The sequence below is a fragment of the Methylobacterium sp. 174MFSha1.1 genome (assembly GCF_900116815.1).
Taxonomy (GTDB): domain Bacteria; phylum Pseudomonadota; class Alphaproteobacteria; order Rhizobiales; family Beijerinckiaceae; genus Methylobacterium.
The window spans coordinates 53,807-165,539 of sequence record NZ_FPCB01000020.1; the positions used below are offsets into that span (position 1 = coordinate 53,807).

101 protein-coding genes and 1 pseudogene (1 of these 102 only partly in view) are annotated in these 111,733 nt (G+C 71.6%); 52 read left to right on the forward strand and 50 right to left on the reverse strand.

Annotated features, from left to right (window positions below; translation table 11 throughout):
- The 3 genes in view from BM430_RS18230 to BM430_RS18240 are tightly spaced (at most 4 nt apart) and all read left to right on the forward strand, a layout consistent with a single transcriptional unit that may run on beyond the window.
- A protein-coding gene (locus tag BM430_RS18230; RefSeq protein ID WP_093568673.1) for an ABC transporter substrate-binding protein crosses the window boundary here: on the forward strand, positions 1 to 653 show its 3' portion. It extends 562 nt beyond the left edge of the window; the window shows 653 of its 1,215 coding nt (coding positions 563–1,215); its start codon lies off the left edge, out of view; it ends in the stop codon at positions 651 to 653.
- Positions 654 to 657: 4 nt separating this feature from the next.
- Positions 658 to 2,466: a feruloyl-CoA synthase gene (locus tag BM430_RS18235; RefSeq protein ID WP_093568674.1), complete on the forward strand. Its 1,809-nt coding sequence runs from the start codon at positions 658 to 660 to the stop codon at positions 2,464 to 2,466.
- Entirely contained in the window at positions 2,463 to 2,915 is a 453-nt protein-coding gene (locus BM430_RS18240; protein WP_093568675.1) for an acyl-CoA thioesterase, read from the forward strand. The genes BM430_RS18235 and BM430_RS18240 overlap by 4 nt, the downstream gene beginning before the upstream one ends.
- 3 nt (positions 2,916 to 2,918) lie before the next feature.
- Here the strand turns inward: BM430_RS18240 and BM430_RS18245 are convergent, their stop codons facing one another.
- Together BM430_RS18245 and BM430_RS18250 are read right to left on the reverse strand one after the other, a co-directional pair.
- Positions 2,919 to 3,401, reverse strand: a complete 483-nt coding sequence (locus BM430_RS18245) for a MarR family winged helix-turn-helix transcriptional regulator (protein ID WP_093568676.1) — start codon at positions 3,399 to 3,401, stop codon at positions 2,919 to 2,921.
- A 100-nt stretch (positions 3,402 to 3,501) separates the two neighbouring features.
- A complete protein-coding gene (locus BM430_RS18250) occupies positions 3,502 to 5,094 on the reverse strand; it encodes an FAD-dependent oxidoreductase (RefSeq protein ID WP_093568677.1) in 1,593 nt (530 codons plus the stop codon).
- Positions 5,095 to 5,440: 346 nt separating this feature from the next.
- Here BM430_RS18250 and BM430_RS18255 point away from each other — a divergent pair, with 346 nt between their 5' ends.
- The gene (locus tag BM430_RS18255) at positions 5,441 to 5,989 is read left to right on the forward strand and encodes a Ros/MucR family transcriptional regulator (protein WP_093568678.1); all 549 of its coding nucleotides are present in this window, start codon (positions 5,441 to 5,443) and stop codon (positions 5,987 to 5,989) included.
- 534 nt (positions 5,990 to 6,523) lie between these two features.
- Here BM430_RS18255 and BM430_RS18260 read toward each other — a convergent pair.
- The gene (locus BM430_RS18260; protein ID WP_093568679.1) at positions 6,524 to 8,164 is read right to left on the reverse strand and encodes a dihydroxyacetone kinase subunit DhaK; all 1,641 of its coding nucleotides are present in this window, start codon (positions 8,162 to 8,164) and stop codon (positions 6,524 to 6,526) included.
- A gap of 285 nt (positions 8,165 to 8,449) precedes the next feature.
- On the opposite strand from BM430_RS18260, the gene BM430_RS18265 reads away from it, so the two are divergent.
- Both BM430_RS18265 and BM430_RS18270 read left to right on the forward strand, forming a co-directional pair.
- Positions 8,450 to 10,591 carry a hybrid sensor histidine kinase/response regulator gene (locus BM430_RS18265; RefSeq protein WP_093568769.1) on the forward strand — a complete coding sequence of 714 codons (2,142 nt, stop codon included), beginning with the start codon at positions 8,450 to 8,452 and terminating at the stop codon, positions 10,589 to 10,591.
- A 105-nt stretch (positions 10,592 to 10,696) separates the two neighbouring features.
- Positions 10,697 to 12,541: pseudogene (locus tag BM430_RS18270) on the forward strand (PAS domain S-box protein); the annotation flags it as partial.
- Positions 12,542 to 12,755: 214 nt separating this feature from the next.
- On the opposite strand, the gene BM430_RS18275 reads toward BM430_RS18270, so the two are convergent.
- The 14 genes from BM430_RS18275 to mdeB all read right to left on the reverse strand — a co-directional run bounded on the left by BM430_RS18275 (position 12,756) and on the right by mdeB (position 26,486).
- Positions 12,756 to 13,037: a type II toxin-antitoxin system YafQ family toxin gene (locus tag BM430_RS18275; RefSeq protein WP_093568681.1), complete on the reverse strand. Its 282-nt coding sequence runs from the start codon at positions 13,035 to 13,037 to the stop codon at positions 12,756 to 12,758.
- Entirely contained in the window at positions 13,024 to 13,302 is a 279-nt protein-coding gene (locus BM430_RS18280; RefSeq protein ID WP_093568682.1) for a type II toxin-antitoxin system RelB/DinJ family antitoxin, read from the reverse strand. The genes BM430_RS18275 and BM430_RS18280 overlap by 14 nt, the downstream gene beginning before the upstream one ends.
- Positions 13,303 to 13,381: 79 nt before the next feature.
- Positions 13,382 to 14,659 carry an NAD(P)/FAD-dependent oxidoreductase gene (locus BM430_RS18285; RefSeq protein WP_093568683.1) on the reverse strand — a complete coding sequence of 426 codons (1,278 nt, stop codon included), beginning with the start codon at positions 14,657 to 14,659 and terminating at the stop codon, positions 13,382 to 13,384.
- A gap of 435 nt (positions 14,660 to 15,094) precedes the next feature.
- Entirely contained in the window at positions 15,095 to 16,330 is a 1,236-nt protein-coding gene (locus BM430_RS18290) for an allantoate amidohydrolase (protein WP_244539541.1), read from the reverse strand.
- A gap of 102 nt (positions 16,331 to 16,432) precedes the next feature.
- Positions 16,433 to 17,680 (reverse strand): BatD family protein, encoded by a 1,248-nt coding sequence (locus tag BM430_RS18295; protein WP_093568685.1) that lies wholly within the window; start codon positions 17,678 to 17,680, stop codon positions 16,433 to 16,435.
- A complete protein-coding gene (locus BM430_RS18300) occupies positions 17,674 to 18,498 on the reverse strand; it encodes a tetratricopeptide repeat protein (protein WP_244539542.1) in 825 nt (274 codons plus the stop codon). Before BM430_RS18300 ends, BM430_RS18295 begins: the two co-directional genes overlap by 7 nt.
- Positions 18,498 to 19,418: a vWA domain-containing protein gene (locus BM430_RS18305; protein WP_093568686.1), complete on the reverse strand. Its 921-nt coding sequence runs from the start codon at positions 19,416 to 19,418 to the stop codon at positions 18,498 to 18,500. The genes BM430_RS18300 and BM430_RS18305 overlap by 1 nt, the downstream gene beginning before the upstream one ends.
- Positions 19,415 to 20,386, reverse strand: coding sequence for a VWA domain-containing protein (locus tag BM430_RS18310; RefSeq protein WP_093568771.1), 972 nt, complete (start codon positions 20,384 to 20,386; stop codon positions 19,415 to 19,417). Before BM430_RS18310 ends, BM430_RS18305 begins: the two co-directional genes overlap by 4 nt.
- 2 nt (positions 20,387 to 20,388) lie before the next feature.
- Positions 20,389 to 20,814 carry a DUF4381 family protein gene (locus BM430_RS18315; RefSeq protein ID WP_093568687.1) on the reverse strand — a complete coding sequence of 142 codons (426 nt, stop codon included), beginning with the start codon at positions 20,812 to 20,814 and terminating at the stop codon, positions 20,389 to 20,391.
- The gene (locus BM430_RS18320) at positions 20,801 to 21,658 is read right to left on the reverse strand and encodes a DUF58 domain-containing protein (RefSeq protein ID WP_093568772.1); all 858 of its coding nucleotides are present in this window, start codon (positions 21,656 to 21,658) and stop codon (positions 20,801 to 20,803) included. The genes BM430_RS18315 and BM430_RS18320 overlap by 14 nt, the downstream gene beginning before the upstream one ends.
- 97 nt (positions 21,659 to 21,755) lie before the next feature.
- On the reverse strand, positions 21,756 to 22,784 hold the full coding sequence (locus tag BM430_RS18325) for an AAA family ATPase (protein WP_244539543.1): 1,029 nt from the start codon (positions 22,782 to 22,784) through the stop codon (positions 21,756 to 21,758).
- A 144-nt stretch (positions 22,785 to 22,928) separates the two neighbouring features.
- Entirely contained in the window at positions 22,929 to 23,225 is a 297-nt protein-coding gene (locus BM430_RS18330) for an addiction module antidote protein (protein WP_093568688.1), read from the reverse strand.
- Between the two features lies 1 nt (position 23,226).
- Positions 23,227 to 23,520 (reverse strand): type II toxin-antitoxin system RelE/ParE family toxin, encoded by a 294-nt coding sequence (locus BM430_RS18335; protein WP_093568774.1) that lies wholly within the window; start codon positions 23,518 to 23,520, stop codon positions 23,227 to 23,229.
- 236 nt (positions 23,521 to 23,756) lie between these two features.
- Positions 23,757 to 26,486: an alpha-ketoglutarate dehydrogenase gene (gene mdeB, locus BM430_RS18340; protein ID WP_093568689.1), complete on the reverse strand. Its 2,730-nt coding sequence runs from the start codon at positions 26,484 to 26,486 to the stop codon at positions 23,757 to 23,759.
- Between the two features lie 386 nt (positions 26,487 to 26,872).
- Between mdeB and gcvT the strand changes: the two genes are divergently transcribed.
- The 3 genes from gcvT to gcvP all read left to right on the forward strand — a co-directional run bounded on the left by gcvT (position 26,873) and on the right by gcvP (position 31,607).
- Complete coding sequence (gcvT, locus tag BM430_RS18345) at positions 26,873 to 28,024, forward strand: glycine cleavage system aminomethyltransferase GcvT (RefSeq protein ID WP_093568690.1); 1,152 nt, start codon at positions 26,873 to 26,875, stop codon at positions 28,022 to 28,024.
- Positions 28,025 to 28,041: 17 nt separating this feature from the next.
- On the forward strand, positions 28,042 to 28,404 hold the full coding sequence (gene gcvH, locus BM430_RS18350) for a glycine cleavage system protein GcvH (protein ID WP_093568691.1): 363 nt from the start codon (positions 28,042 to 28,044) through the stop codon (positions 28,402 to 28,404).
- 353 nt (positions 28,405 to 28,757) lie between these two features.
- Positions 28,758 to 31,607 (forward strand): aminomethyl-transferring glycine dehydrogenase, encoded by a 2,850-nt coding sequence (gcvP, locus tag BM430_RS18355; protein ID WP_093568692.1) that lies wholly within the window; start codon positions 28,758 to 28,760, stop codon positions 31,605 to 31,607.
- A 113-nt stretch (positions 31,608 to 31,720) separates the two neighbouring features.
- Here the strand turns inward: gcvP and BM430_RS18360 are convergent, their stop codons facing one another.
- The 8 genes from BM430_RS18360 to BM430_RS18395 all read right to left on the reverse strand — a co-directional run bounded on the left by BM430_RS18360 (position 31,721) and on the right by BM430_RS18395 (position 36,929).
- On the reverse strand, positions 31,721 to 32,218 hold the full coding sequence (locus BM430_RS18360) for a hypothetical protein (RefSeq protein WP_143132066.1): 498 nt from the start codon (positions 32,216 to 32,218) through the stop codon (positions 31,721 to 31,723).
- Between the two features lie 111 nt (positions 32,219 to 32,329).
- Positions 32,330 to 32,611, reverse strand: coding sequence for a helix-turn-helix domain-containing protein (locus BM430_RS18365; protein ID WP_093568694.1), 282 nt, complete (start codon positions 32,609 to 32,611; stop codon positions 32,330 to 32,332).
- Positions 32,608 to 32,937 (reverse strand): type II toxin-antitoxin system RelE/ParE family toxin, encoded by a 330-nt coding sequence (locus BM430_RS18370; protein WP_093568695.1) that lies wholly within the window; start codon positions 32,935 to 32,937, stop codon positions 32,608 to 32,610. Before BM430_RS18370 ends, BM430_RS18365 begins: the two co-directional genes overlap by 4 nt.
- A 57-nt stretch (positions 32,938 to 32,994) precedes the next feature.
- Positions 32,995 to 33,708, reverse strand: coding sequence for a DNA polymerase III subunit epsilon (gene dnaQ / locus BM430_RS18375; protein ID WP_093568696.1), 714 nt, complete (start codon positions 33,706 to 33,708; stop codon positions 32,995 to 32,997).
- 50 nt (positions 33,709 to 33,758) lie between these two features.
- Positions 33,759 to 34,361: a dephospho-CoA kinase gene (gene coaE / locus BM430_RS18380; RefSeq protein ID WP_093568697.1), complete on the reverse strand. Its 603-nt coding sequence runs from the start codon at positions 34,359 to 34,361 to the stop codon at positions 33,759 to 33,761.
- Positions 34,358 to 35,221, reverse strand: coding sequence for a shikimate dehydrogenase (locus BM430_RS18385; RefSeq protein ID WP_093568698.1), 864 nt, complete (start codon positions 35,219 to 35,221; stop codon positions 34,358 to 34,360). The genes coaE and BM430_RS18385 overlap by 4 nt, the downstream gene beginning before the upstream one ends.
- Positions 35,222 to 35,473: 252 nt before the next feature.
- Positions 35,474 to 36,094 (reverse strand): Maf family nucleotide pyrophosphatase, encoded by a 621-nt coding sequence (locus BM430_RS18390; RefSeq protein WP_093568699.1) that lies wholly within the window; start codon positions 36,092 to 36,094, stop codon positions 35,474 to 35,476.
- Positions 36,095 to 36,098: 4 nt separating this feature from the next.
- Positions 36,099 to 36,929: a pyruvate, water dikinase regulatory protein gene (locus tag BM430_RS18395; protein WP_093568700.1), complete on the reverse strand. Its 831-nt coding sequence runs from the start codon at positions 36,927 to 36,929 to the stop codon at positions 36,099 to 36,101.
- Positions 36,930 to 37,546: 617 nt separating this feature from the next.
- On the opposite strand from BM430_RS18395, the gene hemE reads away from it, so the two are divergent.
- The 9 genes from hemE (at position 37,547) to BM430_RS18440 (ending at position 45,508) form a co-directional block, all read left to right on the forward strand.
- Positions 37,547 to 38,635, forward strand: coding sequence for a uroporphyrinogen decarboxylase (hemE, locus tag BM430_RS18400; protein WP_093568701.1), 1,089 nt, complete (start codon positions 37,547 to 37,549; stop codon positions 38,633 to 38,635).
- Between the two features lie 298 nt (positions 38,636 to 38,933).
- Positions 38,934 to 39,308, forward strand: a complete 375-nt coding sequence (locus BM430_RS18405) for a CopD family protein (protein WP_244539547.1) — start codon at positions 38,934 to 38,936, stop codon at positions 39,306 to 39,308.
- A gap of 19 nt (positions 39,309 to 39,327) precedes the next feature.
- Positions 39,328 to 40,191, forward strand: a complete 864-nt coding sequence (locus BM430_RS18410; protein ID WP_093568775.1) for an alpha/beta hydrolase — start codon at positions 39,328 to 39,330, stop codon at positions 40,189 to 40,191.
- 41 nt (positions 40,192 to 40,232) lie between these two features.
- Positions 40,233 to 40,967, forward strand: a complete 735-nt coding sequence (locus tag BM430_RS18415) for an acid phosphatase (RefSeq protein WP_244539544.1) — start codon at positions 40,233 to 40,235, stop codon at positions 40,965 to 40,967.
- A 292-nt stretch (positions 40,968 to 41,259) separates the two neighbouring features.
- A complete protein-coding gene (locus BM430_RS18420) occupies positions 41,260 to 41,760 on the forward strand; it encodes a response regulator (RefSeq protein WP_093568704.1) in 501 nt (166 codons plus the stop codon).
- Positions 41,757 to 42,098, forward strand: a complete 342-nt coding sequence (locus BM430_RS18425) for a hypothetical protein (protein WP_093568705.1) — start codon at positions 41,757 to 41,759, stop codon at positions 42,096 to 42,098. Before BM430_RS18420 ends, BM430_RS18425 begins: the two co-directional genes overlap by 4 nt.
- 19 nt (positions 42,099 to 42,117) lie before the next feature.
- Positions 42,118 to 43,863: an OmpA family protein gene (locus BM430_RS18430; protein ID WP_093568706.1), complete on the forward strand. Its 1,746-nt coding sequence runs from the start codon at positions 42,118 to 42,120 to the stop codon at positions 43,861 to 43,863.
- Positions 43,864 to 43,867: 4 nt separating this feature from the next.
- Positions 43,868 to 44,392 (forward strand): Rab family GTPase, encoded by a 525-nt coding sequence (locus BM430_RS18435; protein WP_093568707.1) that lies wholly within the window; start codon positions 43,868 to 43,870, stop codon positions 44,390 to 44,392.
- A gap of 6 nt (positions 44,393 to 44,398) precedes the next feature.
- On the forward strand, positions 44,399 to 45,508 hold the full coding sequence (locus BM430_RS18440; RefSeq protein WP_093568708.1) for a sensor histidine kinase: 1,110 nt from the start codon (positions 44,399 to 44,401) through the stop codon (positions 45,506 to 45,508).
- Positions 45,509 to 46,061: 553 nt separating this feature from the next.
- On the opposite strand, the gene BM430_RS18445 is transcribed toward BM430_RS18440, so the two are convergent.
- Entirely contained in the window at positions 46,062 to 46,805 is a 744-nt protein-coding gene (locus BM430_RS18445; protein WP_093568709.1) for a TerC family protein, read from the reverse strand.
- A 15-nt stretch (positions 46,806 to 46,820) separates the two neighbouring features.
- Positions 46,821 to 47,747 (reverse strand): lipid kinase, encoded by a 927-nt coding sequence (locus tag BM430_RS18450; RefSeq protein ID WP_093568710.1) that lies wholly within the window; start codon positions 47,745 to 47,747, stop codon positions 46,821 to 46,823.
- A 413-nt stretch (positions 47,748 to 48,160) separates the two neighbouring features.
- On the opposite strand from BM430_RS18450, the gene BM430_RS18455 reads away from it, so the two are divergent.
- Entirely contained in the window at positions 48,161 to 48,964 is an 804-nt protein-coding gene (locus tag BM430_RS18455) for a hypothetical protein (protein ID WP_093568711.1), read from the forward strand.
- A gap of 132 nt (positions 48,965 to 49,096) precedes the next feature.
- Entirely contained in the window at positions 49,097 to 50,233 is a 1,137-nt protein-coding gene (locus BM430_RS18460; RefSeq protein ID WP_093568712.1) for a thermonuclease family protein, read from the forward strand.
- Positions 50,234 to 50,675: 442 nt separating this feature from the next.
- On the opposite strand, the gene BM430_RS18465 is transcribed toward BM430_RS18460, so the two are convergent.
- Positions 50,676 to 53,531, reverse strand: a complete 2,856-nt coding sequence (locus tag BM430_RS18465) for a phosphoenolpyruvate carboxylase (RefSeq protein WP_093568713.1) — start codon at positions 53,529 to 53,531, stop codon at positions 50,676 to 50,678.
- A gap of 271 nt (positions 53,532 to 53,802) precedes the next feature.
- On the opposite strand from BM430_RS18465, the gene BM430_RS18470 reads away from it, so the two are divergent.
- The 4 genes from BM430_RS18470 to BM430_RS18485 all read left to right on the forward strand — a co-directional run bounded on the left by BM430_RS18470 (position 53,803) and on the right by BM430_RS18485 (position 55,552).
- Positions 53,803 to 54,006 carry a hypothetical protein gene (locus tag BM430_RS18470; RefSeq protein ID WP_093568714.1) on the forward strand — a complete coding sequence of 68 codons (204 nt, stop codon included), beginning with the start codon at positions 53,803 to 53,805 and terminating at the stop codon, positions 54,004 to 54,006.
- 120 nt (positions 54,007 to 54,126) lie between these two features.
- Positions 54,127 to 54,489, forward strand: a complete 363-nt coding sequence (locus BM430_RS18475; protein ID WP_143132067.1) for a hypothetical protein — start codon at positions 54,127 to 54,129, stop codon at positions 54,487 to 54,489.
- On the forward strand, positions 54,486 to 55,190 hold the full coding sequence (locus tag BM430_RS18480) for a hypothetical protein (RefSeq protein WP_244539545.1): 705 nt from the start codon (positions 54,486 to 54,488) through the stop codon (positions 55,188 to 55,190). Before BM430_RS18475 ends, BM430_RS18480 begins: the two co-directional genes overlap by 4 nt.
- A gap of 101 nt (positions 55,191 to 55,291) precedes the next feature.
- On the forward strand, positions 55,292 to 55,552 hold the full coding sequence (locus tag BM430_RS18485) for a hypothetical protein (RefSeq protein WP_093568717.1): 261 nt from the start codon (positions 55,292 to 55,294) through the stop codon (positions 55,550 to 55,552).
- 188 nt (positions 55,553 to 55,740) lie between these two features.
- Here the strand turns inward: BM430_RS18485 and BM430_RS18490 are convergent, their stop codons facing one another.
- The gene (locus BM430_RS18490; RefSeq protein WP_093568718.1) at positions 55,741 to 56,016 is read right to left on the reverse strand and encodes a hypothetical protein; all 276 of its coding nucleotides are present in this window, start codon (positions 56,014 to 56,016) and stop codon (positions 55,741 to 55,743) included.
- A gap of 7 nt (positions 56,017 to 56,023) precedes the next feature.
- Positions 56,024 to 56,299, reverse strand: a complete 276-nt coding sequence (locus tag BM430_RS18495) for a hypothetical protein (protein ID WP_093568719.1) — start codon at positions 56,297 to 56,299, stop codon at positions 56,024 to 56,026.
- 355 nt (positions 56,300 to 56,654) lie between these two features.
- On the opposite strand from BM430_RS18495, the gene BM430_RS18500 reads away from it, so the two are divergent.
- From BM430_RS18500 to BM430_RS18515, 4 genes are all read left to right on the forward strand, one after another.
- Positions 56,655 to 57,398 (forward strand): Crp/Fnr family transcriptional regulator, encoded by a 744-nt coding sequence (locus tag BM430_RS18500; protein WP_093568720.1) that lies wholly within the window; start codon positions 56,655 to 56,657, stop codon positions 57,396 to 57,398.
- A 121-nt stretch (positions 57,399 to 57,519) separates the two neighbouring features.
- Entirely contained in the window at positions 57,520 to 58,443 is a 924-nt protein-coding gene (locus BM430_RS18505; RefSeq protein WP_177303094.1) for a PAS domain-containing protein, read from the forward strand.
- Positions 58,444 to 58,625: 182 nt separating this feature from the next.
- The gene (locus BM430_RS18510) at positions 58,626 to 59,342 is read left to right on the forward strand and encodes an AzlC family ABC transporter permease (RefSeq protein WP_093568722.1); all 717 of its coding nucleotides are present in this window, start codon (positions 58,626 to 58,628) and stop codon (positions 59,340 to 59,342) included.
- Entirely contained in the window at positions 59,339 to 59,659 is a 321-nt protein-coding gene (locus tag BM430_RS18515) for an AzlD family protein (protein ID WP_093568723.1), read from the forward strand. Before BM430_RS18510 ends, BM430_RS18515 begins: the two co-directional genes overlap by 4 nt.
- A 103-nt stretch (positions 59,660 to 59,762) precedes the next feature.
- On the opposite strand, the gene BM430_RS18520 is transcribed toward BM430_RS18515, so the two are convergent.
- The 4 genes from BM430_RS18520 to BM430_RS18535 all read right to left on the reverse strand — a co-directional run bounded on the left by BM430_RS18520 (position 59,763) and on the right by BM430_RS18535 (position 62,673).
- Positions 59,763 to 60,185 carry an arsenate-mycothiol transferase ArsC gene (locus BM430_RS18520; protein WP_093568724.1) on the reverse strand — a complete coding sequence of 141 codons (423 nt, stop codon included), beginning with the start codon at positions 60,183 to 60,185 and terminating at the stop codon, positions 59,763 to 59,765.
- Between the two features lie 103 nt (positions 60,186 to 60,288).
- Positions 60,289 to 60,777: a UPF0262 family protein gene (locus BM430_RS18525; protein WP_093568725.1), complete on the reverse strand. Its 489-nt coding sequence runs from the start codon at positions 60,775 to 60,777 to the stop codon at positions 60,289 to 60,291.
- A 93-nt stretch (positions 60,778 to 60,870) separates the two neighbouring features.
- Positions 60,871 to 62,160: a histidinol dehydrogenase gene (hisD, locus tag BM430_RS18530; protein WP_093568726.1), complete on the reverse strand. Its 1,290-nt coding sequence runs from the start codon at positions 62,158 to 62,160 to the stop codon at positions 60,871 to 60,873.
- A gap of 69 nt (positions 62,161 to 62,229) precedes the next feature.
- Positions 62,230 to 62,673 (reverse strand): DUF2948 family protein, encoded by a 444-nt coding sequence (locus tag BM430_RS18535; RefSeq protein ID WP_177303095.1) that lies wholly within the window; start codon positions 62,671 to 62,673, stop codon positions 62,230 to 62,232.
- Positions 62,674 to 62,945: 272 nt separating this feature from the next.
- On the opposite strand from BM430_RS18535, the gene BM430_RS18540 reads away from it, so the two are divergent.
- From BM430_RS18540 to pepT, 3 genes are all read left to right on the forward strand, one after another.
- The gene (locus BM430_RS18540) at positions 62,946 to 63,269 is read left to right on the forward strand and encodes a hypothetical protein (RefSeq protein ID WP_348273084.1); all 324 of its coding nucleotides are present in this window, start codon (positions 62,946 to 62,948) and stop codon (positions 63,267 to 63,269) included.
- Positions 63,270 to 63,602: 333 nt separating this feature from the next.
- The gene (locus BM430_RS18545) at positions 63,603 to 64,223 is read left to right on the forward strand and encodes a glutathione S-transferase family protein (RefSeq protein WP_093568728.1); all 621 of its coding nucleotides are present in this window, start codon (positions 63,603 to 63,605) and stop codon (positions 64,221 to 64,223) included.
- 14 nt (positions 64,224 to 64,237) lie between these two features.
- Positions 64,238 to 65,500: a peptidase T gene (gene pepT, locus BM430_RS18550; protein ID WP_093568729.1), complete on the forward strand. Its 1,263-nt coding sequence runs from the start codon at positions 64,238 to 64,240 to the stop codon at positions 65,498 to 65,500.
- Positions 65,501 to 65,554: 54 nt separating this feature from the next.
- Here pepT and BM430_RS18555 read toward each other — a convergent pair whose 3' ends face one another.
- The 3 genes from BM430_RS18555 to BM430_RS18565 form a co-directional block, all read right to left on the reverse strand.
- On the reverse strand, positions 65,555 to 66,730 hold the full coding sequence (locus BM430_RS18555; RefSeq protein WP_093568730.1) for an aminotransferase class V-fold PLP-dependent enzyme: 1,176 nt from the start codon (positions 66,728 to 66,730) through the stop codon (positions 65,555 to 65,557).
- 129 nt (positions 66,731 to 66,859) lie between these two features.
- Positions 66,860 to 68,113: a TetR/AcrR family transcriptional regulator gene (locus BM430_RS18560; RefSeq protein ID WP_093568731.1), complete on the reverse strand. Its 1,254-nt coding sequence runs from the start codon at positions 68,111 to 68,113 to the stop codon at positions 66,860 to 66,862.
- A gap of 59 nt (positions 68,114 to 68,172) precedes the next feature.
- Entirely contained in the window at positions 68,173 to 69,186 is a 1,014-nt protein-coding gene (locus BM430_RS18565; RefSeq protein ID WP_093568732.1) for an NAD-dependent epimerase/dehydratase family protein, read from the reverse strand.
- A 276-nt stretch (positions 69,187 to 69,462) separates the two neighbouring features.
- On the opposite strand from BM430_RS18565, the gene BM430_RS18570 reads away from it, so the two are divergent.
- Positions 69,463 to 70,131 carry a hypothetical protein gene (locus tag BM430_RS18570; protein WP_093568733.1) on the forward strand — a complete coding sequence of 223 codons (669 nt, stop codon included), beginning with the start codon at positions 69,463 to 69,465 and terminating at the stop codon, positions 70,129 to 70,131.
- 13 nt (positions 70,132 to 70,144) lie between these two features.
- On the opposite strand, the gene BM430_RS18575 is transcribed toward BM430_RS18570, so the two are convergent.
- Positions 70,145 to 71,791: an inorganic phosphate transporter gene (locus BM430_RS18575; protein ID WP_093568734.1), complete on the reverse strand. Its 1,647-nt coding sequence runs from the start codon at positions 71,789 to 71,791 to the stop codon at positions 70,145 to 70,147.
- A gap of 333 nt (positions 71,792 to 72,124) precedes the next feature.
- On the opposite strand from BM430_RS18575, the gene BM430_RS18580 reads away from it, so the two are divergent.
- Positions 72,125 to 72,358, forward strand: coding sequence for a GcrA family cell cycle regulator (locus BM430_RS18580; protein WP_093568735.1), 234 nt, complete (start codon positions 72,125 to 72,127; stop codon positions 72,356 to 72,358).
- Positions 72,359 to 72,427: 69 nt separating this feature from the next.
- Here the strand turns inward: BM430_RS18580 and BM430_RS18585 are convergent, their stop codons facing one another.
- The 10 genes from BM430_RS18585 to BM430_RS18630 form a co-directional block, all read right to left on the reverse strand.
- Complete coding sequence (locus BM430_RS18585) at positions 72,428 to 73,678, reverse strand: adenylate/guanylate cyclase domain-containing protein (protein WP_177303096.1); 1,251 nt, start codon at positions 73,676 to 73,678, stop codon at positions 72,428 to 72,430.
- Positions 73,679 to 74,166: 488 nt separating this feature from the next.
- Positions 74,167 to 76,701 carry a sensor histidine kinase gene (locus BM430_RS18590; RefSeq protein WP_093568737.1) on the reverse strand — a complete coding sequence of 845 codons (2,535 nt, stop codon included), beginning with the start codon at positions 76,699 to 76,701 and terminating at the stop codon, positions 74,167 to 74,169.
- Between the two features lie 57 nt (positions 76,702 to 76,758).
- A complete protein-coding gene (locus tag BM430_RS18595) occupies positions 76,759 to 77,064 on the reverse strand; it encodes an Rdx family protein (protein WP_093568738.1) in 306 nt (101 codons plus the stop codon).
- A 55-nt stretch (positions 77,065 to 77,119) separates the two neighbouring features.
- On the reverse strand, positions 77,120 to 77,491 hold the full coding sequence (crcB, locus tag BM430_RS18600; protein ID WP_093568739.1) for a fluoride efflux transporter CrcB: 372 nt from the start codon (positions 77,489 to 77,491) through the stop codon (positions 77,120 to 77,122).
- 314 nt (positions 77,492 to 77,805) lie between these two features.
- Positions 77,806 to 78,801: a P1 family peptidase gene (locus BM430_RS18605; RefSeq protein WP_093568740.1), complete on the reverse strand. Its 996-nt coding sequence runs from the start codon at positions 78,799 to 78,801 to the stop codon at positions 77,806 to 77,808.
- Complete coding sequence (locus BM430_RS18610; RefSeq protein ID WP_093568741.1) at positions 78,798 to 79,265, reverse strand: cytochrome c-type biogenesis protein; 468 nt, start codon at positions 79,263 to 79,265, stop codon at positions 78,798 to 78,800. Before BM430_RS18610 ends, BM430_RS18605 begins: the two co-directional genes overlap by 4 nt.
- A gap of 18 nt (positions 79,266 to 79,283) precedes the next feature.
- Positions 79,284 to 81,281, reverse strand: coding sequence for a heme lyase CcmF/NrfE family subunit (locus tag BM430_RS18615; RefSeq protein ID WP_093568742.1), 1,998 nt, complete (start codon positions 81,279 to 81,281; stop codon positions 79,284 to 79,286).
- 152 nt (positions 81,282 to 81,433) lie between these two features.
- Positions 81,434 to 81,922, reverse strand: a complete 489-nt coding sequence (gene ccmE, locus BM430_RS18620) for a cytochrome c maturation protein CcmE (protein WP_093568743.1) — start codon at positions 81,920 to 81,922, stop codon at positions 81,434 to 81,436.
- Positions 81,923 to 82,255: 333 nt separating this feature from the next.
- A complete protein-coding gene (gene ccmI, locus BM430_RS18625; protein ID WP_093568744.1) occupies positions 82,256 to 83,401 on the reverse strand; it encodes a c-type cytochrome biogenesis protein CcmI in 1,146 nt (381 codons plus the stop codon).
- 120 nt (positions 83,402 to 83,521) lie between these two features.
- Entirely contained in the window at positions 83,522 to 85,288 is a 1,767-nt protein-coding gene (locus tag BM430_RS18630; protein WP_093568745.1) for an SLC13 family permease, read from the reverse strand.
- 412 nt (positions 85,289 to 85,700) lie between these two features.
- On the opposite strand from BM430_RS18630, the gene BM430_RS18635 reads away from it, so the two are divergent.
- The 17 genes from BM430_RS18635 to BM430_RS18715 all read left to right on the forward strand — a co-directional run bounded on the left by BM430_RS18635 (position 85,701) and on the right by BM430_RS18715 (position 107,713).
- Positions 85,701 to 86,297, forward strand: coding sequence for a Uma2 family endonuclease (locus BM430_RS18635; RefSeq protein ID WP_093568746.1), 597 nt, complete (start codon positions 85,701 to 85,703; stop codon positions 86,295 to 86,297).
- 61 nt (positions 86,298 to 86,358) lie between these two features.
- Positions 86,359 to 86,916 (forward strand): DUF533 domain-containing protein, encoded by a 558-nt coding sequence (locus BM430_RS35575; protein WP_177303097.1) that lies wholly within the window; start codon positions 86,359 to 86,361, stop codon positions 86,914 to 86,916.
- Positions 86,917 to 87,154: 238 nt separating this feature from the next.
- Positions 87,155 to 87,724, forward strand: coding sequence for a TetR/AcrR family transcriptional regulator (locus tag BM430_RS18645; RefSeq protein WP_244539549.1), 570 nt, complete (start codon positions 87,155 to 87,157; stop codon positions 87,722 to 87,724).
- Positions 87,725 to 87,974: 250 nt separating this feature from the next.
- Complete coding sequence (gene mdh / locus BM430_RS18650; RefSeq protein ID WP_093568749.1) at positions 87,975 to 88,937, forward strand: malate dehydrogenase; 963 nt, start codon at positions 87,975 to 87,977, stop codon at positions 88,935 to 88,937.
- Between the two features lie 76 nt (positions 88,938 to 89,013).
- Positions 89,014 to 90,210 (forward strand): ADP-forming succinate--CoA ligase subunit beta, encoded by a 1,197-nt coding sequence (sucC, locus tag BM430_RS18655; RefSeq protein ID WP_093568750.1) that lies wholly within the window; start codon positions 89,014 to 89,016, stop codon positions 90,208 to 90,210.
- A 32-nt stretch (positions 90,211 to 90,242) separates the two neighbouring features.
- Positions 90,243 to 90,467 (forward strand): hypothetical protein, encoded by a 225-nt coding sequence (locus BM430_RS18660; RefSeq protein ID WP_093568751.1) that lies wholly within the window; start codon positions 90,243 to 90,245, stop codon positions 90,465 to 90,467.
- Positions 90,457 to 90,876, forward strand: coding sequence for a PIN domain-containing protein (locus BM430_RS18665; protein ID WP_093568752.1), 420 nt, complete (start codon positions 90,457 to 90,459; stop codon positions 90,874 to 90,876). The genes BM430_RS18660 and BM430_RS18665 overlap by 11 nt, the downstream gene beginning before the upstream one ends.
- A 25-nt stretch (positions 90,877 to 90,901) precedes the next feature.
- Positions 90,902 to 91,786: a succinate--CoA ligase subunit alpha gene (sucD, locus tag BM430_RS18670; protein ID WP_048434186.1), complete on the forward strand. Its 885-nt coding sequence runs from the start codon at positions 90,902 to 90,904 to the stop codon at positions 91,784 to 91,786.
- A gap of 209 nt (positions 91,787 to 91,995) precedes the next feature.
- Positions 91,996 to 94,950, forward strand: coding sequence for a 2-oxoglutarate dehydrogenase E1 component (locus tag BM430_RS18675; RefSeq protein ID WP_093568753.1), 2,955 nt, complete (start codon positions 91,996 to 91,998; stop codon positions 94,948 to 94,950).
- 86 nt (positions 94,951 to 95,036) lie between these two features.
- Positions 95,037 to 96,308: a 2-oxoglutarate dehydrogenase complex dihydrolipoyllysine-residue succinyltransferase gene (gene odhB, locus BM430_RS18680; protein ID WP_093568754.1), complete on the forward strand. Its 1,272-nt coding sequence runs from the start codon at positions 95,037 to 95,039 to the stop codon at positions 96,306 to 96,308.
- 64 nt (positions 96,309 to 96,372) lie between these two features.
- Entirely contained in the window at positions 96,373 to 97,116 is a 744-nt protein-coding gene (locus BM430_RS18685; RefSeq protein WP_093568755.1) for an SDR family oxidoreductase, read from the forward strand.
- Positions 97,117 to 97,194: 78 nt separating this feature from the next.
- Positions 97,195 to 98,598, forward strand: a complete 1,404-nt coding sequence (lpdA, locus tag BM430_RS18690; RefSeq protein WP_093568756.1) for a dihydrolipoyl dehydrogenase — start codon at positions 97,195 to 97,197, stop codon at positions 98,596 to 98,598.
- Positions 98,599 to 98,923: 325 nt separating this feature from the next.
- Positions 98,924 to 99,475: a gluconokinase gene (locus tag BM430_RS18695; RefSeq protein ID WP_093568757.1), complete on the forward strand. Its 552-nt coding sequence runs from the start codon at positions 98,924 to 98,926 to the stop codon at positions 99,473 to 99,475.
- Between the two features lie 115 nt (positions 99,476 to 99,590).
- On the forward strand, positions 99,591 to 103,370 hold the full coding sequence (locus BM430_RS18700; RefSeq protein ID WP_093568758.1) for an ATP-binding protein: 3,780 nt from the start codon (positions 99,591 to 99,593) through the stop codon (positions 103,368 to 103,370).
- 530 nt (positions 103,371 to 103,900) lie between these two features.
- Positions 103,901 to 105,577, forward strand: coding sequence for a DEAD/DEAH box helicase (locus BM430_RS18705; protein ID WP_093568759.1), 1,677 nt, complete (start codon positions 103,901 to 103,903; stop codon positions 105,575 to 105,577).
- A 215-nt stretch (positions 105,578 to 105,792) separates the two neighbouring features.
- Positions 105,793 to 106,671: an aldose 1-epimerase family protein gene (locus tag BM430_RS18710; protein WP_093568777.1), complete on the forward strand. Its 879-nt coding sequence runs from the start codon at positions 105,793 to 105,795 to the stop codon at positions 106,669 to 106,671.
- A gap of 76 nt (positions 106,672 to 106,747) precedes the next feature.
- A complete protein-coding gene (locus tag BM430_RS18715) occupies positions 106,748 to 107,713 on the forward strand; it encodes a tyrosine recombinase XerC (RefSeq protein ID WP_093568760.1) in 966 nt (321 codons plus the stop codon).
- 7 nt (positions 107,714 to 107,720) lie between these two features.
- On the opposite strand, the gene BM430_RS18720 is transcribed toward BM430_RS18715, so the two are convergent.
- Together BM430_RS18720 and BM430_RS18725 are read right to left on the reverse strand one after the other, a co-directional pair.
- Positions 107,721 to 109,184: an MDR family MFS transporter gene (locus tag BM430_RS18720; protein ID WP_093568761.1), complete on the reverse strand. Its 1,464-nt coding sequence runs from the start codon at positions 109,182 to 109,184 to the stop codon at positions 107,721 to 107,723.
- Between the two features lie 348 nt (positions 109,185 to 109,532).
- Positions 109,533 to 109,994, reverse strand: coding sequence for an Lrp/AsnC family transcriptional regulator (locus BM430_RS18725; protein WP_048434174.1), 462 nt, complete (start codon positions 109,992 to 109,994; stop codon positions 109,533 to 109,535).
- Positions 109,995 to 110,137: 143 nt separating this feature from the next.
- On the opposite strand from BM430_RS18725, the gene BM430_RS18730 reads away from it, so the two are divergent.
- Entirely contained in the window at positions 110,138 to 110,383 is a 246-nt protein-coding gene (locus BM430_RS18730) for a DUF6356 family protein (protein WP_093568762.1), read from the forward strand.
- A 150-nt stretch (positions 110,384 to 110,533) separates the two neighbouring features.
- Complete coding sequence (locus BM430_RS18735; protein ID WP_093568763.1) at positions 110,534 to 111,532, forward strand: ABC transporter substrate-binding protein; 999 nt, start codon at positions 110,534 to 110,536, stop codon at positions 111,530 to 111,532.
- Positions 111,533 to 111,733 lie beyond the last annotated feature (201 nt).

The following is a 111,733-nucleotide window of genomic DNA, read 5'->3' on the forward strand; positions in this document are numbered from 1 at the left end:
TGAAGGCCATGGGCGGCAGCGTGAAGGGGTCGTCGCGCCATCCCCTCGGCACCGCCGACTTCTCGTCCTTCCTGCTCCAGGCGCAAGGATCGGGCGCCGACGTGATCGGGCTCGCCAATGCCGGCGACGACACCTCGAACGCCCTCAAGCAGGCGGCGGAGTTCGGCATCGCCCCGGGCCAGCGCCTCGCCGGGCTGATCCTCAACATCACCAACATGCCGGCGCTCGGCCTCAAGGCGACGCAGGGCGTCTACATCGTCACGCCGTATTACTGGGACCTCAACGACGGCACCCGCGCCTTCGCGGCGCGCTACGCGGCGCGCCATCCGCGCCACGCCATGCCGAACGACATGCAGGCGGGCATCTACTCGGCGGTGGAGCACTACCTGAAGGCGCTCGGCACCGTGAAGGATGCCGGCGACGGCCGAACCGTCGTGGCGGCCATGAAGGCGATGCCGACCGACGATCCGATCTTCGGCAAGGGCCGCATCCGCGAGGACGGCCGCAAGCTGCACCCGATGTACCTGCTCGAGACCAAGACCCCAGCCGAGAGCAAGGGCGGCTGGGACTACTTCAAGCCGGTGCGCACCGTGCCGGCGGACGAAGCCTGGCGCCCGCTCTCCGAGGGCGGCTGCCCGCTGGTGAAGGGCTGACCCCATGGCCACGCATCGCTTCGTCGAGCGGGACGACGGCAGCCTCGTCGTCACCGCGACCGCGCCCCTGCCGCCCTACCCCGAGCGCCTGACTGCGCACCTCACCCGCTACGCCGCCGAGGCGCCGGACCGGCCGTTCCTGGTGCGCCGGGGGCAAGATGGGGCGTTCGAGCCCCTGACTTATGGGGCAGCGCTCCAGGCGGTCGAGCGGATCGCCGCGACGCTCCTCACCCGGAACCTCTCGGCCGAGCGGCCGGTGATGATCCTGTCGGGCAACGGCTTCGAGCACGCGCTCCTGTCCCTCGCCGCCCTCCACGCCGGCATCGCGGTGGCGCCGGTCTCGCCGGCCTATTCCACCGTGTCGCAGGACCATGCCCGCCTGCGGGCGATCGTCGAACTCCTCACTCCCGGCCTCGTCTTCGCGGCCGAGGGCGCGGTTTACGCGCCCGCCATCGCGGCGGCGGTCCCGGCGGGCACCGAGGTGGTGATCGCCGACGGCGCCGAGATCGGCCGGCCGGTCACCCGGTTCGACGACCTGCTGCGGGGCGAGGACTCCGCCGCCGTCGCGGCGGCGCATGGAGCGGTCGAACCGGGCACGGTGGCGAAGCTCCTGTTCACCTCCGGCTCGACCGGCGTGCCGAAGGCGGTGGTGAACACCCACCGGATGCTCGCCTCCAACCAAGCGATGCTGCAGGCGCGCTTCCCGGCGCTCACCGCCGAGCCGCCGGTGATGGTCGACTGGCTGCCCTGGCACCACACCTTCGGGGGCAACCACAACTTCAACTTGGTGCTGGCAAATGGCGGCACCCTCTATATCGACGAGGGCCGCCCGACCCCCGGCGGCATCCGCGAGACCGTGCGCGTTTTGCGCGAGGTCGCCCCCACCCTCTACCTCACGGTGCCGAAGGGCTTCGAGGCGCTGGTCCCGCACCTGCGCGACGACGAGGCACTACGAAAAAACTTCTTCAGCCGGCTCCAGGTCACCTTCTTCGCCGCGGCCGGCCTGCCGCAGCCGGTCTGGGATGCGATCGACGACCTTGCCCGGCAAACCATCGGCCGGACGGTGCCGATGGTGACGGGGCTCGGGGCCACCGAGACCGCCCCGCTGGCCCTCGTCACCGACGACCGCCCGGCCAAGGCCGGCCAGGTCGGCCTGCCGGCCCCGGGAGTCGAGTTGAAGGTCGCGCCGGTCGGCACCAAGCGCGAGGCGCGGGTGCGGGGCCCCAACGTGACGCCCGGCTACTGGCGCCGGCCGGACCTGACGGCGTCCGCCTTCGACGAGGAGGGCTTCTACCGCCTCGGCGACGCGCTGGTGCCGGTCGATTCGAATGATCCCTACCGCGGCTTCACCTTCGACGGCCGCCTCAACGAGGATTTCAAGCTCACCACCGGGGTGTGGGTCAGCGTCGGCCCGTTGCGGGCCGCCTTCCTCGACGCGTTCCAGCCGCTGGTGCGCGACGTCGCCATCGCGGGCGAGGCGCGCGACGAGGTCGCGGCCCTGGTCTTCCCCGACCTCGCCGCCTGCCGCGCCCTGTGTGGAGAAACGGGCGGCGACGAGGCGGTCCTCGCGCACCCGGCGGTCCGGCAGGAATTCGCCCGGCGCCTCGCCGCCTTCGCGCAGAAGGCCACCGGCTCGTCGAACCGCATCGCCCGGCTCCTGCTGATGGCCGAGCCCCCGGCCCTCGACCGCGACGAGGTGACAGACAAGGGCTCGATCAACCAGCGCGGCGTGCTGCGCAACCGCTCGGAGGCGGTCGAACGCCTCTACGCCGCGCCCCACGCCCCCGACATCATCACCCCGGAGACCGCATGACCGCGCCCGAGACCACCGACCACGAGGGCTTCAGCCACACCCGCACCCTGACGGTGGAATGGGGCCATTGCGACCCCGCCGGCATCGTGTTCAACCCGCGCTTCTTCGACTTCTTCGACTGGTCGACCGCGCTCCTGTGCGAGGCCGCGACCGGGCTGCCGAAGGCCGGGATGCTCGCCCGCTACGACCTCCTCGGCATTCCGCTGGTCGAGACGGGCGCACAGTTCCTGAAACCCTCGCGCTACGGCGACCGGGTCGAGATCGTCACGACGGTGGTGGAGGTCGGCCGCTCCAGCTTTGCCGTGCGCCACCGCCTGCTCAACGCCGGCGCCCTCGCGGTCGAGGGCCGCGAGCGCCGGGTCTGGGCCGGCCGCCACCCCGACGACCCGACCCGGATGAAGGCGGCGCCGATTCCGGAGGAGCTGGTGCGAAAGTTCCGGGGGGAGTGAGGGTCACTCCGCCTCCTCCACCCCCTCGTCCCCCGTCACCTCCCGCGCCCCCTGCTCCAGCCGGCGCAGCAGGCCGAGGAGCGCGCTCCGCTCCTCCGGCCCCAGGAAGGCGGCGATGCGCTCCTCGTGGGCGGCCTCGCGGCGGTGCAGCTCGGCCATCAGGGCCTCGCCGTCCGGGGTGAGGAAGAGGGATTGCGAGCGGCGGTCGGTCGGGTCGGGCTCGCGCCGTACCAGGCCGCGTCCCTCCAGCTCGTCGAGGAGCGGGCCGATATTGGCCCGCTTGATGCCGATCGCCGCGCCGACCTGGCTCGGCCGCAGCCCCGGGCTGCCCTCGATGACGGTGAGCACGCCGAGCTGGCTCTGGCGCACGTCGAGATCGGCGAACAGCTCGACGAAGCTGCGGGAGACCGCGACCTGCGCCCGCCGCAGGGTGTAGCCGATCAGGCCTTCGAGGCGGGCGAGGCCCGGGGAATCATCGCTCGGCAACGCTGGACGGGCCCTTCTCTTAAGCCGTGAACCTGTCCCGCCACCTGCCCGCGATCGAGCCCGGGCGCAAGCGGCGAGGCCGTGCGCCCGGGGCCTTCCCTCAGCCCGCCGCCCGGGCCTCCCGGTCCCAGGCCGCCTCGACCTCCAGCGATCGCTTGTCCCGCTTGCAGGTGGCGAGCGCGGCGTCGCGGCCGTCCTCGCGGTAGGTGACGGCGAAGTCGCCCTTGCCCACCTCGCCCGCGATGCGCGTGTCCTCCGCCGATCCGGCATGGCCGACATAGCGCAGGCTGGTGCCGTAATGGCCGCTCCAGAAGAACGGCGTTTCGGTGAACGCCGCCGACTCCCCCAGGAGCGCCCGGGCGACGTGCTGGCCCTGGCGCTGGGCGTGGACCCAGTGCTCGACCCGCAGGCGCTGCCCGCTGTGGGGATCGGGGTACGACGCCACGTCGCCGATGGCGTAGATCCCCGGCGCGGACGCCGCGAGATGCGCATCGACCGCGATGCCGCCGCCCTCGTCCTTGGCCGCGAGCGCCAGGCCGGCGGCCTCGGCGAGGTCGGTGCGGGGCGCGACGCCGGTGCCGAGCACCACGAGGTCGGCCTCGACCCGGCTGCCGTCGTCGAGGGTGAGGGCCCGGCCGTCGAAGCCCGTGACCTCCCGGCCGAGGCGGAAAGTGACGCCCTTCTCCTCGTGCAAGCCCTGGACGAAGCGGCCGACCGCCTCGCCGAGGACCCTTTCGAGGGGCACCGCGTCAGGCGCCACCACCGTGACGGCCTTCTCGCGAGCCACCATCGCCGCGGCGACCTCGAGGCCGATGAAGCTCGCGCCGACCACCGCGATCCGGCGGGCGCCCGACGCCGCCGCGATCAGCGCGTCGGCGTCGGACAGGCTGCGCAGGGTGTGGACATCCGGGCGCTCGAAGCCCGGCAGGTCCGGCCGCCGCGGCGCCGCGCCCGTCGCGATCACCAGGGCGTCGTAAGGGAGCCGCTCGCCGCCCGCGGTCACGACCTCCTCGGCACCGAGATCGAGCGAGACCACCCGGTCGCGCAGGAGACGGGGGCCGTCGCCGGAATAGAAGCTCTCGGGGGACAGCAGCGTCTTCCCACGCTCCGCCTTGCCGGAGAGATACTGCTTCGAGCAGAAGGTGCGGTCGTAGGGGGGATCGGGATCGTCGCTCACCAGGGTGACGGCGGCGCCGTGGCCGGCCCGGGCCAGCCACTCGGCGCAGGCATGCCCGCCGGCCCCGCCGCCGACGATCACGACCTTGCCGGGGGCTTGTACTACCTTGCCGGGGGCTTGGACCATCGTGCCGGGGGCCTTCGCGGCGGGCCTGGATGCGGCCTCGCGCCGGCCGGTCACGGTGATGCGGCCGTCGCGCTCCTCGGCGCGGTAGCACGGCAGCGGATCGAAGGCCGGGGCGCCGACCGCCTCGCCGGTCTCCAGGCTGAAGCGGGCATGGTGCCAGGGGCAGCGGATCTCGCCCTCCACCACGATCCCCTTGCCCATCGGCGCGCCGAGATGGGTGCAGCGGGCGCCGATCGCCCTCACCTTGCCGTCGCGGCGCAGGAGCAGCACCTTGGCCTCGCCGAGGGTGCCCTCGATCATCGCGCCCTCGGGCAAGTCGCCTGCCGGAATTCCGCGGGCGAAATCCGGCTTGTCCTCGGCAGCGGTCTTGTCGGAACCCGTGTCGGCCATGGCCTGCCTCTTCGTCAGTCGTCGCGTCGTCGGCAGGCAACGCGCGGGTGCCGTAACGGTGCCTCAGCCGATCCCGTCGATGTGCAGCCGGAGGCGCTGGAGGCCGCGAAGGGAGGCGCCCTGCATGCGCCAGGAGGAGCGTCCGATCGGCCCGGTCGGGGCCGGCGACCGGCGTGCCGAGGCGCCAATCAGGCAGCACGGAGATCGACACCGCGTGCGCTTGTTACGTCAAGCGGTCGATTCGTCCGAGTTTGCGGTTTTTATCAACAGATAATCCTTGCCTTTTCGGTCGCAGCGAACTTAAGGATAGGACACCCAATTCCAGTGATTCTCAGAGCGTGCCGGGATGGATGAGACCGCTAACACTCACGATCAGATTGTCACGCTGACGGCTGACATCATCTCTGCCTACGTCAGCAGCAATCATCTGCAGAGCGCAGAGTTGCCGAAGCTGATCTCCGATGTTTACGGTGCGCTGAACGAGATGGCACGGGGGACCAAGGCCGTCCCCGAGCCGGTTCATCCCAAGGCGACCGCGGGCGAGATCCGCCGCTCGATCACTCACGACTACCTGATCAGCTTCGAAGACGGCAAGTCCTACAAGACCCTGCGCCGCCACCTGACCTTGCGGGGTCTGACACCCGAAGCCTACCGCCAGAAGTGGGGCCTGCCCCACGACTACCCGATGACCTCGGCGAGCTATTCGGAGCAGCGCTCCGAGCTGGCCCGCTCGCTCGGCCTCGGCCAGCAGCGCCGCCGCTCGGTACGCAACGAGGCGGGAGACGACGCGGTCGCGACGGCCGAGATCTCCGCTCCCGACCTGATGGACGAAGCGCCCGAGGCATCCGAGGCCACGACCGAGAGCAAGCCCCGCCGCGGCCGCCGCGGCGCCTGAGGCGCTGCGACGGATCCAGTGCGTCGCGACGGGATCGCGGAAACACGCTCCGACGAGATTGGGGAGACCTGCTCCTCTCCCGCCTGCGTATGACCCGCTCGACAGTATTGAGGGCGTGGTTGATTAGCTTCCACAGAGCTGACACCCTGCATGTCATCCCGGAGCCGCGCAGCGGAACCCAGGATCCATAACCGCTGACAGTGCGGGACGAAGCGGAGCGCAGATCGCTCGACTGCCGAACGTCAGCGGTTATGGATCCCGGGTTCTCGCCTGCGGCGAGCCCCGGGATGACGTGGGAGTGGGCGGTCCTTGTGCTGAAGTGATCGGTACGATCAGTCAATCGAGCTCTCGTGCGACTTCCGGAAGATTGCTTTCGGAAGCCGTATGAGGAGTCCGCGCGGCGCTCGAACAAAGCCGTTTTCCGCATCGCAGAGCGATCAGTCGGAAACCGTATCAGACGAGATCTTCCGGAACGCCCGCCGCACGCGCGAGAAAGGAAGTTCTGCGCCCGATCGTTCCGGAATTTTCGTAGCCTCAGCCGCTGCGCGCCGTGGCAGCCAGGGCCGCGAAGGCATGGGCCACCGCGACGGCGCCCGGGTCCTCCACCCCGGCGAGGTCGGCGGCGGCGAGGTAGCTCGAGCGGCCGGTCCCGGCCCGGGTCATCCCGGCGGTGGCGGCGGCTCCCGCTTCCGCCGCCCGCGCCGCCGCCTCAAAGCCGTCGGGCAGGGCCGCGAGGGCCGGCACCAGGGCGTCGAGCAGGGTGCGGTCGCCGGGCCGCGCGCCGCCATGGGCCTGGAGCCGGGCCGCACCGCGCGCGAGGGCGTCGGGCCAGCCGAACCCGTCGGCGAGGCCGGCGCCCGTGGCGGAGAAAAAGATCGACATCAGCACCCCGCTCGATCCGCCGGCCACCCGGGCGAGGCGCTCGGAGAGCGCGCGGCACAGGGCGGCGGGCTCGGCCTGCGGCAGCCGGTCGAGATCGGCGAGCACGGCCCGCGCCGCCGCCGCGAAGGTGGTGCCGGTGTCGCCGTCCCCGACCCGCGCGTCGAGGGCGTTGAGCGCGCCTTCCGCCGCGATCAGGGCGGTGCCGACCGCGGTGATCGCCCGCGCCACGGCGGGATCCTGCGAGGGGGCGGCCTCGCCCTGCCGCGCGAGGCCGTCGGGCAGGGGGCGCGTCGCCGGCGCGACGACCGGAACCGCGCGCGGCCAAGCCGGCACCTCGGTCGCAGCGGTCAGCGCGGCCTCCGTCGCGGGATCGAGCGGCAGCAGCGAGAGCGAGGCGCCGTGCATGTCCAGGGCCGTCATCGCGGCGGCCGGTCCGAGGAGCAGGCGCACCCGCGCTCCCAGCGGCGTCGCCAGCACCGCGCGGGTCAGCACCTGCATCTCCAGCGCGGTGGTGCCGCCGAGGTTGTTGACCAGGAGGGCGAGCGGTCCGTCCTCCGGGAGCGCCGCGGCGAGGCGCCCGGTCATCAGGCCGGCGAGGTCGGTCGCCGGCGGAAGGGCGATGCGCTCGATGCCGGGCTCGCCGTGAATCCCGAGGCCGAGCTCGGCCTGACCCGGCGCGAGACGCGCCTCCGCGACGCCGCCCGGCATCGTGCAGCCCGAGACCGCGATGCCGAGGGACCTGACCCCCGCGGCCACCGCCCGCGCCGCCGCGGCGACCTCGGCGAGGGGCCGGCCGCTCTCTGCGGCGTGGCCCGCCACCTTGTGCACCAGGAGCGTGCCGGCGATGCCGCGGGGTTGCGCGGCGCCCGGGATCGCGACGTCGTCGGCGACCGTGACGGTCTCGATCGCGAGCCCGAGGGCGCGGGCGCGCTCGGCGGCCAGCCCGAAATTCAGCCGGTCGCCGGCGTAGTTCTTGATGATGACGAGGCAGCCCGCCGGTCCGGTCACCGCCAGGATGCCCGCCAGCACCGCGTCGACGGAGGGCGAGGCGAAGACGTCGCCGCAGACCGCCGCGGTGAGGAGGCCGCTCCCGACGAAGCCCGCATGGGCCGGCTCGTGGCCCGAGCCTCCCCCCGAGACGACCGCGACACGGTCGGCCGTCCAGCCGGCCCGCAGCACGACCCGGATCGCCGGATCGCCGTCGAGGCGGGCGAGCCGGCCGCCGCTGCCCGCGACGAGCCCGTCCACTGCCTCGGCCACCAGGGCGGCGCGGTCGTTGATGAAGTGGGCCATCCGGTCCTCCCAGGGTGCATGATCCGACGAAGCGGATTCCGGCTCGTCGGCGGTATGCGGCCGATCCTGCCAAAAGCGCGGCCGGCCCGCCACGGCGGACGCGCCCGCCCCGAACGGCTTTGCCGAATCGGCCGCTTCGGGCCATAAGGGGCGGAATCCTCCGGGCCGGAATTTCCCCGGCGTCCCGGCTGCCGCGCGGCATCCGGGACCCGGACCGGTTTCGAGACCCGCCGGGGCAGTGTCGCAGCGGCGCCCGATCCCCAGGTGAGCCCGCCGCCGACGCCGATGAGTGACCCCCTTCCGTTCCTCGCCGGCGGCGGCCGCGCGGCCGCGATGATCCGCGCGCGCGACTGGTCCGGCCACCCGCTCGGCCCCCCGGAGACCTGGCCGGAGGCCCTGCGCACGGCGCTGAGCCTGGTGCTGAACTCGCCCGAGAGCATGATCCTGGCCTGGGGGCCGGACCTGCATTTCTTCTTCAACGAGACCTACTTTCCGCTGCTCGGCCCCCGGCTCGACTGGGCGATGGGCGAGCGCTTCGACCGGGTCTGGGCCGATGGCTGGGAGCAGGCGAAGCCCATCATCGACGACGCCTTCGCCGGGCGCAGCCGGCGCTTCGTCGACCTGCCGTGGACGCTCGGCACCGACCGGGGCGAGGCCGAGACCTGGTGGACCTTCTCCTACTCGCGGGTGCTCGACGGCGAGGGCCGCGTCGCCGGCCTGTTCATCCTCACCAACGAGACCACCGCCCAGGTGATCGCGACCCGGCGCCTGCGCGAGAGCGAGGCGGTCGCCCGGGAGAACATCGAGCGGGTCCAGCTCGCCCTCTCGGCCGGCGCGATCATCGGCACCTGGTTCTGGGACCTGCCGAACGACCGCTTCACCGTCGACGAGGCCTTCGCCCGCAGCTTCGGCCTCGATCCGGCGCTCGGCCGCGAAGGCCTGAGCCTGGAGCAGGTGATCGAGACGGTGCACCCGGACGACCGGGCCGGCCTGATCGCGGCGATCGACGCGGTGGTGATCCGCGGCGGCGCCTATGCCCACCAGTACCGGACCCGGCGCGCCGACGGCCACTACTACTGGCTCGAGGCGAACGGGCGGGTCGACCATGCGCCCGACGGCACGCCGCTGAGCTTCCCCGGCGTCCTCATCGACGTGAACGAGCGCCGCGCCGTCGAGGCGGAGCGCGACCGCGCCACCACGATGCTGCGGGCGCTGACCGAGACCCTGGAGCAGCAGGTCGCCGCGCGCAGCGCCGAGCTGATGCGGGCCGAGGAGGCCTTGCGCCAGTCGCAGAAGATGGAGGCGGTGGGCCAGCTGACAGGGGGCATCGCCCACGACTTCAACAACCTGCTCGCCGGCATCTCGGGGGCGCTCGAACTGATGCAGACCCGCATCGGCCAGGGCCGGCTCAAGGACGTCGAGCGCTACATGGCGGCGGCGCAAGGCGCGGCGAAGCGCGCGGCCGCACTCACCCACCGGCTGCTCGCCTTCTCCCGCCGCCAGACCCTCGACCCGCGGCCCACCGACGTCGACCGGCTGGTGGCCGGGATGGAGGAGCTGATCCGGCGCACCGTCGGGCCGGCGGTCGAGATTGCCGTCACGGGCACCCCCGACCTCTGGACCGTCCTCGTCGACCCGCCGCAGCTCGAGAACGCGCTCCTCAACCTCTGCCTCAACGCCCGCGACGCGATGCCCGACGGCGGGCGCATCGCGATCGAGACCGCGAACCTGCGCCTCGACGCGGCGGCGGCGCGCGGGCACGAGATCCCGCCCGGCGACTACCTGTCGCTCTGCGTCACCGATACCGGCACCGGCATGGCGCCGGAGGTGATCGCCCGGGTGTTCGAGCCGTTCTTCACCACGAAGCCGATCGGCCAGGGCACCGGCCTGGGGCTCTCGATGATCTACGGCTTCACCCAGCAATCGGGCGGGCAGGTGCGGATCACCTCGGAGGTCGGACGCGGCACCCGCGTCCGCCTCGTCCTGCCGCGCCACCACGGCGCCTCCGAGGCTGAAGGCCCGCCGGCGACCCTGGCGGAGGCGCCCCGGGCGGAGCGGGGCGAGACGGTGCTGATCGTCGACGACGAGCCGACCGTGCGCATGCTGGTGGCCGAGGTGCTGGAGGATCTCGGCTACACGGCGATCGAGGCGGCGGACGGCGCGGCCGGCCTCAGGGTGCTGCAATCGGACGCGCGCATCGATCTCGTCGTCACCGATGTCGGCCTGCCCGGCGGCATGAACGGGCGCCAGATGGCCGATGCCGGCCGGGCGCGGCGGCCGGGCCTGAAGGTGCTGTTCATCACCGGCTACGCCGAGAATGCGGCCCTCGGCACCGGGCAGTTCGAGCCCGGGATGCAGGTGCTGACCAAGCCCTTCGCGGTCGAAGCCCTGGCGTCGCGCATCCGCGAGATGCTGGCCCGTCCCTGAACCCGAACCATGCGGCGCCCTGCCGCGGGATGACGTTGCGTTAGACGGCGTTAAGGGCTGGTGCTTCAAGGAGGGGAACAAGCCCACGATCGTCTGGGACACTCCATGTTCGCCCTCGCGCGCCGCTCCAGCAAAGCCGCCAAGCTCGACGCCATCGAGCGCTCGCAGGCCATCGTGACGTTCGGGCTCGACGGCCTGCTCGCCGAGGCGAACGAGAATTTCCTCCAGCTGATGGGCTACCGCCTCGACGAGGTGCGCGGGCGCCACCACCGCCTGTTCGTCGACCCCGCCGAGGCGGCGAACCCTGCCTACGAGGCGTTCTGGGCTCGCCTGCGCCGGGGCGAGGTGCAGAGCGCCGAGTACCGGCGCCTGGCCAAGGGCGGGCGGGAGGTGTGGATCCGCGCCAGCTACAACCCGGTGCGCGACGCAAGCGGCCGGCCGGTCCGGATCGTGAAATTCGCCCTCGACATCACCGCCGAGAAGCAGGCGGCGGCGGACGCCGCCGGCCAGATCGCCGCGATCAACCGCTCGCAGGCGGTGATCCACTTCGCCCCCGACGGCACGATCCTCGACGCCAACCCGCACTTCCTCGCGGCGACGGGCTATGGCCTTTCCGAGATCGTCGGCCGCCACCACCGCCTGTTCCTCACCGGCGACGAGTCCGCCGGGCCGGACTACCGCGACTTCTGGGCGAGGCTCGCCCGCGGCGAGTACCAGGCGGGCGAGTTCAAGCGGCGGGCCAAGGACGGCTCCGAAATCTGGATCCAGGCGACCTACAACCCGATCCTCGATGGCGCCGGGCGCACGCTCAGGATCGTCAAGTACGCCACCGACATCACCGCCGCCAAGCAGCACGCCGCCGACACCGCCGGCAAGATCGAGGCGGCGCTCCGCTCGCAGGCGGTGATCGAGTTCGACATGGACGGCACCATCCTCGATGCCAACGGCCACTTCCTGAAGGCGATGGGCTACGGCCTCGACGAGATCGTCGGCCGCCACCACCGCCTGTTCGTCTCGCCCGACTACGCCGCGAGCCGCAGCTACGCCGAGTTCTGGGACTCCCTCCGCGCCGGGCGCTACGCCTCCGCGGTCTACCAGCGGGTCGGCAAGGGCGGCCGGGAGGTGTGGATCCAGGCCACCTACACGCCGGTCCTCGACCTCGACGGACGTCCCTGCAAGGTCATCAAGTTCGCCACCGACGTCACCCACAGCATGACCATCCGGGCCCGCGCGATCGCGGCGGCGGAGCAGACCCTGACCCGGATCCAGTCGGTGGCCGAGGCCTCCGAGGAGATGCACCGGACCTCGGCGTCGATCGCGGCCCGGATGGGCCAGTCCCAGCAGGCGGTCGGCGAGATCCAGGAGAGGATGGGCGTGGCGGGCGCCGCCACCGCCCGGCTCGACGTGGCGGCGCAGGCGATGAACGGCGTCGTCGAGGCGATCACCGCCATCGCCGAGCAGATCAACCTGCTGGCGCTGAACGCTACGATCGAGGCGGCCCGCGCCGGTGCGGCGGGAAGGGGCTTCGCCGTGGTCGCGGCGGAAGTGAAGAACCTCGCCGGCCAGGCCAGCGCCGCCACGGGGCGGATCTCGGGCGAGATCGGCGCCATGCAGACCGTGTCGCGCGAGGTCGCCGCGGCCCTGGGCTCGATCAGCCATGCGGTCGACGCCGTGCAGGGCTTCGTCGCCGAGACCGCGGCGGCGAGCGAGCAGCAGCGCGCCACCACCGGGGCGGTCAGCACCAACGTCCAGACCACGGCGTCCGGCGTCGCCGAGATCGCCGGCAGCCTCGACGAGTGGCTGGTCGGCATCGAGGAGCGGCGGATCGACGAGCGGACGCGCACCTCCCTGACCGGCCGGGTCGTGCTGCCGCCGGGATCGGGACCGGTGGAGGCGATGTCCTGCCTCGTGCTCAACCTCTCGAAGTCCGGCGCCAAGCTCGCCCTCGAACGCCCGGTCCGCCTGCCGCCGCGGATCCGCCTCGAAGTCGAGGGCCATGGCGAGCGCGCCGGCGTGGTGGTGCGCCAGCACGGTTGCGAGATCGGCATCCGCTTCGGGGAGTGATGCAGAATCAGGATATTTTCCTCTGGGAAATATCTGTTTTGCCGGCTACATTGTGCGACGCGCGTTGTCTGGTGCCGTGGTGTTAGTTCCAGACCAGCCCTCACCCGAAAACCTCGCTGTGCGAGCCGAGCCGGGCGAGCCGCAAGGTCGTTGCATCGGGCTTGTGATAGATCAAGACAAGGTCCGGCTTCACGTGGCAATCGCGATAGCCGGACCAGTTCCCGATGAGCTCATGGTCGCGATAGTGTGGGGCGAGGGGCTGATCAGTCGCAAGCGCGGTCAGGACCGGCAGGAGCAAGCTGTCGAGCGTCGCTCTGTACCGTCCTCGAACCTCTCGCTTGTAGTCGCGCTTGAACGCAGTCGAGCGGTCAATCGTCCGCATGGAGATCGGCCATCAAGGCATCGATCCCGTTCAGGCGCGTGCCGCGCCCCTCTTCCAACTCGGCGATGGCCTCTCGCGTCTCCGCATTCGGAGCCTTGGCATTCGGAATCTCTGCGTCGAAGGGGAGCCGCCGCTCGTCGGCGATGCGCAGCATCAAGAGCCTGATCGCATCGGAGACGGACAGACCCATGGCATCCAGCGCTTCCACGGCGCGTTCCTTAACATCCGCGTCGATGCGGGCGCGAACGTAGGTGACGTCGGACATCAGCGTCTCCGAAGCAGGTCTTCCGATGTTGTGGGCTCGCGACCACACCGGCGCAACCGGCGCGGCGTCGCGTGGCGCCCTACAGCCGCGGCCAGCCGAGCAGCCGCCCCGGCGCGAACGGCGCCACCGGCACCGCCGGCGTGCGGCCGGTGGCGAGATCGGCGACGAGCTGGCCGGTGATCGGGCCGGTGGAGAGCCCGATATGGCCGTGGCCGAAGGCGAAGATCAGGCCGGGATGGCGCGGAGCGGGGCCGATCACCGGCAGGCCGTCCGGGGTCGAGGGGCGCGAGCCGAGCCAGGGCCGGTTGTCGAGGGGCTGGCTGAGGCGCACGGTGCCGGCGGCCTCCCGCGCCGCCGCCTCGATCTGGCGGTAATCCGGCTCGGCGTGGCGGTCCGCGACCTCGACGCCGGAGAGCACCCGCACCCGGCCCTCGCCCATCGGCGACAGGATCGAGGCGGCGCCGGTGTCGTAGACCGGGCGCGTGAGGGCCGGGCTCTCGGGATGCAGGGCGTAGTGGCGGTGGTAGCCGCGCTCGGCCGCGAAGGCGAAGCGGTAGCCGAGGGGCCGCGCCAGCTCGTGCGCCGCCGCCCCCGTCGCCAGCACCACCTGGCGCGCCCGAACCGTCCCGCCCGGATGGACGACGTGCCAGCCGTCGGCCCGGAGGTCCAGGCGGCTCACGGTGGTGCGCAGGATCCGTCCGCCGAGGCCGGACAAGAGCCGCTCGGCGGCCTCGACCAGCCCGCCGGGATCGCCGACGGCGCCGGTCTCCGGCAGCAGCATCGCCCGGGCGAAGGGACGGATCAGCGCCGGCTCCAGCGCCTGGATCGCCGGACCCTCGACTATCTCGAACGGCACGCCGTGACGGCTCAGGATCTCGCGCTCCAGGGCCGCCCCCGCGAAGGCGGCCTCCGTCCGGTAGAGCTTCACCCAGCCGCATTCGCGTAGGATGTGGGGCACGCCGGCCCGGTCGGCGAGGCGCCGGTGCTCCGGATAGGCGGCGTCGGTGAGCGGCGCCAGCGCGTCGGCGGCCCGGCGCCAGGCGGAGGTGCGGGCGCTCGCCAGGAAATGGGCCGCCCAGGGCAGCACCCGCAGAAGATGACCATGGCGCAGGCGAAGGCCCGGATCGGCGTTGCGCAGATAGGCCGGCAGCTTGCCCCACAGGCCGGGGCCCGACATCGGCAGGATCGAGCCGCGGCTGACCACGCCGGCATTGCCGTAGGAGGTGCGCGCCCTCGCCTCGCCGGGATCGCACAGGACCACGTCCTGCCCGCGATCCCTCAGGGCGATGGCGGAGGAGAGCCCGACCATCCCGCCGCCGACCACCACGATGTCGGCTGTCTGTTCGTCGTGCTGCATCACTGCTGTCTCGTTCTCATCGGTGCGGGTCTACCGGGGGACAAGAAGAGCGCGGTTTCTCCTCTCCCCGCGGGCGGGGAGAGGGCCGAACCCTCGTCCAGAGGGTTCGGCAAGCCCGTAGGGCGAGGGTGAGGGGGTGGCACCGGAAGAGTCTCCTCCGGAAGCACCCCCTCACCCTCGCTTCGGCTTTCGCCTCCGCTTGCCGTGTCTCCTGAACGTCGGTGGGATCTTCGATCCCCAGGCCCTCTCCCCGCGGGAAGTCGGGCTTGCCCGACTTCGTCCCTTGATTGCAGATCCCGGGCAAGCCCGGGATCTGTCGGGGAGAGGGGGGAAGCCCGCGCCGTTTCTTTTCCCCGGACAGCCCTGCCGCCTGCGGGGAGCGAAGAGATCCCGCGCCCTCTCCTGATCCGCGATTGTCCCTGGCCAGACCTGCGATTACGGCTCCAGCCCCGCCAGATCGCGGACCGCCCCCAGGAGCACCCGCGTCGCCGCGTCGGCATCCTCCAGGGTGATCGATTCGGCCGGGTTGTGGCTGATCCCGCCGCGGCAGCGCACGAACAGCATCGCCGAGGGGCCGAGCGCCGCCATCGCCACCGCGTCGTGGGTGGCGCCGGAGGGCAGCATCAGGGGGGAAAAGCCGAGGCGCCGCGCCGCCCGGTCGAGCGTGGCCTGGAAGCCCGGATCGAGGGCGACCGCCGCGTTGTCCATGAAGGTCTCGGCGCCGAAACCCACCGCCCGGCGCTGCGCGATCGCCCGGCATTCGGCCTCGATCGCCGTGAACAGGCCCAGGCGCTCGGAATCGTCGGGCGCGCGCACGTCGAGGCTGAAATCGACCCGGCCCGGGATCACGTTGACGGCGCCCGGCACGACGCTGAGCGCCCCCACCGTCGCGACCGCACCCGGCACCGCCTCCCCTAAGCGCTCGACCGCGAGCGCCATCTCGGCGGCGGCGGCCAGCGCGTCCCGGCGCATGCCCATCGGCACGGTGCCGGCATGGTTGGCCTCGCCGGTCACGGTGCAGCGCGCCCGGGTGAGCCCGACGATGCCCGAGACCACCCCCACCGGCTGCGCCGCCGCTTCCAGCGCCGGGCCCTGCTCGATGTGGATCTCGAGATAGCCGGCGATCTCCTCACGGCGCCGGGCGAGGGCCGGGATGCCGTCCGGATCGCCGCCGAATTGCGCCAGCGCCTCGCGCAAGGGGGTGCCGGCGGCGTCGCGGCCCTCCAGCCACTCCATCCTGTATTGCCCGGCCCAGGCCTTCGAGGTCGAGAGCGAGGTCGGGAAGCGCACGTTCTCCTCGTCGCCGAAGGCCACCACTTCGAGGGCGAAGGGCAGCGCGAGCCCGCGCAGCGCCTCGGCGACGGCGAGGCCCGCCGCCACGCCGAGGGGACCGTCGTAGCGCCCGGCATCGACCACGCTGTCGATGTGCGAGCCGAGCACCAGGGCCGGCAGCCCGGGCTCCCGCCCTTCCATCCGCCCGACCACGCTGCCGGCGGCGTCGATCCGCGCCGCGAGCCCCGCCTCCCGCATCAGGCCGAGCACCGCCTCGGCGGTCGCCCGGTGGGCCGGCGAGAGGTAGAGCCGGGTCAGCCGGCCGGGCTCGTCGGTGTGGCGGGCGAGGTCGTCGATCAGCGCCATCACGCGGGCGCCGAGGCGGGAAGTGTCGGTCATGGCGTCGGTCATGGCGGTCGCGACCTGAACTGGCATCGAGCGGGCGGTATGCAGGGTCGGTGCCGGTGGAGGCAACCGGGCCCGGAGCATGCCGGCGGACCGTCAGCGCGGCGCCGGGCGCGGGCCGTCGAGGGGGGCGAGGCCGTCCGGCCGCGCGGCGTCCACCCGGATCGTCCGGAGATCCCGGGCGAGGCCCGCGAGATCCGGCACCGGGGTCTGGCTCGTCCCGAACAGCGCCGCGTCGAGGGCGGCAAGACGCGGGCCGGTGCCGGGATCGGCGCGCCAGGCTGCCGCGCGGCCCGGATCGCGCCGGGCGGCCTGACTGAGGGCGGCGTGGAACCCGCGCGCGTCGCGACGCCGGGCGGCCCGGATCAGGGCCCGCAAGGGCGGCGCCTCGCGGCGGGACAATCCCCAGGCACCGAGCCCGAATCCGAAGGCGGCGAGACCGACGACGAGCGCCCGCCAGGGCGAGGCCGGGGGAGGGGGCGCCTCCTCCGCGGGCGCCGCCGCGCGGGCGCCGACGATGCGGGCCGGGATCTCGGCCTCGCGCATCACCCGCGCCCGGGTGTCGAACCACGGAATCGAGATCGCCGCCAGCGTGATCGGCTCCGGCACGCCCGGGCGCACGTCCCAGCGGTAGGTCACCCGGGCCACCGGGCCCGCCGGAGTGATCCGGGTCTGGCGCTCGACCGGCCCGGCGAAGGTGAGGATGCCGCGGGTGCGCAAGGTGGGCCGCGGCGGCAGGGCATCGGCGGTGAGGCCGCGCGCCTCCAGCGTCACGGTGCGGCGGGCCGGCTCGCCGAGCCTCAGCGTCTCGGGCTCGGGCTCCCAGAGGTCGGTCACCGTCAGGCCTTCCGCCGGCAGCCACCAGGGCTCGGGCGCGTCCGGCCCGCCCAGGCCCTGCCAGGCGGCGACGTCGAGGGGCAGCGGGTTCGAGCGCACCTCGATCAGCCGGCGCTCGCCGCCATCGACGAGGGTCAGGCGATGCACGAAGGGGTCGACGACGAAGCGGCCCGCCCCTTGCGGGAACACCGCGACGGTGCGCTCGAAGCCGCGCGCCTCCTGGCCCTGGATCGTGGTGCGGAACCAGCGGTCGCGGCCGAGCTGGGTCCAGCCGAAATGCGGCAGGCTCGGCTGGCGCAGATCCTCCAGCGCGATCTGCGCCCGGTAGGTGCCGCGGATGCGCAGCAGGACCATCTCGCGCGGATAGGGCGTCGCCCCGCCCGGAACCTCGGCGGTGACGGTGAGCGCGAGGTCGCCGTCGTCCAGGGCGAGCGCCGGCGAGGCGAGGAGACAGGCGAGGACGATCCCTCTCGCTACAGCCCTTCTTGCCACGATGCGCCTCACCATGGGTTGCTCCCCGGCTGCACGGCAGTGCCGGCCTCGCGCCGGCGGGTCTGCTCGGCGCGGATCCGCAGGGCGACGAAGCGGCCGGGATCGTCGGTCAGGGTCGCGAGCCAGTGCCGGTCGGGGCGGATCTCCCGCAGTTCGAAGCTTTTGGAGACCCGGCGCACCTCGCGCTCCACCACCTCGGACACGCTGGCATTGCCGCCGCCCTGGCGCCCGCCGCCCTCCGCGTCGCTGGCCGAGCCCCGCGCCTGGCCGCGCCCGGGATCCACCGCCCGCTGCTCGGCCCGGCCGGTGCGGGCGGCCTTCGAGTTGCCCGGCGAGTCGGCGGCGGACGACGCCTCGCGGTGGCCGGCGAGGCCGTCGCCGGTCGAGGCGGTGCCGGGATCGTCCGCATCGGATTCGGTCTTGGTGGCGTAGCGGGTGGCGGCGTCGGCCTTCGCGTTCGCCTCGCCGGCGGTGCGGCCGCCGGGGGCGTCCGGCGTGTCGAGGAGGCGGGCCACCAGCTCGCGGTTGGCCTTGGCGTCCTCGTCCGCCGGATCGCGGGCGAGCGCCGCGTCGTAGGCTTTGAGCGCCCCCTTGAGGTCGCCGGCGAGCGCCAGCGCGTTGCCGCGGTTGTAGGGGAAACTCGCGAAGGCCTCGGCCGCCTCGGCGTAGCGGCCGGCGGCGTAGAGGGCGGTGCCGCGCCAGGCCGGATCGTCGCTGATGCCGGCAGCCGGGCCCGGCATCCCGGCCCCGAGCAGGAGCCGGGCGAGGGCGGCGGGTTCCACGGCGAGGCCCGCCAGGGCGAGGCTGCCGGCGGCGAGGAGGAGGATCCGCATCAGCCGCTCCGCCGGAAGAGCAGCAGGACCGGCAGCAGCGCGAGGCCGGCGAGCCAGCGGCCGAGATCCTGCCAGGCCAACACCGTGTAACCCCCGTCGGCGAGGTGGCGGGCGACCGTCTCGGACAGGACCGCCAGGACCGGGTCCGGCGCGTCGAGGCTGCCGGCCGCGCCGCCGCCGAGGGCGGCGAGTCGGGTGAGCCTGGTGCCGTCCGGCCGCGGCGCCTCGGCCGGCAGGGCGGGATCGGTCACCAGCACGGTGTGCAGCCGGTGGCCCTCCTCCCGGAGCGCCGCCGCCTCCCGGAACGCCGTCTCGTCGAGGCCGCCGCCGTCGCTCACCAGCACCACGTCGCCGGTCACCACTCCGCCCTCGGCGAGCGTCCGACGGGCGAGCGCCAGGGCGCGGGCCGGGTGGCTGCCGCGGTCCGGCACGGTGGCGCCGTCGAGGGCGAACAGGATCGTGCTCAACGCGTCGCGGTCGGTGGTCGGCGTCGCCACGAGGTAGGCGTCGCCCGCATAGGCGATGAGCGCGACCGCCTTGGTGCCGGCGGCTTCGGCCAACCCTTGCGCCAGGGCCCGCGCCTCGCCGAGGCGCCCGCCCTCGGCGACCGAGCGCGACAGGTCGAGGGCGACGATCGCGGCGTCGAGGTTGCGGAAGCCCGCCACGTCGCGGCGCTCCACGGCGGGACCGGCGAGGCCGAGGGCGAGGAGGGCGGCAGCCAGGACCAGCAGCCCCTGGCCCGAGCGGCGCCCCGGCCGCACCGCGCCACGGGCCTGGAGCGCCGCCATCAGGTGAGGCTCCACGGCCTTGACCCAGTCGCCGAGGGGTGCGGCGCGGTGGGCGGCGCGCCAGGCCAGGAGGGCAAGGAGCGGCAGGGCGAGGAGCCACCAGGGGCGGAGCAGGGTGAAGGCCTCGGTCACGCCGCTCTCCGGGTCAGCAGGAGGGCGAGGCCCGAGAGCAGCGCCACCGCACCCGGCCACGGCCACAGGTCGCGGCGCAGGGGCACCGGCGGGGCCCGGTCGCGCCCGCCCTCGAGGGCGTCGATGCTGTCGGCCACGCCCGCGAGGTCCTCGGTGGTGCGCACCCGGAAGAAGCGGCCGCCGCTCGTCGCCGCCACATCGCGAAGCGCCTCGGAATCGACCACGTCCTGCTCGCCGTTCGCGTCGGCGAGGTCGCGGGGGCCGAGCGCGATGGTGTGCACCCGGATGCCGAGGTCGCGGGCGAGCACGGCCACGTCCCGCGGCGTGGTCTGGCCGGCATTGTTGGCGCCGTCGGAGAGCAGCACCACCACCTTCGCCGGGCCCGGCAGGGCGTCGAGGCGCTTCAAGGCGAGGCCGAGCCCGTCGCCGATGCCGGTCGAGCGGCCGACGAGGCCGATCTGCGCCTCCTCCAGCGCCCGGGCGACGGCGCGGGTATCGAAGGAGGGGGCGGCGGCGACGTCGGCCTGGTCGGCGAAGATCACGAGGCCGACCCGGTCGCCGGCCCGGCGGCGGATGAACTCGGCCCCGACGCGCTTGACCGCCGCGAGCCGCGAGGTGGTGCGCCCGTCGAGGGAAAAGTCGATCCGCTCCATGCTGCCCGACAGGTCGAGGGCGAGCACGATGTCCCGCCCCGAGGCCGGAAGCGCCGCGCCCGGCAGCACCAGACGCGGGCCGGCGAGGCTTGCGACGAGCGACACCCAGAGCAGCCAGGTCAGGGCCGCGCGTCCTCTCACCCCGACGGCGAGCGGCCCGCCGCGGTCGAGCCCGGCGACGAGGGAGGGCGGCACCGCGAGCGCCCCGCTGCCGCCCGAGCGCGGCGGCAGGAGGCGCGCGACGAGGAGCGGCAGCGGCAGGAGCAGGCCGGCGAGCGGTGCCGCGAAATCGAGGGAGGCGAGGCCGGCCATCATCGTCAAGCCCGCAGGCGCGCGAGGAGCCGGGCGAGGCCGGCCTCCACTGCTGCGAGATCGGGGGTGGGGCCCGGGGCGTAGAGATCGTCGGCCAGCGCCCGGCCGGGGCCGTGTCCGAAGAAGTCGGTGCGGAGGCGCGCGTCGAGCCCGGCTGGTCCCTCGACCCCGAGGCTGCGGGCGAGCCGCCGGCTCAGCCGCGCGAGCGCCACGCGGCGCTCGGGCGGCGGCAGGGCGCGGGCGGCGGCGAGCTCGGCGAGCGCCGCCCGGCGGATCGGGTGGGCGCCCCGGCGCGGCCGGAGCCAGGCCGCGAGGCCGGCGAGCGCCAGGCCGAGGGCGATGGCGGCCAGCACCTCGGGCCGGACCAGCCCCGGATCGGGCGGGGCGTGCAGGCCGCGCAGGCCCGAGAGCGCGGCCTCACAGCACGGCATCGAGCCGCTCCATCAGCGGGGCGAAGCCTTCGGGGCCCGTCTCGGTGTCGAGGCGGAGACAGGCGAGGCCGAGGCGGGCATAGGCCGCGAGGCGATCCTCCGGTGCCGGCCGCGCCCGGCCGATTTTCGCGGAGGCACTGGCCGTGCCGCGGCGGCCGTCCGGCGTCGCGTAGGGGTAGAGGCCCGGCGGGGCGATGCGCTCGAAGGCGTCGCTCACCAGGATCAGGCTCACGGAGACCCGCTCGGCGAGCGCCACCAGGCGCTCCGAAAAGCCGTCGCCGGGTGAATCGAGGGCGCTCGCCAGCACCAGGTGCCCGCCCGCCGGCAGCAGCGTCCGCGCCCGCTCCAGGATCGGGCTCAAGGGTGGGTCGTCGTGAAGCGGGGCCGCGAGGGCGCTCCCGTGCGCCTGGGCGAGACCCTGGCACAGGGCCGCCATGCCCCGTCCGCCGCCCCGCGGCGGCAGCGCCACCGGCTCCGCGCCGGCGACGCAGAGCCCGACCCGGCCGCCATCGCCGGCGATGCGCCAGCCGAGCAGCACCAGGGCCTCCGCGGCCGCGACCGAGCGTAAGGAGCGGCGGGTGCCGAACAGCATCGAGGACCGGAAATCGGCCAGCAGCACCACCGCGCGGTCGCGCTCCTCGTGGTGGGTGCGCACGTGGAGCGTGCCGGTGCGGGCGGTGGCGTTGCGGTCGACGTGGCGCACGTCGTCGCCCTCGGCCCAGGGGCGCACGTCGTCGGGCTCGGTGCCGCGCCCGCGCCGCCGCGTGACGAGGCCGCCGGGCAGCCCCGAGCGCCCCCGCGTCGTCGCACCGGTTCCGCGGCGCGCGAGGTGGCGCAGGCCCATGAGCGCACCCGCTTCGAGGGCGATGCCGGGCCGGGAGAAGGGATCGGACTCGGAGGGCGGCCGTGCCACGGTGGCGAGAATCCTCAGAGACATATCCTCAGAGCGGGTGCACCCGGTCGAGCAGGCCGGCGACCAGGGCGCGGGCGGTCTGCCCTTCCGCAGCGGCGCGCCAGGTCAGGGCGAGGCGATGCGCCAGCGCGTCGCCGGCGAGGGCCACGACGTCGTCCGGCACGACGTGGTCGCGCCCGTGCAGGTAAGCCCGAGCCTTGCCCGCGAGCATGAGCGCCAGGGTGCCGCGGGGCGAGACCGGATGCTCGATGGCAGCCCGCAAATCCGGCGCCGCCGGCCCGCCGCGGGTGGCGGCGACGAGGCGGACGAGAAAATCCTTGAGCGCCGGGGAGACATGGGTCTTGAGCGCCGCGGTGCGGGCTGTCCGCAGTTCCTCGGCCGTCAGGCGCACCGGCATGGCTGCCACCGCCTCGGTCATCTCACCCTCGACGAGGTCGAGGATGCGGCGCTCGGACGCCTCGTCCGGCATCTCGACCACGACGTGGAGCAGGAACCGGTCGAGCTGCGCCTCCGGCAGCGGGAAGGTGCCGGCATGCTCGATCGGGTTCTGGGTCGCCACCACCATGAACGGATCGGGCAGGGGGTGGGTGGTGCCCGCCACCGTGATCTGCTGTTCGGCCATCGCCTCAAGCAGCGCCGACTGCACCTTGGGCGGCGCCCGGTTGATCTCGTCGACCAGCACCAGGGAGTGGAACAGGGGGCCGGCCAGGAACTCGAACCGGCCGCCGTCGGGCCGCCAGACAGTGGTGCCGGTGAGGTCGGCAGGCATCAGGTCGGGGGTGCACTGGATGCGGGCGAAGCCCGTGTCGAGCCCGTCGGCGAGGCGCTTGACCGCCCGGGTCTTGGCGAGGCCCGGCGCCCCCTCGATCAGCAGGTGGCCGCCGGTGAGGAGCCCGATCAGGAGCCGCTCGACGAGGCCGGAGGCGCCGATCAGGCCCGCTTCCAGGCCGGTGCGCAGGGCGTCGAGTCGCGCGCGCACGGGATCGTCGGGTGCGGGTCCGTCGAGGCCGGTCCTCGCGACGCTCCGCGCCACGGCCTGCTCAGCGCCTCGCGCCATCCGGTGCCTCTCCCTCGGGGCCGGTGCTTCGTGCCGGCGTTGAGGGGATCAGGCCGCGTCTTGCCGGGTGCGTCAATCCCGTGGGGCGGGTGGGAGGTTCGTGCTTAAGTCCGCGGCATCCCATCGTCATCGATGACTGTCGCTTCACGCGTGCCCTTCGGCCTTTTCAACCTTGAAGCGATAGCCGAGTGCATCAGCCACGGAAAACAGCGTAGAGATCTGCGGATCGCCCCTCTCCGACAGCGAGCGGTAAAGATTTTCGCGGGATTTCCCGGTCGTCTCAGCAACGAACGTCATTCCTCTGGCTCTGGCGACATCGCCGAACGCAGCGGCAACGAGCGACGGATCGCCGTCTTCCAGAGCCGCATTAAGGTACGACGTGATCTCCTCGTCGTTCGTGAGGTAGTTTACCGGATCCCAATCTCGAATTTTTGCATTCATTCTAGATCTCCTTTGCCATTCGCTTCGCGAGCCGAATGTCATCATTCTGGGTCCGCTTGTCGCCGCCACATAGGAGAACAACGATCGTCTTGTCTGCTCGCTCGACGAAGTAGACCCGATAAGCTGGACCGTAGTCGATCTTCAGTTCACTCACGCCTTCTCCCACAGGCTTCACCTTGCCGGGATTTCCGAGCGCTAACCTTCGAAGACGGATATTGATCCGCGATCGAGCTTCCAGATCGCGAAGTTTGGAGATCCAGTCGCTGAACGTCTCAGTTTCTTGGATCCTGGGCATATGGATGTGTAGCGCATACGCCACAGAACATCAAGGATCAGACCGTCTGCTGGCCATCCAATGTACAACCAAGTGATTGAGGCAATTCAAATTTATAGATGTTGCCGTCAAGCGAAAGACCGCCGGGCTGGAAGTCCGGCGGCGTTTCGCTTCGCTCAGAATCGCGAGAATCGCGATCTCCGAGCTGGAGGAGAGCGCTCCGTGACGAAGCGCCCGACGCCGCATACTCGGGTTTTTCACACCGTCCAGGGCGCTGGCCGGTTCGGGCTGAGGCCGTAGCGGGCCACCGCCTCCGCCACCTTCGCCCGGTCGAGGCTGCCCTCGTCGGCGAGCGCCGCGAGCGCCGCCACCGCGACGTGGTGCCGGTCGACCTCGAAGAAGGCGCGCAGCGCGCTGCGGGTGTCGCTGCGGCCGAAGCCGTCGGTCCCGAGCGTGACGTAGCGGGCCTGGATCGCGGTCGCGATCAGCTGCGGATAGGCGCGGACGTAGTCGGTGGCGGCGACGACCGGCGCGGAGCCGGGCAACGACTCCTCGACGAGGCTGCGCCTTGCCGGCAGGCCCGGGTTCAGCCGGTTCGACCGCTCGACGTCGCGGGCCTCGCGAGCGAGCTCGCTGAAGCTCGTGACGCTGTGGACCTCCGCCGCGATGCCCCATTCCTCGGCCAAAAGCTTCGCCGCGGCGATGACCTCGGGCAGGATCGCCCCCGAGCCGAGGAGACGAATAGCCGGCTCACCATCTCCGTAGCCGGCGAAACGATACATCCCGCGGATGATCCCGTCCCGCACGCCGTCGGGCATCGACGGTTGGGCGTAGTTCTCGTTCATCGCCGTGACATAGTAGAACGCGTCGACGTCGCGCTCCATCATGTCGCGGGCGCCGTGATCGAGGATCACCGCCATCTCGTAGGCGAAGGCCGGGTCGTAGGCGCGGCAATTCGGGATCGTCGCGGCGACGAGGTGGCTCGACCCGTCCTGGTGCTGCAGGCCCTCGCCGCCGAGGGTCGTGCGGCCCGCCGTGGCGCCGATGAGGAAGCCGCGGGCCCGCTGGTCGGCCGCCGCCCAGATCAGGTCGCCGACGCGCTGGAAGCCGAACATCGAGTAGTAGATGTAGAACGGCAGCATCGCGAGGCCGTGGACGCTGTAGGAGGTCGCGGCAGCCGCCCAGGACGAGACGGCACCGGCCTCGGTGATGCCCTCCTCCAGCAGCTGCCCGTCGCGGGATTCCTTGTAGTAGAGCATCGAGCCGGCATCCTCCGGCTCGTAGAGCTGGCCGAGCGGCGAGTAGATGCCGACCTGCCGGAAGAGGTTCGCCATGCCGAAGGTGCGCGCCTCGTCGGCGACGATCGGCACGACGCGGGGCCCGAGCTCCTTGTGCTTGATCAGGCTGCTGAACAGCCGCACCGCCGCGGTGGTGGTCGACATCTCCTTGCCGTCAGCCTCGAGCGCGAAGCCCGCATAGGTGGAGAGATCTGGCACCGCGACGTGGGCGGCGGTCCGCCGGCGCTTGGGCAGGAAGCCACCGAGCTGTTCGCGCCGCTCGCGCAGGTAGCGCAGCTCGCGGCTGTTCTCGTCGGGCTTGTAGAATTCCAGCCCCTCGACCTGCGCGTCGGTGAGCGGCAGGGCGAAGCGATCGCGGAAGGCCTTCAGCGCATCGGTATCGAGCTTCTTCGCCTGGTGGGCGGTCATGCGCGACTCGCCCGCGCCGCCCATGCCGTAGCCCTTCTTGGTCTTGGCCAGGATCACGGTCGGGCGGCCCTTGGTCGCCTTGGCGGCGGCGAAGGCCGCGTAGAGCTTGCGGAAATCGTGCCCGCCGCGCTTGAGCTTGTCGACGTCGCCGTCCGACATGTGGGAGACGAGCGCCTTCACCTCCTCGTCCTCGCCGAAGAAGTGGGCGAGGTTGTAGGCGCCGTCCTTGGCCCCGAGCGTCTGGTACTTGCCATCGACCGTGGCGGCGAAGCGGCGCAGGAGGGCGTGGTTGGTGTCGCGGGCGAAGATCGCGTCCCACTCCGAGCCCCACAGAACCTTGACGACGTTCCAGCCGGCACCGCGAAAGACGCTCTCCAGCTCCTGGATGATCTGGCCGTTGCCGCGCACCGGCCCGTCGAGGCGCTGCAGGTTGCAGTTGATGACGAAGGTGACGTTGTCGAGCTTTTCGCGGGCCGCCAGCGTCAGGGCGCCGATCGATTCCGGCTCGTCCATCTCGCCGTCGCCGAACACGCCCCAGACGTGCTGGCCGGCGGTGTCGGCCAGCCCCCGGTCGCTCAGGTAGCGCATGAAGCGCGCCTGGTAGATCGCGTTCATCGGCCCGATGCCCATCGAGCCGGTCGGAACCTGCCAGAATTCGGGCATCAGCCAGGGATGCGGATAGGAGCACAGGCCCTCGCCGGCGATCTCCTGGCGGTAATGCTTCAGGTTGTTCTCGGAGAGCCGCCCCTCCAGGAAGGCGCGGGCGTAGACGCCCGGCGCCGAATGCGGCTGGAAGAACACGAGGTCCGCGCCCGCACCCGAGGCGTCGCCGGCCTGGAAGAAGTGGTTGAAGCCGAGTTCGAAGATCTCGGCGGCCGAGGCGTAGGAGGCGACGTGGCCGCCGAGTTCGCCATAGGCCATGTTGGCTCGCACCACCATCGCGAGGGCGTTCCAGCGCATGATCGAGGTGAGGCGCTCCTCGACCGCGAGGTCGCCCGGATAGGGCGGCTGCTTCTCGAGTGGAATGGTGTTGCGATAGGGCGAGTAGGGCGGCGCCTCCTCGACGACGCCGATCTCCCGCGCCTTCTGCTCCAGCCGGTCGAGCAGGAAGCGGGCCCGGGCCGCGCCGCCGTGGCGCAGGACGGATTCGAGCGAGGCGAGCCAGTCCGCGGTCTCGGCCGGATCCGGATCGGCCACGCCGCGCGGGCCCAGGATCGCTTGACCACCGGCCTGGTTGCTGGGGCGCTCGTTCTCGTTGACCGGCTTGGCGCTCGCGCTCATGGCCTTCATCCTCCCGAAAGATGGCGCCAGGATAATTCCCCGGTCGCGGCAGAAGCTGCTTCGTTTGCCGCTGGTTCGGGTGTCAGCGCAAAACATTTTCGTGGGATCGGTCGTATGCGGTCGATCTTGCCGCAGCACGGGAGGCGAAGCGGCACCGTTCGGCAGCCGGCTACCGGTTGCGCCGGAAGATCCGACTCCTCGGTATCGCGTGCTCGACAACGCCCGGCGGGTAGCGTCAATGCCACCTTTGTCCTAAGGTCCCGCGCGAGTCGGGCCGTGCGGGGCCGGCCTCCCCAACGCTCTCCCGTCGTCGAGACCGCGTCGGCATGGGATGCGGGGGTGCTGGCCCATCCGTGCCCGCGCATGCCTCGGGACACAGCCTCGCGATGAATGCCGACACGGCCTCCGGCCTCAGCCTGCTCCAGACTCCTCTGCACGCGCTGCACCAGGAGGTCGGCGCCCGGATGGTGCCGTTCGCCGGCTACATGATGCCGCTGCAATACCCGCTCGGGCTCCTCAAGGAGCACCTGCACACCCGCAAGGCGGCCGGGCTGTTCGACGTGTCGCATATGGGCCAGATCGCGGTGCGGGCCCGCTCGGGCGACCTCGCGGACGCCGCCCGCGCGCTGGAGACGGTGCTGCCGATCGACGTCGTGGGCCTCGGCGCCGGGCGCCAGCGCTACGGCTTCCTCACCACGCAGGGCGGCGGCATCCTCGACGACCTGATGCTCGCGAATCTCGGCGACCACTACCTGCTGATCGTCAACGCCGCCAACAAGGCCGCCGGCCTCGCCCACCTGCTCGACTCCATCGGGACGGAATGCACGGTCGAGCCGATCGAGCGGGCGCTGATCGCGCTCCAGGGCCCGGGGGCGGAAGCGGCGCTCACGCGCCACCTGCCCGTCATCGCCGAGATGCGCTTCATGGATGCGCGCACCATCGCGTTCCGGGGCGAGGACGGCGTCGTGGTGCGCGCCGGCTATACCGGCGAGGACGGGTTCGAGATCGCGCTGCCGGCCGAGTCCGCCGTGGCGCTCGCCCGCGCGCTGCTCGCCGACCCCGAGGTGAAGCCGATCGGCCTCGGCGCCCGCGATTCCCTGCGCCTCGAAGCGGGCCTGTGCCTGCACGGCTCGGACATCGACCACGAGACCTCGCCGGTCGAGGCCGGCCTGTCCTTCGCGATCCCGAAGGTGCGCCGCCGCGGCGGCGCCCGGGCCGGCGGCTTCCCCGGCGCCGAGCGGATCCTGGCCGAGCTCGCCGACGGCCCGGCGCGGCTGCGGGTCGGCCTGCGTCCGGACGGGCGCACCCCGGTGCGGGCCGGCGCCGCCCTCTACGACTCCGCCGACGGATCCGAGGCGGTCGGCCGGGTGACCTCCGGCGGCTTCGGGCCGAGCCTGGAGGGACCGATCGCCATGGGGGTGGTGCCGAGCGCGCTCGCGGTGCCGGGCACCCAAGTCTTCGCCGAGGTGCGCGGCCAGCGCCTGCCCTGCGCGGTGGTGCCGCTGCCGTTCCGCCCCGCCGGCTTCAAGCGTTCCTGAACGAGGGAAATGATCCGATGCTGAAATATACCGACGAGCACGAGTGGCTGCGCCTGGAGGGCGACGTGGCGACGGTGGGGATCACCGACCATGCCGCCGAGCAGCTCGGCGACCTCGTCTTCGTCGAGCTGCCGAAGGTCGGCGCCACGCTGACCAAGGGCGCGGCCGCCGCGGTGGTGGAATCGGTGAAGGCCGCCTCCGACGTCTACGCGCCGGTCGACGGCGAGGTGACCGAGGTCAACGAGGCCGCGGTGGCGAGCCCGGAGAGCGTCGGTACCGACCCGCAGGGTGAGGGCTGGCTCTACCGCGTGCGCCTCTCGGACCCGTCCCAGCTCGACGGGCTGATGGACGAGGCGGCGTACCGCGCCTTCCTGGGCTAAATGTCTTGGGCTGAATTCTTGGAGCATGTTCGAGTTGGCTGACCGAACTTGAACCCTCAGTGTCATCCCGGGGCCGCGAAAGCGGAACCCGGGATCCATAACCGCCGACGGTGCAGACCATGGCTTGATGCGTTCCGCTTCCTCCTGAACCGTCAGCGGTTATGGATCCCGGGTTCTCGCCTCCGGCGAGCCCCGGGATGACACGGAGAGATGTCGGGCTAGTATCAGACCGATAGACGAAGCTGGCTAAACAGACTCTTAGAGACAGAAATTCTCGATGGGCGGAGCTTCAACTGCTCCCCACATTCGCTTTCGAGCCGCCCCACGCGGCTCCGATCAGGGCAAAACCTCCCATGCCGATGGACAAGTACGATCCCTACGACTTCGCCAACCGCCGCCATATCGGCCCGTCGGTGGACGAGATCGCCCGCATGCTGGAGGTGGTCGGCTCTGAGAGCCTCGACGCCCTGATCGACGAAACCCTGCCGGCGGGGATCCGGCAGAAGGAGAACACCGAGTTCGGCGCCGCCCTGTCGGAGCGCCGGGCGATCGAGCGCCTGCGCGCCACCGCCAACAAGAACAAGCTGCTGACCTCGCTGATCGGCCAGGGCTACCACGGCACCACGATGCCGCCGGCGATCCAGCGCAACATCTTCGAGAACCCGGCCTGGTACACGGCCTACTCGCCCTACCAGCCCGAGATCAGCCAGGGCCGGCTCGAGGCGCTGCTCAACTTCCAGACCTGCGTCAGCGACCTGACCGGGCTCGACATCGCCAACGCCTCGCTCCTCGACGAGGCGACGGCCGCGGCCGAGGCGATGGGCATGGCCCGCCGCATCGCGACGGCCAAGCCCGACACGTTCTTCGTCGACAGGCAGTGCCTGCCGCAGACCATCGCGGTGCTGAAGACCCGGGCCGAGCCGTTCGGCTGGCGCATCGTCGTCGGCGACCCCTTCGCCGACCTCGACCCCAAGGCGGTGTTCGGCGCGATCTTCCAGTATCCGGGCGTCGAGGGCGCGGCCCACGACTTCACCGACGTCATCGCCGGACTGCACGAGGCCGGCGCCATCGCCGTGGTGGCGGCCGATCCGCTGTCGCTCACCCTGCTCAAGCCCCCGGGCGAGATGGGGGCCGACATCGCGGTCGGCTCGATGCAGCGCTTCGGCGTGCCGATGGGCTACGGCGGCCCCCACGCCGCCTACATGGCGACGCGCGACGCCCACAAGCGCGCGCTGCCGGGTCGCATCGTCGGCGTCTCTGTCGATTCCCGCGGCAACCGCGCCTACCGGCTCTCGCTCCAGACCCGCGAGCAGCACATCCGGCGCGAGAAGGCGACCTCGAACATCTGCACCAGCCAGGTGCTGCTGGCGGTCATCGCCTCGATGTACGCGGTGTTCCACGGGCCGCGCGGGCTCAAGGCGATCGCGATGCGCATCCACCGCGACGCGACGCGTCTCGCCGCCGGACTGAACCAGCTCGGCTTCGAGACTCATCCGGACGCCTTCTTCGACACGATCACCGTGACGGTCGGGCCGTTCCAGGGCGTGATCCTGAAGAACGCCGTCGCCAACGGGATCAACCTGCGGAAGATCGGCAACGACCGGATCGGCATCACGGTCGACGAGCGCACGAGGCCCGACATCATCGAGGCGGTGTGGCGCGCCTTCGGGGGTGACAGCCTGACCTACGACGAGTCCTGGCCCGAGCCGCGCCTGCCGGCGGATCTGATGCGGACATCGGAGTACCTGACCCACCCGATCTTCCACATGAACCGGGCCGAGAGCGAGATGACGCGCTACATGCGCCGCCTCGCCGACCGGGACCTCGCCCTCGACCGGGCGATGATCCCGCTCGGCTCCTGCACGATGAAGCTCAATGCCACGGCCGAGATGCTGCCGATCTCGTGGCCGGAATTCTCGGAGCTGCATCCCTTCGCGCCGAAGGATCAGGCCGAGGGCTACGCCGAGATGATCCAGGATCTCTCCCAAAAACTCGCCGACATCACCGGCTACGCGGCGATCTCGATGCAGCCGAATTCCGGCGCGCAGGGCGAGTATGCGGGCCTCCTGGCGATCCGCGCCTATCACCTGTCGCGCGGGGAGGGGCACCGGACGATCTGCCTGATCCCGTCCTCGGCCCACGGCACCAACCCGGCCTCGGCGCAGATGTGCGGCATGACCGTGGTGGTGGTCGGCGCCGACCGCAACGGCAACGTCGACGTGGCCGATCTCCGCGCCAAGGCGGAGAAGCACGGGGCCAACCTCGCCGCCTGCATGATCACCTACCCGTCCACCCACGGGGTGTTCGAGGAGGCGGTGCGGGAGATCTGCGACATCACCCACGCCCATGGCGGCCAGGTCTATCTCGACGGCGCCAACCTCAACGCGCTGGTCGGCCTCGCGAGGCCCGGCGACATCGGGGCGGATGTCAGCCACATCAACCTGCACAAGACCTTCTGCATCCCGCATGGCGGCGGCGGGCCCGGCATGGGGCCGATCGGCGTCAAGGCGCACCTGATCCCGTTCCTGCCCGGCCACGTCGAGACCGACGGGCGCGAGTTCTCGGTCTCGGCCGCGCCCTACGGCTCGGCGGCGATCCTGCCGATCTCCTGGAGCTACTGCCTGCTGATGGGCGGGCGCGGGCTGACGCAGGCGACCCGCATCGCGATCCTCAACGCCAACTACATCGCCAAGCGCCTCGCCGGCGCCTACGACGTGCTCTACACCGGCACCCACGGAAGGGTGGCGCATGAATGCATCATCGACGCCCGCCCGCTGATGAAGAGCGCCGGAATCAGCGTCGAGGACATCGCCAAGCGGCTGATCGATTGCGGCTTCCACCCGCCGACGATGAGCTGGCCGGTGGCCGGCACCCTGATGATCGAGCCGACCGAGTCCGAGACCAAGGGCGAGATCGACCGCTTCTGCGACGCCATGCTGGCGATCCGCGACGAGATCCGGGCGATCGAGGAGGGCCGGATGGACCGGGCCGACAACCCGCTCAAGAACGCGCCCCACACCGTGGAAGACCTGATCGGCCCGTGGGAGCGGCCGTATTCCCGCGAGGCCGCCTGCTTCCCGGCCGGCGCCTTCCGGGTCGACAAGTACTGGCCGCCGGTCAACCGGGTCGACAACGCCTACGGCGACCGGAACCTGGTCTGCGCCTGCCCGCCAGTGGAGAGCTACATGAAGGCGGCGGAGTAGACATCACGTCTCGAAGACGTTCCGGGCACCCGGAACGTCGAGGCGGCGAACAGGGGAACGATGCCCGGGCCGACCGCGCCCGGTCGTCACGCCGAGCCGACATCGCGACGGCATCAGGGCCGACGATCCTCCTTCAGGGTCGGCACGGCCGGCGTGAAGGCGAGATCGCGCTTCGCATCCACGTCGAAGGCTCCCAGAAACTCCGGACACGTCTCCTTGAAGGCCGGTCGGCGCGCGAGCGACGGCACGGTCGTCCCCGTCGCGATCTCGGTGGTGCCCAGGGCGTCGTGAACCAGGATGCTGCCGGTCCCGGAGCGGCAGACACGGACGTGGGCCAATCCGCCCGTATCCATGCCGATGTCGAGCTTGGCCTCACCGCCGTTCGCCTGCGTCACCGTCAGGCTGCGGTGATACTCCGCCAGGAAGGGATGGGCGAACCGGCGCTCGAGCGTGACGCTCAGGCCGGGCAGGTCCGCATTCGCCGCGTCGCGGAACGCGCCGACCCGGCCATCGCTCCACAGCATCCATCCCACGAGGAGGACCGGCAGCCCGGCGAGAACCAGGAGGAGCGCCCCGGCCGCCATCAGAGCGTATGTCAGCCCACGCCTCACCCTGACCTCTCCGTCGAGCCGATGCTCCCGGATGCTCCGCTGCGCCGATTTGCAGCGATCGGTTCAAGTCGGGAGTACGGTCCTCTTGAGAGCGGCCGGGCGCCACTCGGATCAGGCCGCGTCCGAAACACGAACTTCGACGTGCAGCCCGGCTGCTGCGAGCAGGACAACGAGATCATCGAGCGGAAACCGATCGATCTTGCCGCGCAGGAGGTCCGAGACACGCGGTTCCGTGACGCCCAGCCGGCGCGCCGCCTCGCCCTGCGTCCACTCCTTCGCCCGGATGTGTCGATCCAGGGCCATCATCAGGGCGGAACGCAGCTTCATCGTCTGCGCATCCGCGGGCGTGTCCTCAATGGCATCCCACACGCTTGCGAATCCGTCATCGCTCATCGGCCCAGCTCCCTGGCGAGATCGGCATAGCGTTTGGCCGCCAGATCCAGATCCGCGGTGCTCGTCTTCTGTGTCTTCTTCTGAAAGCAGTGTAGCACGTGGACCGCGTCGGCGAACTTGGCGACATAGATCACCCGAAACGCGCCGGACTCGTCCCGTATCCTGATTTCCTGCACGCCGATCCCGATCGTGGGCATCGGCTTCCAGTCGCTCGGCATCAGCCCGTGCTGGACTTTGTCGAGTTGATAACCCGCGTCACGGCGCGCCGCAGGCGGAAAGGCCCGGAGATCGCCGAGGGCGCTGCCGTGAAATTTGAGCACCTTCATGCGACGAACCGATGAAATTTGTCATGCTGGCCGCGACACCTGATCCACGCAGAAGCCTCACCCCGCCTCGCCCAGGTAATCCCGCCAGATCGCCTTCTCCCCCAGCCCCGCCGTGAAGGCGGCATGCGCCGCCAGCTCGGCTTCGGTGAGGCGGCTGCGGGTCGGGCGCGGGCCGTGCTCGACCGGCGCGGCGCGCAACGACGGACCGGCCGGGCCGGCATGGCCCTCGACCGTCAGCCCGAGCGTCGTCTGCTTGCCGCCCAGAAGCTCGATATAGACCTCGGCCAGGATCTGCGCGTCGAGGAGCGCGCCGTGCTTGGTGCGGCGGGAATTGTCGATGCCGTAGCGCGAGCACAGGGCGTCGAGGTTGTTGGCCGCGCCCGGATGCTTGCGGCGCGCGAGCGCGAGCGTATCGACGACGGAGGCGAGCTCGATCGCGGGCGGCGCCTTCTCGCCGAGGCGGGCGTATTCGGCGTTGAGGAAGCCGACGTCGAAGGCGGCGTTGTGGATCACCAGGGTCGCGTCGCCGCAGAAGTCCAGGAAGTCGGGCAGGATCTGCGCGAAGAGCGGCTTGTCGGCGAGGAAGGCGTCGGAGAGGCCGTGGACCCGGAACGCGCCCTCCGAGACCGGCCGCTGCGGGTTGACGTAGCGGTGGAACTCGCGGCCGGACGGGATGTGGTTGAGGAGCTCGATCCCGCCGATCTCGATCAGCCGGTCGGTCTTGGCCTCGGTGCCGGTGGTCTCGGTGTCGAGGACGATCTCGCGCAGCATCGTGCGGCTCCCTTCGAGAGAACGGTTGGGACCGGTGTAGCGAGGAAGCGTTAACCGGCCGGCTGCGTCACCGCGGCGATCACCGCATCGACCTGCGCCTCGGCATGGGGAAAGCCCCGGTCGGTCTCGATCAGGTAATCGGCGCGGCGGCGCTTCTCGGCGTCGGGCATCTGCTTGGCGAGGATCTGCGCGAAGGCCTCCTCGGTCATGCCGGGGCGGGCGAGCACCCGGGCGCGCTGCACCTCGGGCGGCGCGGTGACCACCGCGACGGCGTCGCATCCCGTCTCGCCGCCGGTCTCGAACAGGAGCGGCACGTCGAGCACCACGAGGGATGCCGTCGCGTGGGTGGCGAGAAAGTCGTCGCGCGCCTGCCGCACCAGGGGATGGACCAGGGATTCGAGACGTCGCAGCCGCTCGGGATCGCCGAGCACGGCGGCGCGCAGGGCGGCGCGGTCGACCGCGCCGTCGGGGCCGAGCGTGCCGGGGAAGGCCTCGCCGATGGCCGCCGCCGCGGCTCCGCCCGGGCCGTAGAGCGCGTGCACGCAGGCATCGGCGTCGTGGACCGGCACCCCGCGGGCGCGGAACATCGCCGCGGTGGCGCTCTTGCCCATGCCGATCGAGCCGGTGAGACCGAGGATGACGGGCCGGCTCATCCGTGTGCCCCGAGGTCGGCGACGATGCGGGCGCGTAAGGATGGCGTGACCGCGGGCGTGCGGCCGAACCAGCGGGAGAAGCCCGGCACTGCCTGGTGCAGCAGCATGCCGAGCCCGTCGACGCCGGCGAGCCCGCGGGCCCGGGCGGCGGCGAGGAGCGGGGTCTCGAGCGGCACGTAGACGATGTCCGCCACTGCCGCCTCGGCCGGCAGGGGCGCGAGGTCGAGGGTGAGCGGGTCCTGGCCCGCCATGCCGAGCGCCGTGGTGTTGACGAGGAGCCCGGTGGCGGGAAGCTGGGCCGGCACCGCATCCCAGGGAACCGCGGTGATCCGGTCGGGATCGAGGGCGGTCAGGCTCTCGGCCCGCTCGGCGCTGCGGTTCGCCACAATCAGGCGGGAGAGCCCGCGCTCGAGGAGCCCGACCAGGATGGCGCGCGCCGCCCCGCCCGCGCCGAGCACCAGGGTGGCGCGCCCGTCGGCGACGCCCGTCGCCTCCGGCCAGCCGGCGCCGAGGCTGGCATCGAGATGGGCGAGGAAGCCCGGCGCGTCGGTGTTGTCGCCGTGCAGGCGCCCATCCTCGAACCACAGCGTGTTGACGGCGCCGATCCGCCCGGCCCGCGGCGTCAGCACCTCGGCGAGGCGGAACGCCGCCTCCTTGTGCGGGATCGTGACGTTGCCCCCCGCCCAGCCCTCGGCCCGGAGGCTGCGGACGAACGCCGGAAAGGCGTCGGGATGGACGTCGATACGCTCGTAGCTGCCGGGCAGGCCGTGCTCGGCGAGCCAGTGGCCGTGGATCAGCGGCGAGCGGGAATGGCCGATCGGGTGGCCGACCACGAAGGCTCTGGGGTGCGGGGTCGTCATCGCGAAGTCGTCTCGGAGCCGGTCAGGCCGTCGGAGCAGAAGGAGAGGCGCACAGGTCGCCACCCCGCAGGGTCATCCCGGGGCTCGCCGAAGGCGAGAGCCCGGGATCCAGACACACAGGGGATGCCGAACGAAGCGGAATGCGGTCCGCCTCGTCTTGAACATCCTGAGGGTCTGGATCCCGGGCTCCGCTGCGCGGCCCCGGGATGACGCGGAGAGTGTCAGTACGGTCGGAGGCTATCGAAACAGCTCTCAGAACGCCAGCAGGCCCCGCGCCCGCAACCGCGCGAGCAGCGGCAGCAGCGGCAGGCCCAGAATGGTGGAGTGGTCGCCCTCGATGCGGTCGAACAGGTGGATGCCGACGCCCTCGATCTGGTAGGCGCCGACGCTGCCGGTGACGGCCGGCCCGGCGGCGTCGAGGTAGGCGGCGATGCCCGCCTCGTCGAGCGGCCGCATCGTGAGTCGTGCCGTCACCACGAAGCGTTCGGTCACCGCCCCGTCGATCGCGAGCGCCACGGCGGAATGCAGGGCGTGGGTACGCCCCTGCAACCGGGCGAGATGGGTGGCGGCCCCCGCCCGGTCGGCGGGCTTGTGAAACACCGTGCCGTCGAGGTCGAGCACCTGGTCGGCCCCGATCACCACCCGGTCGAGTGCTCCTGCGGCGACCGCCGCCGCCTTGGCGGCGGCCAGGCGCCCGGCGAGGTTTTCGGGCGACAGGCCGGCGGCCTCCGCCTCGACGGCGCGCTCGTCGACGCCCGGCGCCCGCGTCTCCACGGTCAGCCCGGCTGAGTCGAGCAAAGCCCGCCGCGTCGGGCTGGTCGAGGCGAGGAGGAGCGGCGCCGCCCCGCGCCAGAGGGAGGAGGTCTGCGGCATCGGATCAATCGGCGATGAACTTCAGACGGTGCTCGCGATGGAGGTCGACGATCGCCGCCGCCGTCTCCTCGATCGAGCGCCGGGTCACGTCGATCACCGGCCAGCGGTTGCGGGCGAAGAGCCGGCGCGAGGTCGCGATCTCGTTCGCCACCGAGTCGCGGTCGACGTAGGAGGAGGAATCGTCGGCCTTGAGGCTGAGCAGGCGGTTCTGGCGGATCTGCACGATCCGCTCCGGCGAGGCGATCAGCCCGACGATGAGCGGCTGGCGCAGGGTCTCGAGGATCGCCGGCGGCGGCACGCCGGGGATCAGCGGGATGTTGGTGGTCTTCAGGCCGCGATTGGCGAGGTAGATCGCCGTCGGCGTCTTCGAGGTGCGGCTCACCCCGAGCAGGATCACGTCCGCCTCGTTGAGGTCGTGCGGCAGGTTGCCGTCGTCGTGGGCGAGCGTGAAGTTCATCGCGTCGATGCGCTTGAAGTACTCCGCGTTCAGCATGTGCTGCGCGCCCGGCCGCGCCGTGGAGTGGGTGCCGAGATAGGATTGCAGCAGCTGGTGCACCGGCTCCAGCACCGAGAGCAGCGGCGAGCCGGTGGCCCGGCAGGCCTCCTCCAGCCGCTCGGTCAACTCGCGCCCGACCAGGGTGTAGAGCACGATGCCGGGCGCCTGCTCGATCTCGTTGATCACCCGTTCGAGCTGGGTGCCGGAGCGCACGAGGGGATAGACGTGCTCGATCGCCGAGACCCCCTCGTACTGGGCCGCCGCCGCGCGGCCGACATTGATCAGGGTCTCGCCGGTGGAATCCGACACGAGGTGGAGGTGGAAGTAGCTGCGGACCACGCGGGCTCCCCGGGCTCGCCGCGGGCGCGGCGGTCGCTCAAGCATTTCCCAGACGAAGCGGATCCCGGTTCGCCGAGAGAAAATGCAGCACAATCAAAGACCTGGAGCGACACCCGTTCGAGCGTCGCACCACACCCGGCCTGTCGTCCATCGATCGGCCGCGCGGAGTCGATGAGTGTGGATAATGCGCCGGTGATGCGAGGTCCAGGCGGGAGGCCTGTGGGTTAACGGCCTCGCGCCTCAACAGGCCGGGCGTTAACACTCGTGGCGGGCCGCCCGTGGGAGAATCCGGGACGTGGGACCGCCGATTCGAGTCGGATGGGACCTAAGCCCCTCGCGACTCTTCCGATCCTTCGACAATGGAGCAAATCTGTTAAAGGCCTCTTAACGTACCGCCGGTGGGGACGGCCTGTGGACGGGGCTGGAGCCCCGCGACGCCTGCCCCCAATAGAAAAAACAGATTCCTAGAATCTCTCTTTTCTTTTCAGAGGCCTGGCTGGGGACGGGTTTCGTCGTGGGTCGCGACGACGCGCCGGGCTGGCGCGAGCGCGCGGTTCTCGGCATAGGAAAGCGAGCCGCCGGCGTGGCGGTACCAAGGTTTTCGGGGGGCTTGAGGCATGGGCGGGACCGCGGGAGCCGGACGGACAGGCGCGGAGCGGCCGCTCCTGCGGGTGCTGAACGGCGAGGCCTTGTCGCCGCCGCCGGCCTGGATGATGCGCCAGGCCGGGCGCTACCTGCCGGAATACCGGGCGGTGCGGGCCGAGGCCGGCTCCTTCCTCGACCTCTGCTACAATCCCAACTTCGCCACCGAGGTCACCCTGCAGCCGATCCGCCGCTTCGGCTTCGAGGCGGCGATCCTATTCTCCGACATCCTTGTGGTGCCCCACGCGCTCGGCCAGGACGTGCGCTTCGTGGAAGGGGAGGGGCCCCGCCTCGACCCGCTCGCCGGCCGGCCCGAATTCGACGCGCTGATCGAGGCCGGCGACCCGCGGGTGATGCGCCACCTGGCGCCCGTCTTCGAGACCGTCTCGCGCCTGCGGGCGGAGCTGCCGGCGGAGACGACCTTGCTCGGCTTCTGCGGCGCGCCCTGGACGGTGGCGAGCTACATGATCGGCGGGCGCGGCACGCCCGACCTCGCGCCCGCCCGGGCCCTCGCCGCCCGCGATCCCGCCCTCCTCGACGCCCTGATCGACCGGCTCGTCGCGGTCTCGACCGAGTACCTGGTGCGCCAGTTCAAGGCCGGCGCCGACGCGGTGCAGATCTTCGAGAGCCATGCAGGCAGCCTGCCGGACGTGCCGGCGGGCGAGCCCGGCGACGCGCTGGCGCGCTGGAGCTTCGGGCCGATCGCCCGGATCGTGTCGGGCATCCGCGCCCGTGTGCCGGGCGCCAGGATCATCGTCTTCGCCCGCGGCTCGGGGCTCGACGGCCACGCCCGGGTGGCGGCGGAGACCGGCGCCGACGCGGTCGGGGTCGACTGGGCGGTGGATCTCAAGGCTCTGCGCGCCCGCCTGCCGGCCTCGGCGGTCACGCAGGGCAACCTCCACCCCGAGACCCTGATCGAGGGTGGCGCGGCGCTCGACGCCGCCGTGGACGCGATCCGCGCGGCCACCGCCGGCACGCCCCACATCTTCAACCTCGGCCACGGCATTACCCCGCAGACGCCGATCGCCCATGTCGAGCGGATGCTGGCGCGGCTGCGGGGGTGAGGGGAGGGGGATTCGTCCTTCGCGACGGACCTGCCACCCTCCGGGTCATCCCGGGGCCGCGACAGCGGAACCCGGGATCCATAACCGCCGACAGTTCAGGATAAAGCGGAGCGCGGGCCGCCCTATTGGGACAGGTCGGCGGTTATGGATCCCGGGTTCTCGGCTGCGCCGAGCCCCGGGATGACGTTGAGGATGAGAAGACCGCCGGTCGACATTATCGCATCGATCCTCAGACAGGAACATTCCCACCGTGTATCTCTGGATCAAGGCCGCCCACATCGTCTCGCTCATCGCCTGGATGGCGGCGATGCTCTACCTGCCGCGGTTGTTCGTCTATCACGCCGCATTGCCGGCGGGCTCCGCCCAGGGCGAGACCTTCAAGGTGATGGAGCGGCGCCTCGCCAAGGCGATCATGCTGCCGGGGATGATCGCCACCTGGATTTTCGGCATCGCGCTCGCCGTGATGAGTGGCGCCTACACGCAGGGCTGGCTCCACGCCAAGGTCGCCCTGGTGCTGGCGATGAGCGGCATCCACGGCTGGCTGTCGCGGATGGTCAAGGACTTCGCCGCCGACCGGAACACCCGCAGCCCGACATTCTATCGGGTGCTCAACGAGGTGCCGACGCTCCTGATGATCGCCATCGTGATCCTGGTGGTCGTCAAGCCGTTCTGAGGGGCGCATCATGGCGGGCATCGAGACGCAAGTCCTCTCCCTCACCCTGGCCGGACGCTCGGTGAGCCTGCCGGCCGACCGGATCGGCGACGGGCCGCCGGCGCTGCTGCTGCCGGCCCTGTCCTCGATCTCCACCCGCGAGGAGATGCGGCCGCTCGCGGCGCGGCTCGCCGCCCGCCACCGCTGCCTGGTGCCGGACTGGCCTGGCTTCGGCGCGCAACCGCGGGCGCGGGTGGACCTCGCCCCCGACACGCTGCACGCTTTCCTCGACGCCCTGCTGGCCGAGGCGCCCGGCCCCTACGCCCTCGGGGTCGCGGCCGGCCACGCCGCCGGCTACCTCGTCGCCGCGGCGGCGCGCCACCCCAAGACCTTCGCGCGCCTCGTCCTGGTGGCACCGACCTGGCGCGGGCCGCTGCCGACCGCGATGGGCGAGGAGCGCCGGCCGCTCTTCGAAAAATTACGCCGGGCGGTCGAAGCGCCGCTTCTCGGCAACCTGCTCTACCGGCTGAACGTCGCGACCCCGATCGTGTCGCGGATGATGCAGGCCCACGTCTACGCCGATCCGGCGCGGGTCACCCCGGCCCTGCTCGCCGAGAAGCGGCGGGTGACGCACCAGCCCCGGGCCCGCTTCGGCACCGCCGCCTTCGTCACCGGCGGCCTCGATCCGGTCCGAACCCGCGAGGAGTTCCTCGCCCTGTTCGGTCCTGGCCTGCCGCCGGTGACGATGCTGCAGCCCAAGGGCGCGCCGCGCCGTTCCGGCGCCGAGATGACGGCGCTGGCCGAGAACGGCCGTGTGCGCCGGGTCGCGATCCCCGGGGCGCTCTCCGCCCATGAGGAATGCCCCGAGGCGGTCGCGGCCGCGATCCTCGCGGCGGAGGCGTGAGGCGGTTGCGGGCGCCGCTCGTCCTCGGATTAGCCCTCTGCTTGGCGCTCGCCGCGGGCACGGCGGCGGCCGAGCCGGCGCCCCGGCTCTACCTGATCGACGGCGCCCTCGACGCGGGATCGATCCTGCCGCCGCCGCCGAAGCCCGGCAGTGCCGGGCACGCCTCCGACGCCGCGACCTACGCGGCGACCCGGGCGCTTGCCGGCTCGCCGCGCTGGTATCTCGCCACGTCCGACGTCCCCTCCGGTGTCGGCGCCCTCCTCGACAGCTTCTCCTGCGCCGCCGGCCGGCGGCTCGATCCCGCCGGCCTGCCGGCGCTCGCCGCGCTCCTCGCCCGCGCCCGCCGCGACGTGGTGGTCGTGGTGCGCGACGCCAAGGCGCTCTTCGCCCGTCCCCGGCCGCATCTCGGCAACGACGCTGCCCTCTGCGTCGACCGCAGCGAGGCCCTGGACCGGAGCTTCGCCTACCCGTCCGGCCACGCCACCGAGGGCTGGACCTTCGGCCTGATCCTCGCCGCCCTGATGCCGGAGCGCGCCGCGCCGCTCCTCGCCCGCGCCCGGATCTACGGCGAGAGCCGGATCATCTGCGGGGTGCACTGGGCGAGCGACGTCGAGGCCGGGCGCCTGACCGGCAGCGCCCTGTTCGCCGCCCTCGTCGGCGATCCCGGTTTCCGCGCCGACCTCGACCGCGCCCGGGCCGAGATCGGTGCCGCACCGGCGCGCCCGGCGCCCGAGCCGGCCGCCTGCGCCCGCGAGGCGGCGGCTGCGTTGCCGTAGAGCCACAATCGCGGCGGCCGAGGGATTATTTTCCAGAATTGTGACGATGGGTCAGGTGCTTGGCCACGCTTGCCCGCCGCCCGCTCAACTTACCAAGACCAGATCTTCAACTTCAAGTCGATAAATTGAGCGCAATTGGCTGTGCTGCCGGTTGACGAATCATTACCGCAGCGGTAACGAGTCGTTGATTTTCATCACCGAATCGTTATCACTCGAGTCGACGCCGATCGGGTGACCGGATCTGCTTTTCAAAAGACTTGAGATCCGGTTAACCGGGTTGGATGACTTCTCCATGCGTGCTGTCCGACATGAAGGCGGCTGCGGACTCGCGCAGGCGCGCCCGATCAACGCGCTTCTTCTCGAAGACGACGATGTCGATGCCAAGCTGATCGCCTTCCAGGCAGCCGGTTTTCGTATGCTCGACATGCGGGTGCTGCGCGCCCGTTCCACCGCCGAGGCGCGCGAGCACGTCGACCACGAGCGGATCGACCTCGCGATCCTCGATTTCTGGCTCGGCTGCGAATCGAGCCTGCGCTTCCTCGCCGAGCTCGACGCGCGTCTCCCGGGCCTGCCGGCGATCGTGCTGACCGGGCTCAGCATGCCGGACGTGCGCGAGATGTGCGTGAGCGCCGGGGCCGTGCGCTTCCTCGACAAGGCCACCCTCACCGGCGAGGCCTTCGAGGCCGCGATCCTCGGCGTGCTCGGCCCGCGCGCCTTCCGCTCCTCCGCCGAGCCGACCCGCTACGGGCGGCCCGGCCTCACCGTGGTCCAGACCGAGAGATGCGACCGATGAACGGCCAGATCACCTACCTCAACGCCGGATCGGGCAACGAGCAGACCACCATGGACCCCGCCCCGGCCCAGACCGACGCCGCGAACACGATCGAGAAGGTCCGCGAGCTCCTCTACGGCGACGCGATGCGCTCGCAGGGGCGCCGGGTCGAGGACCTGCGCGAGTCGATGACCGACCTCGAGCAGCGGATGGTGCAGCGCTTCAACGACATGCAGAAGTCGATCGACGCCCTCGCCCTGTCGCTGCGGATGGAGCAGAGCAACGCCGTGCGGGCGATCGGCGGCGCCGTGACCGAGATGGGCCGGCAGATCTCCGCCCTGGCCGACCGCAACCCGTAAGGCGCAGGCCCGGTCCGGAATGAGAGCGGCGGCGGCCCAGAATCCGGCTCAGGATCTCGCGGCGAGTCCGGCGGAGGATCCGACCCTCCGCGACCTGAAGCGGCTGCTGCTGCGCGACGAGCACCGCGACCTCGCCGGCCTGCAGGCCGAGCTGGCCCGGCTCGACCGGCGGGTCGGCTCCGAGGACCGGTTCTGCCGCGCGGTCGCCGACAGCCTGGTGGTCGCCCTCAAGGTCGTCGAGGTCGAGAACCACCGCGCGCTGACCGAGGTGATCGCCCCGCTCGTCGTCGCCGGCATCCGGCGCGAGATCGCCGAATCCCGCGACCTGATGGTGGAGACGCTCTATCCCATCGCCGGGCGGATGGTGGCGGCGGCGATCGCGGCGGCCTTCCGCCAGCTCTCCGACGAGATCAACGAGACCCTGAGCCGCTCGCCGCGCCGGCTGTGGCTGCGCCTGAAGGCGCTGCTGACGGGCCAATCCTACGCCGCCCTGGTGCTGGCCGAGCTGGTCCAGGGCCGGCTGGAGCGCCTGATCCTGATCGACCGTGGCACCGGCGCGGTGCTCGCCACCACCGACCGCGACGGGCAGCCCGACGCCGACCCGGACGGCCAGCTCCACCTGGTCGGCGGCCTCGTCACCGCCATCGTCGAGTTCGCCGGCCAGGCGCTGAGCGACGTCAACGGCGAACTGCGCTCCCTCGATTTCGGCGGCCGCACCGTGCTGCTGCGGGCCTCGCCGCTCCTGATCGTGGCGGGCCTGACCGAGGCCGGCCGCGGCGCCGGGCGGCTCGCCGGCGTCGTCGACGCCGAGTTCCTGCCCTTCCTCGACGCGGTCCGGCAGCGGGACGAATTGAGCGAGGACGACCACGCGCGCCCCCTCGCCGCGCTCCACCGGGCGATCGCCGCGCGCCTCACCTCCCGGCCCCGGAGCAGGCGGCCGGTAGCCCTCGCCGGCGGGCTGGTGGCGGTGGCGCTCGCCGCCTGGATCGGCAGCGCCGTCCTGTCGGCCCGCCAGCGCGCGGCGGAGGCCGCGGCCCTGGCGGCGATCGAGGCCGCGCCGGACTGGCGCGACGCCCCCCTCCATCTCGCCTTCGACCGCGAGGTCGGACTGATCCGGGCGACCGGCGTGCTGCCGAGCCGCGAGGCCGCCGCCGCCTTGCGCGAGCGCCTCGCCGCGTCGTTCCCGGCCTGGCCGGTCGCCGCCCGGATCGCCGTGGCGTCCGAGGCCGGCCCGGTCCGCGAGGCGGTCGCGACTCTCGATCGGCGCACCGACGCCGTCGAGGGCTCCGTCAACGAGGCGAGGACGCGGTTGGGAAGCCTCGAGACCCGCACCGAGGCCGTCGAGGCGACGCTGCCGACGCTGGCACCGAGAGAGGCCGTGGCGCGGCTCGAAGCCCGCACCGACACGCCGCTCCAGCGGCTCGAGGACGCGGTCAAGCGCACGGCGATCTTCTTCGGGCCGGACGCGACCTACCGCGATCCCGAAGCGGCCGAGCGCGACCTCGCGACCCTCGCGGCGACCTTGAAGGCGGTCGAGGGCGCGCGCCTGCGCATCGTCGGCTACGCCGACGGCACCGGCAGCCAACGCGCCAACCTCGAGGCGGCGCGCCTGCGCGCCGACCGCATCACCGCCGACCTTGAGCGCCGCGGCATCCCCCGCGCCCGCCTCGTCGTCGTCAATTCCCGCCCGCCCTATCCGATCACGGACGAGCGGGTCACCGGCAACCGGCGCGTCGTGTTCGAGCTCGCCTACAGCGCGGAGTAACCTCTTGGCGGCGCGCAAGATCATGATCCTGGGGGCGATCGGCGTGGGCAAGACCTCGCTCGCCAACCGGCTCGCCTTCGGCCGGTTCGAGACCAGCTACAAGGCGACGATCGGGGTCGACATCTACACCACCACCGCCGCGCTGCCGGGCGGCGCCAAGCCGATGCCGCTGGTCCTGTGGGACACCGACGGCGATTTCGGCCTCAGCATCTTCCGCACCGTCTACCTCAAGGGGGCGAGCGGGGCGCTCATCGTCGCCGACGTCACGCGGCCGGCCTCCCTCGACCAGATGGCGGCGCTGATCTCAGGGTTTCGCGAGGCATTGCCCGGCCGCCCCTGTGCCGCGGTGCTCAACAAGAGCGACCTCGTGGTCGATGAATCCGGCGGGGCGGCCTCGGGTCCGCCGCCCGACCTCCTCGCCCGGGCGCGGGGTGCCGACGTCGTCGCCCTCGCCAGCGCCCGCACCGGGCACGGGGTCACGGGCCTCTTCGCCGAACTCGCCGCCACGATCGAGCGCCGGAGCCTGTAAGCCGCCATGCGCGCCGCCCTCGCGCTCCCGGCCGGAGCCGACCTCTCCCGCACCCTGGCCCACCTCCTCGAGGCCGGCCTCGTCGGCGTCGCGGCGCTCGACGGCGACGGCCGCGTGCTCGCCCGCACCGGTCCCTTGAGCGACTGGCTCCCCGAGCCCGGGCGCTCCGCCTTCGACAGCCCGATCCTGTCGGGCCTCGAGGAGGACATGCGCGCCCAGCAGCGCACCCTCCCCGAGCCGATCGTGCTCCCCGGGATCCGCCTCGCCATGGTGACGGGCGCGCCGCGCTGCGACATCGCGATTGCGTGGGAGGCGGCGCGGGGCGAGCACGCCGTGCTCACCACCGTCGACCAGGTCGACCGGCCGATCGATCACTGGGTGCTCCAGCAGCGCCGCGAGCAGCGCCTGCTCGAGGAGAAGATCATCGCCGCCTCGCGCGAACTGGAGCGGATGAACCGCAACCTGCGCGACTTCGCCTCGGTCGCCGCCCACGACCTGCGCGCGCCGTTGCGCCAGATCGTGGCCTTCGCCGGCATCCTGCGCACGAGGCTCGGGGCGGAGGCGGGCCCGATCGTCGGCGACAGCCTCGACACGATCGAAGGCTGCGCCGCGCGCCTCAACCGGATGACCACGGGGCTCCTCGACTACGCGCGGCTCAGCGCCGAGAGCCACACCTTCGAGGCCGTCGATCTCGGCCGGGTCGTCCTCGACGCGACCCGCAACCTCGCCCTCGACCTCGGCGCCGCCTCCGCCGACCTCGATGTCGGGCCGCTGCCCGTGGTGATCGGCGTCCCGGCCCTCCTCACAAACCTGTTCCAGAACCTGATCGCCAACAGCATCCGCTACCGCGCACCGGAGCGGCCGTTGCGCATCGGGATCCGGGCCTGGCCCGGCGAGCCCGGCCGGATCACCGTCCGCGACACCGGCATCGGCGTGCCGCCGGCCTTCCACGAGGCGATCTTCGAGACCTTCGCCCGGGTGCCGAACGGGCGCGTGCCGAACGGCGTGGGTCTGGGTCTCAGCATCTGCCGGTGGATCGCCGAGCTGCACGGCTGGCGCATCGGGGTGGTGGCGGACGATGCGCCGGGGGCGTGCTTTCGCATCGATCTGGGGTAGGGCGGGATCGTGGTTCGCGACCCGGCACGCTGGCCGAACCTTTACGAACGCGTCGAGCTTCTACGCGCTGCTGAGACGCGGCGCGGGGAGAGTGTGCCGGAGGGCAGCAGGGGAACGGTGGTCGAGGTGCTGGGCGACCGCGAGGCTGTCATGGTCGAGTTTCAGCGGCCATTCGCAGCTTTGGTGACGGTCGATGCCTCGAACGTGCGACATGTTCGAGAAAAAGAGCCTGGTTGATTGTCTTCAACAGATTCAACATCCTCAGCGTCATTCCGGGGCCGCGCAGCGGAGCCCGGAATCTAGAACCACGGAGGGTGCAGGATAGGACGGATGCCTATCGGCCTCGTTTACATGACCTGAGTGTCTGGATTCCGGGCTCCGATACGCGGCCCCGGAATGACCCTGAGAGTGTCAGTGTCGTTGCAATCGAGCGATCGAACAGACTGAGCCTTCGCGAAGCTGCCAGTTCCTTGAGGGCGGTCCGCCTGAACGAAAACAGCGCCCGATCGCATCGCGACCGGGCGCTGCCCTCAGACCATCGAAGCGACGGCCGTCACGCCGCCTTGCGCTTGGCCTGCCGCGCCCGCCGGCCGAGGATGTTGAGCACCTCGACGCCGGCCGAGAAGGCCATGGCGGTGTAGATGTAGCCCTTCGGCACGTGGGCCCCGAACCCTTCGGCGATCAGCGTCATGCCGATCATGATCAGGAAGCCCAGAGCCAGCATCACCACCGTCGGGTTGGCGGCGATGAAGCGCGACAGCGGATCGGCGGCGAGCAGCATCACCGTCACGGCCGCGAGCACCGCGATCACCATGATCGGCACGTGCTCGGTCATGCCGACCGCCGTGATGATGCTGTCGATCGAGAAGACCAGGTCGAGGATCAGGATCTGGCCGATCGCCGCGGCGTAGCCGAGCGAGGCGCCCCCGCCGCCGGCCTTCTCCTCCGGATCGGGATCGAGGCTGTGGTGGATCTCCTTGGTGGCCTTCCAGAGCAGGAACAGGCCGCCGGCGATCAGGATCATGTCGCGCCAGGACAGGCCCTTGCCGAAGATCTCGAAGACCGGCTGGGTCAGGTGGACGATGTAGGCGACCGTGCCGAGCAGCGCGAGGCGCAGGATCAGGGCGAGCCCGATGCCGATGCGCCGGGCCCGCGACTGCTGCTCGGCCGGCAGCTTGTTGGTGATGATCGAGATGAAGATCAGGTTGTCGATGCCGAGCACGACCTCCATGACGACGAGGGTCGCGAGCGCGGCCCAGGCCGTCGGGTCGGCGGCGAGTTGGACGAGGGACTCCACGGACAGGTGCTCCTCTTACGGGAAGATCGAGGGGCGGCCCGTCTGGGCCGGCGGTTGGAACGGGGGCGCGTGGACCTGGACGGCCTGTCGCAGCACCCGCACATGGGCCGGCGTGTAGGTCGTCAGCTCGCCGTCGGTGTTGACCGGGCGCGGCTTGCGGGTGCGCAGGATCACCTCGGTGGTCTGGAAGGCGCGCACGTCGGCGGCTTTCCCCTGCGTGCCCCGGCGCAGGGCCGGCAGCAGGGCGAGCAGCCGCCACCAATGGGCGACCTCCAGGCTGTAGAAGTTGAGCAGGCCGTCGTCGACGGTAGCGTTCTCCTCCACCGTCATGCCGCCGCCGTAGTGGCGGCCGTTGCCGACCGAGACCTGGATCGTGCGCACGGTCTCCACCGTACCGTCATGCTCGATATAGACCGTGAACGGCCGCGCCCGGCGCAGCAGCCGGAACGCCGCAACGCCGTAGCCGATCGTGCCGAGGCGGCGCTTCAGGTCCGCCGTCAGCTCGCCGGCGAGATCGGCCGAGAAGCCGATGCTGGCGACGTTGAAGAAGTAGTGGCCGTTGACGCAACCGAGATCGATCGGCCGCGCCGGCACGGTCGCGATCACCTCCGCCGCCTCGATCGGGTCGGCCGGCAGGCCGAGGCTGCGGGCGAGGTCGTTGGCGGTGCCGAGCGGCAGGATGCCGAGGGGCAGATGCGCGTCCGCGAGCGCCTGGGCGGCGGCGTTGAGGGTGCCGTCGCCACCGCCCAGGATCACCATGTCGCAGGTGCTCGCATGGGCGTGGATCAGCGCCTTGCAGTCGGTCTCGCCCGGCGGCGGCTCCACCGGCTCGATGCCGCCGCGGCGCAGCACGCCCTTCACGGCATCGAGATCGAGCCCGCCGTTGCGGGCCTTCTTGTTGACGACGAGCAGGGCCCGCCGTGTCGCCTCAGCGCCGGACATCGGCGCCTCCGGCGTGGATCGTCGGGAACGGGTTCGGCGAGAACCGTGTCGGCAGGAACGGAATCGGAATGACGCGCAAGGCTGCGGGCCCTCCAGTGCGATCGTGCCGCGTCAGCACAAAGGCAGAGAAGGGGTCCGACATCGCGGTCGACGCCTCGAACCGCCAGAGGGGCCCGGACCCGGGGAGCCCTTGAGGTGGTGTCGCGGCCGCGCTTGGCAAGGGCTCCCCGCCTGGCAAGGGTTCCCCAACGCGAGAATCGCCCCGTCGGCGGCGTTGCGGACCGCGGGAGGGGTGTGGGGAACGTGGGTAGCGGGGAGGGCGCCGGACCCGCAATGGAACCGTAACCGCGGCGACGAACGTTCACTTCCCTGCCATCCTTGTCCGATCGTGCTCCTCCCCCGGGTGCCGCCCCATGCTCCGTCCGTTCCGGCTCAAGCCCTCCCGTCCGTCGGCCGTCCTCGCCGGCCTCGGCCTGACCGCCCTCCTGTCCCCGGCCGCCCTGGCGCAGGGCTGGGTCGATCCGCCCAACCGGGCCGCACAGGCTCCCGCCCCGGCGAGCCCTGCGCCGTCCCCCGCGCCCGCGTCGCCCGCGCCCAAATTCGCTCCGGGTCCCCGCGCCGAGGCGCCGAAGGCGCAGCATCGCGCCCCGCGCCGGGTCGCCGAGGAGGCGCAGAGGCCGGCCCGCAGCGGGATCCACGCCGCGACGGCGGCCCGCCGCGCCGCGCGCCTCGCCCGGACCGAGCGCCCGCTCCCGGTCCAGATTCCCGCCCCCGCCCCGGTCACCGTCTCGGACGGGCAGATGCGCGACTGGGCGTTGGCCTCGCAGCGCCTCGCCCGCGACTACCTGGCGTCGATCTCGGGGCCGAACGGCGCGGCGCTTGCGGCGGCGCCGGGCTTCTACGGCAGCCAGGTCGTCTTCCACGGCCGGTCGATGAGCGTCGCGAGCCTGATGTCCGAGAAGCGCCGCTTCGTACAGCGCTGGCCCGAGCGGCGCTACCGCCCGCGGTCGGATTCCCTGCGCACCGCCTGCAATGCCGGGCTCGCCGTCTGCCAGGTCCGCGCCACGGTCGATTTCTCGGCCTTCAGCCCCGATCGCGGCGTGCGCTCGCAGGGCACCGTCGATCTGGAACTGGCGGTGAGCCTGGCCGGCGCGCGCCCGGTCATCATCGCCGAGAACAGCCGGGTGGTGCGCCGCGACGCGGTGGCGAGCCGCTGAACCACGGGCGCCCTGTGACAGGGCGCCCGTCGGGACCTAGATAAAGAGGGCGAGCGCCCGCCACGGGGCGGGCGGCTCGGCGGGCAGCTCGGGCAGACCCCGCGGCCGGGGGCGATGGGACACGATGCGGACATGACCTCGCGTGAGCAGTTGCAGGCGCTGATCCGGGCCGAGATCGACCGGCAACGCCCTGTCGCGGTGGCCCGTCGCACCCTCGAGCTCCTGGTGGAATCGGCGATCCGCCGCTCCGACGCGCCGCCGGGCTACCAGGTCGTCGACCGGGACGGGAGCCCGCGCACCCGGAGCGTCGCCGGCGAGGCCCTTCCGCTGACGCTCGGCGACCTCGTCGACGAGCTGCGCCGCCAGCATCCGACGATGTTCCAGCCGGCCGCCGCCCCGGCCCCGCCGACGGGCGACGCGCCGCGGGACTGGATCGTGGTGAAGCCCGCCGCCGCTCCCGAACCGCCCGCCCGCCCCGCTCCTGCCTCGCGCTGGCAGGATGCGCTGAGCGGACTCGCCGCCCGCCTGCGCCCGCCGGCGCGGGAGCCGGAGGCCTCTGCCGCCGCGCCGGTCCCGGTGCCACCGGTCCCGCCCGGCGAGGGGCTGAAGCCCGGGCTCGCCCGGCCGCAGCCGCTGCCCGGCCGCGGCGCGTCCCGCCGTCCGGTCTACGCGGTCCTCGGCGGGCTGGCGGTGCTGGGCGTCGGTTACGCCCTGCTCCGCGGCGGCGGGGAGCCGGCGCGCGAGGCCGCTATCGTCCAGGCACCCGCGCAAGGAGCCGGACAAGGGGCCGGCCGGAGCCGATCGGCCGAGACCAGGCCTGCGGAGACGAAGCCGGCCGAGAGGAAAACCGCCGAAGCGAAGCCCGCGCCGGACTCCAAGAATCCTGAGGCGAAGGGTCCTGAGGCGAAGCGCGAGCCCGTGGAGACCGGGGCCCTGGTGCCGGAGGCCGCCGGCCCGATCGCCGGCGTCGCCGAGGTGCTCGACACCGCGACCCTGCGGCTCGGCGGCCGGACCCTGCGCCTCTACGGCGTCGAGGCGGCCAGGGGCGCGCAGGCGGGCGACCTGACGGGCTATCTCGGCGGCCGCCCGGTGAACTGCCAGCCGAGCCCGGCGAAGACCGCCTGGATCTGCACCGTCGACGGGCATGACCTCTCCGAGGTGGTGCTCTACAACGGCGGCGGCCGCGCGACGCCCGAGGCGACGCCGGACCTCGTCGAGGCCGAGCGCCACGCGCGGACGGGCAAGCTCGGGATCTGGGCGAAGCCCTGATGATCGCGGCCCCTGCGTCGATCCTGGATCTACACCCGATCGCGTTGCAACACGGTACATGATAGTAGCGTAGAGCCAACAATATCCCGCGGCCGCCGATCCTGAGAGCCTGATCTGTGCGGGCGGACCGATGTAAAACCCTCCACGTCATCCCGGGGCTCGACGAAGTCGAGAACCCGGGATCCATAACCGCTGACGGTGCCGAACGGGGCGACCAGCGCGCCGCCTCGTCATGAACCCTCGGCGTTTATGGATCCCGGGTTCCGCTGCGCGGCCCCGGGATGACGTGGAGGGCATGAGAACCGCCTACGCAGATCAGGACCTCACATCCCTGTCGTTGATCGTGGCGGTGCAATCGGATGGTGCGGCAGGTCATCGACCGTGCCGCACGGGACCGACGCGCCGGAAACTCCACGCAGGCAGCTCCCGGCGCGCGACCCCGTCACCCGAACGCCCCGACCTCGTGCTGGATCATGCCGCTGATCTCGCGCACGAGGACGAACAGGCGGCGGATCGGGGCGAACAGGGTGCGGTGTTCGGCCTCATAGGTGCCCACCCCGCGCGGCCCCGCCGGCTCGCCGAAATTGAGGCCGAGGGTCGGGTCCGGGGTGACGGGGAAGATGTCGTCGAGGAGCTTGAGGCAGCTCTCGACGTCGAGGCGCAGGATGCGCTCGATCAGGGCTTCGCGGGTGATGCCGTTCTGCGGCCGGAAGCCCGGGATGTGCACCGCCAGGAACCAGATCCGGTGGATCAGCGCGAGGCGCAGCGCGTGCAGGAGCGCCAGCCGCGGCGTCATGCCGGGCAGGTCGGGCGCCACACTGTGCAGCATCAGGTGGTCCTGCGTCAGCCGGCCGAACAGGCGGCGCAGGTGCGGCGCGAGGTTGAGCCGGTCGAGGGCGGCGGCGACCGCGACGATCTCCTCGCGCCGCCCATCCCGGGTGGCGCGGCGCGCCCGCTCGAGCCAGACGGACGGGTCGAGGGTGTCGATATAGGCGCGCAGGACGTCGAGGTCGCCGACGGCGGTCGCCTCCTGCACCAGCCGGAAGGCGCGGGCGAAGCGCTCGGAGCGCTCGCGCATCTCGACGAACAGGTCCGGCGCCCGGCCGGCGGCCCGCCCGACGCCGTGCAGGGAATTCGCCAGGAAGCCGAGCTGCTGCAGGATCGCGTTGTTGGGGATCGCCCGCATCTGGCGCGGATGGGTGATGGCGACCGGCCCGCCGCCGTCGGATTGCCGTGCTACCGGGCGCGAGCCGGTGCGGTCGATCAGGTTCGGCCCGAAGGTGCCGAGCAACGCCGCGTAGCCCGGATCGTTGACGAGCGTCTCCATGTCCTGGCGCACGCCGGTGAAGAACTCGGTGGCGAAGTCGGCCTCGGCGTAGATCGGGTCGGGGGCGGGCTGGAGCCGGCTGTAGACGTGCTCGCCGATGCGCGCGACCGTGGCCTCGGCCAGCGCCTTCGTGCCGAACAACAGGTAGCCGTCGCTGCCCTGGAAGCTCGATTCGAGGCTGGTGCGGATCCCGGCCTCGCGGTTGCGCCGGCGCGCGTGGTCGGGGGCGAGGTAGGCCAGGCGGTCGGCGAGGCTCGTCGGATGGGCGCCCCGGCCGATCGACTCGCCGTGAGTGTCGAAGATCACGAGCTCGATGTCGGTGAGGTCGTGGGCCGCCATCAACTCGGTGATGCGGAAGCGCAGCCGCTCGATCCAGAAGGTGGCGGCGAGCTGGCCGACATAGCGCCCCGAATCCGAGTAGCCGAACTGCACCACCAGGCGCCCGATGCGCTTGAGATAGGCGCGCCAGTGGGGCGAGCGGAGCGCATCCTCGATCACGTGCACGCCCTGCTCGAGCGCCGAGGCCGTCTCGAACAGGGGCGTGATCTCGACCTTGTCGCCGATGCCGAAATGCTGGGCGAGCCAGAGCGCGGCGAGCAGCGTGTAGCCGGTCTCGGTCTCGGCGATCAGGAAGCGGACCGGGTGGGTGCCGTCGACGTGCTTGAGGATCTGGGCGATCGTCATCATCAGCCGGGCGGCCGAGGCGCGCTCGGCGGCGAGCGCCCCGAAATCCACCGGCACCGCCGCGACCGCGTCGAGGAGCGCGTTGATCGAGGCGAGGTGCGAGCGGCGCTGGGCCGGGTCGGTCGGGTCGCCCTCCTGGTCGAGGGCCCGGCGCACGGCGTTGTGGACCTGGCTGGCGTTGAGCCGGAAATGCGGCAGGCCGTTCTGGAGCCCGTGCGCGGCGACGCCCGCCCGCAAGCCGCAGAGCTTCAGGCGCGCCTCGTCGTCGGCGGCCTCGGCCACTGCCCGGTCGAGGAGGGCGAGGAGGGGGCCGGCCGCATTCTGGGCCCGGTCGCGCTCGATGATCAGCGCCAGGGCGAAGCGGTGCACCGCCTCGAGCGCCGGCTGCTCGCCGAGCTTCGGGGCCACCGCGAGCTGGCGCAGGACCGCCGCCCGCGCCTCCTCGGCAAGCCGCCGCGCGGGCTCCGCGGCCGGATCGTCGGGGAGCTGGGCCAGCACCCGGTCGAGCTGGGTGCGCTTCGATTCGAGCCGGTAGCGCAGGGTGTCCCACCAGCCGATATCGGTGCGCCCGTCGGTGTCGCAGCCGACCCAGGAGGCGATGACGACGGGCATCGGGACGAGGTCGCTCCAGCGATCCGGCCAGCGCTCGCGGGCGGCGCGCAGGAGGGCCTCGTTCAGGCCGTCGAGGGCGGCGCGCCCGTGCTGGACCGCGTGCCGGGCCTGGTCGAACTCGTCGTTGAGGGTGATCACCGGGTCGGCCCGGGCCGAGAGCGCGGCGGCGGCCGCGACCGGCGCCCGACGCGCCGCCGGGTCGGGCTCGGAGGCGGCCTCGGCCAGGAGCTTCGCCACCGCCTTCGGCATGCCGAAGGTCGGGTGGGCGGTGAAGACGGCGGCGAAACGCGTGCGCTCGACCCGGGTGCGGGCGGCCTCGAAGCCCATCTCCGGATCGCCGAGGGCTGCCGCCGCCACGGCCTCGGTCGCGGCGGAGGAATCCGGCTCGGTCCCGAGGCCGAGATAGGCCCGCAGCCGCGCCGCCCGGGCCTCCAGCGCCTGGGCCCGCAGGCGCACGAACAGGCCCGCGAGGTCGTCCTCGCCGATCTCGTCCCGGTCGAACAGCCGGCTGATCGCCAAAGCCACGGTTAGGACGGGATTGCGGAACGGGTCCTGGCTGGCCTGGCGGCGCGCCTCCTCGACCAGCCCGAGCAGGTCCGCCTCGAGGGTCGCGGCCGAGCGGGACTCGGAACCGTGGCGGTCGGAATCGGGGTCGGTACCTTGGTGCCTGTCCATCGGGTCGCTTCGTCCTGTGGCCGGATCACCGTCCGGATCGAGCGGCGCGCGGGCTCGCGCCTGGGTTGGCGTGACGCAAGGAGCGTTCCGCGGCGCATATAGGCCGCGTTTCCCGGGCCGGCGCGCCCGCCCGGGAAACGCGCGGTCTTTGCGGCCGCGAAGCCACAGCCCGGCCGGGAATCGTCCCCGACGGCGCCCGCGCAATGGTTAAGATTTTCCTAACGCCCCATACTGCCTGACCCGAAGATGCCGATTCGCGGAGCAACGCGCCATGATGTCGACCGCAGCTGCCCCGAACGCGGCCACCCCCCGCATCGGAACCGCTCTGCCCACCGGGCTGATCGGCGCGCGCGCGCCGGTGCGGGCGATCCGCGACGCCGAGGACGAGGATGCCCCCGAGACTTCGCCGGAGGAGGGCGCCCTGCTCGTCGCCGTCGAGGCGGGCCTGCGCGAGGCGGGCTACCTGCCGGCCTGACGAGGCAGGGCTGGGCCGAGCCGCGGCCGGACGACGCCGTCATTGCATGCGCGTTCGTCGCTGTGCGACCGGACAGGTCGCGGGAAATGCTCTAAGGCTGGCATCACGATGGAAATGATCGTGATTCTGGCTGCCGCGGCAGCCCTGGTGTTCGTCGGCCTGGTGCTCGTGTTCGCGCAGGGCCGCGGCCGCCGTCCGCCCCTGCGGCTCCCGCACGAGCAGGAACTCGAGGACCGGGGCGACGAGCTGTTTCGGGACTTCGACGAGGACCTCGCCGGCCTGCTGGAGGAGGCGGCGCGCCAGCCGATGCCGCCGCGCGCCGATCCCGAGCGGCTGGAGGCGCCCGACGCACCGAGGCTCCGCCCGCGCGGCGGCATGACCATCGACCACGACCCGGCGGAGCCCGGCCTGCCCGAGCCCGGCGGCCGCAAGCTCGATCCTTCCAGTTTCAATTCTTCCAAGCGCGACGGAGAATCCCGGTGACGCGTGCCGCGGTGCAGGCCGCCCTCTTGGCCGCCCTCTCGGCTATCCCTCTGGCTGGTCCCACGGCCCTTCCCGCCCGTGCCGCGCCCGGCGGCGCCGCGCCGGCCTGCCCGGCGCCGCAGGCGGCCGAGTTCGCGGGTCCCAAGGGGTTTCGCCTGTTCGTCACCCGGCAGGGCACCATGACCTGGAGCAACCCGCTGCGGCCGCTCTCGCCCGAGACCGTGCAGGTGCTGCAGGTGGTGATCCGCAACAAGCTCGCGACCGCCTACGGCCCCGACCTGTCGGGCCTGCGCCGCGGGCCCTCGCCGGCCGCCCTGGAGGCGCAGAACGGCGCGACGATCCATTGGGCCGGCAGCCCGGACACCCTGCCGCCGAGCCTGCGCATCCTCGCCGACGACGGCAGCCAGGTCCTGGCCGAACTCGCGTTCCAGGCCTGCGGCGACCCCCCGAAGGTGGCGGAGCCGAAGGCGCAAAAGCCCGTCCCCACCGCCCGCAAGGGCGGCCCGAAGGCCAAGAGCGAGAAGGCGGACGCCCCGAAGCCGGAAGGAGCCCAGGCCGAGGGAGCCGATCCGGCCGCCGAGTCGCCGAAGACGGCTGCCAAGCGGACGGCGAAGCCGAAGCGCGAGAAGGCCGCGGCCCCCGACGGCGCCGCCGGGCGGACACCCGGCGGTCTCATGCTGCCGCAGGGTGCGATTCCCTGAGTTTTCCCGCATCCTCGACGGAAACACCGCGGCCGTTGCGGCGTTCGTCCGCCGGGCGACCGATCCTCCCATCCACGACCCGTTCTCGGAGACGTCTCGCGATGTACGATTCCTGGCTGCGCCTCGGCTTCGACACCGTCCGCCTCGGGCTCGAAGCCCAGACGGTCGTCGCCCTGCGGCTGGCCAAGCTCTCGCAAGGCGGTGCGGCGGCCCAGGCCGAGGCGCAGCGCATGGTGACGGAGAAGATGGAGGCCGCGGCGGAGGCCGCGATGACGCTCGCCACCGGCGGCACGGCCGAGCGGGTGGTGCGGGATTATCGCCGCAAGGTCCGGGCCAACGCCCACCGGCTCAGCCGCGGCTGACGCGGCCGCCCGAGCGAATCATCCGACGAAGAGGACACCGGTTCGTCGGATGAAATGCCGCTGAATCAATGATTTGCGGAGATTCGCGACGGCAGTGCCATCGTGCGCGCAGGACCGTTCACGCGAAGCTCAGACCCTTCCCACCCGCGACCTCAGACCGATGGGAGACGGTCACTTTCGAGAAACGCTCACTTGCGGGCGGCCATCATGTCGTGGGTCAGCACCGTCAGCTTGCCGATCAGGCTGGTGATGTCGCCGTGGGTGCAGGACCATTGCGTGCCGACCGCCCCGCCGTCGGAGGAGACCGACACCACCGCGACGGAGCGCAGCTTGCCCTCGCGGGCGAGGCGCAGCTGCTCCTGCAGCACCTCGATCATCGAGGCGGTGTTCTCGTCGACGGGAGCCGCGGCCACGGCCTGCGGAAAGGCGACGACACGGGTGGTTTCGGCGGCGATTTCGCTCATGGTGACTCTACGAACGCTTGAAGGAATCGGGGGTGCGGGGGCCGCGCGCGGCCGCATCGCGGTCGCGCGGGGATCCCGGCTTCTGGGCGCCTCCGGCACGGTCGAGCCGTCCCAGGAGGTCGGCGAGATCCGCGGGCAGCGCCTCGGTCAGGCAGCCGTCGAACGCGGCGTGCAGACCGGGCGACAGGAAGGCCGCCAGGGGCGCGGCCGTGCGGCCCGCATCGCCGGTCTGCCGGACCGGGGCCAGGATGGCGGGAGCCGGCCCGCCGGGTCGATCGTGCATCGCCCGTGACATCATCGCAGCCTCGCGCTTCAGGAGCCGCCCTCGCCGCCAAAACTGCCCATCCGGCCGCGGATCACAATCCCTGCTCTGTGGCCGAGCTTCCACTTCCGACCCCGATGTTGTGAGACCGCAACACTCGGCACACCTGCCTGGACCGCAAGACCGTCCCGGTCCAGGCGGAAACCCGCTACCGCGTCGCCGACATCTCCATTGGTTGTAGAGGTCGCCGACGATTGAGGAGGGGCGATATTAATTAGTCAAAATTAGTTCGATCTCAATGTCGGTATTAACTTTTGTTAGAAATTCATGAACATAAATGTGTTAGTTCAGGCATCAGGCGCGGTGGTGGGGTGCTTTGGCTGAGTTTCTCATTCGCAAGCTCGAGCACTTCACGAGCTTGTCCTCCGATGACAAACACGCGCTCGATCAGGCGTCGCGCCAGCGCACGCGTCGTATTCGTTCGCGCGACGACATCGTCCACGAAGGTGATCTCCCGCAGGGCGTGAACCTGATCCTCGACGGCTGGGCCTGCCGGTACAAGACCCTCGAGGACGGCCGCCGCCAGATCATCGCTTATCTGCTGCCGGGCGACCTGTGCGACCACAACGCCTCGATCCTGGGCGAGATGGACCACTCGATCGGCACCGTCACCGCCGTGACCCTGGCCGAGATCCCCCCCGAAACCATGCGCCAGCTCACCGCCGGCCATGCCCGGTTGTCGCAGGCCCTGTGCTGGGAAGCTTTGGTAACGGCGGCGATCCAGCGCGAATGGACGGTGAATATCGGCCAGCGCACCGCCTTCGAGCGCCTGGGCCACCTGCTCTGCGAACTCTATGTCAGGTTGCGCGCCGTCGGGCTCACCCAGGGCACGACCTGCGAGCTGCCCCTGACCCAGGCCGAGATCGCCGATACGATTGGGCTGTCGGTGGTGCACGTCAACCGCACCTTGCAGGAACTGCGCAGCGTCGGGCTGATCTCCCTGCGCGGCCGCGAGCTCACCATCCACCGGCTCGAGGCGCTGCAGCGGGCGGTGCAGTTCAACCCGAACTACCTCCATCTGGGCCGGGAAGGGCGGCACCTCGACTCCAATGAGGCGTGAGGCTGCCGGGCGAGGCGTTTCTGGGCAAGGCGTTTCCAGACAAGAGGTTCCGGGGCAGGAGGTTGCCGGGCGACAGGGCGCGGCCGGCCCGGAGGACGGGGAGGAGCCCGATTTCCGCCGGATGGTCGAGAGCATCCCGCACCTCGTCTGGCAGGCGAACCCGCTCGGCGACTGGATCTGGGCAAGCCCGCAATGGGCCGCCTTCACCGGGCAGAGCCCCGCCTCCAGCCGCGGCTACGGCTGGCTCGACGCCGTCCATCCGGAGGACCGCGAGCGCACGCTCCAGGCCTGGCAGGCGACGTCCCGGCACGGCGTCCTCGCGATCGAGCATCGCCTGAGGCGCCGGTCGGCGGACGGCATCGACGGCGAGACCCATCTCTGGTTCTCCACCCGCGCCACGCCCCGGCGGGACGGCGACGGCCGGCCGGTCGCCTGGTTCGGCACCTCGACCGACATCCACGCCCTGCACCTGATGCGCGAGGCGCAGACGCGCCTGATCCACGAGCTGCAGCGCCAGGGCCGCAACAACCTCGCGGTGACCCGCGGCATCGTGCGCCGCATCGCCGACACGGCGGTCACGGCCGACGACGTCGTGGCCTATGTCGACGACCGCCTCGCCGCCATGGCGCGCATCCAGGCCGAGGTCTCGCGCGAGCCGCTGAGCGGCGTCGCCCTGGAGGTGCTGATCCGGGACGAGCTGTCGGCCCATGCCCTGCCGGAGCCGAGCGAGCTCGCCGGCCCGCCGGTGCGGCTGCCGGTCGAGATGGCCGAGAAGCTCGGGCTCGCCCTGCACGAACTGGTGCTGAGCGCGGTGCTCGACGGCCACGACCGGATCGCCGCGACCTGGACCACGACGCCGACCCACCTCACCCTGATCTGGCGCGAGCGCGCGCGGCGCCGGGATGCGGTGATCGAGAGCAGCGGCGGGAGCCTGCGCGGGGAGATGCTGGAACGGATGCTCGCCTACGACCTGCACGCCGTCACCACCATCACCGAGACCCGCCACGAGCGCCAGGTCGTCATCGTGCTGCCGTTGCCGCGGTGAGAGCGCGGCTGTTTCACGTGGAAACGCCGCATCGATGCGTCACGGTGAGGTTTCGTCAACCTTGACGGGAACGATCGCGGTCGCGGTCCCCGCAACCCTGGCAGGCGGATCCGCGGATTGACGCCCGCCGGGCCGGTGCGCGACAGACGGGTCTCCCGCTGCCGACACATTTTCCCGCACCCATGTCCCACGCGTCCGCCGCGCCGTTCACCCGGGCCGGCATCCTCACGGGCATCCGGCTCAGCCTGCCGCTCTGGCCCAGCATCGCGGTGTTCGGCGCCGCCTTCGGGGCTGCGGCGGCCCAGCGGGGCGTGAGCCTCGCGGAGGCCATGGGCGCCAGCGCCCTTGTCTATGCCGGCTCGGCCCAGATGGTGACGCTGGAGGTCTGGGGCCAGCCCTGGACCCTGAGCGCGCTCCTCGCCGCCATGACGGTGACCGGCCTCATCAACGCCCGCATGATCCTGATGGGCGCCACCATCCAGCCCTGGATGCGCGGCACGTCGCTCTGGCGCACGGCGATGACGCTGTTCGTGCTGGTCGATGCGAGCTGGCTCATCGGCGTGCGCCACCGCGCCGAGGGCGGACGCGACCTCGGGGTGCTGTTCGGCTCCGGCATCGGCCTGTGGCCGCTCTGGGTCGCCTCGACGGCGGCCGGCCACCTCGCCGGTGCCCTGGTGACCCAGCCCCGGGCCTACGCCCTCGACATGATCCTGCCGGTGTTCTTCGCCGCGATGCTGGCGCCGCTCTGGTGCGGGGTGCGGCCGGCCCTGCCGTGGCTCGCCTCCGGCCTCGTGGCGCTGCTGGTGCAGCGGCTGGTGCCGGGCTACGCCTTCATCGCGGCCGGCGCCGCGGCGGGGCTCGTCACCGGCCTCCTCGTCGATGACGGGGCGGCGCGATGATCGACGCCGTCCTCGCGAGTCCCGCCGGCCCGTGGATCGCCATCCTGGCGCTCGCCCTCGTCACCTATCTGTGCCGCGCCTCCGGCGTGGTGCTGATGAGCCGGGTGCGCCTCACCCCGCGGGTCGAGCGCGGCTTGCGCGCCCTGCCGGGCTCGATCGTGGTGGCGACCGCGCTGCCCACCGGCCTCTCCGCCGGCCTGCCGGGGCTGCTCGGACTGATCACGGCGGCCGGCGTGATGGCGCTGACCCGGTTCGAGCTGGCGGCGGTGCTGGCGGGGCTGGGGGTAGTGGCGGCCGGGCGGGCTCTGGGGTTGTAGAATCCGTCCGGCCGTGTCGCTCGATTGATGCCACCCTCGACCTCAGGATGAGGTTGATGGTGGGAAAGACCGAACGATCGGAACGGTTTGGAGGCTTCCACCCTCACCGCAACCGCTGCCGGATGCGAAACCCCAACCCGTCGCGCACATCACGGTACGCATCGAGCCGTTGCTCGCGCGAGCCCTGCGACACCGTCGGGTCCGGGGTCGGCCAGTACTCGACCTCGGCCGCCACCGTCCGGGTGAGTTCGAGCGCCGCGTGGTGGGCCTCCGGCGAGAGCGAGACGATCAGGTCGAAGTTCAGGCCCTCCCACTCCTCCAGCTCTTCCAGGGTGCGGGGGCGGTGGCGCGAGGCGTCGATGCCGATCTCGTCGAGGGCCGAGATCATGAACGGGTCGGTGGGCTCGCCGCTGCGGACCCCGGCGGATTGCACGTAGACCGACTTGCCGAAATAGTGCCGGGCCAGGGCCTCGGCGCAGGCCGAGCGCACCGCGTTGAAGTTGCAGACGAACAGCACCGACTGCACCCGCTTGCCCGGTTTCGACGGTTCGGGTCGCGCGGGATCCGGCTTCGACGAATCGGCCCCGGCGGGAGCGGCACTGTCCGGAAGGGGGCTTCCGGACAAAGGCTCAGCCCTTCCAGTGCAGGGCGAAGATCAGGGTGAACAGCCGGCGGGCCGTGTCGTGGTCGATCTCCACCTTGCCCTCCAGGCGCTGGCGCAGCAGCTCGGACGCCTCGTTGTGGACCCCGCGCCGGCCCATATCGATCGCCTCGATCTGGCTCGGCGAGGCGGTGCGGATCGCCTTGAAGTAGCTGTCGCAGATCATCTCGTAGTCGCGGATCACGCCGCGGAACGGCGTCAGCGACAGGAGATGGGTCATCACCGGCTGGCCGTCGGCGGTGGAGATCGCGAAGGACAGCTTGTTCTCGACGAGGCCCAGCGCCAGCGCGTAGGGGCCGCCCTCGTGGTTGGCGACGCGAAAGCTGTTCGATTCCAGGATGTCGTAGATCGCGATGGCGCGCTCGTGCTCCTGGTCGGGGTTGCCGCGCCCGATCGAATCCTCGTCGAGCGTCACCTTCGCCAGGCGGTGCCGCGGATCGGGAGTCTCGCTCGCCATCGGATCTCCTCGCCAGTCTCGGGTGTGTCGGACCATACAGCAGAGGCAAGCGCGGTCCCGTGCGCAAGCCTGACGGAGGATGACCCGGACTGATTAAAGGTTCAGGCGGATCGCCACCGAGCGGGCATGGCCCTCCAGCCCCTCCGAGCGGCCGAGGGCCACGGCGGCGGGGCCGAGCGCCCGCAGGGCCTCGGGCGTGCAGGAGAGGAGCGAGGTCCGCTTCATGAAGTCGAGGACGCCGAGGCCGGAGGAGAACCGGGCCGAGCGGGCGGTCGGCAGGACGTGGTTGGGGCCGCCGACATAGTCGCCGATCGCCTCCGGGGTGTGGGCGCCGAGGAAGATCGCCCCGGCATTGCGCACCCGCGCCGCCAGCTCCTCGGCCTCAGTCGATTCGATCTCGAGATGCTCGGGCGCGAGGCGATCGACCAGCGGGATCGCGTCGCCGAGGCGCTCCACCCGCACGACGGCACCGTAGTCGCGCCAACTCGCGGTGGCGATCTCGGAGCGCGGCAAGGTCCTGAGCTGGCCCTCGACCGCCGCCGCCACGGATTCGGCGAGCGCGTCGCTGTCGGTGACCAGGATCGCCTGGGCGGCCGTGTCGTGCTCGGCCTGGGCGAGCAGGTCGGCCGCGACCCAGTCCGGGTTGGCGGAGGAATCGGCGAGGATCAGCACCTCGGAGGGGCCGGCGATCATGTCGATGCCGACCTGGCCGAAGACCCGGCGCTTGGCCGCCGCCACGTAGGCGTTGCCCGGGCCGACGATCTTGGCGACCGGCCGAATGGTCGCTGTGCCGTAGGCGAGCGCCGCCACGGCCTGGGCGCCGCCGACCCGGAAGACCTCGTCGACCCCGGCGAGCTTGGCGGCGGCGAGCACCAGCGGGTTGGTGACCCCGTCCGGCGTCGGCACCACCATGGCGAGGCGCGGCACGCCCGCGACCTTGGCCGGCACCGCGTTCATCAGCACCGAGGAGGGATAGCTCGCGGTGCCGCCCGGCACGTAGAGGCCGACCGATTCGAGCGCGGTCCAGCGCCAGCCGAGGGTGACGCCCAGCGCGTCGGTCTCGCGGTGGTCCGCCGGCACCTGGGCGCGGTGATAGGTCTCGATCCGGTCCTTCGCCAGAGCCAGGGCGTCGAGGGCGTCCGCCGAGCACGCCGCCGTCGCCGCGTCGATCTCGTCGGGCGAGACCCGGATGGTCTCGGGCGTCAGGTCGAGCCGGTCGAAACGCGTCGTGTAGTCGATCAGCGCGGCGTCGCCGCGCTCGATCACGTCGCGGATGATGTCGCGGACCGCCGTGTCGACATCCTCCGCCACCTCGCGCTTGACCGAGAGCAGGCGGGTGAACTGCGCCTCGAAGTCGGGGTCGCGGGAATCGAGGCGCTGCATGCGGGATCCGGTCTCGTGGTCGGCGGGGCTTCTGGTCGGCGGGGCTTGGCCCGCCGACTGCCAAAAAATTCAGGCCGCGTCGAGGGGCATGTCGAGATGGGCCGGCTTGCTCTCGGCCTGCCAGACCGGGCCCAGATCCTTCATCGCCGCCTCGATGCATTCGAGCTCGAGCCGGATGGCGCCGCCGCCGGAGAAGACCAGGGTCGCCGTGCCGGACGGCGCCTCGCCGGGCTCGAAGGTGATGGCCAGCAATTCGAGCGGGCTGTCGGGCTCGTCGCGGGAAATGTTGCGGCAGCGGACATTGAGCACCCGCTCGAAGTGCAGCCCGGTCAGCCGCCGCCGCGGCGGGGCGCCGTCGGGGCATTCCCAGTCGAAGCGTCGCGCCACCAGGGCGAAGCGGCGCTCGCGGGGCAGGTAGGCGAGGTCTCCGGTCCGCAGGACCGCATCCTGAAGGTGGGTCGAGATGACCGCGAGATCGTCGGCGTCGAGGGCAGCGAGCTTCAGGAGCTCCATCTCCGCGTCCTTCACTGTCGGCGTCCCTGTGCTTGGGGCCGGTCGGTCGAGCGGCCGGCCCGCGCTGTTCGGAATGATACTGAACGTAGGTAGCGATGGCCCCCGCCGACGACAACCATCGCCCGGCCGATGGCGGGGGACCGGTGATTTCGTGCCGAGCCGCCTGTCGCAACGGCACCGAATCGCCTCAGCCGGCGTTCATGTCGGGACGCCTAGCGTGACCGGCGAAAAAAGGTCCGACACAAACGTCCGAAATCGTGAGGAGAGACCCCGTGAGAACCGTGATGACCGCCGCCCTGGCCGCCCTGACCCTCGGCCTCGGCGTCGCGCCCGCCTTCGCGCAGTACGGCTACGGCGGCGGCTATGACGACGACCGCCCGCGCCGCCGCTACGAGGAGCGCTACGACTACGACCGCCCGCGCTACCGCGACGAATACGAGCGTCCGCGCTACCGCGGCGAGTATGGCGGCGGCCGCATCGGCCGGATCTGCGTCACCGCCCGCGGCAATTGCCCGACCCGGCCGGCCCCGCTCAACTCGTCCTGCGGCTGCGAGGTCCCGGGCTTCGGCTTCAAGCGCGGCGCCATTGGGTATTGATCGCGGGTATCGATCGATGGTGCAGGTGGGGCGCGCGGTGCTGCCGCGCGCCCCACTGCTACCGGGATACGACGCGTGATCGTTCACGTCCGACCGGGGTGCGGACACGGACCGAGGCAGGCAAGCTCTCACGTCACGCCAAGTCAATCTCTCCTCAATCTCTCGCATCCCTCTGGCCGTAGCCTGCTCGGGGGCTAACCTGCTCCTTCGTGTTCGCGGAGCGTTCCGCATGTCCTGAGTGCGGACCAGCCGCGACGCCTCTCCCCGCAGAACCCGCGCGACTCCGCTCCCGAACCGCTCTACCTTCCCGCCCGCACCGCACGGGAGCGCAGAATGATCCAGCTCTATGCCTGGGACACACCGAACGGCCGCAAGATCAGCGTCGCGCTGGAGGAGATGGGGCTGACCTACCGGGTCGAGCCGGTGGACATCACCAAGGGCCGGCAATTCGAGCCCGCCTTCCTCGCCCTCAGCCCGAACAACCGCATCCCGGCGATCGTCGATGTGGAGGGGCCCGATGGCGCACCGATCTCGGTGTTCGAATCCGGCGCGATCCTGGTCTACCTCGCCGAGAAGACCGGGCGCTTCCTTCCCACCGGCGGGCGCGGCCGGGTCCAGGTGATGGAATGGCTGATGTGGCAGATGGGCGGCTTCGGGCCGATGCCGGGCCAGGTCCACCACTTCCTCTCCGTCGACGAGAAGGATCGCGCCTACGGGCTCGAGCGCTACCAGAAGGAGACGCGCCGGCTCTACGGTGTCCTCGACACGCGCTTGGCCGAGGGCGAGTTCGTCGCCGGCGACCTCTCGATCGCGGATTTCGCCATCCTGGGTTGGGCCTGGCGCCACGCCCGGCACCGGGTCGACCTCGCCGACCACCCGAACGTGAAACGCTGGTACGAGGCGCTGATGGCCCGGCCCGCCGTGCAGCGCGGCTTCTCGGTGGCGCTGACCTGATGGACCGACGCGACATGACGGACGAGACGGGGATCCGGGCCCAGCTCATCGAGCGCTTCTTCCGCTACCTCGCGGTGGCGAGCCAGAGCGACGCCCGCGCCACCACCCTGCCGAGCACGCCGGGCCAGCGCGCGCTGGCCGAGCTGCTGGCCGGGGAGCTGCGCGATCTCGGCCTGTCCGACGTGGTGCTCGACGAGCACGCGACTCTCACGGCGCGGAAACCCGGCACCCGGCCCGGCGCCCCGCCGATCGGCTTCGTCGCCCATCTCGACACCGTCGATGTCGGGCTCTCGCCCGAGATCCGCCCGCAGGTGCTGCGCTTCGACGGCGCCGACCTCTGCCTCAACGCCGCTCAAGACATCTGGCTGCGGGTCGCCGAGCATCCGGAGATCGCCGCTTATACCGGCCAGGACGTGATCGTCGGCGACGGGACCAGCGTGCTCGGGGCCGACAACAAGGCGGCGATCGCCGTCGTGATGACGCTGCTCGCGACCCTGACGCCCGAGGATCCGCACGGCGACATCGTCGTGGCGTTCGTGCCCGACGAGGAGATCGGCCTGCGCGGCGCCAAGGCCCTCGACCTCGCGCGGCTCCCCTGCGACTTCGCCTACACGATCGATGCCTGCGGGCTGGGCGAGGTGGTGATCGAGACCTTCAACGCGGCGGGCGCCGAGATCGTGTTCACCGGTGTCGCCGCGCATCCGATGTCGGCCAAGGGCGTGATGGTGAACCCGCTCCTGATGGCGCACGACTTCATCGGTCGGTTCGACCGGGCCGAGACGCCGGAGAACACGGAAGGCCGCGAGGGCTACATCTGGTTCAACGGCCTCCAGGCCCATTCCGGCGAGGCCCGCCTGCAGGCGATGATCCGCGACTTCGACAAGACCCGTTTCGCCGCCCGCAAGGAGCGCCTGCACGCGGTGGCGGCGGAGATCGCCGCCCTCTACCCGACCGGCCGGGTGGAATGCCGGATCACCGACACCTACGGCAACATCCACGACAGCCTCGGCGACGACAATCGCCCGGTCGATCTCCTGTTCGCCGCGCTGAAAGCCGAGGGCATCGCGCCGCGCCAGATCCCGATGCGCGGCGGCACCGACGGCGCCGCCCTCTCGGCCCGCGGCCTGCCGACGCCGAACTACTTCACCGGCGCCCACAACTTCCACTCGCGGTTCGAGTTCCTGCCGGTGCCGGCCTTCGCGGCCTCGTGGCGGGTGACGCGGCGGATCTGTCTGTCGGCGGCGGAGTCGGTGACGGTCACAACGCGATCGGCTTGACCGCGCGAGGGGCCGTCGAAGGTAGACGGCCCAACCGTCGAGCCAAGTGTATTGCTACCGCAGCGTGCTCATGGCTGAGACAAGTCGATCGATCTCATCTTCAGTGTTGTAGTAGTGTGGAGATGCCCGCACGAGCGACGGAAGCCTCCGAGCTTCGGCGTCCAGGAGAGTGCTGGAGGGGTTGGAAACACTCACATTTATGCCCGAGAGGGCGAGCTCCGCTTTGACACTGTCCGCGTCGCGGTTCTCATGTGAGAACGCCACGATGGCAGCCGGATCGCGTCCCAGGTCGTAGACCATGACACCAGAAATGGCTTTCAGGCCGTCGCGCAGTCTCGTTGACAGGTCGCGGCAGCGCGCCTCGATCACATCGAGACCGACCTCCAGGGCGTAGTCCACGGCACGGCCGAGCCCGAGCCGGGCAGCGTAGTTGTTTTCCCACGTCTCGAAGCGTCGCGCGTCAGGTCGCAGTTCGTAGCGGTCCGGAGCAATCAAGGGCGCCGCGAAATGGTCGAGCATCGGCGGTTCCAGGTTCCGCATCAGCTCACGCCGGACGTAGAGGAATCCCGTACCGCGCGGGCCACGCAGGAATTTGCGGCCCGTCGCGGCCAGCACGTCGCATCCGAGTTCATCGACCCGCGTCGGCATTTGTCCGACAGCCTGGCAGGCATCGAGCAGATAGGTCACGCCGTGCCGGCGCGCGATCCGTCCGACCGCCGCCGCGGGATTGCGCAGGCCGCCGTTCGTCGGCACCCAGGTGATCGCGATGAGCTTGACGCGCCCGTCGATCATGCGTTCGAGGGCTTCGGGGTCGAGCACGCCGTCTCCGTCATCTGGGACGACCTCGATGACCGCCCCGGTTCGCTTCGCGACCTGAAGGAACGCGACGTAGTTCGCGGCGTATTCCGCCCGGGCGGTCAGGATCCGGTCGCCCGGCCGGAAGGCCATGGCGTAGAAGGCGAGCTGCCAGGCGACCGTCGCATTCTCGGCGAGCGCGATCTCGTCGCGCTCCGCCCCGAGCAATCGCGCCACGCTGTCGTAAACGCCATCGAGCTGGGGGGCCGCCTCCCCGGCCGCCTCGTATCCCCCGATCTCGGCTTCGCGGGTGAGATGGCCGACCATGGCGTCGAGCACAGGCTGCGGCATCAGCCCGGCACCAGCATTGTTGAGATGGATGCGGTGGGCAACGCCCGGTGTCTCGGACCTGAGCTTCTCGACCGCGATGGCCATGTCTCTCGCCTTACCTATCCCGCGAACCGGCCATCAACGGACGTCGCGTCGACGGCAACCATATTCGAAGGGATTGTCAGGCGTGACGCCATTCAGCCTCGCCCATGGTCAAGCTGATCGGGTTTAACCCTAGCGTGCCGCCGGCGCGAACAACCCGAGGAACAACGGCCTCGCATAGAGATCCGCCGCATTGTCCGGCGTCACTCCCGGCACCCAGGCCGGCAGCTCGGCCGCCGCGTTGACCATGCTGGAGACGAGCTGGGCGGCGATGCCGGCATCGTGCGGGCGCACCGAGCCGTCGGCCATGCCGTCGACGAGGCAGAAGCCGAAGCGCTCGGTCAGGCGGTTCATGGTGCGCCTCGTCTCGGTGCGCAGGGCCTCCGGCAGGGCGCTGAAGGCGGTGACGCGCAGCAAGGGTCCCCCGGGACCGAGCTGGCTGCGCACCAGCGTCGCGGACGCGGTGCAGATCCGGTCCCAGCCGCTGCCGCCCTTCGCGTCGGCCGCGTCCTGCACCGCCCGGATCTGCGCGAAGCTGCGGGCGAAGCAATTGGCGACGAGGTCGTCCTTGTTGTCGTTGTGGTGATAGAACGAGCCCTTGGTGACCTTGAGGAGACCCGAGATCTTCTCCACCGAGGCGCCGCGATAGCCCTGCTGGTTGATGAGGATCGTGGCGGCGCGCAAAAAGGCCTCCGGCGAGACCTCGCTCTCCTCCGGCGGCGCCTGCTCGGGCAGGAGGGCGGGGTGCCAGCTCGAGCCCGGAGCGGCGAGGCCGCGCGTGAGGAGGTCGGTCATCCGGGCGCCGGCCCGGGCATAGTCCCGCGGCTCGTAGCGGTGGATCCACAGCCGGGTCGAGTGGATCACCGAGAGCAGCAGGTGGGTGCGGGCGTTGCGGTCCGGCCGGTCGAGGCCGTCCTCGTCGAACAGGCCGCGCAGGCGGCGAAACAGCGCGTTGTAGGCCGAGAACACGCTCTCGGCCTGCGGGGCGGGCAGCGCCCGCACGTCGTGGAGCACCGCGAGGTCCGGCTCCTCGCCCGCCGCCATCGCGGCCCGGTGGGCGACGACGAGGTCGAGGAGGAGGGCGAGTCGCGCCGGCCCGTCGGGCGCCGCCTCGGCCCGGGCCACCAGCCCGTCGAGCACCCCGATCGTGTGCAGGAAGCAGGCCGCCGCCAGGTCCTCCTTGCGGCGGTAATAGTAGGTCACGCTGTTCGTCATCAGCCCGACGCTGCGGGCGACGTCGGCGAGCGTCGTGCCCTTCACGCCGGCCTCGTTGATCAGGGCGGCGGCGGCGTGGAGGATCGCGTCGCGCTTCTGGGCGTAGCGTCGGGTCTGGCGCGGCGCCGCGTCGGGAACGGGCGCGGTCTCGGGATCGAGGCTGCGGGGCATGGGAGGATTGAGCACTGTCGCGGCCGCCCTGGCAAGCCGGTGATTTGACGGGGCTCCTCTCAGGCGCCCGTGCCGTAATGCGCCCGGTACCAGGCGACGAAGGCCGGGATGCCGGTGTCGAGCGGCGTCGCCGGCACGTAGCCGACGAGGTCGCGCAGGAGGTCGGGGCTCGCTTCCGTCCGCTCGACGTCGCCGGGTGGCAGGTCGCGCAGGTGGCGCTGGGCCGTCCGGCCGAGGGCCTGCTCCAGGGCGTCGATCATCGCCGCGACGCTCACCGGCCGCCCGCCGCCGATATTGACCATCCGGTAGGGCGCGACCGGGCTCAAGGTGTCGGCCGCGGAGACCGGGGCGGCGCCGGGCAGGGGAGGGGGGGCGTCGATCAGCCGGGTGATGCTCTCGACGAGGTCGTCGATATAGGTGAAGTCCCGCACCGCCCTGCCGTGGTCGTAGACCTCGATCGGCTCGCCGGCCAGGATTTTTCGGGTGAACAGGAACAGCGCCATGTCGGGCCGGCCCCACGGCCCGTAGACGGTGAAGAACCGGAACGCGGTGGTGGGGATCTTCCAGAGGTGGGCGTAGGAATGCGCCATCGCCTCGCCGGCGAGCTTCGAGGCGGCGTAGATGGTGAGCGGCGACACCGCCCGGTCGGTCTCGCGGAACGGCACCGCCTTGTTGCCGCCATAGGCCGAGGAGGTCGAGGCGAAGAGCAGGTGGCACACCGGATGCGCCCGGCAGCCCTCCAGCACCTGGAAGGTCCCCACCATGTTGCTCGAGACGTAGGCCTCCGGGTGCTCCAGGCTGTAGCGCACCCCGGCTTGCGCGGCGAGATGCACAACCACCTCCGGCCGCGCCTCGGCCATCAGCGCCATGAAGGCGCCGGGCTCCTCCAGCATGAAGGCGTGGGACGAGAAGCCGGGCAGGGCGGCGAGGTGTGCCACCCGCGCCTGCTTGAGGGCGACGTCGTAGTAGTCGGTCAGCCCATCGACCCCCACGACCTCGTGGCCGGCCCGCAGCAGCCGGCGGGCGAGATGGAAGCCGATGAAGCCGGCCGTGCCTGTCACGAGGAAGCGCATGGCGGGTCCCTGGCGCGGGCCGGAAGGCGCCCGTCCTTGGCGGTTACACCGACGTGGGGACGGTTGCCAGTCCGTCGAGGTCCCGCGGCCTCTCTCTCGATCTTGCCGCAGCGTCAGGCGGTGTGCGAGAAAGCGTTACGAACAGCAAGGGGCGGGCCCTTGCGGATCCGCCCCCGCTGTTCGGTAGGTCCAAGCTCGTCCCGGGGGGTGTGCACCGAAGGCGCAGTGACCGGTTCCCCAGGCTCACACCTCCGATTTAATGCGAGGCCGGGCTGTATGCAAGATGAGCTTTGGAAAGACCTGCGCCTTCGAGACCAATGCATCCGCTCGTTAAGCCAGCCGCGATTCGCTCGTTACCTGACCGCGACCGGCCGCGACACCATTCGGGCACTCAAGCTCTATAGCTGGAAATCGCAGCTGTCGAAAGAGCTCTACATTTACCTCCAGGCCTGGGAGATTTGCCTGCGGAACAAGTTGAACGATTTCCTGGTCCATCGATACGGCAGATCCTGGCCTTACGACACGACCGGTCTCGAGCGGCAATTGACCGGTCTCGACAAGGAGCGGCTCTCGCAGGCCAGGCAGCGACAGGAACGGATCCGAGGCATCGCGCCTGCCTCGCTGCCCGCCATCGTCTCGGATCTCTCGGCAGGGTTCTGGGTGTCGCAGCTCTCGAAGCGATACGACATCGCCCACGTCTGGCGGAGGAACCTCATACAGGTCTTTCCCCACGATCGCGTCCTCGATCGCCCGGCGGCCTGGGGGATCTGCGACGAGATGCTCTCGTTGCGCAACCGGATCGCCCATCACGAGCCGATCTTCCATCTCCCGCTCGAGCAGCGCTATCGCGACCTCCAGCGCATCGTCGCCGCGATGTGCCCGGGCATTCACGCCTTCGCCGAGGCGTCGAGCAGCTTCAGGCCGGTGTGGCACGCACGACCCTGATCGAACTCCGCCCTCAGAACACGTGCCGCAACCCCCAGTACAGCACCCCCGCCAGCGTGATCGCCGCCGGCAGGGTCAGGATCCAGGCGAGCGCCAGGTTGCGCACCGTCGCCATCTGGAGCCCGGTGCCGTTGGCCCACATCGTGCCGGCGACGCCGCTCGACAGGATGTGGGTGGTCGAGACCGGCATGCCGTAGGCCTCGGCGAGCCCGATCGTGCCGGCGGCGACCGCCTCGGCGGAAGCGCCCTGCGCGTAGGTCAGGTGCTGCTTGCCGATGCGCTCGCCGACCGTGACGACGATCCGCTTCCAGCCCACCATCGTGCCGAGGCCGAGCGCCAGGGCGACCACGACCTTGACCCAGGTCGGGATATAGCGGGTGCCGTCGTCGAGGGTGCGCTGGTAGTCCTTGAGGGTCTTCTTCTCGCTGTCGGAGAAGGGCGAGTGCTCGCCGGTGAGGAGCCGCACCGCGTCGCCGGCGAGATACATGTCGTTGCGCAGGTTCTGGGTCGCCGCCGCCGGCACGTGCCGGATGGCGCCGTAGTTCTTCACCTCCGTGGCGATGTCGTCGGCGAGGCCGGCCAAAGCCGCGAGGCTGTCGGGCGCCGCGAGAGCCTGAGGCACCGCCTTCGCCTTCAGGGCCTCCCCGATCCGGGCCCGGGCGCCTGCGGCGTCGGGCACCGCGGCGGAGGCGGCGTGGTCGCGAAACACCCGGCTCGCCGCTTGCGAGCCCTCCACGAAGGCGGGGGTGCTCGAATCCGGCATGGTGCGGTTGAGCGCGTAGGCCGTCGGCGCCGCGCCGATCAGGATCAGCATGATCAGCCCCATGCCCTTCTGGCCGTCGTTGCCGCCATGGGCGAAGGACACGCCGGTGCAGGTCAGGATCAGGAGGCCGCGGATCCAGAGCGGCGGCGGCGCCTCGCCCTCGGGGGCGCGGTAGAGGTCGGGCCGGCGCACCAGGCGCTTGAGCGCAAGGAGCAGGAGGGCGGCGCAGACGAAGCCGACGAGGGGGCTGAACAGCAGCGATTCGAGCACGGTCAGCGCCTGCCCCCAGGCGACGCCGGAGGCGGCGCGGTCGGGCGCCATCAGCTGGTTGGCGAGGCCGACCCCAATCACCGAGCCGATCAGCGCGTGCGAGGAGGAATTCGGCAGGCCGAGCGCCCAGGTGCCGAGGTTCCACACGATCGCCGCGAGGAGCAGCGCGAAGATCATCGCGTAGCCCGCCCCCGAGCCGACCTGGAGGATCAGTTCCACCGGCAGCAGCGTCACGACGCTGTAGGCCACCGCGCCGCTCGAGGCCATGACGCCCAGGAAGTTGAACGCGCCCGACCAGACCACCGCGACGACGGGCGGCATCGCGTGGGTGTAGATCACCGTCGCCACCGCGTTGGCGGTGTCGTGGAAGCCGTTCACGAACTCGAAGGCCAGCGCGATCACCAGGGCGAGGCCGAGCAGCGCGAAGGCTCCGATGGCGAGCGGCGGCTGGCCGGCCCGGTGCATGTCGGCGACGAGGTTGTAGCCGCCATAGGCGAGGCCCGCCGCCAGCACGGCGAGGAACCCGATTGTCGCCGCAGGATGCAGCCGGTGGTCGAGGCGCGGCCCGGGGCGGGCGTGACCATGCGCCGCGCCGGCGCGATCGGGGGCCAGAGCGGCGTCGGACATGGCAGCCTCGGGGCAAACGCGCGGCGGCAGGGGGTCAGTCAAGGATAGGGCGCGTGGATGGCAAGTCGATGACGCCGCGAGGCCGGGCCGGAGCCGTCGCGGACCCCTCCCGGCTGTCGAAAACCACGCGTAAATGCTTAGGGGGCTTGCGTTCTGCGAGACGCAACCCCAAATTCACACGATCATCGCTGCCCTTGAGCGACGCGTGTGCGCACGGGTCTCTGAGGGAGCGGATCCCCTGGGGTGGAGAATCCGGTGACGGACCTGCCCGCCACGAACCGGCCCGGCGCCCTTCTGGTCGAGGGTGACGGAAGGCCAGCGAGTCAGTACCCGATGAACCAGCTCGTGCGCATGTCGCATATCGTGACCGCAGACACCGTCGAGGAGCCCTCTCCGAGCCTCCGGGTTCCGTTCGCCCAGTCGGGCGCCTTCGTGTGCAAGTTCATCATCGGCGAACCGAACGACCGTGCGGTCTGCTGCGGTGCGCCGGTGCAGGACGGCAAGAGCTGGTGCGCCTTCCACCGCCGGATCGTCTTCGAGCCGACCCGGCCGGGGCGGCTGCGATAGCAGAGCCCGGCCGGGACCGCTACCCCGTCCCGCGCCGTTTTCGGCCCTTCTCCTCGTCTCACGTCGTACTCAGGCGGCCCGGCCGTAGATCGGGAAGGCTTCCTGCCGGCCGCGCAGGGGCTGGCGGCTGACCTCGTGCCACTCCGTCCCGGAGGTCCGGCTCGCGTCGAGCGCGGCCTGCGAGACGAGCGTGGTGGTCCCGAAGGTCTTGGTCGCCTGTTCGAGCCGGGCCGCGACGTTGACCGCGTCGCCGAGCACGGTGAATTCGAGCCGGTCGTCGTCGCCGACCACGCCGACGAACACCTCGCCGCAATGCACCCCGATGCCGATGCGCACCGGGGGCTCGCCCGACGCCGCGTTCCACTCGGCCACCAGGACCTCCAGCCGTCCCGCGAAGGCGAGGGCCTGGGCGGCGGCGTCTTCCCGCGTCTCCGGCACGCCGAACACCACGAGTGCGCCGTCGCCCATGAACTTGTCGATTACGCCGCCGGTCTCGCGGGCGGCCTGGGCGACGCAGCGGCGGAACCCCGTGACCAGGATCGCCACCGTCTCGGGATCGGCCCGCTCGGCGATGGTGGTGGAGCCGCGCATGTCGACGAAGGCGATGGCCGCGTGCCGCCGCTCGCCGAGCCGCAGGCCGCCGCCCCGCTCCATGCTGCCGCCGCGCTCCAGGAGCGGCGCCAGCTCGGCGGGCAGGAAGCGCGACAGGGCGGCCCGCCGCGCCGCCTCGCGCAGGGCCAGGACCGCGAGCAGCGCCATGATGCCGACCGATACGACGCTGCCGATCCCGACCATCGCCTCGATCCGGTGGGCGTGCTGCTGGTAGCCGACCAGCAGGTCGTCCTCCTGGGCGCGCATCGTCTCGATGATCCGTCGGATCTCGTCCATCTCCGCCTTGCCCTCGCCGGCCCGCACCAGGGCCAGCGCCCCGTCGCGGTCGCCGGCGCGGTCGAGGGCGAGCGTCCGGTCGAGCTCGGTGAACTTGCGGGCGATGGCGGGGCGCAACGCGGTCAGGCGGGCCTCCTGGGCCGGGGCGCTGCGCAGCTCGGCTTCCAGCACCGGCAGCTCCGCGGCGATCCGGGCCTGCCCGGCGGTGTAGGGCACCAGGAAGGCCGGATCGCCGGTCAGGAGGTAGCCGCGCTGCCCGGTCTCGCTGTCGAGGAGGTCGGCCAGCACCTGCATCAGGGTCCGGTCGACCGACAGCGTATGGGTGATGCGGTGCTGGACGCTGCTCTGCCAGGCCAGCAGCAGCCCGTTGGCGGAGCCCACCAGCAGCAGCAGGGCCGCCCCCGCGACGGTGAGCCCGGCTCGACCGCGCAAGGGGCGGAGTCGGCTAGGGCCGAGCCGCAAGGGCGCGAACCGCGCGAGGAGAGTCCGGCGGGCCGGTGGGCTTGGCGTCGGGTCTGCGGTCATGTCGGTCCGTCCGGCGCCGGGTGCGGACGGGCCCTCGGCTCCCGGCGATATGGGACGATTCCCGCCGGCGGCCATCGACCGGCCGGCCTACTTCGGGCTGACGCAGGGTTGTCGGGTGGATTGTCCGGGGAGAAGAAATAGCGCGCCTCCCCTCTCCCGTGTGGGAGAGGGGCCGGGGGTGAGGGTGATACACTTCCGTGTGAAACTCTGACCGTCGTGCTGGCAGCTGAACGTTTGGTGCCAGACACAGAACCGTAGCACCCTCACCCCTACCCCTCTCCCAAACGGGAGAGGGGATCCCGCGCTCCATTCTAAAAGGGATTTTCCCGGACAGCCCTGCGCCCGTGGGGAGAGGAGAAACCCGCGCCCTACTTCGTCTCACACAGCCCCAGACCTCACGCCTGTCCCGCCGCCCGGCGCCGGGCCGGCGCGGCGCCGCTCGCCTCCCGCGGCTCCGCCCGGAGCCCGCCCGGCTCGGCGAGGGGCGCCACGATGGTGCAGACCACGCCGTCGCGCGGAAAGCTCAGGCTCACCGTGCCGTCGAGCTCGCGGGCGAGGCTGCGCTCGATCAGGCGGGAGCCGAAGCCGGTGCGGGTCGGCGGGATGACCGACGGCCCGCCGGATTCCTGCCAGCGCAGCGAGAGGCATCCGTCGGCGACCGACCACGACAGCGCGACCTCTCCCGCCGGCACCGAGAGGGCGCCGTACTTGACCGCGTTGGTGGCGAGCTCGTGCAGCGCCATGGCGATCGAGAGGGCGATGCGGGGCGGCAGGCGCAATGCCGGACCGCCGACCGAGAAGCGCGAGGGCGCGCCCGGCCCGTCGAGGGGGGCGAGCGCGTCCTTGACCACCTCGGCCAGCTCCGCTCCCTCCCAGCTCTCGCGGGTGAGCACGTCGTGGACGCGCGCGAGTGCGATCAGCCGTGCCTCGAAGGCGCTCTTGGCGCGCGCCGCCTGCAGCCCGTCGAGGCCGCGCAGGCTCTGCATCGCGATCGACTGCACGGTGGCGAGCGTGTTCTTCACCCGGTGGTTCAGCTCGTGCACCAGCAGGCGCAGGTGCTCCTCGGCCCGCTTGCGCTCGGTTACCTCCTGGTGGATGCCGATCACCCGGCGCGCCCGGCCCCCCGCATCGCGCTGCACGATCGCCTGGGCGCTGACCCAGCGCTGCGAGGACCCGTCCGGCCGGATCCGGAACTCGGTGCGGTACTCGGCCTCGCCGGCGAGCAGGTCGGCGAGCGCCGCCTCGATCCGGGCCCGGTCCTCGGGGTGCACCGTGCGGGTCCAGGCCTCGTGCGACAGGGGGGCGGCTCCGAAAATCTCGGCCGAGCGGGCCGAGAGGCGGTACTGGCCCGACGCGAGGTCGATCTCCCAGGTGCCGAGACGCCCGGCGGCCAGCGCCAGCCGCAGGCGCTCCTCGCCCTCGCGCAAAGCCGTCTCGGCGTCCTTGGCCTCGGTGATGTCGACGTTGCAGCCGGTATAGCCGAGGAAGCGGCCGTGATCGTCGAGGCGGGCGACGCCCTCGCACAGGATCCAGCGCGTCGCCCCGTGCCGGTCGATCACCCGGGTCGCGTGGCGGAACGGCATGCGCCGCGTGAAGGCGCCCTCGAAGGCCGCCTCGAAGGCGGGCAGGTCGTCCGGATGGATGATCTCGCGCCAGCGCCCTTCCGTCAGCGTCTCGGTCGAGCGGCCGAACAGGTAGTCGTAGTGGAGGTTGACGAAGACGACCTCGCCCACCGCGTCGGTCATCCAGATCAGGGCCGGGGCGGAATCGGCCATGTGGCGGAAGCGCGCCTCGCTCTCGCGGAGCGCCGCGAGGCTGCGGCTCTGCTGCGCGAGCGCCTGGTCGCGCTCGGCGATGCGCCGGCGCAGGCTCTGCGAGGCGTCGGCGAGGGTGTCGGCGAGCTGGCGGATCTCGCGGATCGGCGTCGAGACCCGCGGCACCGGCTGGCCGGCGGCGAGCGCCCCGCCGGCCGCCGCGAGCTGGCGCAGGGGCTCGGCGACCCGCGCCCACAGCTTGACCGCGAGCACCGACGACACCGCGAGCGCCAGGAGCCCGAACCCCCCGAAGGCCACGATCCAGTGGCGCAGCGGTGCCTCGACCTGCTGCCGCGGGATGCTGGCGCCGACGGTCCAGCCCGCCGTCTTGGCGGCGGTCTCGACGTAGAGCACCGGCCGCCGGCGCCGGTCGACGCCCTCCCAGATGTCGGCGGCGCCGGTCGGATGGCCGCGCAAGGAGGCCTGCATCGGCTGGCCGGCGAGGCCGGCCTGGTCCTCCGAGCGGGCGAGCAGGAGGCCGTTGCGGTCGATGATCCCGGTGGTCCAGCCCGGCGCGAGATCCTGGACCAGGATCTGGTGCAGACGCTCCACCGGCACCGTGACGCTGAGCACGTAGGCCGGGGTGCCCTCGATCGTCACCGGCACCGCGACGTCGTAGGTCGGCGGCCGCCCGGGCGCGCCGGCGCGGACGCCGCCGATCACCGGGCGCTTCGTCGCCAGCACCGCCTCATCCTCGGGATGCGGGTCCTGCGGCAGCGGCGCGCCGGGGGGCAGGGCGGTGTTGACGAGTTGGCTCCCGTCCCGCCGGCGCAGGGAGAGGTGGAGGCCGGTCGTGTCGGTCACCGCCCGGGCCTGGGTCTCGAAGCCGCCAAGGGGGTCCTGACCGGATCTCGCCTGCTTCAGCCGCGGCGAGGCCGCGAGGGTCTGCAGCACCGAGACCAGCCCGGCGATGTCGCGGTCGATGCTGAGCGCGATGCCGCGCACGCTCTCGCGGGCATCCTGCTGGAAGCGGATCCGCTCCAGCGAGGCGTAGCGGCCGAGCAGCACGGCGGTGAACAGGAGGCCCGGCCCGATCAGGGCGATCGCCAGGGCGACGAGGTAGACCTGCGTCGACAGCCCGTCCCGCCGCAGGGCGTGGAGCCGGCGGCGGATCATGGCGTGGTCCTCCTGACGGTCCTGGTAGCGCGCGGGCGGCGCGGTAGGGTCAAGGCGTCAGGCCCTGTCGATGTGGCCGAGATCGCGGCCGGGCTCGATCCGGTCGCGCACCCGCTGCTTGAGGGTCTTGATGTCGGGAAATCCCCCGTCGCGCTTGCGCTCCCAGATCAGTGCGTCGCCGCAGGTGATCGCGAAGGCGCCGCCGGTCCCGGGGATCAGCGCGACCTCGCCCAGATTGTCGCGGAACGTGGAGAGCAGCTCCTGCGCCATCCAGCCGGCCCGCAGCAGCCAGTTGCACTGGGTGCAGTAGGTGATGGCGATGCGGGGCTTCTCGGCCTCTGGACGGGGGGCTGTGTCGCTCATCTTGAAGGAGACTCCGCCTTCGATCCCCCCGCTTGTCAACCCGGACGGCGTTCCGTCACCCGAGCTGGCGCAGCACCAGGAGGCTCGCGGCGACGCCCGCGATGCCGGCCGCCACCGAGACGCCGACATAGGCCAGGGCCGCCGCGTGCGCGCCGCGCTCCCAGAGCAGGACGGCCTCGAGCGAGAAGGTCGAGAAGGTGGTGAAGCCGCCGAGGATGCCGGTGGTGAGGAACAGCCGCAGGGCCTGCGGCCCGCCGCCCCTTGCGGCGAACCAGCCGGTGAGCACTCCCATCAGGATCGAGCCGGCGATGTTGATCAGCATGGTGCCGAACGGGAAGCCGCTGCCCGCCCGCGCCGCCCAGAGGTTGACGCCGTGGCGCAACGCCCCGCCGAGGCCGGCGCCGAGAAAGACCACCAGGTAGCTCACCGCCTCGACCTCTCCTTCGATCGCGAGGCTTCTGCCATGGCCCGGTCGTCCGGGCGAGGCCGCCGGCGCAACCGTGGTCCGCGCGCCGGCTACTCGGCCCTTTCCCGGACGACTGCAACGAAGTGGAAGGAGATCCGGGATCCAGGGCAAAAAGCCGCGAAGCGTCCTTGTGTCTGCAACGGTGCATCATGCAGGGCCGCTTCGCGGCACTTCCTGTGCCGGTACCCGGATCTTCTTCCGCTGACGCTCCAGTCGTGCAGGCCCGTTCCGGGCCCGGAAAGGGTCGGGTGTGAACGGGTAGGGGCTTAATCCTCTCACCCCCCGAACCGGTCCCGCCACGCTTCTTGCGCCCCGGCCACCGGCAGGGCGCGCGCGTGGTAGACCCCGAGCGCCACCGCCCGCGCCAGCACCCGCGCCGCCGCGTCCCCTAAGCGCGCCAGATCCCCGACCGGATCGGCGAGCGGCACGGCACCGGTCGCGGCGGCGAAGACGAGGTCGCCGTCGAGGGGGGTGTGGGCCGGCACGATCGCCCGGGCGAGGCCGTCCTGCGCCGTCACGGCGAGGCGGCGGGCTTCGGCCTTGGTCAGGCGGGCGTCGGTCGCGACCACCGCGATCGTCGTGTTGGCGCCCGGCATCGGCTTTGCCGGCCAGGCGAAGGCGTCGGGCGGGATTTTTGGCGCGGGGCCGAGGCCCCCGAACTCGTCGCCGATCTCGAATGGCCCGGCCCAGAAATGCGGGCCGTCCCCGACCGTGACCCGTCCGAGCGCGTTCACCGCCACCAGGGCGGCGACGCGGGCGCCGGTGCCCTCGACCAGGGCCGAGGCGCTGCCGAGGCCGCCCTTGAGGTTGGCGGTCCGGGCACCCAGCCCGGCCCCGACCGAGCCCATCGCCACGGGTCCGGCGCTCGCTGCGACCGCTGCGGCGTAGCCGAGGTCTCGGTAGGGGGAAAAGCGGCCCCACGCCTTGTCGCCGCCGTTGAGGAGGTCGAACAGGATCGCCGCCGGCACGATCGGCACCCGGGCGGCCCCGACCGGGAAGCCGCGCCCGGTCTCGGCGAGCCTGGCGACGACGCCCGTGGCGGCGTCCAGCCCGAAGACGGAGCCGCCGGACAACACGAGGGCGTCGACCCCCGCCACCGTGCGCTCGGGATCGAGGAGGTCGGTCTCCCGCGTGCCCGGCCCGCCGCCGCGGATGTCGACCGCCGCCACCGTCGGCGCATCGAAGACGATCGCTGTGGTGCCCGAGAGAGCGCGGGCGTCCTCGGCGTGGCCGACGCGGATGCCGGGGATGTCGGTGAGGCTCCCGCTCATCGCGATTCGGCCCGGCGCATCAGGTCGGCCACCGCCGCCTCCTCGGCGGCCGAGAGGGCCTTGGGCTGGGACGCCTTCCGCCGGCGGGAGGTCGCGAAGAGGGCGAGGCCGCCGAGGCCGACCACCAGCACCGGGGTCAGCCAGAGGAACGCGGTGTGCCAGGCGACGACCGGGCGCAGCAGCACGAACTCGCCGTAGCGCTGGACCACGTAGCGCAGCACCGAGTCGTCGTCGTCGCCCTGGCGCAGGCGCTCGCGCACGATCAGCCGCAGGTCGCGGGCGAGCGGCGCGTCGGAATCGTCGATCGACTGGTTCTGGCAGACGAGGCAGCGCAGGCCCGACGAGATCGCCCGGGCCCGCTTCTCCAGGGTCGGATCCTTCATCACCTCCTCGGGCTGCACGGCGCCGGCGGCGACGGGCATGAGGAGGGCCAGGGCGAGCAGGGCTGAACGGAGGGCACGCATCGGGGTGACTGACCTGTCCTACTCTGCGGGGACCGAGTGGGGCGGCACCGGGCCGGCCGCGTCGCGGACCGCCGGCCGCAGGGCCGGGGCGCCGACGCGGAAGCGCCGGTCGGTGAGGGAGAGGCCGCCGCCGAGCGCCATCACCACGGCGCCGAGCCAGATCAGCAGCACCAGGGGCTTGTAGTACAGGCGGATGCCGACGCTGCCGTCGGTCCCGGTCTCGCCGACGCTGGCATAGACCTGGCTCACCCCGAGGGTGAGCAGGCCCGCCTCGCTCACCGACATGTTGCGCGAGGCGTAGAAGCGCTTGCCCGGCTCGATCACCCCGACCGGAACCCCGCCCTCGCGGATGGTCAGGTGGGCCACGGTCTCGGTGTAGTTCGGCCCGGTGCGGGGCAGGACGCCCTCCAGAGCCGCGACGTAGGGGCCGGCATGCAACTCGCCGCCGCGCTTCACGGTCGCGAGGGATTCGACGCTCCAGGCCTGGGCGGCGATGCCGATCACCGTGACGCCGACGCCGGCATGCGCCAGCGCCGTGCCCCAGGCCGAGCGCGGCAGGCCGGCGGCGCGGCGCAGCGACAGGCCGAGGGTCTTGCCCTTGGCCCGGGTGACGATCTCGAGGGCGGCGCCCAGGATCAGGTAGGCGCCGAGCCCGATGCCGAGCGGCGCCCCCACCGGCCCGCCCCAGGTGACCGCGATCGCCAGAAGCGCCACGGCGAGCGCGAGCGCGAAGCCGACGAACAGCCGCTGGCTCGCCGCCGCGAGGTCGCCGCGCTTCCAGGCCAGCGTCTGGCCGAACGGCACCACGAGGAGCAGCGGCACCGCGAGCGGCAGGAAGGTCAGGTTGAAGAAGGGCGGCCCGACCGAGATCTTCTCGCCCGTGAGCGACTCGAGGACGAGCGGATAGAGCGTGCCGACGAGCACCGTGGCGCAGGCCGCCGACAGGAAGAGGTTGTTCATCACCAGCGCGCCCTCGCGCGAGATCGGCGCGAACAGGCCGCCCTGGCGTAGGGTGGGCGCGCGCCAGGCGTAGAGCGCCAGCGAGCCGCCGATGAACAGGACCAGGATGCCGAGGATGAAGGTGCCGCGGGTCGGGTCGGTGGCGAAGGTGTGGACCGAGGTGAGGACCCCTGAGCGCACCAGGAAGGTGCCGAGCAGCGACAGCGAGAAGGTCAGGATGGCGAGCAAGACCGTCCAGACCTTGAGCGCGTCGCGCTTCTCCATGACGACGGTGGAGTGGACGAGCGCCGTGCCGGCGAGCCAGGGCATCAGCGAGGCGTTCTCGACCGGGTCCCAGAACCACCAGCCGCCCCAGCCGAGCTCGTAATAGGCCCAGTACGACCCCATGGCGATGCCGACGGTGAGGAAGCACCAGGCCGCCAGCGTCCAGGGCCGCACGGCGCGGGCCCAGGCGGCGTCGATCCGGCCCTCGATCAGGGCCGCGATGGCGAAGGCGAAGGTGATCGAGAAGCCGACATAGCCGAGATAGAGCAGCGGCGGATGGATCGCGAGGCCGGGATCTTGGAGCAGCGGGTTGAGGTCGCGCCCCTCGACCGGGGCCGGGTTGAGCCGGGCGAAGGGGTTCGAGGTGACGAGGATGAAGAGCAGGAACACCGCGGTGATCGCGGCCTGCACGCCGAGCGTGTTGGCGCGCAGGGTCGGCGGCACGGCATTGCGGGCGAGCGCCACCACGGCGCCGAACAGCGCCAGGATCAGCACCCAGAGCAGCATCGAGCCCTCGTGGTTCCCCCAGACGCCGGAGATCTTGTAGATCAGCGGCTTCATCGAGTGCGAGTTCTCGACGACGTTCTGGACCGAGAAGTCCGAGGTGACGTGCGCGTAGGTCAGTGCCGCGAACGCGAAGGCGATGCACGCGAAGGTGGCGAGCGCCGCCGGCACCGCGACGCTGCGCAGGACCGGGTCGCCGGTGCGGCTCGCCCAGACCGGCATCACCATCTGCGTCAGGGACAGGGCGAGCGCCAGGGCGAGGGCGTAGTGACCAACCTCGATCAGCACCAGGGCGACCTTTCGGTGAGCGTGAAGTCCATCGGGACGGGAGATCGGTCGACGGCTCTCCCGCCCGGCGTCCTGCCGCGGCGGATCGCGGACGTCACCTTAGTCCGCTTCGTGCCGAGCGCCGCCAAGACCTTCCGCCGCACGGGGAGGAACTATTGGACGGCGGTGCGGGAGACGGGCTCGGCCTGCGCTTGACCCGGCTTGCCGGTGCCTTCCTGCCAGCGCCCCTGCGCCTTGAGGGCGTCGGCGACCTCGCGGGGCATGTAGGTCTCGTCGTGCTTGGCGAGCACCGTGTCGGCGCGGAAGATCCCGTCGGGCTCCAGCACGCCCTCGGTCACCACGCCCTGGCCCTCGCGGAAGAGGTCGGGCAGCAGGCCGCGGTAGCGCACCTGCACGGTCGAGCCGGTATCGGTGACGGCGAACGCCACCTTGCCGTCGGCCTCGCGCTTGAGCGAGCCGGCCTCGACCAGCCCGCCGAGGCGGAAGCGGGTGCCCGGTGCGACCTTCTGGCCCGCCACCTCGGTGGGCGAGCGGAAGAACACGATCGTGTCGCGCATCGCCGAGAGGACGAGCCCGAGGGCCACCGCCAGCACGGCGCCGCAGACGAGGATGAGGACGGAACGGCGGCGCCGGCGCGTCATGATGCGGAGCTCAGGCGGGGCGGCGGGGGAGGGGGGTGGCGAGGGTCATGCGCGGCGTCTCCCGGGGGCGGCCGGCACGGGGCCGGCTCTGTTGGTTGTCGGTGTATAGCAGAGCTTGCGCGGCGGTGCCGAGAACCGCGAGGGCCTGAACCCTCCCCCCTCTGCGGGGGAGGGTGCCCGGCGGAGCCGGGCGGGAGAGGGGAACCACGCTTCCGGATAGACCTGAACCGTTGGGAAGAGCGCGAACTGGATCAGCGTCGCGCTCCCCTCTCCCGGCCTGCTCCGCAGGCCACCCTCCCCCGCGGAGGGGGGAGGGGTCGGGCGTCGCGATCGTCACGGCGCCGCCTTTGCCGTGACGACTCCCATCTCCCGGGCGGCCTCCTCCACCGGCGCGAGCCTGGCCGGATCGTTCCCGAGCGCGGTCCGCGCCTGCGCCAGGATCTCCTCCGCCTTCGACCGCTCGCCCAGCACCCCGTAGGAGCGCACCAGCCGGGCCCATTCCTCCGGCGTCCCGCCCTTCTCGGCGAGGCGCTGGGCCAGCCCCTCGACCATGCCGCGGACCATCCCGCGCTGCTCCTCGCTCATGCCCGGACCCGCGGCGGGCTTGGGCGCGGGAGACGGCGCGGTGCCGTCGAGGCGGGCGAGGCTGTCGCGCACCATCGGCAGCCAGGGCGCCTCGGGCGGCGCTCCCGCCGCGAGCGCGGCGTAGCGGGTGCGGGCCTGGGCACGGTCGCCGTCCTGCTCGGCGGCGCGGGCGAGGTAGAATTGCGGCTTGACCGCGTTGGGATCCTGCCTGAGCGCCCGCTCGAAGGCGTCGCGGGCCCGCGACGAGACCACCCCGTCGCCCGTCGCCACCAGGGCCTCGCCGTAATCGGCGAGCCGGGTCGCATCCTCGCCGAGCAGCCTGAGCGAATTCTCGTAGGCCTTGATCGCGTCCTCCCCGCGGCCGACGCGCAGGTAGACCGGCGCCAGCACCGCCCAGCCGCGGCCGTCCTCCGGCGCCTTGGCGAGGTGGGCCTCGATCTGCGCCACCGCCGCCGCGAGGTCGTTGCCGGCTGCCCGCGCATGGGCCAGGCGCTCGGCCTGGGGCTGGGCCGGCAGGTCCGGCGAGCCGTACATGCCGTAGACGAGGAGAGCCACCAGCGGCACCGTCGAGAGGGCGAAGGCGGAGGCCGCGCGGCGCCGGCGCAGGGCCGGCTCGCCGACCGCCCCGGCGGTGCGGCCGGGCTCGCGGCTCGCCCGCAGCAGGCGGCGCGCCGCCTCCGCCCGGGCGGCCTCCGCCTCCGGCTCGGCGAGCAGCCCGCGGGCGGCGTCGCGGTCGATCTCCCGCAACTGGTCGCGGTAGAAGCCGGTCTCGGTGGCGATGCGCGCTTCGCCCTCCGGTACGGCCGCGAGCGCGAGGCGGCGCGACATCGGCCAGAGCAGGGCGAGCACCGCCAGGCCGGTCATGAGCGCGAAGATGAACCAGATCGCCGTCATGCCACTTCTGTATCCCCCGGGCCCGGGAGACACGATTCTGGCCCGTGGCGACACGGTGTCACGTACGGACAATCCCCGAAGGAATGACCTTTCGGGCCATGGGGGTCCAAGGCCCCCGCCTCAGCGCGGCGCCACCGGCCAGAACAGGCTGATCAGCAGCGTGCCGACCACGACCACCATGAGCGAGAGCGGCAGGCCGAGGCGGGCATAGTCGCCGAAGCGATAGCCGCCCGGGCCCATCACCAGGGTGTTGCACTGGTGGCCGATCGGGGTGAGGAAGTCGCAGGCCGCTCCCACCGACACCGCCATCAGGAACGGGTCCGGGTTGAGCCCGAGCTTCTGGGCGAGGCTGGCGCCGATCGGCCCCATCACCAGCACCGTCGCGGCGTTGTTGAGGAACGGCGTCACCGCCATCGCGGCGATCAGCAGGAGGCCGATCGCCAGCATCGGCGGGACGCTGTGCATCAGGCTCGACAGGTTGCTGGCGATGAGGTCGGTGCCGCCGGTCGCCCGCACCGCGTCGCTCACCGGGATCAGGGCGCCGAGCAGCACGATCACCGGCCACTCGATCGTCTCGTAGGCCTCGTGCATGGTCATGACGCGCAAAAGCAGCAGCAGCACCGCCGCGCCGAAGAACGCCATCGCCACCGGCACGAGATGGAGCGCCACCAGCGCCATCGCCCCGGCCAGCACCGCGATCGGGATGTAGCTGCGGCGGCTGTGGCCGAGCGCGAGCTTGCGCTCGGCGAGCGGCAGCAGGCCAAATTCCGTGAGCACCTCGGCCAGCCGCTCGGGGGCCGAGCGCAGCACCACCACGTCGCCGGCGCGCAGGCGCACGCTGCCGATGCGCCGGGTGATCGCCGCGCCGGAGCGGCTCACCGCGAGGAGCGCCGTGCCGTGGCGCCCGGCGAGGTCGACGCCCGCCGCGGTGGTGCCGGCGAGCGCCGAGCCGTCCGGGATCACCGCCTCGATCACCGCGACCTCGCCGGCAGAGCTCTGCGCGCCGACGAGGGTGAGCCTGGCCCGCGCCACCAGGCGCTCCAGGTCCTCCGGTTCGCCGTCGAGGAGCAGGATGTCGTCGGCCTGAAGCCGCCAGTCCGGCCCCGGCACGTAGCGGCGGAAGCGCTCGCGGATGACGGTCGCCACCGTCACGTCGCCGTCGCCGAGCGCCTCCAGCTCGCCCACCGTGGCGCCGACGAGGGGCGAGTCCGCCGAGAGGCAGGCCTCGGTGGTGTAGGCCTCGATCCGGAAGGCGTCGGCCAGCGAGCTCCCGGGGCGCCGGTCCTTCGGCAGCAGCCGGTAGCCCAACGACAGGAAGGCGAGGCCCGCCACCGCGAGGCCGAGGCCCACGGGCGTGAAGTCGAACATCCCGAAGGGCTCGCCGACCACGTCGGCCCGCACCTTGGCGACGATGATGTTGTTCGACGAGCCGACGAGCGTCACGAGGCCGCCGATCAGCGAGGCGAAGGACATCGGCATCAGGAGCTGCGAGGCCGACGTGCCGGTCTTGCGGCCGAGCTGGATCGCCACCGGCATCAGGATCGCGAGCGCCCCGATGTTCTTGGTGACGACCGAGAGGCCCATCACCGCGCCGGCGAGCGCCGGCACCTGCTGGCGGGGCTTGCGCAGGTAGGGCAGGAACGGACGCATCGCGCTCTCGATCACGCCGGAGCGGGAGACGGCGGACGAGATCACCAGCGCGCTCATCACGATGATCACCACGTCGTCGGCGAAGCCGTCGAACGCCTTCGACGCCGGCACCAGCCCGAGCGCGACGCCGGCGACGAGGGAGAGGAGCGCCACGAGGTCGTAGGGCAGCCGCCCCCAGACGAAGAGCAGGACGGTGACCCCGATGAGGCCGAAGGCGAGGCCCTGGTCGAGGGTCATGCGCGGGGCTTGCGGGCGTGGGGGCGAGTCATGCGCGGCGGCGATCCTGCTGCGGGGTATCGAGCCCTCCTAGATTGGGTGGGACGCGGCGGCGCCCAGGGCGGAATCGCTGAAGAGTTGCGTTGGGTGGCGCCTTTCCGCCAACCGCCGCGCCGATTAGGCTCTGCACCGACACGACCGCCCAGGAGAAAAGATTGGGTCGCGGGATCCCCTCTCCCGAGTGGGAGAGGGGTAGGGGTGAGGGTGGCGCGCTTCCGAATAGATCTGAACCGCTACGCTGCCAGCACGACGCTCTCAGCTTTACACTGAAGCGTGTCACCCTCACCCCCGGCCCCTCTCCCACACGGGAGAGGGGGGATCGCGCGCATCTTTCGTCCGCGAACAGTCCTGTGTCGCCCCGGGAGAGCCCATTATGCACGATACGGTCCACCAGCCCGGTCGGCTCTCGATCGCCGAGTTCGACCGCTTCGTCGATGCGCAGCGCGACGAGCGCGACTGGGAGCTCGTCGACGGCGACGTCGTCATGATGACGAACCCGACGGAGAACCACGAGCAGATCGCCGGCAACATCGGCGCGCCGCTGAAGCTCGCGATGGATGCTCAGGGCTGCCGCAGCTACCAGGGCGGGATGCGGGTGCAGCGCGACGAGCACGGACAGGGCCGTGACAAGCCCAAGCCCGACATCGTCGTGCGCTGCGGGCCGCGGCAGAACCGGACCTTCGTCACCGACCCGCTGGTCGTCGTCGAGGTGCTGTCGCCGAGCACCATGGACCGCGACCGCGGACCCAAGCTCGCCTTCTACAAGACGCTGCCGACGCTCCGACACATCGTCCTCGTCTATCAGGACCAGATGCGGGTGGAGCATTATCGGCGCGAGCCGGAGGGTTGGGTCTGCGACGTGCTGACCGCGCCCGACCATGCCCTGCGGTTCGAGGCGGTGGCGTTCGAGATCGCCCTCGACCGGGTCTATTTCGACGTCCCGGTCCTGCGTCCGATCGTGGGAGGCTGATCAGGCGGAGCCCGACCACCCGTCGCACGTTGGTGCGGGATTGCCCGATCCGAGACCCCGCATGAGCTTCGCCTTCCTCACCCGCGCCTTCGGGCGCGACGCGACCGACGCGGTCGAGGAGCCGGAGGCCGCCGCGGCCCGGGCCTCGCGGCGCGACCGGCGGGCGGGGCGCGCGGACGCGGTGGTGACCGAGGCCCTGGCCCAGAAGGTGCTGCACGCCTTCCTGCAGAACCGCCACCAGACCCTGGTGCCGCTGACCCTGAACCTCCGGGTGCTGGAGCCGGGCCAGCGCGACCTCGTCATCCAGGCGATGGCGGCGGCCTTCCTGGCCCAGGGGCGCCGGCAGGACCCGGCCCCGGTGCGCGACGCGCTCGCCCGGATCAGCGCGGCGGAAGCCGAGCGCCAGCGCCTCGACAAGGCGCTGGCCGCCCCGCTGGCGCTCGGCGATCTCCTCGACGCGATCCTGGACGCCGATCTCGGCGCCTACGCCTACGTCGCCTCGCTGCTCGCCGTCGACCAGCGCCGCAGGGTCAACCAGCTGTATCTGGCCTATCTCGCCGAGCGGCTGGGGCTGGCCGAGGACGTGGTGTCGAGCCTGCACCGGCGCTACCGGGTCTGATACTGCGTCTTTTGCGGCGGCGGCCCGGGGCTTCTCCTGCCGCCGGCCCGCCGCTACCCTGGCGGGATCGTCGTACGACCGGTTCCACCTTTTCTCCGAGTTCCGATTGTCTCCGAGTCTTACGCCCCGCAGCCGCTCCGGCGCCCAGTCCCGCGACGAGACGTCTCCGGCGGACGGGCCGTTTCCCGCCGCCCCGGTCTCCCGCGCCCGGCCGGCGCCGCTCTCCGCCGATGCGCGGCTGCTCGCGATCGCCGCCGACCACCTGCGCCGTCTCGGCCACCGGCAGGTCACCGTGGTCGGGGTCGCGGCGGAAGCCGGCATGACGCATGCCAACGTCTACCGCTACTTCCCGTCGAAGACCGCCCTCGTCGACGCGGTGGCGGGCCGCTGGCTGCGCGAGGTCGAGGCCGAGCTCGGCGCCATCGCGGACGCGCCCGACCCCGCCGACGACAAGCTCGAACGCCTGCTGCTCGCGCTCGCCTCGATGCAGCGCGAGGTGCTGGCGCGGGACCCGCACCTGTTCGCGGTCCATCGCGACGCCACGGTCGAGTCGCGGCCGATCGCCCGGCGTCACCGCGGCCGCCTGCGCCAGCTGGTCGAGCGGGTGATCGAGGAGGGGATGAATGCCGGCACCTTCTCGCTGCGCGACCGCGAGCGCGGCCTCGCCTTCATCTTCGATACCAGCCACCGCTTCCTGCACCCGGTCTCGATCCAGCTCGACGCCGAGGTTCCACGCGATCTGATCGAGGCGCGCCTTAGTGCGATCATCCGGGCGATGCTGCGGATCCTGCGCATCGGGACCCTGTAAGGCTGCTGACAAACTTACGAAAATGTAACGCGCGGTGGGACATCGCGGCAAAATATTGATTCGACTGACGGATTCAGATCATGTGACGAGCCGAGAGCGCGGCGTTAGCGCTGCCCCGGCGCCCCGCGCAAGGCCTTCGGGTTGTCGGCCCCGGCTTTTTTCGCCAAAGAGGCACCCGCCGGCGCGGGCTCCTCGCGAGCGGACCCCGGCCCCCGACGGTTCCACCACACCGCGAAGGATCGGTTCACACATGGCACGCAAGAAGATCGCGCTCATCGGCGCTGGACAGATCGGCGGCACGCTCGCGCACCTCGCCGGCCTCAAGGAGCTGGGCGACGTCGTGCTGTTCGACATCGCCGACGGCGTGCCGCAGGGCAAGGGCCTCGACATCGCCGAGTCGGCTCCGGTCGACGGCTTCGACGCCAAGTACTCGGGTGCCAGCGACTACAGCGCGATCGCCGGGGCCGACGTGGTGATCGTGACCGCCGGCGTGCCGCGCAAGCCCGGCATGAGCCGCGACGACCTGATCGGCATCAACCTGAAGGTGATGGAAGCGGTCGGCAACGGCATCAAGACCCACGCCCCGAACGCCTTCGTGATCTGCATCACCAACCCGCTCGACGCGATGGTGTGGGCGCTGCAGAAGTTCTCCGGCCTCGACCCGAAGAAGATCGTCGGCATGGCCGGCGTGCTCGACTCGGCCCGCTTCCGCCACTTCCTGGCCGAGGAGTTCCAGGTCTCGGTCGAGGACGTCACCGCCTTCGTGCTCGGCGGCCACGGCGACGACATGGTGCCGCTGGTGCGCTACTCGACGGTGGCCGGCGTGCCGCTGCCCGACCTCGTCAAGCTGGGCTGGACCACCCAGGAGAAGCTCGACGCCATGGTCGAGCGGACCCGCAAGGGCGGCGGCGAGATCGTCAACCTGCTCAAGACCGGCTCGGCCTTCTACGCGCCGGCGGCCTCCGCCATCGCGATGGCCGAGAGCTACCTCAAGGACAAGAAGCGGGTCCTGCCCTGCGCGGCCCACCTCACCGGCCAGTACGGCGTCGACGGCCTGTTCATCGGCGTGCCGATCGTGATCGGCGAGAACGGCGTCGAGCGCATCGTCGAGGTCGAGTTCTCCGGTGAGGAGAAGGCGATGTTCGAGAAGTCGGTCAATTCCGTGAAGGGCCTGGTCGAGGCCTGCAAGGGCATCAACGGCGCGCTGGCGTAAGGCCTGACGGGCGGTGCGGGCAGATCCCGCGCCGCCTCCCCTGACGCCCGCCTGACTTAAGAAAGCTTGTCGCCCCATGAACATCCACGAGTATCAAGCCAAGGCCGTCCTCAAGGAGTTCGGCCTGCCGGTCTCGAACGGCCGCGCCATCTTCAAGGCCTCCGAGGCCGAGGCCGCCGCCAAGGAGCTGGGCGGTCCGCTCTGGGTCGTGAAGTCCCAGATCCACGCCGGCGGGCGCGGCAAGGGCAAGTTCAAGGAGGCCGAGGCCGGCGAGAAGGGCGGCGTGCGCCTCGCCAAGTCGGTCGAGGAGGTCAAGGCCTTCTCCGAGCAGATGCTCGGCCGCACCCTCGTGACGGTGCAGACCGGCGAGGCCGGCAAGCAGGTCAACCGCCTCTACATCGAGGACGGCTCCGACATCGAGACCGAGTTCTACCTGTCGATGCTCGTCGACCGCGAGACCGGCAAGGTCGCCTTCGTGGTCTCGACCGAGGGCGGCATGGACATCGAGCAGGTCGCCCACGACACCCCTGAGAAGATCATCACCTTCTCGGTCGACCCGGCCACCGGCGCGATGCCGCATCACGGCCGTGCGGTCGCCAAGGCGCTCGGCCTCACCGGCCCGCTCGCCAAGGAGGCGGAGGATCTGACCACCAAGCTCTACCGGGCGTTCACCGCCAAGGACATGAGCATGCTGGAGATCAACCCGCTCATCGTCACCAAGGACGGGCACCTGAAGTGCCTGGACGCCAAGATCTCGTTCGATTCGAACAGCCTCTACCGCCAGCCGGAGATCGTGCAGCTGCGCGACATCACCGAGGAGGACGAGAAGGAGATCGAGGCCTCGAAGTACGATCTCGCCTACATCGCGCTCGACGGCACCATCGGCTGCATGGTGAACGGCGCGGGTCTGGCCATGGCGACGCTCGACATCATCAAGCTCTACGGCGAGGAGCCGGCGAACTTCCTCGACGTCGGCGGCGGCGCCTCGGAGGAGAAGGTCACCGCGGCCTTCAAGATCATCACCGCCGACCCGAACGTGAAGGGCATCCTGGTCAACATCTTCGGCGGCATCATGAAGTGCGACGTGATCGCCAACGGGGTGATCGCGGCCGTGAAGGCGGTGGGCCTGCAGGTCCCGCTGGTGGTGCGCCTCGAGGGCACCAACGTCGAGAAGGGCAAGGAGATCATCCGCTCCTCGGGCCTCAACGTGATCCCGGCCGACGACCTCGACGACGCGGCGCAGAAGATCGTCGCGGCGGTGCGCAAGGGCTGATACGCGGCGCGGGCTCTGGGGGAACGAGGGCAATGAGCAAGCTGACGATCACTCTCGAAAGTCACGTCATGGCCCTGCTCCAGAACCTGGCCGACGAGCGGAACGCGTCCGTGCAGGAAGTCGCCACCGAGGTCATCGAAGGCGCTCTCGAAGGCCAGCGCGAGAAGGCGCGTCAGCGCCTCCTCGCACTGATCGACGCTACGGAAGGCGACGTCGGACCGATCACGTGGAAGCGGGAAGATCTCTATGATCGTTGACTGCTTCATCGACACGAACGTGCTCGTCTACGCGATCTCCGGCGCACCCGACGAGGCCGAAAAGGCGCGCCAAGCCCGCGAGATCGTGGCCCGGCGCAAGTTCGGGACCTCCGGTCAGGTGCTGCAGGAGTTCTTCGTCGTCGCGACCCGCAAGATCCGGCGTGGCATCTCGGTCGAGCAGGCCCTGCAGATCATCGACGAGTTCGACGATCTGCCCTGCGTCCCGACCGATGCTCAGCTCGTGCGCGAGGGAATCCTCGCGTCGCAGCGCTTCAACATCTCGTACTGGGACGGGGCCATCCTGGCGGCAGCCGAGAAGCTCCGGGCGCCCATCCTCTACACCGAAGATCTCTCTCACGACAAAATGTACGGATCCGTCCGCGTCGTGAATCCCTTCAAGGCACACTGAGCCGACAGACCCCGCAGGAGTCGGAATGTCCATCCTCATCGACAAGAACACCAAGGTCATCTGCCAGGGCTTCACCGGCAAGAACGGGACCTTCCACTCCGAGCAGGCGATCGCCTACGGCACCAAGATGGTCGGCGGCACCTCGCCGGGGAAGGGCGGCGCGACCCATCTCGGCCTGCCGGTGTTCGACACCGTGAAGGAGGCCCGCCACGCCACCGGCGCCGACGCCTCGGTGGTCTACGTGCCGCCGCCGGGCGCCGCCGACGCGATCTGCGAGGCGATCGACGCCGAGATCCCGCTGATCGTCTGCATCACGGAAGGGATTCCGGTCCTCGACATGGTGCGCGTCAAGCGCTCGCTCGAGGGCTCGAAGTCGCGCCTGATCGGCCCGAACTGCCCCGGCATCGTCACCGCCGGCGAGTCGAAGATCGGCATCATGCCGGCCAACATCTTCCGTCCGGGCTCGGTCGGCATCGTGTCGCGCTCCGGCACCCTGACCTACGAGGCGGTGTTCCAGACCACCAACGAGGGCCTCGGCCAGACCACCGCGGTCGGCATCGGCGGCGACCCGGTCAAGGGCACCGAGTTCATCGACATGCTCGAGATGTTCCTGGCCGACGACAAGACCGAGTCGATCGTGATGATCGGCGAGATCGGCGGCTCGGCCGAGGAAGAGGCGGCGCAGTTCATCCGTGACGAGGCCAAGCGCGGCCGCAAGAAGCCGATGGTCGGCTTCATCGCCGGCCGCACGGCGCCTCCCGGCCGCCGCATGGGGCACGCCGGCGCGATCATCTCGGGCGGCAAGGGCGGCGCCGAGGACAAGATCGCCGCGATGGAGGAGGCCGGCATCCGCGTCTCGCCGTCGCCGGCGCGCCTCGGCAAGACCCTGGTCGAGGTCCTGAAGGGTTGATCCCTTTCGCCTCGCGCATGGCAGACGTGGCGTGCGGGATTTGCCTCCCGCACCCACATTGCAAGCAAACGTCAACTCTCTTGAGTTCGTAAGACATCCTCGCGCCCGCTCCCTCGGGCGCCCCCACCGTCGACGGACCGCCATTCTCCCGCCTCACCCGGAGGCGAGACACCGGCCCCCGATCGACCAGCGCGGATAGACAGATCGCCATGGCACGCCAGGACGCGAACGACGCCCTCCTCGGAACCTCGTTCCTCTACGGAGGCAACGCCGATTACATCGAGGAGCTCTACGCGACCTACACCCGGGATCCCAACGCGGTGGACCCCGAGTGGCGCAGCTTCTTCTCCGGCCTGAAGGAGGAGAGCGCGATCGTGGTCAAGAACGCCGAGGGCGCGTCCTGGGCGAAGCCGAACTGGCCGATCGCCGCCAACGGCGAGATCGTCTCGGCGCTCGACGGCAACTGGGCGCAGATCGAGAAGGCGGTCGGCGAGAAGATCAAGGCCAAGCAGGAGGCCAAGGGCCAGGCGGCCACCCCGGCCGACGTGCTCCAGGCCACCAAGGATTCGGTCCGCGCGATCATGCTGATCCGCGCCTACCGCATGCGCGGTCACCTGCACGCCAAGCTCGATCCCCTCGGCCTGCAGCCGCGCGGCGACCACGAGGAGCTGCACCCGCAGCATTACGGCTTCGCCGAGTCCGATTGGGACCGTCCGATCTTCCTCGACAACGTGCTCGGCCTCGAATTCGGCACCATCCGGGAGATCGTCGCGATCCTGGAGCGGACCTACTGCCAGACCCTCGGCGTCGAGTTCATGCACATCTCCGATCCGGAGGAGAAGGCCTGGATCCAGGAGCGCATCGAGGGCAAGGACAAGGAGATCTCCTTCACCGAGCAGGGAAGGCGGGCGATCCTCAACAAGATGATCGAGGCGGAAGGCTTCGAGAAGTTCCTCGACCTCAAGTATACCGGCACCAAGCGCTTCGGCCTCGACGGCTCCGAGGCGATGGTCCCGGCGCTCGAGCAGATCATCAAGCGCGGCGGGGCGCTCGGCGTCACCGACATCGTGCTCGGCATGGCGCATCGCGGCCGCCTCAACGTGCTCGCCAACGTGATGAGCAAGCCGTTCCGGGCGATCTTCCACGAGTTCAAGGGCGGCTCGTCGTCGCCTGCCGAGGTCGAGGGCTCGGGCGACGTGAAGTACCACCTCGGCGCCTCGAGCGACCGGGCCTTCGACGGCAACACCGTCCACCTCTCGCTGACCGCCAACCCGTCGCATCTCGAGATCGTCGATCCGGTGGTGCTCGGCAAGGTGCGCGCCAAGCAGGACCAGACCGGCGACGAGCAGCGCACCACCGTGCTGCCGCTCCTCATCCACGGCGACGCCGCCTTCGCGGGCCAGGGCGTGGTGGCGGAGTGCTTCGGCCTGTCGGGCCTGAAGGGCCACCGCACCGGCGGCTCGATCCACTTCATCATCAACAACCAGATCGGCTTCACCACCGATCCGCGCTTCTCGCGCTCCTCGCCCTATCCGTCCGACGTGGCGAAGATGGTCGAGGCGCCGATCTTCCACTGCAACGGCGACGACCCCGAGGCCGTCACCTTCGCGGCCAAGATCGCCACCGAGTACCGGCAGAAGTTCCACAAGCCGGTGGTGATCGACATGCTCTGCTACCGCCGCTTCGGCCACAACGAGGGCGACGAGCCCGCGTTCACCCAGCCGAAGATGTACCAGATCATCCGCAAGCACCCCTCAACGCTCGAGACCTACGGCAAGCGGCTGACCGAGAGCGGCGTGGTGAGCCAGAAGGAACTCGACGACCGCAAGGCCGAGTTCCGCGCCACCCTCGACAGCGAGTTCGACATCGCCACCGGCTACAAGGCCAACAAGGCCGACTGGCTCGACGGCCGCTGGTCGGGCCTGAAGGCGGTGCGCGAGGACGAGGACGACCCGCGCCGCGGCCGCACCGGCGTGCCGGCCGACACCCTGCGGGCGATCGGGACGGCCATCACCACGGTGCCGCAGGACTTCCACCTGCACCGCACCATCCGGCGCTTCCTCGACAACCGCGCCAAGGCGATCGAGACCGGCGAGGGCCTGGACTGGGCGACCGCCGAGGCGCTCGCCTTCGGCTCGCTCCTCACGGAAGGCCACCGGGTCCGCCTGTCGGGTCAGGACGTCGAGCGCGGCACCTTCTCGCAGCGCCACTCGGTGGTGATCGACCAGGAGAACGAGGAGCGCTACACGCCCCTCAACCACATCAAGGACGGCCAGAGCCGCTACGAGGTCATCAACTCGATGCTCTCGGAGGAGGCGGTGCTCGGCTTCGAGTACGGCTACTCGCTGGCCGAGCCGAACTCCCTGGTTCTGTGGGAGGCGCAGTTCGGCGACTTCGCCAACGGCGCGCAGGTCGTGGTCGACCAGTTCATCTCGTCCGGTGAGCGCAAGTGGCTGCGCATGTCGGGCCTGGTGATGCTGCTGCCGCACGGCTACGAGGGCCAGGGTCCGGAGCACTCGTCCGCCCGTCTCGAGCGCTACCTGCAGATGTGCGCCGAGGACAACATGCAGGTCGCCAACTGCACGACGCCCTCGAACTACTTCCACATCCTGCGCCGCCAGCTGAAGCGGGACTTCCGCAAGCCGCTGGTGCTGATGACCCCGAAGTCGCTGCTGCGGCACAAGCGGGCGGTCTCGGCCCTCTCGGACATCGCCGAGGGCTCGACCTTCCACCGGGTGCTGTGGGACGACGCCGAGAAGGCGCAGGACGGCGTGAAGCTGTCGAAGGACGACAAGGTCCGGCGCGTCGTGCTCTGCTCGGGCAAGGTCTATTACGACCTCTACGAGGAGCGCGAGAAGCGCGGCATCTCCGACGTGTACCTGATGCGCGTCGAGCAGCTCTACCCGTTCCCGCTGAAGTCGCTCGCCACCGAGATCTCGCGCTTCCGCAACGCCGAGGTGGTGTGGTGCCAGGAGGAGCCCAAGAACATGGGCTCGTGGGCCTTCGTCGAGCCCTACCTCGAGTGGGTCCTCAACCAGGCCGGCTCCGCCTCCAAGCGCCCGCGCTACGTCGGCCGCCCGGCCTCGGCCTCGACCGCCGTCGGCCTGATGTCGAAGCACCTCGACCAGCTCCAGGCCTTCCTCAACGAGGCCCTGGCGGTCTGATCATCCTTCACCGGCGCCCCTCGCGGGGCGCCGCCTGATCCTTGCAGTTCCGGGCGACAGTCCTCGCCCCAACCCTGACGGAAGACATGGCCACCGAAATCCGCGTCCCGACGCTCGGCGAGTCCGTGAGCGAGGCCACGATCGGCCGCTGGTTCAAGAAGCCCGGCGACACCGTGAAGGCCGACGAGCCCCTGGTCGAGCTCGAGACCGACAAGGTCACCCTGGAGGTCAACGCCCCGGCCTCGGGCCAGCTCGGCGACATCGTCGCCAAGGACGGCGAGACGGTGGAGCCCGGCGCGCTCCTCGGCTCGATCGTCGAGGGCGGCGCCTCCGCCGGCAACGGCGCGGCCCCGAAGGCCGAGGCTCCCAAGGCTGAGGCTCCGAAGGCCGCCGCCGAGGCGCCGGCCAAGTCCTCGTCGGCGTCTTATGGCAGCCACGGCGACGCCGCTCCGAAGGGTCACGCTTCCGGCGATCACGGCCCGGCGGTCGCGCGCCTCGCCCACGAATCCGGCGTCGACCCGTCGTCGCTCAAGGGCAGCGGCAAGGACGGTCGGGTGACCAAGGGCGACATGCTCTCGGCGATCTCGTCGGGCGCCTCGGCCCCCGCCCCGGCTCCGGCCCCGCAGGTCGCCCGCGCTCCGTCCGCCCCGGACGATGCCTCCCGCGAGGAGCGGGTGCGCATGACCAAGCTGCGCCAGACCATCGCCCGGCGCCTCAAGGACGCGCAGAACACCGCCGCGATGCTGACGACGTTCAACGACGTCGACATGGGCGCGGTGATGGCCCTGCGCCAGCAGTACAAGGACGTGTTCGAGAAGAAGCACGGCGCCAAGCTCGGCTTCATGGGCTTCTTCACCAAGGCGGTGATCGGCGCCCTGAAGGACGTGCCGGCGGTGAACGCCGAGATCGACGGCCAGGACATCGTCTACAAGAACTACTACCACGTCGGCATCGCGGTCGGGACCGACAAGGGCCTGGTCGTGCCGGTGGTGCGCGACGCCGACCAGCTGTCGATCGCCGGCATCGAGAAGGCCATCACCGGCTTCGGCCGCAAGGCCCGCGACGGCAAGCTGTCGATCGAGGACATGCAGGGCGGCACGTTCACGATCACCAACGGCGGCATCTACGGCTCGCTGATGTCGACCCCGATCCTCAACGCGCCGCAATCGGGCATCCTCGGCATGCACCGCATCGAGGAGCGTCCGGTCGTGCGAGGCGGCAAGATCGAGGCGCGGCCGATGATGTACCTCGCCCTGTCCTACGATCACCGGATCGTCGACGGGAAGGAGGCCGTGACCTTCCTGGTGCGGGTCAAGGAGGCCCTGGAGGACCCGGCGCGCCTCGTGCTCGACCTCTAAGGCGCAACATCGAGCCCCTTCCCCGCCCGGGGGAGGGGCCTCTCGCATCGGGGAGCGGCTTACGATGGACAAGGTCCTGGTGGTCACCGGCGGCAGCCGCGGCATCGGCCGGGCGGTCTCGTTACGGGCGGCGCGGGCCGGCTGGCGGGTCTGCTTCTCCTACGTCGCGGCCAAGGACGCCGCAGACGCCCTGGTGCGGGAGATCGAGGAGCACGGCGGCCAGGCACTGGCCGTGCGGAGCGACGTCGCGGTCGAGGCCGACATCCCGGCCCTGTTCCGGGCGGCCGACGGCCTCGGCACGCTCGGCGGCCTCGTCAACAACGCGGGCGTCGTCGACTACGCGGCGCGGGTCGACGAGATGACCTTCGCGCGGCTCAACCGGATGATGACCACCAACGTCATCGGCTCGTTCCTGTGCGCCGGCGAGGCGGTGCGGCGGATGTCGACCCGCCACGGCGGGCAGGGCGGCGTCATCGTCAACATCTCGTCGGTCGCCGCGCGCCTCGGCGCGCCGGGCCAGTACGTCGACTACGCGGCGTCCAAGGGCGCCATCGACACCTTCACCACCGGCTTGGCCGGCGAGGTCGCCCAGGAGGGGATCCGGGTCAACGGCGTCGCCCCCGGCCTGATCGAGACCGAGATCCATGCCAGCGGCGGCCAGCCGGACCGGCTGGCGCGGTTGAGCCCGCTCGTGCCGATGAAGCGCGCCGGCACCGCCGACGAGATCGCGGCCGCGGTGCTGTGGCTCCTCTCGGACGACGCCTCCTACGCCACCGGCGCGACGCTGACGATCTCGGGCGGCCGCTAGCCCCCCTCAATCCCACTCTCTCATCCGGCGGCGGAGCCTCGACAGCCCGCCGCTCCCAACCTCGCGAGTTGTGATTCGATGTCCTCCTACGATCTCGTCGTCATCGGCACCGGCCCCGGCGGCTACGTCTGCGCGCTCCGCGCCGCCCAGCTCGGCCTGAAGACCGCCGTGGTCGAGAAGCGCCCGACCCATGGCGGCACCTGCCTCAATGTCGGCTGCATCCCCTCGAAGGCCCTGTTGCACGCCTCCGAAGCGTTCGAGGAGACGACCAAGCACCTGCCCGTGCTCGGCATCACCGTCGGCGAGCCGAAGCTCGACCTCGCCAAGATGATGGCGTTCAAGCAGGACGGCGTCGACGGCAACACCAAGGGCGTCGCGTTCCTCCTGAAGAAGAACGGCGTCGACGCGTTCCAGGGCACCGGCCGTCTCGCCGGCGCCGGCCGGGTCGAGGTCATCTCGGAGGACGGCGGCAACCAGATCCTCGAGGCCAAGAACGTCGTGATCGCGACGGGCTCGGATGTCACCAACCTGCCGGGCGTCACCATCGACGAGGAGGTCGTGGTCTCCTCCACCGGCGCCCTCGACCTGACCAAGGTCCCGGGCAAGCTCGTGGTCATCGGCGCCGGCGTGATCGGCCTCGAACTCGGTTCGGTCTGGCGCCGCCTCGGCGCCGAGGTCACCGTGGTCGAGTATCTCGACCGGATCCTGCCGGGCATGGACGGCGAGGTCGGCAAGCAGTTCCAGCGCATCCTCCAGAAGCAGGGCATCCAGTTCCGCCTGTCGCAGAAGGTGACGGGTGTCGAGCGCAGCAACGTCGGCGCCAAGGTCACGGTGGGGCCGGCCGCGGGCGGCGCCGCCGAGGTGCTGGAGGCCGACGTGGTCCTCGTGGCGATCGGCCGCGTGCCCTACACCGCGGGCCTCGGCCTCGACACGGTCGGCGTCCAGCTCGACAATAAGGGCCGGATCCAGACCGACGACCGCTACGCCACCAACGTCACCGGGATCTACGCCATCGGCGACGTGATCGCCGGCCCGATGCTCGCCCACAAGGCCGAGGACGAGGGCGTCGCGGTGGCGGAGATCCTGGCCGGTAAGGCCGGGCACGTGAATTACGGCGTGATCCCGAACGTGGTCTACACCACGCCGGAGGTCGCCTCGGTCGGCAAGTCCGAGGAGGAGCTGAAGAAGGACGGGATCACCTACAACACCGGCAAGTTCCCGTTCACCGCGAACGGCCGCGCCAAGGTGAACCACACCACCGACGGCTTCGTGAAGGTGCTGGCCGACGCCGCGACCGACCGGGTGCTCGGCGTCCACATCGTTGGGCCCGATGCCGGCAACCTCATCATGGAGGTCGCGGTGGCGATGGAGTTCGGCGCCTCGTCGGAGGACATCGCCCGCACCTGCCACGCCCACCCGACCCTGACCGAGGCGGTGAAGGAAGCCGCGCTCGCGGTGGAGAAGCGCGCGCTGCATATGTGAGCGCGACGCCCAGAGGCACGCCGCCCTGAACCCTCCCCCCTCTGCGGGGGAGGGTGGCCCGGCCGTGAGGCCGGGTCGGGAGAGGGGACCCGGCTTCCGGATATGACTGAGCCGTTGTGAAGGGTACTCACTGGATCAGCGTCGCGCTGCCCCTCTCCCGGCTCACTTCGTTCACCACCCTCCCCCGCAGAGGGGGGAGGGTTGAGCGCCAGGTTCGGCATTGTTTAGCTCTTGGATTCGACGAGTATGTATGACGGCCCGCCCGAGACAGGAGAACCTGCACGGGCGGATCAGGCCGATCGAAGAGGCGGGAGGATCCACGGCGATGGACGGTGCGGCAGCGAACGGCAACCCGGTTCCCCCCGCGGTCGTCGTGGTGATGGGCGTCTCGGGCTCCGGCAAGACCACGGTGGCGAGCCTGCTCGCCGGCCGGCTCGGCTGGGAATTCGAGGACGGGGACGACTTCCATCCGCAGGCCAATGTCGAGAAGATGCAGGCCGGCACCCCGCTCACCGACGAGGACCGCTGGCCCTGGCTCGCCGCCATCGCGGCCTGGATCGATAAAGTGCGTGCCGAGGGGCACCACGGGGTCGTGACCTGCTCGGGCCTCAAGCGCGCCTATCGCGACATCCTGGTCGGGGACCGGCCCGACGTGCGCCTCGTCTACCTCAAGGGCGACCGCGAGCTGATCGGCCGGCGCATGGCGGCCCGCCACGGGCACTTCATGCCGACGAGCCTGCTCGACAGCCAGTTCCGCACCCTGGAGGAGCCCGCGCCCGAGGAGAACCCGCTCGTGGTCTCGGTCGGCGCGACGCCGCAACAGATCGTCGCCGAGGTCGGCGAGGCCCTGACCGGGCAGGCGGTCCAAGGTCCCTGATCCGGAAGGCCCTTGATCCCCCCGCGGGCGGCCCGGCCCATTCCAGGTTTCTTAAGACTGGTTTTTGACAGTCCGCGGCGCCCGTGCCATCGCCGGGGCATGCTGGACAATACCTATGGCCGGTAACCCGCCCACCCCGCACGACACCCTCTTTCCCGGCGGCGGCGAGATGGGCGCGCGCCTGCGCGCCCACGACTGGGCGGTGACCGCGCTCGGGCCGGTCGCGGGCTGGCCGCAATCGCTGACCACGGCGGTGCGGATCATGCTGGGCTCCCGCTTCGCCATGTGGATGGCCTGGGGGCCCGACCTCACCTTCTTCTGCAACGACGCCTACAAGCCGACGCTCGGCGTGAAGGAGGCCTGGGCGCTGGGCTCGCGCTCGGACGTGGTCTGGGCCGAGATCTGGCCCGATATCGGCCCGCGCATCGCCCAGGTCCTGCGCACCGGCCAGGCGACCTGGGACGAGGCGCTGCTGCTGTTCCTGGAGCGGCGCGGCTTCACCGAGGAGAGCTACCACACCTTCTCCTACAGCCCGCTCGCCGACGAGTCCGGCACCGTCACCGGCATGCTCTGCGTCGTCTCGGAGGAGACCGAGCGGGTCATCGGCGAGCGGCGCCTGCGGTGTCTGCGCGATCTCGGCGCCGGGATGGCGGCGGCCCGGACCGCGGCGGAGGCCGGCGCGGTCGTCGCCGCCTGCCTCGGCGAGGGCACCCCCGACCTGCCGGTGGCGCTCGCCTACCTGACGGGCGACGAGCCGGCCCTGCTCGCCCGGGCGGGGCCCGGGCCGGACCACCCGGCCGCCGGGCGGGTGGCCGAGGCCGCGGCCGCCGCGCTGGCGCATCGCGATCCCGCCGGCCCGGCGACGGTGGCGGTGGACGCCCTCGGGCCGCTCTTTGCCGACATGCCAACCGGCCCCTGGGACCGTCCGCCCACCCACGCCCTCGTCGTGCCGATCGCCCGGCAGGGCCAGGACCACCCGGCCGGGGTATTCGTCGCAGGGCTCAACCCCTACCGGCCCCTCGACGAGGCGTATCGCGGCTTCGTCGATTTGTTCGTCGGCCAGGTCGCCACGGGGCTCGCCAACGCCAACGCCTACGAGGCCGAGCGGCGCCGGGCCGAGGCCTTCGCCGAGCTCGACCGGCAGAAGACCGTGTTCTTCTCCAACGTCAGCCACGAGTTCCGCACGCCGCTCACCCTGATGCTCGGTCCGCTGACCGAGGTGCTGGATGCCGCACCGGTCGACCCCGACACGCGCCGGCTGGTGGAGCTCGCCCACCGCAACGGCCTGCGGCTCCTGAAGCTCGTCAACGCGCTCCTCGATTTCTCGCGCATCGAGGCCGGCCGGGCCCAGGCGGCTTTCGAGCCCCTCGACCTCGCCCGCTTCACCGCGGAGCTGGCCTCGAGCTTCCGCTCGGCCACCGACAAGGCCGGCCTCGGTCTCGACGTCGAGTGCGTCCCCCTGCCGGAGCCCGCCTTCGTCGATCCAGAGATGTGGGAGAAGATCGTCCTCAACCTCGTCTCCAACGCCTTCAAGTTCACGCTTCAAGGCCGCATCGCCGTGCGGCTGCGGGCGCAAGCGGACCACGCGGTGCTCACGGTCTCGGATACCGGCCTCGGCATTCCGGAGGCCGAGCTGCCGCGGCTGTTCGAGCGCTTCCACCGGGTCGAGGGCGCGCAGGGGCGCAGCTTCGAGGGATCGGGCATCGGGCTCGCCCTGGTGCAGGAGCTGGTGCGGCTGCACGGCGGCACGGTCGGGGTGGAGAGCGCCTTAGGGAGCGGCAGCACCTTCACGGTGAGCCTGCCGCTCGGCCGCGCCCACCTGCCGCCGGAGCGCATCCGCGCCGCCCGGGCCGGGGTCTCGACCGCCACCCGCTCGCACGTCTTCGTCGAGGAGGCGACGCGCTGGCTCGACGACGAGGCCGCGCCCGCCTCCGACCTCGTCGAGGCCCCGGGCCCCGCCGGCCTCACCGGCCGGGTGCTGCTCGCCGACGACAACGGCGACATGCGGGCTTACGTCCGGCGCCTGCTCGGCGATGCCGGCCACGCCGTCGAGGCGGTGGCCGACGGGCAGGCGGCGCTGGCGGCGGCCCGCCGCCGCGCGCCCGACCTCGTCCTCTCCGACGTGATGATGCCGGGCCTCGACGGGTTCGGGCTGCTCGCGGCCTTGCGGGCCGACCCGGCCTTGCGCGGCATCCCGGTGATCCTGCTCTCGGCCCGGGCCGGAGAGGAGGCCCGCATCGAGGGTCTCGCCGCAGGGGCCGACGACTACCTGATCAAGCCGTTCTCGGCCCGCGAGTTGCTCGCCCGGGTCGAGACCAACCTGCGCCTCGCCCGCGTCCGGCACGAGGCGGCCGACGCCCTGCGGCAGGTCAACGAGACGCTGGAAGCCCAGGTCGCCGCGCGCACCCGCGAGCGCGACCGGATGTGGCGCCTGTCGCGGGACGTGATGCTCGTCGCGCGCTTCGACGGCACCATCACCGCCCTCAACCCGGCCTGGGGCGCGGTGCTGGGCTGGGAGGCGCAGGACCTGATCGGCCTCCCCTTCCTCGACCTCGTCCATCCGGACGACCAGGCGCGCACGCTGGCGGAGACGCAGCGCCTCGCCGACGGCCACGCGACGCTCCTGTTCGAGAACCGCTACCGCCACGCCGACGGCTCCTACCGCACCCTGTCCTGGACCGCGGTGCCGGGGGAGGCCCACCTGCACGCGGTCGGGCGCGACGTCACCGAGCAGCGCGAGCTGGAGGAGGCCTTCCGCCAGTCGCAGAAGATGGAGGCGGTGGGCCAGCTGACGGGCGGCATCGCCCACGATTTCAACAACCTGCTCACCGGCATCGTCGGCTCCCTCGACCTGCTCTCGACCCGGCTCTCGCAAGGGCGCCTCGACGTCGCCCCGCGCTACATCGAGGCGGCGCTGACCTCGGCCCACCGCGCCGCGGCGCTGACCCACCGGCTCTTGGCCTTCGCCCGGCGCCAGCCCCTCGACCCGCGGCCGGTCGACGCGAACGCCCTCGTGGTCTCGCTCGAGGACCTGGTGCGCCGGACGCTGGGCGAGACCGTCGCCCTGGAGACCCGCCTCGCCGAGGGGCTCTGGCCGACCTTGTGCGACGCCAACCAGCTCGAGAGCGCGATCCTCAACCTCGCGATCAACGCCCGCGACGCGATGCCGGAGGGCGGGCGCCTCGTCATCGAGACCCGCAACGTCGAGCTCGACGCGGTCTTCGCCGCCGCCCACGGCGACGTGGCGCCGGGGGCCTATCTCCGTCTCGCCGTGACCGATACCGGCACCGGCATGCCGCCGGAGGTGGTGCGCCGCGCCTTCGACCCGTTCTTCACCACGAAGCCGCTCGGCCAGGGCACCGGCCTCGGCCTGTCGATGATCTACGGCTTCGCCCGCCAGTCCGAGGGCCACGCGGTCATCACCTCGGAGGTCGGCCGCGGCACCACGGTGGCGCTCTACCTGCCGCGTCATGCCGGCCCGCCCGCCGCGGAAATCCCGGCGCCGGCCCCGGCCGCGACGCCGCCCGCCGGCAGCGGCGAGACGGTGCTGGTGGTCGAGGACGAGCCGGCGGTGCGCAGCCTCATCGTCGACGTGCTGCGCGACCTCGGCTACCGGGCGCTGGAGGCGAAGGACGGCCCGGCCGGCCTCGCGGTCCTGCGAGGCCCGGCCCGCATCGACCTCCTCGTCACCGATGTCGGCCTGCCGGGCCTCAACGGCCGCCAGCTCGCCGACGCCGCCCGCGAGCACCGCCCCGACCTCAAGGTGCTGTTCATCACCGGCTATGCCGAGAACGCCGCCATGGCGGGGTTTTTGGCCCCCGGCATGCAGATGATCACCAAGCCCTTCCCGCTGGAACTGCTGGCGCGGCGGATCCGGGCGATGATCGAGGGGTGAGCGGTTCTCTGCTGTGATCTGCTTTTTTATTCGAAGTCAATAATATAAAAATGCATGGCGCGTCCCCCTCTCCCGTGTGGGAGAGGGGTTAGGGGTGAGGGTGACACGCTTCAGTGAAGAACTGAGCGCATCGTGCTGGTAGCGGGACGGTTCGAGGCTTCTGCGGAACCGTAGCACCCTCACCCCTACCCCTCTCCCACACGGGAGAGGGGATCCCGCGCTTTTTCTTGAACGAGGGGGAGCGGCGGAACCGATTTGCTTCGAGCATGAACCCCGAATGCATCCGCCCATGCACCGGAAGCCCCCTCAGCCATGCGCCCGCCCGCGGAGCCCGCCCCCGGGGTGGACCTGCGCCCCGAACCCCTGTAACAGCACCATCCTCCACGAAAAGACCGTAGGGATTCCCCGCGCGCCGCAGAGCGCCCGCCGCCGATGCGGCCGGCCCTCTCCACGAGGCCATGTGCTACCAAGCCTTGGGCCTCCGGAGCCGATTCGATCCCCGCGCGTCGCCTCACCCGGGATCGAATCACGTGCCTTTTCCTGCTCTGCCCGCCCCGCTCGCCAAGGCTCTCGCCGACCGCGGCTACGAAGATCCGACGCCGGTCCAGGCCGCCGTCCTCGAGCCCGAGACCGAGGGGCGCGACCTCGTCGTCTCGGCCCAGACCGGCTCCGGCAAGACCGTCGCCTACGGCCTCGCGCTCGCCCGCACGCTGCTGGGCGACGCCGAGATGCTGCCCGCCCCCGGCGCCCCGCTGGCGCTGGTGATCGCGCCGACCCGTGAGCTGGCGCTCCAGGTCCACCGCGAATTGTCCTGGCTCTACGGCCCGGCCGGTGCCCGCGTCGTCTCCTGCGTCGGTGGCATGGATCCGCGGCGCGAGAGCCGCTGGCTGGCCGACGGCGCCCACATCGTGGTCGGCACCCCGGGCCGCCTGCGCGACCACCTCGAGCGGCGCAACCTCGACCCGACGGCCCTGCGCGCGGCCGTGCTCGACGAGGCCGACGAGATGCTCGATCTCGGCTTCCGCGAGGACCTGGAATTCATCCTCGGCACCACCCCGGCCGAGCGGCGCACGCTGCTCTTCTCCGCCACCCTGCCGAAGCCCATCGTGGCGCTCGCCGAGGCCTACCAGCGCGACGCGATGCGCATCGCGGTGGTCGGCGAGACCAAGGCCCATGCCGACATCGAGTACCGCGCCTTCCGCATCCTGCCGCGGGAGACCGAGCTCGTGGTGGTCAACACCCTGCGCCAGATCGAGGCGCGCACCGCCATCGTGTTCTGCAACACCCGCAACTCCGTGCGCCACCTCCAGGCGGTGCTGACCGAGCGCGGCTTCCAGGCGGTGGCGCTGTCGGGCGAGCTCGGCCAGGGCGAGCGGAACGCGGCGCTCCAGGCCCTGCGCGACGGCCGCGCCCGGGTCTGCGTCGCCACCGACGTCGCCGCCCGCGGCATCGACCTGCCGGGCCTCGGTCTCGTCATTCACGCCGAACTGCCCAACGACTCCGAGGTGATGCAGCACCGCTCGGGCCGCACCGGCCGGGCCGGGCGCAAGGGCATCAGCGTGCTCCTCGTGCCGCCGTCGCGCCGCCGCCGGGCCGAGGAGCTGATGGTGCGCGCGAACGTGGTGCCGGTCTGGTCCGGCCCGCCGCCGGCCGACGAGATCCGCGCCCTCGACCAGGAGCGCCTGCTCCAGGATCCCCTCGTCACCGACGAGGTGAGCGACGAGGATCGCGCCATGGCCCAGTCGCTGCTCGCCCAGCGCTCGGCCGAGGACCTCGCCGCCGCCCTGGTACGGGCCTACCGCTCGCGCCTGCCCTCGCCGGAGGAGGTCACCGATCCCGGCTTCGCCACCGGCCGCGGCGTGACGCCCCGGCGCGAGACCACGGCCCGGGACACCCCGCGTGCGCCGTTCGGGTCGAGCGTGTGGTTCCGCCTCAATGTCGGCCGGCGCGACAACGCCGACCCGCGCCGGCTGCTGCCGATGCTGTGCCGCCGCGGCGACGTGACCCGCGAGGAGATCGGCGCGATCCGCATCTTCGACCGCGAGACCAAGTTCGAGGTCCGCGGCGGCGCCGCCGAGCGCTTCGCCCATACCTTCCCGCGCACCGGCCCAGCCGACCTCCAGGTCGAGGCCCTGGCCGGCGGCGAGGCCGAGGTGCCGCCGCGCCAGCAGCGCCAGCCCCGCCGCAACTACGCCCGGCGGGGGTGAGGGTCGCGCCCTCTTGATCCCTCCCCCCTCTGCGGGGGAGGGTGCCCCGCGGATGCGGGGCGGGAGAGGGGACGACGCTTCCGGAGAGGTCGCGACCTTCATGAAGGTCGCCGACTGGATCGGCGTCGCGCTGCCCCTCTCCTGGCTCGCTCCGCTCGCCACCCTCCCCCGCGGAGGGGGGAGGGTTCATGACCGGCCAGCCCCACGAGGCCCCGATGAGCGACACCGTCGAGATCCGCCACCGCGACACCACCGCCCGCCTCGCCCTCACCGGGGCCGAGCCGGTCTCCTGGCGGGTCGGCGGCACCGAGTACCTGTGGTCGGGCGATCCGGCGCACTGGAACCGGCACGCGCCCTGGCTCTTCCCGGTCGTCGGGGCGTCGGCCGGGGGCGCCGTCACGGTCGAGGGCCGCGCCTACCCGATGGCGCAGCACGGCTTCGCGCGCGACAGCCGCTTCGCCGTGGTGGCGCAGGCCGAGGACAGCGTGACGCTCCGCCTGACCGACAGCGCGGACACCCGGACGCACTACCCCTTCGCCTTCCGGCTCGACATCACCGCCACGGTGCGGGACGGGGCGCTCGCCTTCGCCTGCGCGGTCCACAATCCCGGCTCCGGGCCGCTGCCCTACGCCCTCGGCTTCCACCCCGCCTTTCCCTGGCCCTTCGCCGGGGCTGAGCGGGCCGCCGGGGGCGGCTACGCGGTGCGCTTCGAGCAGCCCGAGCGGCCGGCGGTGCCGGAGGTCGGCGCCGGCGGCCTGCTGGTGCGCTCCGAGCGGTCGCTGCCCCTCGACGGCGACACCCTGCCCCTCGATCCCGACATGTTCACCGAGGCTCTGGTGTTCCTGAACGCCCGCAGCCGGGCGATGCACTTCACCGCGCCGTCGGGCGCAGCGATCGCGCTCGAAGCCGAGGATTTCCCCCACCTCGCGGTCTGGACCCGGCCGACGGCGCCGTTCCTGTCGCTGGAATGCTGGACCGGCCACGCCGACTGGGCGGGGTTCTCGGGCGAACTGGCCGAGCGCGATTCGCAACGCCTGCTGGCGCCGGGCGCGAGCGCCCATCACGGGGTGACCTTGCGCTTCAACCCAGCCTGAGTCCCCGAGGCGTCAACCGGTCGTCAACCGGGTCCGGGGCCTACTCGCCATCCCCCGATCCGGAGCCCGGCCACCCATGTCCGACGCCGAACCCGCCGACCTGCTGCTGCCCGGCGCACCCGACGTGCGGGCGGCGGCGATCACCTGGCTCGAAGGGCTGGCCGCGGAGCGGCGCCTGTCGCCCAACACCGTCGAGGCCTATCGGCGCGACCTGCGCCAGTTCCTCGCCCACCTCGTCCGCCAGGGGACGAATCCCGACATCCCGGCCCTGATCCGCCTGAAGCCCCGCGACCTGCGCGGCTTCATGGCGGCACGGCGGCAGGAGGGCGTCGGCGGGCGCAGCCTGATGCGGGGGCTGGCCGGCCTGCGCTCCTTCGCCCGCCACCTCGACCGCGAGGGGCACGGCAGCGTCGCGGCGCTCGCCGCGATCCGCTCCCCCAAGGTCGAGCGGCGCCTGCCGCGCCCGCTCCCCGTCGCCGCGGCCATCGCGATGGCGAGCCCCGACATCCGCGCCGGCGAGGAGCGCCCGGCCTGGGTGCTGGCCCGCGACGCCGCGGTGCTGGCCCTCCTCTATGGCTCGGGCCTGCGCATCTCGGAGGCGCTCGGCCTCGCGCGGCGCGACGCGCCCGTCGACGGGATCGATGCCGTGACGGTGGTCGGCAAGGGCCAGAAGACCCGCAGCGTGCCGGTGATCCCCCAGGTCCAGGCCGCGGTGGCGGAGTACCTGAAGCTCTGCCCCTACGCGCTGCCGGCGGAGGGCCCGCTCTTCGTCGGCGCCAAGGGCGGACCGCTCTCGCCGCGCATCGTGCAGCTCGCCGTCGCGTCGATGCGCGGGGCGCTCGGCCTGCCCGACACCGCGACGCCGCACGCGCTCCGCCACTCCTTCGCCAGCCACCTGCTCGGCCGCCAGGGAGACCTGCGGGCGATCCAGGAACTCCTGGGTCACGCCTCCCTGGCGACGACGCAGGTCTACACCAAGGTCGACGCCGCCCGCCTGCTCGACGCGTTCGATTCGGCGCATCCGCGGGCGCGCGCCTCCTGAAGAAGGATCACTCCGCCGGCACCTCGCGGGCGCGCCCGAGGGTGATGTGCGGCACGAGGAGCGCGGTGGCGAAGGCCGCCGCGGAGAACAGCAGCACCGCCCAGAAGGTCTGGTGCAGGGCGTGCTGCAGGACCTGGCGCACGGTCTCGGCCTCGCCCGGCAGGCCGCCCGCCGCGAGCGCCTGCTGCAGGCTGTCCGCCGTGACGGTGCTGCCCGAGGCCGCGAGCCCGTGGTTGAGCACCGCGCCGAACACCGTGGCGCCGAGCGTGCTGCCGAGGTTGCGCGAGAAGATGTTCGAGGCGGTGGCGCTGCCGCGCTGGGTCCAGGGCACGATCTCCTGGATCAGCATCAGGGACGCGTTGCTCACCAGCCCCATGCCGAAGCCCATGACCAGCGAGCCGATCCCGGCCTGGACCGGGTGGCTGCCGGGCTGCAGCGTCACGATGGCGATGGCCCCGAGCGGCAGCATCAGGCTGCCGGTGATCAGGATGCGGCGCAGGCTGAAGCGGTTCAAGGAGCGCGCCGCCAGCGTCGCCCCCATCGGCCAGCCGAGCACCATGACGGTGAGCGCCATGCCGGCGACGATCGGCGTCTGCCCGAGCACGCCCTGCACGTACATCGGCAGGAAGGTGGTGAGCCCGATGAGCGCCATGCCGGCGAGCAGCGAGGTGCCGTTGGCGGCGGCGATCGGCCGGCGCCGCCACAGCGAGGCGTCGATCACCGGCTCCCGCGCCCGGCGCTCCTGGAGGGCCAGCAGCACCGCCGCGACGAGGCCGAGCCCGGCGGCGATGCCGGCGATCGACCAGCGCGCCTCGCCGGCCTCGGTCAGCGCCACCATCAGGGCCGCCACCGTGAGGGTGAACAGGGCCGCGCCCGCCGCGTCGACCGGCCGGCGCTCGCGCCGCTCTCCCTCGTGCAGGAAGGCGATGAACAGGCCCGAGGCGACGAGCCCGACCGGCAGGTTGATCCAGAAGATCCACGACCACGAGGCGTGCGCGATGATGAAGCCGCCCGCCACCGGCCCGACCACCGCCGAGATCGCCCAGACGCTGGCGAGGAAACCCTGGATCCGCCCGCGCTCCTGCGCGGTGTAGAGGTCGCCCACGATGGTGAGCGCGACGGGCTGGATGGCGCCCGCGCCGATGCCCTGGATCAGCCGGAACGCGATCATCGCCGGCATCGACCAGGCGAAGCCGCACAGCACCGAGGCCGCGAGGAACACCGCGATGCCGGTGAGCAGCACGGGCTTGCGGCCGTGGATGTCGGCGAGCTTGCCGAACACGATCGTGGCGGCGGTCTGGGTGAGGAGGAAGCCGGAGAAGACCCAGGCGTAGAGCGACAACCCGCCGAGCTCGCCGACGATGCCCGGCATCGCCGTCGAGATGATCGTCGCCTCGATCGCCACCATCGCCATCGCGGCCATGACGGCGGCGATCACGAGGGGACGGCGCGTCGTCCGGGAGGTCGTCATGGTGGCTCTTCTCGGCGGGATCTACTGGCGTGGCGAAGCCTTTGCCGCGCAGCTAAACCGATCGGCCCGGAAAGCAACTGGCGTCGGGCGCAGGCCAGACCCGCGCAGTCGCGTCGAACGCTTCTCTCGGAGCTGCTCAGCCACGACAAGCATCTCCTCCTACCCACGACCTCATCCTGAGGTGTCAGCCGATCGAAGATCGACTGACCTCGAAGGAGGTCTCCAGAAGTCTCTGTGATTCCTGGAGGCCTCCTTCGAGGCTGCCGCACGCGGCAGCACCTCAGGATGAGGTCGAAGTCTGGATGGAGAAGAGAAATATAGGCATTTTGAGCCAATTTTTCCGAAGTATCACTCCGCGTAAGTCACCGGCAGCGCCGTCGTGTACTTGATCCGCTCCATCGCGAAGGCCGAACTGACGTCGTAGAGGTCGACCGACTGGATCAGCCGCTTGTAGACCCGGTCGTAGGCGGCGATGTCGGGCACGACGATGCGCAGGAGGTAATCGGTCTCGCCGCTCATGCGGTAGAACTCGACCACTTCCGGGATCGTGACCACGGCGGCGCAGAAGCGCTCGGCCCAGTCGGCGGTGTGGCGGTTGGTGCGCACCGAGACGAACACCGTGACGCCGACCCGCATCCGGTCGGGATCGAGGAGCGCCACCCGGCGCTGGATCACCCCTTGCGCCTCCAGCTTCTGGATCCGCCGCCAGCACGGCGAGGCCGACAGGCCGACCCGGGCGGCGATCGCCTCGAGCGATTCGGCCGCATTCTCCTGCAGGCACAACAGGATTTTTCGGTCGAACTCGTCCACGCGAAATTTTTCCACTCTCTCGCAAGTTCACGCAATCGGATTGCGCAACCATGCCGGGTGCGGGTGAATTTCGCAATCCGTCTGCGCGGGCTCCGTGCGATTCTCAGAGTGCCTTCCGAGACCCCGAATCGCCCGAGGATCCCATGTCGAAGCTGTCCTTCTCCGAGCATCCGGCCGCCGTCGGCGAGACCTATGTCGAGCATATGGGCGTCGCCACCAGCTTCGGCCTCAGCATGATCGCCGGCGGCCTCGCCTGTCTGGTGCACGGCATCCTGCCCTTCGCCTTCACCAGCACCGGCTCGCGCACGATCATCCGCCTGCACGACCGCATGGTGGCGAACCGCAGCCGCGCCGCGCAGGCCCGGACCGGCTCCGCCGTCTCGGCCTGACGCACTCTCTCCGTCATTCCCGACCCCCCTTCCTTCGTCGCGGCTTGACGTGTCCGGGGCATTTCCGGACCCTGGCCCCCTGACACGGTCCCGGCAGGTGCTCGTTCCCGAGCGTCCGGACAGGGGCCGGGAAACAGGGAGCATCCGCCCATGCCGTTCCTCAGGCGCGCCGTCGGCGCGCTGGCCGTCGCCCTCGGCCTCGCCACCTCCGCGAACGCCGAGACCGGCGAGGTCCGCTTCACCCGCCAGCCCGGCCTGATCTACATGCCGATGGTGCTGGCCGAGCAGCAGCGCCTGGTCGAGAAGCACGTCGCGGCGGCCGGCCTCGGCGACGTGAAGGTGAGCTGGGTCACGCTGACGAGCGGCGGCGCCTCGGTCGACGCGCTGATCTCCGGCAACGTCGATTTCGTCACCAGCGGCGCCACCAACCTGCTCTTGGCCTGGGACCGCACCCGCGGCGAGGTGAAGGGGCTCGCCGCCTCGGCCGGCGCGCCGATGATGCTCGTCACCCGCAACCCGGCGGTGAAGACGCTGGCCGACTTCTCGGCCAAGGACCGAATCGCGGTGCCGACCGTGAAGGTCTCGGCCCAGGCCGTGATGCTGCAGATCGCCGCCGAGCGCCAGTTCGGCGAGGCCGGCCGCAACAAGCTCGACGCGATCACGATCCAGCTCGGCCATCCCGACGCGGTCGGCGCGCTGTTAGGCGGCACCAGCGAGGTCAACAGCCACTTCTCGCTGCCGCCCTACCAGCAGATCGAGCTGAAGGACCCGAAGATCCACGTCGTGCTCAACTCCTACGACGTGGTCGGGGGACCGCTGAGCAACGCCATCGTGTTCGGCCGCGGCAAGTTCATGGAGCAGAACCCGAAGACCACCGCCGCGGTGCTCGCCGCCATCGACGAGGCCAACGCGCTGATCCGCGACGACCCGAAGCGGGCGGCCGAGCTCTATCTCGGGGCGACCAAGGAGAAGTTCGAGCCCGACGAGCTCGTCGCGATGATGAAGCAGCCCGGCGTCGTGTTCTCGACCACACCCTACGGCACGATGCTGCAGGCCGAGCACCTGGCGAAGGCCGGGGTGCTGAAGAACCGGCCGAAGGAGTGGAAGGACTTCTTCTACAAGGCGGTGCACGGCCAGCCGGGCACCTGAGGCCCTGCTTCGATCTCTCGTATCGATCGGTACGAGGTCGGTCTCTCCCCGACGTCATGTATGGACGGCCCCCGTTTCGCAAGGGTTTGTGAGCATCGGTTTGAGCCAGTCGGTTCAGGAGCAGTCATGTATCCGGCCTCTGATGCCGTCGTGCCGCCGCGGTTGATGCGACGAGGACGACGGCGGGCCACCAAGGGGTGC

Bases quoted from the DNA above. Each gene is read 5' to 3' on its own strand.
- BM430_RS18695 (WP_093568757.1), top strand. From the start codon at position 98,924: ATGGACGGTGCGGCAGCGAACGGCAACCCGGTTCCCCCCGCGGTCGTC.
- BM430_RS18370 (WP_093568695.1), bottom strand. From the start codon at position 32,937: ATGAAGGTGCTCAAATTTCACGGCAGCGCCCTCGGCGATCTCCGGGCC.
- BM430_RS18255 (WP_093568678.1), top strand. From the start codon at position 5,441: ATGGATGAGACCGCTAACACTCACGATCAGATTGTCACGCTGACGGCT.
- BM430_RS18470 (WP_093568714.1), top strand. From the start codon at position 53,803: ATGATGTCGACCGCAGCTGCCCCGAACGCGGCCACCCCCCGCATCGGA.
- BM430_RS18290 (WP_244539541.1), bottom strand. From the start codon at position 16,330: ATGACCGACACTTCCCGCCTCGGCGCCCGCGTGATGGCGCTGATCGAC.
- BM430_RS18465 (WP_093568713.1), bottom strand. From the start codon at position 53,531: ATGGACAGGCACCAAGGTACCGACCCCGATTCCGACCGCCACGGTTCC.
- BM430_RS18260 (WP_093568679.1), bottom strand. From the start codon at position 8,164: ATGGCCCACTTCATCAACGACCGCGCCGCCCTGGTGGCCGAGGCAGTG.
- BM430_RS18440 (WP_093568708.1), top strand. From the start codon at position 44,399: ATGCGCGCCGCCCTCGCGCTCCCGGCCGGAGCCGACCTCTCCCGCACC.
- pepT (WP_093568729.1), top strand. From the start codon at position 64,238: ATGACGGACGAGACGGGGATCCGGGCCCAGCTCATCGAGCGCTTCTTC.
- lpdA (WP_093568756.1), top strand. From the start codon at position 97,195: ATGTCCTCCTACGATCTCGTCGTCATCGGCACCGGCCCCGGCGGCTAC.
- BM430_RS18660 (WP_093568751.1), top strand. From the start codon at position 90,243: ATGAGCAAGCTGACGATCACTCTCGAAAGTCACGTCATGGCCCTGCTC.
- BM430_RS18285 (WP_093568683.1), bottom strand. From the start codon at position 14,659: ATGCAGCACGACGAACAGACAGCCGACATCGTGGTGGTCGGCGGCGGG.
- BM430_RS18450 (WP_093568710.1), bottom strand. From the start codon at position 47,747: ATGTCCGGCGCTGAGGCGACACGGCGGGCCCTGCTCGTCGTCAACAAG.
- gcvT (WP_093568690.1), top strand. From the start codon at position 26,873: ATGAATGCCGACACGGCCTCCGGCCTCAGCCTGCTCCAGACTCCTCTG.
- coaE (WP_093568697.1), bottom strand. From the start codon at position 34,361: ATGAGCCGGCCCGTCATCCTCGGTCTCACCGGCTCGATCGGCATGGGC.
- sucD (WP_048434186.1), top strand. From the start codon at position 90,902: ATGTCCATCCTCATCGACAAGAACACCAAGGTCATCTGCCAGGGCTTC.
- ccmI (WP_093568744.1), bottom strand. From the start codon at position 83,401: ATGACGGCGATCTGGTTCATCTTCGCGCTCATGACCGGCCTGGCGGTG.
- BM430_RS18505 (WP_177303094.1), top strand. From the start codon at position 57,520: ATGGTCGAGAGCATCCCGCACCTCGTCTGGCAGGCGAACCCGCTCGGC.
- BM430_RS18555 (WP_093568730.1), bottom strand. From the start codon at position 66,730: ATGGCCATCGCGGTCGAGAAGCTCAGGTCCGAGACACCGGGCGTTGCC.
- BM430_RS18515 (WP_093568723.1), top strand. From the start codon at position 59,339: ATGATCGACGCCGTCCTCGCGAGTCCCGCCGGCCCGTGGATCGCCATC.
- BM430_RS18405 (WP_244539547.1), top strand. From the start codon at position 38,934: ATGGCGGCGATGCTCTACCTGCCGCGGTTGTTCGTCTATCACGCCGCA.
- gcvH (WP_093568691.1), top strand. From the start codon at position 28,042: ATGCTGAAATATACCGACGAGCACGAGTGGCTGCGCCTGGAGGGCGAC.
- BM430_RS18485 (WP_093568717.1), top strand. From the start codon at position 55,292: ATGTACGATTCCTGGCTGCGCCTCGGCTTCGACACCGTCCGCCTCGGG.
- BM430_RS18630 (WP_093568745.1), bottom strand. From the start codon at position 85,288: ATGACCCTCGACCAGGGCCTCGCCTTCGGCCTCATCGGGGTCACCGTC.
- BM430_RS18320 (WP_093568772.1), bottom strand. From the start codon at position 21,658: ATGGGCCTGCGCCACCTCGCGCGCCGCGGAACCGGTGCGACGACGCGG.
- BM430_RS18390 (WP_093568699.1), bottom strand. From the start codon at position 36,094: ATGCCGCAGACCTCCTCCCTCTGGCGCGGGGCGGCGCCGCTCCTCCTC.
- BM430_RS18565 (WP_093568732.1), bottom strand. From the start codon at position 69,186: ATGCGCTTCCTCGTGACAGGCACGGCCGGCTTCATCGGCTTCCATCTC.
- BM430_RS18490 (WP_093568718.1), bottom strand. From the start codon at position 56,016: ATGAGCGAAATCGCCGCCGAAACCACCCGTGTCGTCGCCTTTCCGCAG.
- BM430_RS18535 (WP_177303095.1), bottom strand. From the start codon at position 62,673: ATGGAGCTCCTGAAGCTCGCTGCCCTCGACGCCGACGATCTCGCGGTC.
- BM430_RS18385 (WP_093568698.1), bottom strand. From the start codon at position 35,221: ATGACGACCCCGCACCCCAGAGCCTTCGTGGTCGGCCACCCGATCGGC.
- BM430_RS18560 (WP_093568731.1), bottom strand. From the start codon at position 68,113: ATGCCCCGCAGCCTCGATCCCGAGACCGCGCCCGTTCCCGACGCGGCG.
- BM430_RS18325 (WP_244539543.1), bottom strand. From the start codon at position 22,784: ATGGCGCGAGGCGCTGAGCAGGCCGTGGCGCGGAGCGTCGCGAGGACC.
- mdeB (WP_093568689.1), bottom strand. From the start codon at position 26,486: ATGAGCGCGAGCGCCAAGCCGGTCAACGAGAACGAGCGCCCCAGCAAC.
- BM430_RS18235 (WP_093568674.1), top strand. From the start codon at position 658: ATGGCCACGCATCGCTTCGTCGAGCGGGACGACGGCAGCCTCGTCGTC.
- BM430_RS18420 (WP_093568704.1), top strand. From the start codon at position 41,260: ATGCGTGCTGTCCGACATGAAGGCGGCTGCGGACTCGCGCAGGCGCGC.
- BM430_RS18265 (WP_093568769.1), top strand. From the start codon at position 8,450: ATGAGTGACCCCCTTCCGTTCCTCGCCGGCGGCGGCCGCGCGGCCGCG.
- BM430_RS18310 (WP_093568771.1), bottom strand. From the start codon at position 20,386: ATGATGGCCGGCCTCGCCTCCCTCGATTTCGCGGCACCGCTCGCCGGC.
- BM430_RS18685 (WP_093568755.1), top strand. From the start codon at position 96,373: ATGGACAAGGTCCTGGTGGTCACCGGCGGCAGCCGCGGCATCGGCCGG.
- BM430_RS18250 (WP_093568677.1), bottom strand. From the start codon at position 5,094: ATGGCCGACACGGGTTCCGACAAGACCGCTGCCGAGGACAAGCCGGAT.
- BM430_RS18315 (WP_093568687.1), bottom strand. From the start codon at position 20,814: ATGCCGTGCTGTGAGGCCGCGCTCTCGGGCCTGCGCGGCCTGCACGCC.
- hemE (WP_093568701.1), top strand. From the start codon at position 37,547: ATGGGCGGGACCGCGGGAGCCGGACGGACAGGCGCGGAGCGGCCGCTC.
- BM430_RS18580 (WP_093568735.1), top strand. From the start codon at position 72,125: ATGAACCAGCTCGTGCGCATGTCGCATATCGTGACCGCAGACACCGTC.
- BM430_RS18720 (WP_093568761.1), bottom strand. From the start codon at position 109,184: ATGACGACCTCCCGGACGACGCGCCGTCCCCTCGTGATCGCCGCCGTC.
- BM430_RS18700 (WP_093568758.1), top strand. From the start codon at position 99,591: ATGGCCGGTAACCCGCCCACCCCGCACGACACCCTCTTTCCCGGCGGC.
- BM430_RS18605 (WP_093568740.1), bottom strand. From the start codon at position 78,801: ATGAGCGGGAGCCTCACCGACATCCCCGGCATCCGCGTCGGCCACGCC.
- BM430_RS18335 (WP_093568774.1), bottom strand. From the start codon at position 23,520: ATGCCCAGGATCCAAGAAACTGAGACGTTCAGCGACTGGATCTCCAAA.
- sucC (WP_093568750.1), top strand. From the start codon at position 89,014: ATGAACATCCACGAGTATCAAGCCAAGGCCGTCCTCAAGGAGTTCGGC.
- BM430_RS18330 (WP_093568688.1), bottom strand. From the start codon at position 23,225: ATGAATGCAAAAATTCGAGATTGGGATCCGGTAAACTACCTCACGAAC.
- mdh (WP_093568749.1), top strand. From the start codon at position 87,975: ATGGCACGCAAGAAGATCGCGCTCATCGGCGCTGGACAGATCGGCGGC.
- BM430_RS18715 (WP_093568760.1), top strand. From the start codon at position 106,748: ATGTCCGACGCCGAACCCGCCGACCTGCTGCTGCCCGGCGCACCCGAC.
- BM430_RS18525 (WP_093568725.1), bottom strand. From the start codon at position 60,777: ATGGCGAGCGAGACTCCCGATCCGCGGCACCGCCTGGCGAAGGTGACG.
- BM430_RS18295 (WP_093568685.1), bottom strand. From the start codon at position 17,680: ATGGTGAGGCGCATCGTGGCAAGAAGGGCTGTAGCGAGAGGGATCGTC.
- BM430_RS35575 (WP_177303097.1), top strand. From the start codon at position 86,359: ATGAGCTTCGCCTTCCTCACCCGCGCCTTCGGGCGCGACGCGACCGAC.
- BM430_RS18730 (WP_093568762.1), top strand. From the start codon at position 110,138: ATGTCGAAGCTGTCCTTCTCCGAGCATCCGGCCGCCGTCGGCGAGACC.
- odhB (WP_093568754.1), top strand. From the start codon at position 95,037: ATGGCCACCGAAATCCGCGTCCCGACGCTCGGCGAGTCCGTGAGCGAG.
- BM430_RS18595 (WP_093568738.1), bottom strand. From the start codon at position 77,064: ATGAGCGACACAGCCCCCCGTCCAGAGGCCGAGAAGCCCCGCATCGCC.
- BM430_RS18300 (WP_244539542.1), bottom strand. From the start codon at position 18,498: ATGCGGATCCTCCTCCTCGCCGCCGGCAGCCTCGCCCTGGCGGGCCTC.
- BM430_RS18240 (WP_093568675.1), top strand. From the start codon at position 2,463: ATGACCGCGCCCGAGACCACCGACCACGAGGGCTTCAGCCACACCCGC.
- BM430_RS18575 (WP_093568734.1), bottom strand. From the start codon at position 71,791: ATGTCCGACGCCGCTCTGGCCCCCGATCGCGCCGGCGCGGCGCATGGT.
- BM430_RS18495 (WP_093568719.1), bottom strand. From the start codon at position 56,299: ATGCACGATCGACCCGGCGGGCCGGCTCCCGCCATCCTGGCCCCGGTC.
- BM430_RS18665 (WP_093568752.1), top strand. From the start codon at position 90,457: ATGATCGTTGACTGCTTCATCGACACGAACGTGCTCGTCTACGCGATC.
- hisD (WP_093568726.1), bottom strand. From the start codon at position 62,160: ATGCAGCGCCTCGATTCCCGCGACCCCGACTTCGAGGCGCAGTTCACC.
- BM430_RS18545 (WP_093568728.1), top strand. From the start codon at position 63,603: ATGATCCAGCTCTATGCCTGGGACACACCGAACGGCCGCAAGATCAGC.
- BM430_RS18635 (WP_093568746.1), top strand. From the start codon at position 85,701: ATGCACGATACGGTCCACCAGCCCGGTCGGCTCTCGATCGCCGAGTTC.
- BM430_RS18675 (WP_093568753.1), top strand. From the start codon at position 91,996: ATGGCACGCCAGGACGCGAACGACGCCCTCCTCGGAACCTCGTTCCTC.
- BM430_RS18610 (WP_093568741.1), bottom strand. From the start codon at position 79,265: ATGCGTGCCCTCCGTTCAGCCCTGCTCGCCCTGGCCCTCCTCATGCCC.
- gcvP (WP_093568692.1), top strand. From the start codon at position 28,758: ATGCCGATGGACAAGTACGATCCCTACGACTTCGCCAACCGCCGCCAT.
- BM430_RS18570 (WP_093568733.1), top strand. From the start codon at position 69,463: ATGCAAGATGAGCTTTGGAAAGACCTGCGCCTTCGAGACCAATGCATC.
- BM430_RS18275 (WP_093568681.1), bottom strand. From the start codon at position 13,037: ATGCGGACGATTGACCGCTCGACTGCGTTCAAGCGCGACTACAAGCGA.
- BM430_RS18510 (WP_093568722.1), top strand. From the start codon at position 58,626: ATGTCCCACGCGTCCGCCGCGCCGTTCACCCGGGCCGGCATCCTCACG.
- BM430_RS18460 (WP_093568712.1), top strand. From the start codon at position 49,097: ATGACCTCGCGTGAGCAGTTGCAGGCGCTGATCCGGGCCGAGATCGAC.
- dnaQ (WP_093568696.1), bottom strand. From the start codon at position 33,708: ATGCTGCGCGAGATCGTCCTCGACACCGAGACCACCGGCACCGAGGCC.
- BM430_RS18590 (WP_093568737.1), bottom strand. From the start codon at position 76,701: ATGATCCGCCGCCGGCTCCACGCCCTGCGGCGGGACGGGCTGTCGACG.
- BM430_RS18430 (WP_093568706.1), top strand. From the start codon at position 42,118: ATGAGAGCGGCGGCGGCCCAGAATCCGGCTCAGGATCTCGCGGCGAGT.
- ccmE (WP_093568743.1), bottom strand. From the start codon at position 81,922: ATGACGCGCCGGCGCCGCCGTTCCGTCCTCATCCTCGTCTGCGGCGCC.
- BM430_RS18735 (WP_093568763.1), top strand. From the start codon at position 110,534: ATGCCGTTCCTCAGGCGCGCCGTCGGCGCGCTGGCCGTCGCCCTCGGC.
- BM430_RS18710 (WP_093568777.1), top strand. From the start codon at position 105,793: ATGAGCGACACCGTCGAGATCCGCCACCGCGACACCACCGCCCGCCTC.
- BM430_RS18455 (WP_093568711.1), top strand. From the start codon at position 48,161: ATGCTCCGTCCGTTCCGGCTCAAGCCCTCCCGTCCGTCGGCCGTCCTC.
- BM430_RS18365 (WP_093568694.1), bottom strand. From the start codon at position 32,611: ATGAGCGATGACGGATTCGCAAGCGTGTGGGATGCCATTGAGGACACG.
- BM430_RS18425 (WP_093568705.1), top strand. From the start codon at position 41,757: ATGAACGGCCAGATCACCTACCTCAACGCCGGATCGGGCAACGAGCAG.
- BM430_RS18280 (WP_093568682.1), bottom strand. From the start codon at position 13,302: ATGTCCGACGTCACCTACGTTCGCGCCCGCATCGACGCGGATGTTAAG.